This window comes from Micromonospora sp. NPDC048907, from assembly GCF_055586885.1.
The window spans coordinates 54,844-170,186 of sequence record NZ_JBVJHI010000005.1 but is presented as its reverse complement, the minus strand read 5'-3'; the positions used below and the strand labels follow the sequence as shown (position 1 = coordinate 170,186).

99 protein-coding genes (1 of these 99 running past the window's edge) are annotated in these 115,343 nt (G+C 71.4%); 54 read left to right on the top strand and 45 right to left on the bottom strand.

Features of this window, described 5'->3' with window-relative positions; genetic code table 11:
- The 7 genes from ACZ6PY_RS18920 to ACZ6PY_RS18890 all read left to right on the top strand — a co-directional run.
- Positions 1–351: the 3' end of a LacI family DNA-binding transcriptional regulator gene (locus ACZ6PY_RS18920; RefSeq protein WP_466073857.1), read on the top strand. Its footprint begins 639 nt before the window's first position; 351 of the gene's 990 nt are visible here — the last part of the coding sequence; its start codon lies off the left edge, out of view; the stop codon is at positions 349–351.
- A 65-nt stretch (positions 352–416) separates the two neighbouring features.
- Positions 417–1,640, top strand: a complete 1,224-nt coding sequence (locus ACZ6PY_RS18915; RefSeq protein ID WP_466073855.1) for an extracellular solute-binding protein — start codon at positions 417–419, stop codon at positions 1,638–1,640.
- Positions 1,637–2,779: an ABC transporter ATP-binding protein gene (locus ACZ6PY_RS18910; RefSeq protein WP_466073853.1), complete on the top strand. Its 1,143-nt coding sequence runs from the start codon at positions 1,637–1,639 to the stop codon at positions 2,777–2,779. Before ACZ6PY_RS18915 ends, ACZ6PY_RS18910 begins: the two co-directional genes overlap by 4 nt.
- The gene (locus tag ACZ6PY_RS18905) at positions 2,776–3,705 is read left to right on the top strand and encodes an ABC transporter permease (protein WP_466073851.1); all 930 of its coding nucleotides are present in this window, start codon (positions 2,776–2,778) and stop codon (positions 3,703–3,705) included. The genes ACZ6PY_RS18910 and ACZ6PY_RS18905 overlap by 4 nt, the downstream gene beginning before the upstream one ends.
- Positions 3,705–4,586, top strand: a complete 882-nt coding sequence (locus tag ACZ6PY_RS18900) for an ABC transporter permease (RefSeq protein WP_466073849.1) — start codon at positions 3,705–3,707, stop codon at positions 4,584–4,586. The genes ACZ6PY_RS18905 and ACZ6PY_RS18900 overlap by 1 nt, the downstream gene beginning before the upstream one ends.
- Entirely contained in the window at positions 4,583–5,791 is a 1,209-nt protein-coding gene (manD, locus tag ACZ6PY_RS18895) for a D-mannonate dehydratase ManD (protein ID WP_466073848.1), read from the top strand. Before ACZ6PY_RS18900 ends, manD begins: the two co-directional genes overlap by 4 nt.
- A gap of 105 nt (positions 5,792–5,896) precedes the next feature.
- On the top strand, positions 5,897–7,372 hold the full coding sequence (locus ACZ6PY_RS18890; protein WP_466073846.1) for a mannitol dehydrogenase family protein: 1,476 nt from the start codon (positions 5,897–5,899) through the stop codon (positions 7,370–7,372).
- A gap of 54 nt (positions 7,373–7,426) precedes the next feature.
- Here ACZ6PY_RS18890 and ACZ6PY_RS18885 read toward each other — a convergent pair whose 3' ends face one another.
- Positions 7,427–9,073: a hypothetical protein gene (locus ACZ6PY_RS18885; RefSeq protein ID WP_466073844.1), complete on the bottom strand. Its 1,647-nt coding sequence runs from the start codon at positions 9,071–9,073 to the stop codon at positions 7,427–7,429.
- Between the two features lie 25 nt (positions 9,074–9,098).
- Positions 9,099–12,848: a glycoside hydrolase family 2 TIM barrel-domain containing protein gene (locus ACZ6PY_RS18880; RefSeq protein WP_466073842.1), complete on the bottom strand. Its 3,750-nt coding sequence runs from the start codon at positions 12,846–12,848 to the stop codon at positions 9,099–9,101.
- A gap of 365 nt (positions 12,849–13,213) precedes the next feature.
- Between ACZ6PY_RS18880 and ACZ6PY_RS18875 the strand changes: the two genes are divergently transcribed.
- From ACZ6PY_RS18875 to ACZ6PY_RS18860, 4 genes are read left to right on the top strand one after another with little or no spacing between them, the layout of a single operon-like run.
- Positions 13,214–14,899, top strand: coding sequence for a glycosyl hydrolase family 28-related protein (locus tag ACZ6PY_RS18875; protein WP_466073840.1), 1,686 nt, complete (start codon positions 13,214–13,216; stop codon positions 14,897–14,899).
- A 16-nt stretch (positions 14,900–14,915) separates the two neighbouring features.
- Positions 14,916–16,553, top strand: a complete 1,638-nt coding sequence (locus ACZ6PY_RS18870; protein ID WP_466073838.1) for a glycosyl hydrolase family 79 C-terminal domain-containing protein — start codon at positions 14,916–14,918, stop codon at positions 16,551–16,553.
- Positions 16,554–16,594: 41 nt separating this feature from the next.
- Complete coding sequence (locus tag ACZ6PY_RS18865; RefSeq protein WP_466073836.1) at positions 16,595–18,775, top strand: CBM96 family carbohydrate-binding protein; 2,181 nt, start codon at positions 16,595–16,597, stop codon at positions 18,773–18,775.
- Positions 18,776–18,808: 33 nt separating this feature from the next.
- Positions 18,809–20,479 (top strand): glycosyl hydrolase family 79 C-terminal domain-containing protein, encoded by a 1,671-nt coding sequence (locus tag ACZ6PY_RS18860; RefSeq protein ID WP_466073835.1) that lies wholly within the window; start codon positions 18,809–18,811, stop codon positions 20,477–20,479.
- A 159-nt stretch (positions 20,480–20,638) separates the two neighbouring features.
- On the opposite strand, the gene ACZ6PY_RS18855 is transcribed toward ACZ6PY_RS18860, so the two are convergent.
- Entirely contained in the window at positions 20,639–21,415 is a 777-nt protein-coding gene (locus ACZ6PY_RS18855) for an IclR family transcriptional regulator (protein ID WP_466073833.1), read from the bottom strand.
- 114 nt (positions 21,416–21,529) lie between these two features.
- On the opposite strand from ACZ6PY_RS18855, the gene eda reads away from it, so the two are divergent.
- Entirely contained in the window at positions 21,530–22,147 is a 618-nt protein-coding gene (eda, locus tag ACZ6PY_RS18850) for a bifunctional 4-hydroxy-2-oxoglutarate aldolase/2-dehydro-3-deoxy-phosphogluconate aldolase (protein WP_466073831.1), read from the top strand.
- A gap of 1 nt (position 22,148) precedes the next feature.
- Complete coding sequence (locus ACZ6PY_RS18845; protein ID WP_466073829.1) at positions 22,149–23,246, top strand: sugar kinase; 1,098 nt, start codon at positions 22,149–22,151, stop codon at positions 23,244–23,246.
- A gap of 374 nt (positions 23,247–23,620) precedes the next feature.
- Here ACZ6PY_RS18845 and ACZ6PY_RS18840 read toward each other — a convergent pair whose 3' ends face one another.
- On the bottom strand, positions 23,621–24,232 hold the full coding sequence (locus ACZ6PY_RS18840; protein WP_466073827.1) for a hypothetical protein: 612 nt from the start codon (positions 24,230–24,232) through the stop codon (positions 23,621–23,623).
- 28 nt (positions 24,233–24,260) lie between these two features.
- Between ACZ6PY_RS18840 and ACZ6PY_RS18835 the strand changes: the two genes are divergently transcribed.
- Positions 24,261–24,668, top strand: a complete 408-nt coding sequence (locus ACZ6PY_RS18835; RefSeq protein WP_466073825.1) for a winged helix-turn-helix transcriptional regulator — start codon at positions 24,261–24,263, stop codon at positions 24,666–24,668.
- Positions 24,669–24,839: 171 nt separating this feature from the next.
- On the opposite strand, the gene ACZ6PY_RS18830 is transcribed toward ACZ6PY_RS18835, so the two are convergent.
- Both ACZ6PY_RS18830 and ACZ6PY_RS18825 read right to left on the bottom strand, forming a co-directional pair.
- Complete coding sequence (locus ACZ6PY_RS18830) at positions 24,840–25,262, bottom strand: hypothetical protein (RefSeq protein ID WP_466073823.1); 423 nt, start codon at positions 25,260–25,262, stop codon at positions 24,840–24,842.
- Between the two features lie 358 nt (positions 25,263–25,620).
- Positions 25,621–26,136, bottom strand: a complete 516-nt coding sequence (locus ACZ6PY_RS18825) for a DUF2199 domain-containing protein (protein WP_466073821.1) — start codon at positions 26,134–26,136, stop codon at positions 25,621–25,623.
- A 346-nt stretch (positions 26,137–26,482) separates the two neighbouring features.
- Between ACZ6PY_RS18825 and ACZ6PY_RS18820 the strand changes: the two genes are divergently transcribed.
- Genes ACZ6PY_RS18820 through ACZ6PY_RS18795 form a run of 6 tightly spaced genes read left to right on the top strand, consistent with a single transcriptional unit; the run spans position 26,483 to position 33,736 of the window.
- On the top strand, positions 26,483–28,054 hold the full coding sequence (locus ACZ6PY_RS18820) for an ABC transporter substrate-binding protein (protein ID WP_466073819.1): 1,572 nt from the start codon (positions 26,483–26,485) through the stop codon (positions 28,052–28,054).
- A gap of 7 nt (positions 28,055–28,061) precedes the next feature.
- Entirely contained in the window at positions 28,062–29,018 is a 957-nt protein-coding gene (locus tag ACZ6PY_RS18815) for an ABC transporter permease (protein WP_466073818.1), read from the top strand.
- Entirely contained in the window at positions 29,015–29,902 is an 888-nt protein-coding gene (locus tag ACZ6PY_RS18810; protein WP_466073816.1) for an ABC transporter permease, read from the top strand. The genes ACZ6PY_RS18815 and ACZ6PY_RS18810 overlap by 4 nt, the downstream gene beginning before the upstream one ends.
- Positions 29,899–30,951 (top strand): ABC transporter ATP-binding protein, encoded by a 1,053-nt coding sequence (locus tag ACZ6PY_RS18805; RefSeq protein WP_466073814.1) that lies wholly within the window; start codon positions 29,899–29,901, stop codon positions 30,949–30,951. The genes ACZ6PY_RS18810 and ACZ6PY_RS18805 overlap by 4 nt, the downstream gene beginning before the upstream one ends.
- On the top strand, positions 30,948–31,952 hold the full coding sequence (locus ACZ6PY_RS18800) for an ABC transporter ATP-binding protein (RefSeq protein ID WP_466073812.1): 1,005 nt from the start codon (positions 30,948–30,950) through the stop codon (positions 31,950–31,952). Before ACZ6PY_RS18805 ends, ACZ6PY_RS18800 begins: the two co-directional genes overlap by 4 nt.
- On the top strand, positions 31,949–33,736 hold the full coding sequence (locus ACZ6PY_RS18795) for a gamma-glutamyltransferase family protein (protein ID WP_466073811.1): 1,788 nt from the start codon (positions 31,949–31,951) through the stop codon (positions 33,734–33,736). Before ACZ6PY_RS18800 ends, ACZ6PY_RS18795 begins: the two co-directional genes overlap by 4 nt.
- Positions 33,737–33,742: 6 nt before the next feature.
- Here ACZ6PY_RS18795 and ACZ6PY_RS18790 read toward each other — a convergent pair whose 3' ends face one another.
- On the bottom strand, positions 33,743–34,423 hold the full coding sequence (locus tag ACZ6PY_RS18790) for a GntR family transcriptional regulator (protein ID WP_466073810.1): 681 nt from the start codon (positions 34,421–34,423) through the stop codon (positions 33,743–33,745).
- A 71-nt stretch (positions 34,424–34,494) separates the two neighbouring features.
- Between ACZ6PY_RS18790 and ACZ6PY_RS18785 the strand changes: the two genes are divergently transcribed.
- Together ACZ6PY_RS18785 and ACZ6PY_RS18780 are read left to right on the top strand one after the other, a co-directional pair.
- Positions 34,495–35,211: a YoaK family protein gene (locus ACZ6PY_RS18785; RefSeq protein WP_466073809.1), complete on the top strand. Its 717-nt coding sequence runs from the start codon at positions 34,495–34,497 to the stop codon at positions 35,209–35,211.
- A 127-nt stretch (positions 35,212–35,338) separates the two neighbouring features.
- Positions 35,339–36,241 carry a shikimate dehydrogenase family protein gene (locus tag ACZ6PY_RS18780; protein ID WP_466073807.1) on the top strand — a complete coding sequence of 301 codons (903 nt, stop codon included), beginning with the start codon at positions 35,339–35,341 and terminating at the stop codon, positions 36,239–36,241.
- Between the two features lie 137 nt (positions 36,242–36,378).
- Here ACZ6PY_RS18780 and ACZ6PY_RS18775 read toward each other — a convergent pair whose 3' ends face one another.
- Positions 36,379–37,770: a glycoside hydrolase family 6 protein gene (locus tag ACZ6PY_RS18775; RefSeq protein ID WP_466073805.1), complete on the bottom strand. Its 1,392-nt coding sequence runs from the start codon at positions 37,768–37,770 to the stop codon at positions 36,379–36,381.
- A gap of 17 nt (positions 37,771–37,787) precedes the next feature.
- Entirely contained in the window at positions 37,788–39,215 is a 1,428-nt protein-coding gene (locus ACZ6PY_RS18770; protein ID WP_466073804.1) for an MFS transporter, read from the bottom strand.
- A 118-nt stretch (positions 39,216–39,333) separates the two neighbouring features.
- Between ACZ6PY_RS18770 and ACZ6PY_RS18765 the strand changes: the two genes are divergently transcribed.
- The gene (locus ACZ6PY_RS18765) at positions 39,334–40,425 is read left to right on the top strand and encodes a DUF5937 family protein (protein WP_466073802.1); all 1,092 of its coding nucleotides are present in this window, start codon (positions 39,334–39,336) and stop codon (positions 40,423–40,425) included.
- 154 nt (positions 40,426–40,579) lie between these two features.
- Complete coding sequence (locus ACZ6PY_RS18760; RefSeq protein ID WP_466073800.1) at positions 40,580–41,059, top strand: heme-degrading domain-containing protein; 480 nt, start codon at positions 40,580–40,582, stop codon at positions 41,057–41,059.
- A gap of 78 nt (positions 41,060–41,137) precedes the next feature.
- Here the strand turns inward: ACZ6PY_RS18760 and ACZ6PY_RS18755 are convergent, their stop codons facing one another.
- The 6 genes from ACZ6PY_RS18755 to ACZ6PY_RS18730 form a co-directional block, all read right to left on the bottom strand.
- Complete coding sequence (locus tag ACZ6PY_RS18755; RefSeq protein ID WP_466073798.1) at positions 41,138–43,243, bottom strand: HelD family protein; 2,106 nt, start codon at positions 43,241–43,243, stop codon at positions 41,138–41,140.
- Positions 43,244–43,699: 456 nt separating this feature from the next.
- A complete protein-coding gene (locus ACZ6PY_RS18750; RefSeq protein WP_466073797.1) occupies positions 43,700–43,936 on the bottom strand; it encodes a hypothetical protein in 237 nt (78 codons plus the stop codon).
- Positions 43,937–43,998: 62 nt separating this feature from the next.
- A complete protein-coding gene (locus ACZ6PY_RS18745) occupies positions 43,999–46,509 on the bottom strand; it encodes an NB-ARC domain-containing protein (RefSeq protein ID WP_466073795.1) in 2,511 nt (836 codons plus the stop codon).
- A gap of 66 nt (positions 46,510–46,575) precedes the next feature.
- A complete protein-coding gene (locus ACZ6PY_RS18740; protein ID WP_466073793.1) occupies positions 46,576–47,598 on the bottom strand; it encodes a zinc-dependent alcohol dehydrogenase in 1,023 nt (340 codons plus the stop codon).
- The gene (locus ACZ6PY_RS18735) at positions 47,595–48,785 is read right to left on the bottom strand and encodes a radical SAM protein (RefSeq protein WP_466073791.1); all 1,191 of its coding nucleotides are present in this window, start codon (positions 48,783–48,785) and stop codon (positions 47,595–47,597) included. Before ACZ6PY_RS18735 ends, ACZ6PY_RS18740 begins: the two co-directional genes overlap by 4 nt.
- Before the next feature lie 97 nt (positions 48,786–48,882).
- Positions 48,883–49,350: an NUDIX hydrolase gene (locus ACZ6PY_RS18730; protein ID WP_466073789.1), complete on the bottom strand. Its 468-nt coding sequence runs from the start codon at positions 49,348–49,350 to the stop codon at positions 48,883–48,885.
- 197 nt (positions 49,351–49,547) lie between these two features.
- Here ACZ6PY_RS18730 and ACZ6PY_RS18725 point away from each other — a divergent pair, with 197 nt between their 5' ends.
- On the top strand, positions 49,548–50,213 hold the full coding sequence (locus tag ACZ6PY_RS18725; RefSeq protein WP_466073787.1) for an AAA family ATPase: 666 nt from the start codon (positions 49,548–49,550) through the stop codon (positions 50,211–50,213).
- Here ACZ6PY_RS18725 and ACZ6PY_RS18720 read toward each other — a convergent pair.
- Positions 50,210–50,656, bottom strand: coding sequence for a DUF6086 family protein (locus ACZ6PY_RS18720; RefSeq protein ID WP_466073785.1), 447 nt, complete (start codon positions 50,654–50,656; stop codon positions 50,210–50,212). The genes ACZ6PY_RS18725 and ACZ6PY_RS18720 overlap by 4 nt on opposite strands.
- A gap of 17 nt (positions 50,657–50,673) precedes the next feature.
- Positions 50,674–51,588 (bottom strand): DMT family transporter, encoded by a 915-nt coding sequence (locus ACZ6PY_RS18715; protein WP_466073783.1) that lies wholly within the window; start codon positions 51,586–51,588, stop codon positions 50,674–50,676.
- A gap of 368 nt (positions 51,589–51,956) precedes the next feature.
- Between ACZ6PY_RS18715 and ACZ6PY_RS18710 the strand changes: the two genes are divergently transcribed.
- The 7 genes from ACZ6PY_RS18710 (at position 51,957) to ACZ6PY_RS18680 (ending at position 57,376) form a co-directional block, all read left to right on the top strand.
- Positions 51,957–53,162 (top strand): lectin, encoded by a 1,206-nt coding sequence (locus ACZ6PY_RS18710; protein WP_466073781.1) that lies wholly within the window; start codon positions 51,957–51,959, stop codon positions 53,160–53,162.
- A gap of 93 nt (positions 53,163–53,255) precedes the next feature.
- Positions 53,256–53,612 carry a VOC family protein gene (locus ACZ6PY_RS18705; protein ID WP_466073779.1) on the top strand — a complete coding sequence of 119 codons (357 nt, stop codon included), beginning with the start codon at positions 53,256–53,258 and terminating at the stop codon, positions 53,610–53,612.
- A gap of 105 nt (positions 53,613–53,717) precedes the next feature.
- Complete coding sequence (locus tag ACZ6PY_RS18700; RefSeq protein ID WP_466073777.1) at positions 53,718–54,182, top strand: hypothetical protein; 465 nt, start codon at positions 53,718–53,720, stop codon at positions 54,180–54,182.
- A gap of 219 nt (positions 54,183–54,401) precedes the next feature.
- Positions 54,402–55,076 carry a cytidylate kinase family protein gene (locus ACZ6PY_RS18695; RefSeq protein WP_466073776.1) on the top strand — a complete coding sequence of 225 codons (675 nt, stop codon included), beginning with the start codon at positions 54,402–54,404 and terminating at the stop codon, positions 55,074–55,076.
- 148 nt (positions 55,077–55,224) lie between these two features.
- Positions 55,225–55,779: a hypothetical protein gene (locus ACZ6PY_RS18690; protein ID WP_466074676.1), complete on the top strand. Its 555-nt coding sequence runs from the start codon at positions 55,225–55,227 to the stop codon at positions 55,777–55,779.
- Positions 55,780–55,958: 179 nt separating this feature from the next.
- Complete coding sequence (locus ACZ6PY_RS18685) at positions 55,959–56,630, top strand: nucleotidyltransferase domain-containing protein (protein WP_466073774.1); 672 nt, start codon at positions 55,959–55,961, stop codon at positions 56,628–56,630.
- The gene (locus tag ACZ6PY_RS18680) at positions 56,630–57,376 is read left to right on the top strand and encodes a nucleotidyltransferase domain-containing protein (RefSeq protein WP_466073772.1); all 747 of its coding nucleotides are present in this window, start codon (positions 56,630–56,632) and stop codon (positions 57,374–57,376) included. The genes ACZ6PY_RS18685 and ACZ6PY_RS18680 overlap by 1 nt, the downstream gene beginning before the upstream one ends.
- A gap of 104 nt (positions 57,377–57,480) precedes the next feature.
- Here the strand turns inward: ACZ6PY_RS18680 and ACZ6PY_RS18675 are convergent, their stop codons facing one another.
- Entirely contained in the window at positions 57,481–59,910 is a 2,430-nt protein-coding gene (locus ACZ6PY_RS18675; RefSeq protein ID WP_466073770.1) for an ATP-binding protein, read from the bottom strand.
- Positions 59,911–60,155: 245 nt separating this feature from the next.
- The gene (locus ACZ6PY_RS18670) at positions 60,156–60,305 is read right to left on the bottom strand and encodes a hypothetical protein (RefSeq protein ID WP_466073768.1); all 150 of its coding nucleotides are present in this window, start codon (positions 60,303–60,305) and stop codon (positions 60,156–60,158) included.
- A gap of 167 nt (positions 60,306–60,472) precedes the next feature.
- On the opposite strand from ACZ6PY_RS18670, the gene ACZ6PY_RS18665 reads away from it, so the two are divergent.
- Genes ACZ6PY_RS18665 through ACZ6PY_RS18645 form a run of 5 tightly spaced genes read left to right on the top strand, consistent with a single transcriptional unit; the run spans position 60,473 to position 64,227 of the window.
- Positions 60,473–60,682 carry a hypothetical protein gene (locus tag ACZ6PY_RS18665; protein WP_466073766.1) on the top strand — a complete coding sequence of 70 codons (210 nt, stop codon included), beginning with the start codon at positions 60,473–60,475 and terminating at the stop codon, positions 60,680–60,682.
- Positions 60,683–60,716: 34 nt separating this feature from the next.
- Positions 60,717–61,268 (top strand): MauE/DoxX family redox-associated membrane protein, encoded by a 552-nt coding sequence (locus ACZ6PY_RS18660; protein WP_466073764.1) that lies wholly within the window; start codon positions 60,717–60,719, stop codon positions 61,266–61,268.
- 9 nt (positions 61,269–61,277) lie between these two features.
- Positions 61,278–61,814 (top strand): TlpA family protein disulfide reductase, encoded by a 537-nt coding sequence (locus ACZ6PY_RS18655; protein WP_466073763.1) that lies wholly within the window; start codon positions 61,278–61,280, stop codon positions 61,812–61,814.
- Positions 61,811–63,658 carry an ABC transporter ATP-binding protein gene (locus tag ACZ6PY_RS18650; protein ID WP_466073761.1) on the top strand — a complete coding sequence of 616 codons (1,848 nt, stop codon included), beginning with the start codon at positions 61,811–61,813 and terminating at the stop codon, positions 63,656–63,658. Before ACZ6PY_RS18655 ends, ACZ6PY_RS18650 begins: the two co-directional genes overlap by 4 nt.
- Positions 63,658–64,227 (top strand): S26 family signal peptidase, encoded by a 570-nt coding sequence (locus ACZ6PY_RS18645; RefSeq protein WP_466073759.1) that lies wholly within the window; start codon positions 63,658–63,660, stop codon positions 64,225–64,227. Before ACZ6PY_RS18650 ends, ACZ6PY_RS18645 begins: the two co-directional genes overlap by 1 nt.
- On the opposite strand, the gene ACZ6PY_RS18640 is transcribed toward ACZ6PY_RS18645, so the two are convergent.
- The 3 genes from ACZ6PY_RS18640 to ACZ6PY_RS18630 form a co-directional block, all read right to left on the bottom strand.
- Positions 64,133–65,128, bottom strand: a complete 996-nt coding sequence (locus ACZ6PY_RS18640) for a cytochrome d ubiquinol oxidase subunit II (RefSeq protein WP_466073757.1) — start codon at positions 65,126–65,128, stop codon at positions 64,133–64,135. The two genes, ACZ6PY_RS18645 and ACZ6PY_RS18640, sit on opposite strands and share 95 nt — an antisense overlap.
- Entirely contained in the window at positions 65,125–66,552 is a 1,428-nt protein-coding gene (locus ACZ6PY_RS18635; RefSeq protein ID WP_466073755.1) for a cytochrome ubiquinol oxidase subunit I, read from the bottom strand. Before ACZ6PY_RS18635 ends, ACZ6PY_RS18640 begins: the two co-directional genes overlap by 4 nt.
- Before the next feature lie 105 nt (positions 66,553–66,657).
- The gene (locus ACZ6PY_RS18630) at positions 66,658–67,554 is read right to left on the bottom strand and encodes an NADP-dependent oxidoreductase (RefSeq protein WP_466073753.1); all 897 of its coding nucleotides are present in this window, start codon (positions 67,552–67,554) and stop codon (positions 66,658–66,660) included.
- A 350-nt stretch (positions 67,555–67,904) separates the two neighbouring features.
- Between ACZ6PY_RS18630 and ACZ6PY_RS18625 the strand changes: the two genes are divergently transcribed.
- Entirely contained in the window at positions 67,905–68,372 is a 468-nt protein-coding gene (locus ACZ6PY_RS18625) for a YkgB family protein (RefSeq protein ID WP_466073751.1), read from the top strand.
- 86 nt (positions 68,373–68,458) lie between these two features.
- Here ACZ6PY_RS18625 and ACZ6PY_RS18620 read toward each other — a convergent pair whose 3' ends face one another.
- The 4 genes from ACZ6PY_RS18620 to ACZ6PY_RS18605 all read right to left on the bottom strand — a co-directional run bounded on the left by ACZ6PY_RS18620 (position 68,459) and on the right by ACZ6PY_RS18605 (position 72,232).
- Complete coding sequence (locus tag ACZ6PY_RS18620) at positions 68,459–69,613, bottom strand: MFS transporter (RefSeq protein ID WP_466073749.1); 1,155 nt, start codon at positions 69,611–69,613, stop codon at positions 68,459–68,461.
- Between the two features lie 164 nt (positions 69,614–69,777).
- On the bottom strand, positions 69,778–70,722 hold the full coding sequence (locus tag ACZ6PY_RS18615; RefSeq protein WP_466073747.1) for an NADP-dependent oxidoreductase: 945 nt from the start codon (positions 70,720–70,722) through the stop codon (positions 69,778–69,780).
- Positions 70,723–70,825: 103 nt separating this feature from the next.
- Complete coding sequence (locus ACZ6PY_RS18610; RefSeq protein ID WP_466073745.1) at positions 70,826–71,215, bottom strand: GNAT family N-acetyltransferase; 390 nt, start codon at positions 71,213–71,215, stop codon at positions 70,826–70,828.
- Positions 71,216–71,314: 99 nt separating this feature from the next.
- Positions 71,315–72,232 (bottom strand): NADP-dependent oxidoreductase, encoded by a 918-nt coding sequence (locus ACZ6PY_RS18605; protein ID WP_466073743.1) that lies wholly within the window; start codon positions 72,230–72,232, stop codon positions 71,315–71,317.
- A gap of 442 nt (positions 72,233–72,674) precedes the next feature.
- Here ACZ6PY_RS18605 and msrA point away from each other — a divergent pair, with 442 nt between their 5' ends.
- From msrA to ACZ6PY_RS18580, 5 genes are all read left to right on the top strand, one after another.
- Positions 72,675–73,181, top strand: a complete 507-nt coding sequence (gene msrA, locus ACZ6PY_RS18600; RefSeq protein ID WP_466073742.1) for a peptide-methionine (S)-S-oxide reductase MsrA — start codon at positions 72,675–72,677, stop codon at positions 73,179–73,181.
- 210 nt (positions 73,182–73,391) lie between these two features.
- Positions 73,392–74,048: a TetR/AcrR family transcriptional regulator gene (locus ACZ6PY_RS18595; protein WP_466073741.1), complete on the top strand. Its 657-nt coding sequence runs from the start codon at positions 73,392–73,394 to the stop codon at positions 74,046–74,048.
- A gap of 511 nt (positions 74,049–74,559) precedes the next feature.
- Complete coding sequence (locus ACZ6PY_RS18590) at positions 74,560–74,988, top strand: OsmC family protein (RefSeq protein WP_466073739.1); 429 nt, start codon at positions 74,560–74,562, stop codon at positions 74,986–74,988.
- A gap of 61 nt (positions 74,989–75,049) precedes the next feature.
- Positions 75,050–76,960 (top strand): Na+/H+ antiporter NhaA, encoded by a 1,911-nt coding sequence (nhaA, locus tag ACZ6PY_RS18585; RefSeq protein WP_466073737.1) that lies wholly within the window; start codon positions 75,050–75,052, stop codon positions 76,958–76,960.
- An 80-nt stretch (positions 76,961–77,040) separates the two neighbouring features.
- Entirely contained in the window at positions 77,041–77,454 is a 414-nt protein-coding gene (locus tag ACZ6PY_RS18580) for an MmcQ/YjbR family DNA-binding protein (protein WP_466073735.1), read from the top strand.
- A 54-nt stretch (positions 77,455–77,508) separates the two neighbouring features.
- Here ACZ6PY_RS18580 and ACZ6PY_RS18575 read toward each other — a convergent pair whose 3' ends face one another.
- Positions 77,509–78,264 (bottom strand): PIG-L deacetylase family protein, encoded by a 756-nt coding sequence (locus ACZ6PY_RS18575; protein WP_466073733.1) that lies wholly within the window; start codon positions 78,262–78,264, stop codon positions 77,509–77,511.
- A gap of 85 nt (positions 78,265–78,349) precedes the next feature.
- On the opposite strand from ACZ6PY_RS18575, the gene ACZ6PY_RS18570 reads away from it, so the two are divergent.
- Together ACZ6PY_RS18570 and ACZ6PY_RS18565 are read left to right on the top strand one after the other, a co-directional pair.
- Positions 78,350–79,291, top strand: a complete 942-nt coding sequence (locus tag ACZ6PY_RS18570) for an alpha/beta hydrolase (protein WP_466073731.1) — start codon at positions 78,350–78,352, stop codon at positions 79,289–79,291.
- A gap of 153 nt (positions 79,292–79,444) precedes the next feature.
- Complete coding sequence (locus ACZ6PY_RS18565) at positions 79,445–82,402, top strand: M4 family metallopeptidase (protein ID WP_466073729.1); 2,958 nt, start codon at positions 79,445–79,447, stop codon at positions 82,400–82,402.
- Positions 82,403–82,528: 126 nt separating this feature from the next.
- Here ACZ6PY_RS18565 and ACZ6PY_RS18560 read toward each other — a convergent pair whose 3' ends face one another.
- Entirely contained in the window at positions 82,529–83,533 is a 1,005-nt protein-coding gene (locus tag ACZ6PY_RS18560) for a helix-turn-helix transcriptional regulator (RefSeq protein ID WP_466073727.1), read from the bottom strand.
- Positions 83,534–83,929: 396 nt separating this feature from the next.
- Between ACZ6PY_RS18560 and ACZ6PY_RS18555 the strand changes: the two genes are divergently transcribed.
- On the top strand, positions 83,930–84,217 hold the full coding sequence (locus tag ACZ6PY_RS18555) for a DUF2277 domain-containing protein (protein ID WP_466073725.1): 288 nt from the start codon (positions 83,930–83,932) through the stop codon (positions 84,215–84,217).
- Positions 84,218–85,040: 823 nt separating this feature from the next.
- On the opposite strand, the gene coaD is transcribed toward ACZ6PY_RS18555, so the two are convergent.
- Both coaD and ACZ6PY_RS18545 read right to left on the bottom strand, forming a co-directional pair.
- Complete coding sequence (gene coaD, locus ACZ6PY_RS18550) at positions 85,041–85,445, bottom strand: pantetheine-phosphate adenylyltransferase (RefSeq protein ID WP_466073723.1); 405 nt, start codon at positions 85,443–85,445, stop codon at positions 85,041–85,043.
- Between the two features lie 56 nt (positions 85,446–85,501).
- Complete coding sequence (locus ACZ6PY_RS18545) at positions 85,502–86,035, bottom strand: DUF6817 domain-containing protein (RefSeq protein WP_466073721.1); 534 nt, start codon at positions 86,033–86,035, stop codon at positions 85,502–85,504.
- Between the two features lie 135 nt (positions 86,036–86,170).
- On the opposite strand from ACZ6PY_RS18545, the gene ACZ6PY_RS18540 reads away from it, so the two are divergent.
- Positions 86,171–89,350, top strand: coding sequence for a winged helix-turn-helix domain-containing protein (locus tag ACZ6PY_RS18540; RefSeq protein ID WP_466073719.1), 3,180 nt, complete (start codon positions 86,171–86,173; stop codon positions 89,348–89,350).
- A gap of 2 nt (positions 89,351–89,352) precedes the next feature.
- On the opposite strand, the gene ACZ6PY_RS18535 is transcribed toward ACZ6PY_RS18540, so the two are convergent.
- The 7 genes from ACZ6PY_RS18535 to ACZ6PY_RS18505 form a co-directional block, all read right to left on the bottom strand.
- Positions 89,353–90,180, bottom strand: a complete 828-nt coding sequence (locus tag ACZ6PY_RS18535) for an ABC transporter permease (RefSeq protein WP_466073717.1) — start codon at positions 90,178–90,180, stop codon at positions 89,353–89,355.
- Positions 90,177–91,157, bottom strand: coding sequence for an ATP-binding cassette domain-containing protein (locus ACZ6PY_RS18530; protein ID WP_466073715.1), 981 nt, complete (start codon positions 91,155–91,157; stop codon positions 90,177–90,179). The genes ACZ6PY_RS18535 and ACZ6PY_RS18530 overlap by 4 nt, the downstream gene beginning before the upstream one ends.
- A gap of 124 nt (positions 91,158–91,281) precedes the next feature.
- Positions 91,282–92,706 (bottom strand): M1 family metallopeptidase, encoded by a 1,425-nt coding sequence (locus ACZ6PY_RS18525; protein ID WP_466073713.1) that lies wholly within the window; start codon positions 92,704–92,706, stop codon positions 91,282–91,284.
- A gap of 119 nt (positions 92,707–92,825) precedes the next feature.
- Positions 92,826–93,869 carry a P1 family peptidase gene (locus tag ACZ6PY_RS18520; protein ID WP_466073712.1) on the bottom strand — a complete coding sequence of 348 codons (1,044 nt, stop codon included), beginning with the start codon at positions 93,867–93,869 and terminating at the stop codon, positions 92,826–92,828.
- An 8-nt stretch (positions 93,870–93,877) separates the two neighbouring features.
- Entirely contained in the window at positions 93,878–94,849 is a 972-nt protein-coding gene (locus ACZ6PY_RS18515) for an ROK family protein (protein WP_466073710.1), read from the bottom strand.
- 4 nt (positions 94,850–94,853) lie between these two features.
- The gene (locus tag ACZ6PY_RS18510) at positions 94,854–96,323 is read right to left on the bottom strand and encodes a M81 family metallopeptidase (RefSeq protein WP_466073708.1); all 1,470 of its coding nucleotides are present in this window, start codon (positions 96,321–96,323) and stop codon (positions 94,854–94,856) included.
- Between the two features lie 12 nt (positions 96,324–96,335).
- Entirely contained in the window at positions 96,336–97,481 is a 1,146-nt protein-coding gene (locus ACZ6PY_RS18505) for an ROK family transcriptional regulator (RefSeq protein WP_466073706.1), read from the bottom strand.
- Between the two features lie 289 nt (positions 97,482–97,770).
- Between ACZ6PY_RS18505 and ACZ6PY_RS18500 the strand changes: the two genes are divergently transcribed.
- The 7 genes from ACZ6PY_RS18500 to ACZ6PY_RS18470 all read left to right on the top strand — a co-directional run bounded on the left by ACZ6PY_RS18500 (position 97,771) and on the right by ACZ6PY_RS18470 (position 105,917).
- A complete protein-coding gene (locus ACZ6PY_RS18500; protein ID WP_466073704.1) occupies positions 97,771–99,576 on the top strand; it encodes a peptide ABC transporter substrate-binding protein in 1,806 nt (601 codons plus the stop codon).
- A gap of 77 nt (positions 99,577–99,653) precedes the next feature.
- The gene (locus ACZ6PY_RS18495; protein WP_151460687.1) at positions 99,654–100,613 is read left to right on the top strand and encodes an ABC transporter permease; all 960 of its coding nucleotides are present in this window, start codon (positions 99,654–99,656) and stop codon (positions 100,611–100,613) included.
- Positions 100,610–101,530 carry an ABC transporter permease gene (locus ACZ6PY_RS18490; RefSeq protein ID WP_466073702.1) on the top strand — a complete coding sequence of 307 codons (921 nt, stop codon included), beginning with the start codon at positions 100,610–100,612 and terminating at the stop codon, positions 101,528–101,530. The genes ACZ6PY_RS18495 and ACZ6PY_RS18490 overlap by 4 nt, the downstream gene beginning before the upstream one ends.
- A gap of 14 nt (positions 101,531–101,544) precedes the next feature.
- A complete protein-coding gene (locus tag ACZ6PY_RS18485; RefSeq protein WP_466073701.1) occupies positions 101,545–103,689 on the top strand; it encodes an ABC transporter ATP-binding protein in 2,145 nt (714 codons plus the stop codon).
- Positions 103,686–104,426: a copper homeostasis protein CutC gene (locus ACZ6PY_RS18480; protein ID WP_466073699.1), complete on the top strand. Its 741-nt coding sequence runs from the start codon at positions 103,686–103,688 to the stop codon at positions 104,424–104,426. Before ACZ6PY_RS18485 ends, ACZ6PY_RS18480 begins: the two co-directional genes overlap by 4 nt.
- Positions 104,427–104,509: 83 nt before the next feature.
- Positions 104,510–104,803, top strand: a complete 294-nt coding sequence (locus tag ACZ6PY_RS18475) for a DUF1330 domain-containing protein (RefSeq protein ID WP_466073697.1) — start codon at positions 104,510–104,512, stop codon at positions 104,801–104,803.
- Between the two features lie 178 nt (positions 104,804–104,981).
- Entirely contained in the window at positions 104,982–105,917 is a 936-nt protein-coding gene (locus ACZ6PY_RS18470) for an ion transporter (RefSeq protein WP_466073695.1), read from the top strand.
- A 71-nt stretch (positions 105,918–105,988) separates the two neighbouring features.
- Here the strand turns inward: ACZ6PY_RS18470 and ACZ6PY_RS18465 are convergent, their stop codons facing one another.
- From ACZ6PY_RS18465 to ACZ6PY_RS18430, 8 genes are read right to left on the bottom strand one after another with little or no spacing between them, the layout of a single operon-like run.
- On the bottom strand, positions 105,989–107,629 hold the full coding sequence (locus ACZ6PY_RS18465; RefSeq protein WP_466073694.1) for a DUF4127 family protein: 1,641 nt from the start codon (positions 107,627–107,629) through the stop codon (positions 105,989–105,991).
- 2 nt (positions 107,630–107,631) lie between these two features.
- Positions 107,632–108,339: an N-acetylmannosamine-6-phosphate 2-epimerase gene (locus tag ACZ6PY_RS18460; protein ID WP_466073692.1), complete on the bottom strand. Its 708-nt coding sequence runs from the start codon at positions 108,337–108,339 to the stop codon at positions 107,632–107,634.
- Positions 108,336–109,250: an ROK family protein gene (locus ACZ6PY_RS18455; protein WP_466073690.1), complete on the bottom strand. Its 915-nt coding sequence runs from the start codon at positions 109,248–109,250 to the stop codon at positions 108,336–108,338. The genes ACZ6PY_RS18460 and ACZ6PY_RS18455 overlap by 4 nt, the downstream gene beginning before the upstream one ends.
- A complete protein-coding gene (locus tag ACZ6PY_RS18450) occupies positions 109,247–110,089 on the bottom strand; it encodes a carbohydrate ABC transporter permease (RefSeq protein ID WP_466073688.1) in 843 nt (280 codons plus the stop codon). Before ACZ6PY_RS18450 ends, ACZ6PY_RS18455 begins: the two co-directional genes overlap by 4 nt.
- Positions 110,079–111,026, bottom strand: coding sequence for a carbohydrate ABC transporter permease (locus ACZ6PY_RS18445; RefSeq protein ID WP_466073686.1), 948 nt, complete (start codon positions 111,024–111,026; stop codon positions 110,079–110,081). The genes ACZ6PY_RS18450 and ACZ6PY_RS18445 overlap by 11 nt, the downstream gene beginning before the upstream one ends.
- An 11-nt stretch (positions 111,027–111,037) precedes the next feature.
- Complete coding sequence (locus tag ACZ6PY_RS18440) at positions 111,038–112,321, bottom strand: ABC transporter substrate-binding protein (protein WP_466073684.1); 1,284 nt, start codon at positions 112,319–112,321, stop codon at positions 111,038–111,040.
- Positions 112,322–112,348: 27 nt separating this feature from the next.
- Complete coding sequence (locus ACZ6PY_RS18435; protein ID WP_466073682.1) at positions 112,349–113,944, bottom strand: FAD-dependent oxidoreductase; 1,596 nt, start codon at positions 113,942–113,944, stop codon at positions 112,349–112,351.
- Between the two features lie 39 nt (positions 113,945–113,983).
- Positions 113,984–115,030, bottom strand: coding sequence for a LacI family DNA-binding transcriptional regulator (locus ACZ6PY_RS18430; protein WP_466073680.1), 1,047 nt, complete (start codon positions 115,028–115,030; stop codon positions 113,984–113,986).
- Between the last annotated feature and the right edge of the window lie 313 nt (positions 115,031–115,343).

Genomic DNA, 115,343 nt, shown 5'->3' with positions numbered 1-115,343 from the left:
CCCCAGTTCGAAGGCGGGATCGCCGCGGCGGATCTCATCATCGCCTCCGGCGTCACCTCGGTCATCGCCTACAACGACCTCATGGCACTGGGCCTGCTGGGCCGGCTCCAGGCCCGTGGCGTGCACGTACCGCACGACATCAGCGTGGTCGGAATCGACGACATCCAGATGTCGTCGATGTCGTCGCCCACGCTCACCACCGTCTCGCTCACCAAGGAACCGGCCGGCCGTGCCGCCGTCGACCTGCTGCTGTCGCTGCTGGAGCGGCCCGACGACGCACGCAACGTGCGCCGAGAACTGCCCACCCAGCTGCTGGTCCGCGGCTCGACCGGGGTCGCACCGACCGCCTGACATCCCGGCCGGCAGGCCGTCCCACCCACCACCACCGCGACTGACGACCGAAAGAGGGATTTTTCATGGGCATCACCCGGCGGAGCGCCCTCATCGCCGCAGCATCGTCCCTGCTGACCGTCACCACGGCATGCGGCGCCCCGGACAACAACGCCGGCGGGGCCGGCGGCGACAGCAACGGCGAGGTCCCCGACAAGCCGAAGAAGGCCGTGGCGCTGAACGTCCTCGACGTCGCGGGCAACCTGCAGCTGACCCAGGGGATGATCGACGAGTTCGTCAAGAAGAACCCGGACGTCATCTCCCGGGTCACCTACTCCAAGTCGCCCGCCCCGGAACTGGCCGGCAAGATCAAGGCTCAGCAGAACGCCAACCGGGTGGACATCGGCCTGGTGCTCACCGGCGTGGACGGGCTCTCGGCCGGCATCGACCAGGGCCTCTGGCTCGACGTCCTTCCGAAGTTCCAGAGCCGGTTGACCGGCATGAACACCTACCTCGCGCCGGCCGCCGCGATGCAGAAGCTCGCCGGCAACGCGGGCGTGACCGTCACCTACTACCCGTCCGGGCCGCTGCTGGAATACCTGCCGGCGACCGTGCCGGCCCCGCCGACCAGCGCGGAAGAGCTGCTCGCGTACGCCAAGGCCCATCCCAAGAAGGTCCAGTACGCTCGCCCGTCGAACTCCGGCCCCGGACGCACCTTCCTGATGGGGCTGCCCTACGTCCTCGGCGACAAGGACCCGAAGGACCCGGTGAACGGGTGGGACAAGACCTGGGCCTACCTGAAGGAGCTCAACCAGTACGTCGACTACTACCCGTCGGCCACGAGCGAGACGATGAAGAACCTGGCCAACGGGTCGGCACACATCATCGCCTCGACCACCGGCTGGGACATCAACCCCCGCGTGCTCGGCACCGTGCCGAAGGAAGCCAAGGTCACCTCCCTGAAGGGCTTCCACTGGGTGACCGACGCGCACTACGCGGTGATCCCCAAGGGCGCGTCGAGCGACACCCAGGCCGCGGTGCTGGCCCTGCTGGCGTTCATGCTGACGCCGCAGCAGCAGGCCAAGGCGTACGACGACGGCTACTTCTACCCCGGCCCGGCCGTGCAGGGCGTCCAGCTGTCGGACGCGCCGCAGAAGAGCCAGGACGCCATCCGGGACTACGGCCGGCCGGAGTACGAGGCGCTCATCGCGAACAACCCGACCGAGGTGCCGCTGGACGCCAAGGCGCTGGTGGCGGCGTTCGACCGGTGGGACCGCGAGGTCGGCAGCGGAAAGGTCAAGCAGGGATGACCACCGGCACACAGGGCTTCTCCCGGCTCCGCCTCGAGGGCGTGTCGCGTCGCTTCGGTGGCCATGACGCGTTGCGCGACCTCGACCTGACCATCGAGGCGGGCGAGTTCGTCGCCCTCCTCGGTCCCTCCGGCTGCGGCAAGTCCACCGCGCTGAACTGCCTCGCCGGACTGCTGCCCCTGACCGGGGGCAGTATCTGGCAGGACGACCGGCGGATCGACACGCTGCCGCCCGAGCGCCGCGGCTTCGGGATGGTGTTCCAGAACTACGCCCTGTTCCCGCACATGTCGGTCCGCGCCAACATCGCGTTCGGGCTGCGCATGCAGCGGCTGCCGAAGGACGAGATCCGCCGCCGCACCGAGGAGGCGATCCGCCTGGTACGCCTCGAGGAGCACGCGGGCAAGCTGCCCGGCCAGCTCTCCGGCGGGCAGCAGCAGCGGGTGGCCATCGCGCGCGCCGTGGTCCTGGAGCCGTCGCTGGTGCTGATGGACGAGCCGCTGAGCAACCTCGACGCCAAGCTGCGCCTCGAGATGCGTACCGAGATCCGCCGGCTGCACCAGTCGCTGGGGCTCACCACGGTCTACGTGACGCACGACCAGGAGGAGGCGCTCTCGCTGGCCGACCGCCTCGTCGTGCTGCGGGCCGGCCGGGTGCAGCAGATCGGCACCCCGCAGGAGCTGCACACCCGCCCCGCCAACTGGCACGTCGCCGACTTCATGGGTTACCGCAACCTCTGGGCGATGCGGGTGCGGGAGGCGGCCGACGCCACGGTCACCGTCGAGCTGGACGGTGTCCGGCTCGTCGGCGAGCCGGTCGGGCCGGCGGCGCCGGGGGACGAGGTGATGGTCGCGGTGCGCCCCGAAGACGTCCGGGTCGACCGGGCGGACGCGACGACCAACGCGGTGCCGGCCGAGATCGAGGTGGTGGAGTACCAGGGGCGGGAGCTGGCGGCCGAGGCGGTGACCGCCACCGGCCTCCGGGTCCACGTGCGTACCGACCAGCGGGTCGCGCCCGGTGACCGGGTGACGCTGAGCATCGACCCCCGGCGGCTGCTCGTCTTCCCGGCGGATCCGGCCGGCACGGCGGCGCCCGCCGAAGGGGCGGCGGCCGCGGTCGAGGAACCAGGGCTGGTCGGATGAGCATCGCGACCACCACCCCCGCCGCGGAGTCCGCCGGGCCACCGCAGCACGCGCGGCCCCACTGGCAGCACCGCCTCGCCGAACGTGGCGTCGACCGGCAACTGTGGCTGCTGACGCCGGCGCTGCTCTTCGTCGTGCTGCTCTTCCTCTACCCGTTCTTCTACGGGCTGGGTCTGTCGTTCCAGCCCACCGAGGGCGGCCCGTTCAGCGACTACGCGCGCTTCTTCGACGACGCGTACCAGCGGGGGACGATCTGGACCACGCTCGGTCTGTCGCTGCCCGCCGCACTGCTCAACGTGGTCGCCTCGGTGCCCATCGCCTACCGGATGCGCGGGCGGTTCCGTGGCAAGCGACTGGTCACGATCCTGCTGGTCGTGCCCATCACCCTCGGCACCGTGCTCACCGCACAGGGTCTGCTGAACTTCCTCGGCCCGACCGGGTGGTTCAACCGGGCGCTGACCGCGGTGCACCTCACCGACGAGCCGGTCCGGCTCATCCACAACTACTGGGGTGTCTTCTTCTCCCTGATCATCACCGGGTTCCCGTTCGCGTTCCTGCTCGTCCTGTCGTACCTGTCCGGCATCGACCCGACGCTCGAGCGCGCCGCGGCGACCCTCGGCGCCGGCTGGTGGCAGCGGTTCCGAATGATCACCCTGCCGCTGCTGATGCCCGGGCTGGCCACCACGTTCTGCCTGACCTTCGTGCTCGCGTTCAGCGTGTTCCCCTCGGCGGTGCTGGTCGGCAACCCGGCGGGGGAGACCCGGGTCATCTCCATCGCCGCCTACCAGGCGGCCTACGAGCAGTACGACTACCCGTACGCGTCGGCGATCGCGATGATCATGGGGCTCATCGAGCTGGTGGTCATCTCGGTGGTGCTGTTCGCCCGCACCCGCTTCTACACCGGTTCGACGGGAGGTAAGGGCTGATGGTCACCACCACCGCGTCAACCACCCCGGCCGCCGACGGGCGGCCCCGGCGGCGGATCGTCGCCCGTCCCGCCGCCTGGCTGGTCTGGGGCGTGGTCGTCTTCTTCTTCCTCAACCTGCTGGGCATCGTCGGGTCCGTGCTGGTCAGCTCCTTCGGCCAGCGTTGGTTCAACACCTGGCTCCCGGACGGCTACACCACCAAGTGGTACGGGCAGGCGTGGACCGAGTTCGCGCTCCTCCAGGTGATCAAGGTGACCCTGGAGGTGTCCCTGCTCGTCGTGGCGCTGTCGCTGGTGATCGGCGTCCCGGCGGCGTACGTGCTGGCCCGCCGGGACTTCCCCGGGAAGCGGGCCATCTACCTGGTCTTCCTGCTCCCGATCCTGATGCCGCCGATCACCTACGGCATCCCGCTGGCGACCGTGCTCTACAAGTTCGGCCTCGCCGGCCACCTCTCCGGCGTCGTGCTGGCGAACCTCGTTCCGTCGGTGCCGTTCGTGATCCTGACGATGACACCGTTCATCGAGCAGATCGACCCGCGGATCGAGAGTGCGGCCCGGATGTGCGGGGCCGGCACGCGGTCGGTCTTCCTGCACGTGCTGGCGCCCCTGCTGCTGCCCGGGATGCTGGCGTCGGCGATCCTCGTCCTGGTCCGGACCGTCGGCATGTTCGAACTCACCTTCCTCACCGCCGGCCCGGACTCGCAGACCCTCGTCGTCGCGCTCTACTACTCGATGTCCGCGGCCGGCATCCGGGCGCAACAGTCGGTGGACGCGATGGCGGTCATGTACACCGCGATGATGCTGGTGCTGCTCGTGATCGCCCTCCGGTACGTCAACCCGACCCAGCTCGTCGCCCGGGTCAAGGAGGAGCCGGAACCGTGAGGATCACCGACGCCCGGGTCATCGTGACCTGCCCGGGCCGCAACTTCGTCACGCTGAAGATCGTGACCGACGAGGGGGTCACCGGCGTCGGTGACGCCACCCTCAACGGTCGGGAGCTGGCCGTCGCGTCGTACCTGCGCGACCACGTCGTGCCGCTGCTCATCGGCCGTGATCCGGCGCGGATCGAGGACACCTGGCAGTACCTGTACCAGGGCGCGTACTGGCGGCGCGGGCCGGTGACGATGAGCGCGATCGCAGCGGTGGACACCGCGCTGTGGGACATCAAGGGCAAGGTGGCCGGCCTGCCGGTATACCAGCTGCTCGGCGGGCGGTCCCGCGAGGGCGTGACGGTGTACGGCCACGCCAACGGCGAAACCGTGGACGACGTCCTCGTCGAGGTGGCCCGCTTCGCCGACCTCGGCTACCGCGCGGTGCGGGTGCAGTGCGGGGTGCCCGGCCTGGCCACAACCTACGGCGTCAGCCGCGACAAGCTGTTCTACGAGCCGGCCGACGCGGCGCTGCCCAGTGAGGCCACCTGGTCGACCGAGCGGTACCTGGTGCACGTGCCCACCGTCTTCGCCCGGGTCCGCGACGAGTTCGGGCCTCACCTGCGGCTGCTGCACGACGTGCACCACCGGCTGACTCCGATCGAGGCGGCGCGACTCGGCCGCAGCCTGGAGCCGTACGCGCTGACCTGGATGGAGGACCCGGTCCCCGCCGACTCCCAGGACGGGTTCCGCCTCATCCGCCAGCACACCACCACCCCGGTCGCGGTGGGGGAGGTGTTCAACACCGTCTGGGACGCCGCCCAGCTGATCCGCGAGCAATTGATCGACTACATCCGCACCACGGTGGTGCACGCGGGCGGCCTCACCCACCTGCGGCGCATCTTCGACTTCGCGGCCATGCACCACGTGCGCAGCGGCTCGCATGGGGCGACCGACCTGTCCCCGGTGTGCATGGCCGCGGCCCTGCACCTCGACATCGCGATCCCGAACTTCGGGCTGCAGGAGTACATGCGGCACACGGAGCAGACCGACGAGGTCTTCCCGCACGGCTACCACTTCGAGGGCGGCTACCTGCACCCGGCGGAGGTGCCCGGCCTCGGCGTGGACATCGACGAGGAGGCGGCGGCCCGGTATCCGTACTCGCCCGCCTACCTGCCGGTCAACCGGCTCGAGGACGGCACGGTGCACCCGTGGTGAGGGCGCGAAGCGAGGAAACGGCGTGAGTCCGGTCGTCCGGTACGAGAGCGAGGAACCGGGCCCCGGCGGCGAGGAGATCGTCCCGTGGCAGCTGGGAGCCGTGCGGTGAGCGACACCGCGCCTCGGCTGCGCCTCGACGCGCTGGACCGGCTCGGGCAGGGCGGGGCGTTCACCCCACCGGCGGTGGATCCCCGCGCGTTGCGGGTCGGCATCGTGCACCTCGGGATCGGCGCCTTCCACCGGGCGCACCAGGCCGTCTTCACCGAGCTCGCCGCGGCGGCGGCCGGCCGCGACGACTGGGGCATCGCCGGGGTGACCCAGCGTTCGGCATCCGTACGCGACCAGTTGATGCCGCAGGACGGCCTCTACTCGGTGCTGGAGCGGGGCTCCGGCGCCGCGCCGCTGCGCGTCGTCGGCAGCGTCCGTGACGTGCTGCACGGGGCGGGCGACCCGGCGGCCGTCGTCGACCGCATCGCCGATCCCGGCGTACGCCTCGTCACGCTCACCGTCACCGAGAAGGGCTACCGCCGCGACGGCACCGGCCGGCTGGACCGGTCGGACCCGGAGGTCGCCGCCGACCTCGCGGGACGGCCGCCGCGGACCGTCGTCGGGCAACTCGTCCGTGGGCTCCAGCGCCGGTCGGCCGGCACCGCCGGACCGGTCACCGTGCTCTCCTGCGACAACCTGGTCGGCAACGGCGAGGTCCTGCGTGGGCTGGTGCACGACTTCCTCGACGCGCTGCCGGCGGCCGAGGCCGGACCGCTCGCCGAGTGGATCGCCGCGGCGGTGCGCTTCCCGTCCTGCATGGTCGACCGCATCGTGCCGGCCACCACCGACGACGACCGCGCCGACGTCCGGGCGATGCTCGGGCTGGAGGACCGGGGCGTCGTGGTGGCCGAGCCGTTCCGCCAGTGGGTGATCGAGGACGACTTCGCCGCCGACCGGCCCGCCTGGGAGCGCGCCGGCGCGGTGCTCACCGACGACGTCGCCCCGTGGGAGTCGGTGAAGCTGCGCATGCTCAACGCCACCCACTCGATGCTCGCGTACCTGGGGGCCCTGCGCGGTCACGACACGATCGCGGGCGCGCTCGCCGACGACGACCTCGCCGTCGCCGCGGAGGGGCTGATGCTCGAGGACGTGGCACCGACCCTGCGGGTGCCGGACGGCCTGGACCTGACCGACTACCGGCGCCAGGTGCTGGAGCGGTTCGCCAACCCGGCGTTGCGGCACCGGACGGTGCAGGTAGCCATGGACGGGTCGCAGAAGCTGCCGGTCCGGCTGCTCGGCACCGTCCGGGACCGCCTGGCCGCTGGGGCGGTCCCGCGGCAGGCGGCGCTCGCGGTCGCGGCCTGGATGGCGTACGTGGCGACGGGGCGGGACGCGCGGGGCCGGGAACTGCCGCTCGACGACCCGCTGGCCGACCGGCTCCGAGTGGCTGCGGCCGCCGGCGCCGGCGACCCGAAGCGGCTGGTCGACTCCCTGCTGCACGTCGAGGAGGTCTTCGGCACGGACCTTCCCGAGCACGACGCCTTCCGGGCCGCCCTGGTCGATCACGTCGACCGGCTCACCCTGCACGGGTGAGCCGGTCGACGCCCTCGAGGGATCACGTCAGCTGCGCTGTCCGCGAACGGGCGGTCAGCCGTCGTGGCCGTGCATGGTGAGCACGACGGCCTCGCCGGCGCCCAGCGTGATGCGGGCGTGCCCAGCCGTGGTGCTGCCCACGGTGGGCTGGAACCCGGGCCAGCTGCCGTCGGCCGAGACCACCCGGCCGTCGATGCGTACGCCCGGCGCGTCGAGGGTGCGGCCCGCGCCGCTCGGGTCGTCCGGGGTCATCCGGTCGAGCTGGTACGTCGCGCCCGGGGCTGCCACGTCGACCGACGCCTGCTGGTCGCCCTTGTTGATGAGGAACAGCCGCCGCTCCGCGGCGGCTCCGTCGACGCGCCAGGCCTTGACCTGCCCGCCCTGCGACGCGTTGACCGTCACGGGCACCGGCCGCAGCCCGGTGGTGCCCTGCGCGAACCGGGAGAACAGCAGCAGCGCGTAGTACTCGGGCGCCGGGGTCGGCGATCCCATCGCCGGTGACGGGTCGAAGTTGAGCGCGTTGTAGTAGCCGTTGCCCTCCTCGGGGTGGAAGAAGGCGCGCACCTCGGCGTTGTGGAAGTTCACCCCGACCGCGCCGGTGCCGCACTCGGCGTTGACCGACGGCGCGTGCGGCGGCTGCGGGCAGGCCGCGTTGAACATCGCGTCGAGCGCCCAGAGCGCGCTGGCCGCGACGTCGCTGACGCCGTGGGCGCCGCGTCCAGCGGCGGTGTTGAGTTCCTCGACCCGGTAGGCGAGGCCGTGGCGGGCCGCCTCGTCGGCGTGGGTGTGGACCTGGTAGTCGAAGTTGTCGAGCCGCTCGTCGGAGAGCAGCGCCGGGATGGTCGGGCAGCGGTACGGGTCCGACGCGCAGGTGCGGGCCAGCGGGTAGAAGTGGTCGGCCGCCCACGGGCCGAACGTGCCGGCCTTCGCCTTCGTCGGCCCGGCGGTCGCGTCGAGGATGGCCGGCCAGTCGCCGAAGAAGCGGGTCTCCACGCTGCCGTCGGCGATGCTCCGCCAGGGCGAGATGGGCTCACTGGTGTTCGGCGTGACCAGCGGGTACGGCCCGGTGACGTCCGCGCCGGTATAGGCGGCGACGTCGCTCAGGTACTCCTGGAGGTCGTAACCGTAGGAGAGGTCCGGCTCGTTGCCGAGCGACACGGCGGCGACGTAGTTGTCGGCGCTGGCGAACGCCGGCTGGACCCCCTGCGTGACGAAGGCCTTGGCGTGCTCCGGGCCGCGCCAGGGCCGCCCCGCGGTGGCCGGCGCCATGGCGGTGCCGAGAGTCACCGCCCAGCGCGGGGTGCCGCCGCCGTCGCCGTTCGCCGCGTCGAGGGTCGCCCGGATGTCGGCGAGGTCCTCGGGCGTGATCACGTCGTTGGCGTTCGGCGCGGTCGGGTCGAACCGCACCACGTCCTGTGACGAGCCGCCGATGCGCAGCATGCCCGTGTCGAGGTTACGCAGCAGGTTGACGAAGGCGGGCCGGGCGCTCGGGCCCATGTACCGCTCGATCAGCGACCACTCGACGCTGAACCCGACGAAGTGCGCGGGGACGGACCCGCCACCCACCATGCGCCGCGGGTCGAGCCGTACGGACGCGTGGGACTCCGCCGGGTCGGCGGCCGCCGCGGCGCTCACGCCGGGGCAGGCGAGCACGGCCAGGGCCACGACCGCGGCGGCGCCGCGGGCTGGATGTCTTCTCATGAGGTACGCCTTCCAGGTCTCGGGTTCAGGACAGGGTGAGGGCGGCGAACCGCCAGTACTGGCCGGCGTTGTCGGCGGTCACGTCGAGGTCGACGGTCCGGCCGTCGGCACCCCCGTCGACCGGGAACGCCAGCCAGGTGAACTGCCCGGTCGGCGACGGGGCCGCCAGATGCGCGACGGCGCGACCCTCGCTGGAGACGGTCATCGCGTCGGCGGCGAAGCTGGCGTCGCCCACCAGGAGGGCCACCTGGTGCGTACCGGCCGGCACGGCGAGCCGGAGCGTCGCGGGCGCCTGCCCGGTCACGATGTCGCGGCGCAGGTCGTCCGGGCCGCCCCGGTCGCGCGACTGCGGCGCGGGGCCGACCCAGCCGTACCCCCGGGCCGGGTCCCAGCCGTCGGCGGGCGACAACCGGTGGTAGGTCGGCAGCAGCGGGCTGGTGGCCGTACCGGCGTCGAGCGCGAGCGGCACGCGGTCACCGCGCGGCGCGGTCACCACCGGCGCCTCCGGCCGGCCGTACCGCGGCACGCCGGTCGCCGTCACCACCGCGGCGAGCGTCGCCACCTGCGGCGACGACGGCGGCGTCACGGGAACGGGGATGCTCACCGTGGCGAACGCCGGCACCTCGCGCGCCGTCGACCCCGAGGTCCAGCCCTCCGGTACGGCCAGCCGCGCGTCGACCGGCACCGGACGGTCCGTGCCGTTGGCGACGGTGACCACGGCCTGGCCCGCCTCGCCGGTGAACAGCGGCTGGCCGGGGACGGTCAGGCCCTGCACCGACACGTGGCCGGAGGCCAGCACGCTCAGGTCGTCGACGTACGTGGGCACGACCGGCGGGTTGGTGCTGCCGCCGACCGCCTGCACCGCCACCTTCGGCGACCCGGCGAGGCTCGCGGTGCCGAGGGCGTACCAGTACTGGCCGTCGCTGGAGTACTCGGCGGTGACGTCCGTGCCCCGGCGCACCAGGCGAAGCCGCGCCGACCGTCCGTCGTAGGGCACGGACGACCGGGTGCCGACCTTCCCGCCCGATTCGCTCAGGAACTCCAGCGCCCGGCGCCCGTCGACCCAGCCGAGATCCGCCTTCACGTAGGTGTCGTCGTCGACGTACGCGTAGAACCCGACCTGTTGGAAGTCGGCGGCGAGGTCCGGTGCCTCGACGGTGGCGGTGGCGGTGAAGTCGGACTGCGGCGTGTCGGTACGCACGAACAGGTTCCGCCCGTCGCCGCCGGCTCCCGTCTCGCCGCCGCGCAGCGTCGACAGCCGCAGCGCGCCGGGCCGGTCCCGCAGGCTCCACCCGGAGTCGTCCGGGCGGACGATCTGCCAGCCGGGGGCGAGCGTGCCGGTGTTGAAGTCGTCACCCGCCGGGCTGGTCACGCTGTCGCTGCCGCGCACGGTGAAGGGCACCGGCAGGGCCTCGGTGTCGGCGTCGACGACGGCCCGCACGAACCCGATCGAGGAGACGTGGTCGGCGGTGAGCGTGCCGGTGAGCGTGACGTCGACGGTGGTCTCGCCGCCGGCGGGCACGGTGAACGGCACCGGCTCGGCGGTGAAGCCGGGTGGTGGTTCGACCACCACCGTGCCCCGGCCGCCGTGGCCGAGCGCGTCCCCGACGGTCACCCGCTGGCGCAGCGTCACGGGCCGGTCGAGCGGCGCCGCGAGGACGCTGGCCCGCGCGATCCGCACCGGCGAGAACATCACCCGCCAGCCGAGCTTGTGCTCCCGGTCGAAGGTGTCGAGTCCCTTGGTGTGAAAGGGCGGGACGGGCTCCGGGTTCTGCCCGGAACCCCAGGTCGGGGTGCACCAGAACTCGGTGGAGGTCCAGTACATCTTGCCGATCAGGTGCGGGCGGTTGTTCAGCAGCCGGTTGTGCTCGTCGACCAGGAAGGCCTGGTAGTACTCGGTCCCGCGTCCCACTCCTGGGCGCTCGTGGACGGCTTCCGCGCCGTATTCGCTGAGCAGGATGGGCTGGCCGGTCATCTTCTGCAGGGCGTCGAGGTGCGAGGTCAGGCTCTCCAGGGTGGAGTACCAGCCGGCGTAGTAGTTGGTGGCGAAGAAGTCCTGGTAGGGGTAGGCGCGGTCGCTGGTGTGCCGGTGGGAGACCTGGGTGTAGAGCCGCGTCGGGTCGAGGCCGCGCCCGTGGGCGATGACGGTGCGCACGTAGTCGACCGCGCCGTCGGTCTCGGTGGCGTTCTCGTTCCCGACCGACCAGGCGAAGAGGCTGGGGTGGCTGCGGTCCCGGGCGATCATCCGGCTCAGCGTCCGCTTGCCGAACTCCTGCACGTCGGATCGGCCGAGGAAGGTTCCCGGCTGTGAGCTGATGTTGTTGATCTCCTCGATGACCAGCAGGCCGTACTTGTCGGCGGCGCGCAGTTCGGCGGGCGTGGTCGGGTAGTGCGCGGGCCGGAAGAGGCGGAAGCCCTTGTCGCGCAGCCGCTTGATCTCGCGGTCGGCGAGCCCGTCCGGCTGGGTGCGGCCCAGCCCGGGGTAGTCGGCGTGCCGGTTGAAGCCGGGCAGGTCCTGGATCGGCTTGCCGTTGAGCAGCAAATCGAGCCCGTCGACGGAGACGGTGCGGAAGCCGGTCTGCTCGGCGAGTTCCCGCCCGGCGGCGCCACCGAGCGGACGGAGGCGCACGGTGTACAGGTTCGGGTGGTCCAGGTCCCAGAGCGCGGGCGCCGGGACGTCGAGCGTGATCGGCGTGGCCGCGCCGCCGCCGGCGGGCACTGTGGTGCTGACCGGTGTCGGGCCGAGCACCCGCCGGCCGTCGGGCCCGTCGACCGTCAGCATCGCGGCCACCTGCTGCGGCGAGCCCGTCGCGTTCACCCCGGTCGGGCGTACGGTCAGCCGGCCGGCCGCGGTGCCCTCGGCCCGGGTCTCGGTCAGCGCGACGGCGGGGGTGCGCTCGAGGCGTACCTCCTGGAGCAGGCCGCCCCAGTTCCAGTACAGGCCCTGGACCGGGCGGGCGTACTCGCCCATGGTGGTGACGCGGTTGTCGACCACGGCGGCGATCGTGTTCGTGCCGGCCCGCACCGCGCCCGTCACGTCGAGCCGGGTGGGCAGGTATCCGCCGGTGCTGGTGCCGACCTCCACGCCGTTGACGAAGTACCGGCAGGTCCAGAAGCAGGATTCGAAGACCAGCGCGGTCTGCGCGCCCGGCTCGGGTGCGTCGAGGTCGACCGTCCGGCGGTAGACCCCGACCACGCCGTTGTCGTCGTTCCACCTGGCCCGCACCGCACCGATCGAGTCGGGCACGGCGATGAGCGGCCAGTTCCCGTCATCCTGCTCGGGCCGGACCGCCGGTGGGACGGCCCCGTCGAGCGCGCCGGCGGGCAGGTCGGCCGCGGTGGCGAATCGCCAACCGCCGTTGAGGCCCCGGACACCGGGGCCGGGGGGCGGGGAGACGGTGACGACCTGCTTGGTCACGCTGCGGGTGCCCGACGGGGTGTCGGCCTCGGCCCGCAGCTCATGGGCGCCGTTCGGGAACCAGGTCGCGTCGGTCGCGGTGGCCCAGATCGGTGCGGTCTTCGTCTGTCGGGCGTAGAGGTCGGTCAGCTCGGACAGCTGTACGTCGTCCACGTAGAACCGCACGGCCGTCGTCCCTGGCGGAGCGTCGACCTCGAGGTCCACGGTGCCGCTGAGTTGCCGGCCGGTCGGCGCGGTGAACCGGAGGGCCGGTTCGGCCGCGCCGGCCCCGGCGGGGGGTGCGACCAGCGCGAACGCCAGCGCGGCGGTGCAGGCGGACAGGCAGGCGACGATCGGTCGGGAAAGCCGGATCCTCATGGCAGCGTCCTCGCGGGTTCGACGGACCGGGCGGTCTCGCGGATCGGTCAGGTGCCTGCGCCCCGGTGCCGCAGCCCTGAAACCGTTTGCGGTCACCTGATGGCAACAAAGGGCGAGGGCACCCGTCAATGCACCCGAGGGGATGAAACAAGTTTCACGCGCCGCGGCGATCGGCTCGCTCGCCCTTTCCACCGGCGGCTTCACGCGTTCGCCCGGCAAGTATCGCCGGGGACGACGATCGAGATTGAAACAAGTTTCAGCCCGGTCACGCATTGACCGGCAGCCAAGTGTTTGGTGTCGTGAACGTCGGACCGCAAACGGTTTCAGGTCCGCACGGTCCCCGACGAAGGTTCGGAGGAGAGGCCATGCCGCCGATGAAGGATCCCGCCCTCACCCGGCGTGGACTGTTCGGCCTGGGGGCGGCCGCGACCGCCGCCACGACGCTCGCCGGCGCTGCTGGACCGGCGTGGGCGGCGGCGCCGGGCGGCCTCGCACCGCCGGGTGACGCCGCCGCGGAACTGTTACGGCAGTGGCGGGAGGCGCCGGGCAGCCATCCGTTGCTGCCCGACGTGTCGACCGCCGGCTACCGGCTCGGCCAGCGGCCGCCGCGACCGCCGGTCACCACGAAGGTCACCGACTTCGGCGCCCGGCCGGACGGGACGGACTGCGCCGCGGCGTTCAACGCCGCCGTACGCCACGCGGGCGAGCAGGGCGGGGGAGTGGTGCTGGTGCCGCCGGGGACCTGGACGCTCTCCGGGCCGGTCTGGATGCACTGGTCGGGGGTCGTGCTGCGCGGGGTCGGACGGGACAGCACGGTGCTGCACTTCACGCGTACCCTCGACGACGGCTACCGGCCGAATCGCCAGTCCAACGGCAACAGCCGCTGGTCCTGGACCGGCGGGCAGATCTGGTTCGTCTCGCCCGAGCGCCGCGCCCGCTCGGAGGCCGAGGACTACGCGGGGACCGAGGGGTGGCTGCTCGGTGACGTGCTCGCCGAGGTGGGCAGCGCCTCCCGGGGGCAGCGAACCCTTGTGGTTTCCGGCACCGGCCGGCTGACTCCCGGCGACATGCTCGTGCTCGAGTGCCAGAACCCGCAGGACGCGAGCCTGCTACGGCACCTGGCCGGCGACGTGCCCGGCACCCGCGACTACGACTGGCCCCGCGGCGCACCCCAGCTTGTCACCGGATCCGGGGGGCAGTACGTCCAGTACGCGACCCTGCAGTGGCCGGTGCGGGTGGAAGCGGTGCTCGGCGACCGGGTGGTCCGGCTGGCGCAGCCCCTCAGGTACGACCTCCGGCCCGGCTGGCCCGCCCGGCTGCGCGCGATCGGGCCGACCGTGAGCGACGCCGGCGTCGAGGACCTCACGATCCGGAACGAACTCGTCCCGCAGACCGCCCACAACCGGCACCCGGGCTCCAACGGGGTGTGCTTCCAGTCGGTCCACGACTGCTGGGCGCGGGACGTCCGCGTGGAGAACTGCGACCTCGGCTTCGGGCTCACCACCGCCAAGTCGATCACCATCACCGGGGTGACCGTCGGCGGGCGGGCCGCCCACCACAGCTTCGCCTGCCGCATGCAGTCGAACGACAACCTGGTGGAGAACTTCGAGATCGAGCGGTTCACCGTCCCGCTCGCCGCCGGGGCGATCCACCACGGCCTCAACGTGGAGGGCCTCTCGGCCGGCAACGTCTACCGCGGCGGGCGCATGGCCGAGGGGACGTTCGACACCCACCGGGCGCTGCCCTTCGAAAACGTCCGGACCAACATCACGGTGGAGAACAACGGGCGGGTCGGCGGGTCCGCCGCATCGGGGCCTCTCTTCGGCGCCCGCATGGCGCACTGGAACGTCCGCATCACCAACGACCGGTCGTACGCGATCACGATCGCAGACGTGGCGCCGCGTAGCGCAACCGTCGGCGTGCAGGGCGTCCAGGACACCAGCAGTGGCCTGGCCCCCGACTTCTCCGGCGACCTGGAATCCCTGCTCGCCGACCACGGATCGGCGCCGTCCGTTGCGGACCTCTACCTCGCCCAACGCGGACGGCCCTAGCCCTCAGGAGGACGAGATGCGTCAGCTTGCAGGTCGAACGCCGGGACGACCCCTGCTGCGGTGCCTGACCGTGGGCGCGCTGGTCACCGCATTGGCGGCGCACCCCGGTGCCGTGGCAGTCGCCGGGGACGCCGCGCCGGTGACCACCGACCTCACCCTCACCGCCACGGTGAACGGACGCAACGCCAGGCTCACCGATGACTTCCAGGGGTTCTCGGTGGAGTCGGCGGACTTCGCGCACGGGTTCCTGACCCGGGAGCGGATGGCCGAACGGCTGCGCACGCTGGGCCCGGGGGTCCTCCGGCTGGGCGGCTACTCGATGGATCTGGTGTGGCCCGCCTTCGGGCGGTGGGCCGACGCACCGGCCCCGCCGGAAGCGATCGGCGGCACCGTCGACCAGTCCGATCTGGACCACCTCAAGCAGTTGCTGGACGCCTCCGGCTGGAAGGTCACGCTCGGGGCGCCGCTCAAGAAGGTCATCGACCCCTCCAAGATCAAGAACCCTACGCGGGACCCGTCGCCGGACGTCAGCCTCGCGCAGGTGGTGGCCGAGGTGAAGGCCGCCTACGACACCCTCGGCGATGACCTGCTGGCCGTCGAACTCGGCAACGAGTACGACAACGTCACCACCCTGACCGGGGCGGAGATGTGGGCGACGGCGAGGCGGTACCAGGCTGCGATCAGCGCGGCCGTGCCGCAGGCGCGGTTGAGGATCGCCGGGCCGTCGCCGAGCGGCGCGAAGAGCAGCACCCGGGAAGACGAGTTCATCACGGCGGCGCTGGCCGACGGATCCGTCAACCCGCAGCAGGTGCTCGCCGAGGTCTCCTCCCACTGGTACCCGTGGAGCCACTGCAGCGGCCGGACCATGACGATCCCGCAGCTGATGTCGGCGGAGACGCACCTCAACACCCGCGCCAAGCTGGCCGGGATGCGGGCGGTCAGCGCCCGGTTGCACGGGACCGTCCGGACCACGATCAACGAGTCGAACAGCGCCTCGTGCAGCGGGATGCCCGGGGTCAGCAACTCGTACGCCACCTCGCTCTGGTCGCTGGACTACCTCCTGCAGACCGCGCAGAGCGGCGTCGACCGGTTGCAGTTCCACACCAACACCGCCGCCGTCTGCGGCGACTTCAAGGCGCGTGAGTCCGCCGAGTACCCGATCTCCTACCGCTACTACGGCGCGTTCTGCGCGGCCGACCAAGCGGCACTCGACGCGGACCAGCTGTCGGCGAACCCGCTCTACTACGGCATCTGGGCGTTCCGGCAAGTGCCGCAGGGCCGCTTCGTCGACCTCGACCTCGCCGACAGCGCTCTCGACCGGATCCGGGCGTACGCCGTCCTGGGTCTCGACGGCGCCCTCACCGTCGTCCTCATCAACGTGCAGGATCCCGCCGTCGCCGGCAGCACCGCCGACACCGCCGCACTGAACCTGCCTGGGTCCTACCGCGAGGCGCGAGCGGTGACCCTGCGGAGCACCGCACCCGAGGGGCTCGCCTCCCTCGACCCGGGCCGCATCACCCTCGGCGGCCAGCAGATGTCACCCGCCGGCACCGCCACCGGCACCCCGGAGTCGACCGTCGTGCCGGTCGACCACCGGTCGGCGACCGTCAGCGTCGCGCCCGGCACCGCACAACTCGTCACCTTCTCGCACTGACCGGCCGAGGCCCGGACCCACCATCGCCACGGGAGCCGCACATGCAGAGTCCAGAGCAGGAGCCGGGCCAGCCGCCGCGCGGCGTCAGTCGACGTACCCTGCTCGGCGTCCTCGGGCTCACCGGCGCCGCCGCGGTGACCGGCGCCCGCATCGCCGATCCTGCGGCTGCGGCCCCGGCCGGCAGTGACCTCACTGTCATGGTCGCGGGAACCGCGGCGGGCCGTGGCATGCCGCTCGTCGGCTACAACACCGGCCATTTTCTGCCTGGCAGCAACACCAGCGCCTGGCTGGCCTACTCGCGCGTCAACGCGGTCCGCTTCTTCGCGTCCTTCGAGGACTGGTGCCCCGACGAGGCCTTCGACCCGGGTGCGGGGATCTCCGACATCGACGCCTTCGACGCGGCGAAGGAGGAACTGCGCCGCAGTCCGGAGGGGAACCGTTTCCTCGACTGGGCGCTGCTGCGGGAGGTGTTCGAGACCCATGTCTACTCGAACACCAACTTCTACCGCCTCGACTATCAGCTCGGCGAGTTGAAGCGGCTGGGCATCACCCCGATCCTCGAGGCCGCCCAGCTGCGCTGGAACAGCCCGTGGTCGGGGCTGTGGCAGCAGTGGCAGAAGCACTACGCGTTCACCTACCACCTGGCCCGTAACTACGAGGTCGAGCGCTTCAACTTCATCAACGAGCCGGACCATCCGAGCGCCGCGCGGGACATCGTCGACCAGCAGGTCTACGTCCGCGGATTGCAGATCGCCTCGGACGCGGTGCACTGCGCCATCGCCGACGTCAACCAGCGGTACGGCAGGAGCCTGCGCGCGCTCGTGCACGCACCCGTCGTGACCCACGTCTCCAGCTCGCGGGGGAACGACCACATGGACGCCGATCCGGACGCCGACGCCCGTGACGACGAGCACGGCTGGGGTGAGATCGCGCTGCGCAACCTGCGTACCGACTACCACGGCAACCGGGTGGACTACGACGTCTTCTCCGTGTTCGACACCCATCAGTACAACAAGACGGCCGAGACCTACGCCTACGAGTTCGCGATGATGCGGCAGCGGATGCGGGAGTACACCCCGACCGGTGTCGCGCTGCCGATCGTCTACTCCGAGTTCAACCGCCGCAACACCAGCGCGTTCGAGACCAGCCCCGACGACCTCGACACTCCGTCGATCTACGGCGACCTGGCGCGGATCTGGGGTGCCGCGGTGATCGCCCAGGCCGAGGGCATGATCGTGTTCAAATTCCAGGACACCATGCGCGCCAACGGCATCCCGTACGGCACCGGCTGCTACCACGTCGCGCACGACGGCGTCCATGACATCCACGGCGCCAGGCAGGCCGCCGAGGTGAACCGCCTCTTCGCCAAGGGTTTCGCGGGCGAGCACCGCCGGCTGCTGACCGCCACCGCGGGGGACGGCACGACCGTCCCGGTCAGCCACGACCAGCGGACCCGCAGCCACCACCTCTGGCTGTCCCGCCCCAGCGGCATCCCCGCGGGGCCCGTCTCGCTGGACCTCGGAGGGCTGGGCCTCAGCGGCGGCGAGGTGATCGTCGAGGAGGTGAGCCCGACCTGCAGCGGAGGCATCACCACCATCGCCCCGCTGCCCGCCGACGGCCGGATCACCCTGCCCCAACCCGCCGACTCCGTCTGGCTGATCACCGTGGCGGACGCTGGGGAGTCCCGCTCGATCGACGCGTACGCCGACGCCACGGTGAGCCAGAGCGGTCCGCCGGCCGGCGGCGCGCCGCAGAGCCTCGCCGTGGCCCTCGACCCGGGCGGATCCTCGGCCGTGAGCTACCTCGCCTTCGACCTCGGCGGCGGACCGGCGGCCCGCCGGGCCGTGCTCGACCTGCACGGCAGCAGCACCGACGGCGAGCCGCTGACCGTGATGGTGTACGCGATGACCGACACCTCCTGGGCGGGAAGCGACCTGACCTGGGAATCGGCGCCGTACCTCGATCCCGCGGCGGTGCGCCCCACCGTGGTGGGCGACCGGCTGTACCCGGCCGGCCAGCTCACGGCCACCGGCGTCCCTGGTCCCGCCCGGCTCGACGTCACCGACGCGCTACGTCACGCCCGTGGTCGTTCCCTCGGATTCCTGCTGATCCGGGAGCGGAAGCGGGCGCAGGACACCACCGACGACGGCCGACGCCTCGACCTGTCCGGACGCGCCGCGCCCCGGCCGGACCTCCGCCCCCGGCTGCATCTGTACCACTGACACAGCAGACCACCCACCACCGCAAGGAGAACCATGATTCCGCACAACGAAGGTAGAACCGGGACCGCCCGTGCGGCGGCACCCGCTCCCGTACGACCTCGCCTCCTGCGCCGGTCGCTGGTCGCCGGCGCGCTGGCGACCGGGCTCGTGGCGGCGGCCGGCCTGCCCGCGATCGCCGACGACGCCGCCGCGACAACCAGCCTCACCCTCACGGCCACCGTGGACGGATCCAACGCGGTGCTGCGCGACGGCTTCCAGGGCTTCTCGGTGGAGTCCGCGGACTTCGCGCACGGCTACCTGACCCGGGAGCGGATGGCCGACCGGCTGCGGACGCTCGGCCCCCACGGCGTCATCCGGCTCGGCGGCTATTCCATGGACCTGGTATGGCCCGCGTTCGGCACGTGGGCCGACGCGCCGGCCCCGCCCGAGGCGATCGGCGGCACGGTCGACCAGTCCGATCTGGACCACCTCAAGCAGTTGCTGGACGCCACGGGCTGGAAGGTGACCCTCGGCGCGCCGCTCAAGAAGGTCATCGACCCCTCCAAGATCAAGAACCCTACCCGGGACCCGTCACCCGCCGTCAGCCTCGACCAGGTGGTGGCCGAGGTGACGGCCGCGTACCGGACGCTCGGCGACGACCTGCTGGGTGTGGAACTGGGCAACGAGTTCGACAACGTCACCACCCTGACCGACGCGGAGATGTGGCAGACGGCGAAGCAGTACCGGGCCGCCATCGACCAGGCGCTGCCGCACGCCAACCTGAAGATCGTCGGACCGTCGGCCAACACCGCGAAGACCAACACCCATCTCGAGGGGTTCGTGTCCGCCGCTCTGGCCGACGGGTCCACCCAGCCGCAGCAGGTGCTGGCCGAGCTGTCCTCGCACTGGTACCCGTGGAGCCACTGCGGCTCCTCCACGGTGACCATCGGCCAGCTGATGTCCCCACTGACGTACACGAACACCCGCAGCAAGCTGGCCGGCATCACGGCCGTCGACGATCAGCTGCACGGCACGATCCCGATGACCATCAACGAGTCGAACACCGCCTCCTGCAGCGGGATGCCCGGGGTCAGCAACTCGTACGCCACCTCGCTCTGGTCGCTGGACTACCTCCTGCAAACGGCGCAGAGCGGCGTCGACCGGTTGCAGTTCCACACCAACACCACCGGCGTCTGCGGCGACTTCAAGCCGCGTGAGTCCGCCGAGTACCCGATCTCCTACCGCTACTACGGCGCGTTCTGCGCGGCCGACCAGGCGGCACTCGACGCGGACCAGCTGTCGGCGAACCCGCTCTACTACGGCATCTGGGCGTTCCGGCAGGTGCCGCAGGGCCGCTTCGTCGACCTCGACCTCGCCGACGAGCACCTGGACAAACTCCGTGCCTACGCCGTCAAGGGGAAGGCCAACACCCTGACCGTGGTGCTCATCAACGTCCAGGACCCGGCCCGGGCGGCAAGCACCAGCGATGCGGTGACGTTGAACCTGCCCTCCGCGTACCACACCGGGAGCCAGGTGACGCTGCGGAGCGCCGCGCCGCAGGGGTTCGCCTCGCTGGACGCCGGTCAGATCTCGCTGGGCGGCCAGACCGTGTCGCCCGCGGGAGTCGCCAGCGGCACCCCGCAGGCCACCGCCGTGCCGGTCGACAAGCGGTCGGCGACGGTGACCGTCGCGCCGGGCACCGCGCAGATCGTCACCTTCTCGTAACCCGGGCGAGGCCGGTCCCGCCCGGGCGGGACCGGCCCCCCGTACCGAATCCTGTGCCGGGGCCGAGTACGTCGACGACCTTGGAGAACGGCGCGCCGCTCAAACCGACCACGGCGGGACGGTGGCCGCCGCTCGCCGCGGCCGGTGCCGAGCGGCGGCTCAGGCGCTGCTCACCAGTCCGCGCGCCGCCCGGACCTGGTCGACGGCCCGGCCCAGCGCCGCGACGATCCGCTCCTCGGTGTCGGTCCCGATCCGGGCCACCGGCACCGACAGGCTGATCGCGTCGGTCGCCGGTGACCGCAGGGGCACGGCCATCGCGACGCAGACGATGCCCTCGGTGTTCTCCTCGCGGTCCACCGCGTAGCCGCGCTCGCGGATGGTGGCCAGTTCGGCGTGCAGCGCCTGCGCCGTGGTGACCGTGTGCCGGGTCAGGGCCGGCAGTGGCCAGTCCAGCAGTGCGTCGACCTCCTCGTCCGCGCGCTCGGCGAGCAGCGCCTTGCCGAGGGCGGTGGCGTGGGCCGGCAGGTGCCGGCCGATGGCGCTGTAGAGCCGCAGGGGGTGCACGGACTCACGCTTGGCGAGGTAGACGACATGCGGCCCGTCGAGCCGCCCGAGGTGAACCGTCTCGCCGAACTGCCCGGACAGGTCGTCGAGCACCGCGCCGAGCAGCCCCATGGCGTCGTCCGCGGTGAGGTAGGCGGCGCCGACCTGCAGCGCGCGGATGCCCAGCCCGAACCGGGTGCCGGTCAGGTCGCTCTCCACCCAGCCACGCTGGGCGAGGGTACGCAGGATGCCGTGCAGGCTGCTCTTCGGGATGTCGAGGGCGCGGGCCAGGTCGACAAGGGAACGCCGGTGCGGCGAGGCGGCGAGTGCTTCGAGCACCTCCAGCGTCCGGCCGGCGGACTTCACCGGGAGGAAACCGTCGGGCGAGGTCATGGCGGCCACTGTAGCGGGGTTGACAGGACGATGGACGCCGATAGGGTCAAGTATGTGACTAGCGTTCATCATCCTGAACGGTCCGATGCGGACGGCGGCGGCGTGGTCGCGGCCGTGGGAGCAGGTCGCATCCTGCCCGTGGTCGTGCTCGACGACGCCCGGGACGCCGCCCCGCTGGCCGCGGCACTCACCGACGGGGGACTACGCAGCGTCGAGGTCACCTTCCGCACCGACGCCGCCGCCCAGGCGATCGGGGCCATGTCGGAGCGGCCCGACCTGCTCGTCGGCGCCGGCACGGTGGTGACCCCGGCCCAGGTCGACCGGGCGGTCGAGGCCGGCGCGCGATTCGTCGTCAGCCCCGGCTTCGGGCCGGCCGTCGTCCGGCACTGCCAGCAGCTCGGGGTGCCGGTCTTCCCCGGCGTCACCAGCCCCACCGAGATCATGATGGCGCTGGACGCGGGGCTCGACACGGTCAAGTTCTTCCCCGCCGAGCAGCTCGGCGGCCTCGGGATGATCAAGGCACTGGCCGCGCCGTTCCGCTCGGTGCGGTTCATCCCGACCGGCGGGGTGAACACCGACAACCTCGCCGCGTACCTGGCGCACCCGGCGGTGCTGGCGGTCGGCGGCACGTGGATGGTCGCCCCGGACCTGATCGCCGCGGGCCGCTGGGACGAGGTCACGCGCCGTACGTCGGCTGCGGTGGCGGTCGCCCGTTCCGCGTCGGGGGCGTGAGATGCTGCGGATCCGTCCCGCCGACGACTGTCGGTACGACCTCGTCTCCCTCGGCGAGATCATGCTGCGCCTCGACCCCGGTGAGGGGCGGGTGCGCACCACCCGCAGCTTCCAGGTCTGGGAGGGCGGCGGCGAATACAACGTCGCCCGGGGACTGCGCCGCTGCTTCGGACTCCGCACCGCGGTGGTCACCGCCTTCGCCGACAACGAGGTGGGACGCCTGCTCGAGGACCTGGTCCTGCAGGGCGGCGTGGACACCTCGTTCATCACCTGGCTGCCGTACGACGGGACCGGCCGCACAATGCGCAACGGCCTCAACTTCACCGAACGGGGCTTCGGCGTACGCGGCGCTGTCGGCACTCCCGATCGGGGGCACACCGCCGCGAGCCAGCTGCGTCCCGAGGACGTCGACTGGGACCACCTCTTCGGCACGCTGGGGGTGCGCTGGCTGCACACCGGAGGCATCTACGCCGCCCTGTCCGCCACGACCCCCGACACCATCGAGGCCGCGATGCGGGCCGCCCGCCGGCATGGCACCGTCATCTCGTACGACCTGAACTACCGGCCCAGCCTCTGGCAGGCCATCGGCGGTCAGGCGCGGGCACGGGAGGTCAACCGGCGGCTCGCCCGGAACGTCGACGTGATGATCGGCAACGAGGAGGACTTCACCGCGTCGCTGGGCTTCGAGGTGCCCGACACCGACGCCTCGCTGTCCCACCTCGAGGTGGCCAACTTCGAGCGGATGATCCAGGCGGTCACCAAGGAGTACGACAACCTCGCCGTGGTGGCCACCACCCTCCGCACGGTCCACAGCGCGACGGTCAACGACTGGGGCGCGATCGCGTGGTCGGCGGAGAGCGGCTTCATCCAGGCCACCCACCGGGCCGGCCTGGAGATCCTCGACCGGGTGGGCGGCGGCGACAGCTTCGCCTCCGGGCTGATCTACGGGCTGCTGACGACCGGTGATCTCGGCGCGGCGGTGGAGTACGGCGCGGCGCACGGCGCGCTGGCCATGACCACCCCCGGCGACACCTCGATGGCCGACTTGACGGAGGTCGAGGGGCTTGTGCGCGGTGGCGGTGCCCGCGTCCGGCGGTAGCGGGATCGGGAACGCCGCCGTTGGTCCCCATCCCGTGAGCAGCACAGCCACGGCATGCTGATCACCCGCATCTCACCACCCGGCGCGCGATCGACTTCATGCCCGTGGACAGCAGCCTCTGTGAGCCCACGTGGTGGATCTGAGGGCTGACCGCGCTGCGGGCGGTCCGCGTGTCCTTCGACGAGGCTTGCGGCTGCTCCCCGCCCTGCCGGTTCGGGCCGCGGCCGAGGCAGGGGAGGCCGGTGGCACCGGGCACCGACGGTGCCACCTCGGCTGCCGCTCATCGCTACGCCCCGCACGGTCGTGGCGGCAGGCGGATCGCGCATGCCGGCGCGGACCTCGCGAGGACCAGCCGCCGAGGTTGCGGAAGCAGCTCAGCCGGCGTTGGCCATTCGGCTGTCCACGGCGATCCAGTTCGTCTCCCACGTCTTCCCGCCGTCGTCCGAGAAGGCCTGCTCGAACCTCGCCTTGTCCGGGCCCTGCCGGAAGATGAGGAAGCGCACCTTGATCGCGCGTCCCCCGAGCTGGTCGTCGCCGAAGAACTTGCCGACACCGTCGTGGAACCCGCCGTACACGGACGGGGTGAGCAGTCCGTCGCGGAGGTTCACGAAGGTCAGGCTCCAGCGCCCCGCCTGGGGCTCATAGAGCCGCAGATTGAGGCCCTCGATCCGTCCGTTCGGCCCCGAGACCTTGAGTTCGACGACATTCGCGCGCCGGTCCAACAGCGGACGCACGACGCTCGTACCCTCGAAGTGGAGCCATTCATCCTCGGATCCGGAGAGCGGATCGGCGAGCACCCGCACCGTGGTGTGCCAGGCACCGATCTCCCAGTCGAAGTCACGTTGGCCGTCCTCGACAGCCGCCGGAGCCCTGCGGGGAGCGGCCGCCGCGTTGCCCGACGCCGCTACCGCGGTCAGCATGAGCAGCGAGAGGCACGGGACCAGGAGCCGCTTGTACGGCACGGTGATCTTGGTGTGAAGGTTCATGATCCGACTATCTGAGCGGAGCACGCCCATGAACAAGAAGGCACCTGCAGGTAACCCCTCTCCGTCGCGCCCCAATCCGCTGCCCGGCTGCCCAATGTCCGCGGCGTTCGCCGCGATCGGCGGGAAGTGGAAGCTGACACTTCTGTACTGGCTGGCCCATGGCGAGTGCCACTTCGCCGGCCTCCGCCGTCTGGTCGCACCGATCACGCCCAAAGTGCTGGCCGAGCAGCTGCGCGAACTCGAGGCTGACGGCCTCGTCGAGCGCGTCGTGACCGGCCCCGTCCCGGCGCCGATCATCTACCGGCTCACCCCCTACGGCACCACGGTTCTGCCCGTCGTGGAGGGCGTCCGGGTTTGGGGCGAAGCGCACCTTCAACGCACCCACGACGAGGCCGCGCCCGACGAGTCGATGCGCTGCACGCACGCGATCGCGTAGGCCGCGGCTGGCCGTGATGTCATGCAGGCCGCGATCCATCTCGCCGTTCTCCGGCGTTTAGTGATGGAGCTCGCCCGACTTCGAGTCCCGGCCTTCAAGCACCTCGGCGATCCCTGGTACAGCTGGACCGCGAGCGGGTAGGCCGAGGATCGCGAGGGCGAGCACCTACCGTCAGTTGCTGGTTGCCGGTGACGGCTTCTCCGCGAATGGCCACGGCTGGGCGCCGAACAGGTCGGTACATGCCGAGAGCAGGCCGCGCTGCGCCTCGGCCATCCGCGCGTTGGTCGGACCGAGGTCGACGCCCGGATCATTCTTCACGAACAGGTCGCCGGCCTCTTTCGTGACCAGCGCCAGTCGCTGACCGGCCTCCCGGACGCCGGGATCGGTTGCTTTGACGGCACGCATGACGATTCCCGAGTTCGAGGTGAAGCGGACGTCCTGTTCCTCGATCACTCGGGCGACCTGTGCGCAGGCGCTGGCGGCGTACTGGTCCGCGGGGGCGGTCGGGCTGACCTGAGCGGAGGCGGACGGCTCGGCGGGCCCACATGCGGCGACGAGAAGCAGGAAGGAGAAGGCAGCGAATTCGCGGATCACCGCGAGAGGTTAGCTATCGGCGTGGCGTGGCCGTGATCCGGGTGCCTCGCCCGGGCGGTCGTCCCCGAAGCGACAGACTCCCCGTCATGCCTGCCGCATGCCGTACAGACATATGGCGATGAGGGGATGGCGCCGATGCCACGACCATACGTCGTCGGAGATGCTGGGACATGGCGCGGGATGGGAGCACCCGGGCGCAACGAATGGCACTGAACCGCGCTCAATGGCACTGAACGGCATTCAACTGCACCCACCACGACCTGCGGATTTCTGTTTCAGCGGGTCAGAGCCGGTTCTGCTTCGCGCCATCGAGACCCGTCCGGTGGGGCACGCCAATTTGTTCCCCTTCACATGGTGGCTAGTGAGTGTGGCCATGCCATGCGGCGTGCGGAATGGCGGAGAGCACCCAGGCGCGAGGCCATGTGTGGTTGAGGACCGTCGCCATGCTCTCGTCGTAGATCGTCTCGACGTAGGGCACCTGGTTGACGTCTTTGACGGTCGCTCGCGCCCGTGTCATCAGCGGTGGTCCCCATGGTTCGATGCCGTTTGCGATGACGCCTTCCAGGACGAGCGACGAGTACTCGTCTGAGTGCCACAGGCGACGCGCTCGATCGAAGTCACCGCGGTTCATCAGCGCAAGCCAGGTGCCGTAGGTGACCTGAAAGTCGTCGGTGAGCATCACACGCAACATCACCCGCACGAACACGCCGACGCCATCGGCGCCCACCACATCACCGCTCTCGCGCACCCGCTGGGACCGCTCGGTCTCGGGGATCTCGAGGATGGGATCCGGCAGCTTGAAGCGGAAGTCCAGGTCACGGCCTTGCACGGGTTGCTCGCAGTAGGAGCAGACCAGCGAGGGGTCGACAGACACGTGAGCATCCTAGGGCCGTCGTACCGCCATCCGTACAGCCAAGCCCGGCCGGCTCGGACGCCTGGGCCTCGACCCTGGCGAGGTCCATGCCCTTCGTCGACCGGGGTCACCGCCAACCTGCCCGCCGGGCAGTGCCGGACCGGGGTGGGGCGGCCGCTGGCTGCTCGTCCTGCCGCAGACCGGAGGTCTTGCGGAGCAGTTCGTATACAACATACGCTCCCCGAATCGCCCACTCGAGGAGCTCCCAATGACGAACCTCAGTGAACCGAGCCTGCGAAGGCTCCATCCATTCCGGGCAGCTGTGGCGGCGGTCGCCGTCGCCTGCACCGTCGTAGCGTGCTCGCCGGTGTCCAAGGACGAGGGCGGCGCCACTTCCGGCGACAACCAGGCGGCAGGACAGGACAACTTCGGTACGCCGGCGGACCCGGCCGCGGTGAAGAAGGGCGGCAAGCTGGTCATCGCCCTCTCCGCGGAGCCCGACGCGCTGGACCCGACGTTGTCGCGCAGCCTCTACTCGCGCTACGTCTTCCAGGCGATCTGCCAGAAGCTCTACGACGTGAACGAGCAGGCGCAGGTCGTGCCCCAGCTGGCCACCGCACTTCCGACCATCGCCGGTGACGGTAAGACGGTCACCATTCCGCTGCGCCAGGGCGCGCGCTTCGCCGACGGAACGCCGTTCGATTCCGCCGCGGTCAAGGCCACCCTGCAACGGCACCTGACCAACGCCCGGTCCGCGCGGAAGAGCGAGCTCGGTCCGATCGACACCGTCGACACGCCCGATGCCAACACCGTCGTGATCCACCTGAAGCAGCCGTTCGCACCCCTGGTCGGGGCGTTGGCGGACCGGGCCGGCATGATCATGAGCCCGAAGGCGCTGCAGAGCCTGGGCGACAACTTCGCCAGCGCGCCGGTCTGCGTCGGGCCCTTCAAGTTCGCCAAGCGGGTGCCGCAGAACTCCATCGACGTGGTGCGGGACCCGAACTTCTACGACGCCACCAAGGTCAACCTCGACGCCATCTCGTGGCACATCCTCAGCGACGCGAGCATCCGGGCCGCCAACCTGCGTTCCGGCGACGCTCAGGTCGCCGACAGCATCTCTACCCAGGACTACGGCGCGTTGCGCGCAGACTCCTCGCTCAGCGTCCTGCAGTCCCAGTCGCTCGGGTACCAGGGTCTCACCTTCAACATCGGCAACGTCGACGGCGTCGGCACCACGCCGAAGCCGATCAACCGCCCGATCGCGCAGAACGCCAAGGTCCGGCAGGCCTTCGAGTACGCCCTCGACCGAAAGGCGCTGGTCCAGGCAGTTTTCAACGGACTCAACGCCCCCGCCTGCTCGCCGATCTCGCCGGCGAGCCCGTTCTCGTCCGAGGAAGCGCAGGCGTGCCCCCAGCACGATCCCGCCAAGGCCAAGCAGTTGCTGTCCGAGGCCGGTGTGCAGATGCCCTACCCGGTGGCGATGCTCATCTCGAACACGCCCGACTCGCTGCGCCTCGCGCAGGCGCTGCAGGCCATGGTGAAGGATGGCGGATTCGACCTCAAGATCAACCCGGTGGAGTACTCCTCTCTCCTCGACGAGCAGGACCGCGGCAACTTCGAGCTGCTGCAGCTGGGCTGGAGCGGGCGGATCGACCCGGATGCCAACATCACCAACTTCGTCGGCACCGGCGGCAGCCAGAACGTCTCCGGCTACAGCAACCCGCAGCTCGACGCCGCGCTGACCCAGGCCCGGCAGTCGAACGACCTCGAGGAGCGCAAGAAGCTGTACGGGCAGGCGGTGACGATCCTCCAGCAGGACGACGCGCTCATCTACCTCTACCGGCAGCGGAACCTGACCGCCGTCTCCAAGAAGATCCAGGGCCTGCAGGTGTTCCCCGACGGCGTGATCCGCGCGGCCTTCGCCGGATTCACCAAGTAGGTCGACCGTGGCTCGGTATCTACTCACACGCGCCTGGCACTCAGCGTTGACGCTGTTGTTGTCGACGGTCGTGGTGTTCTTCGGGGTGCGGGCGCTGCCCGGGGACCCGGCCCTCGCCCTCGCCGGCGAGGACCGGTCCCCGGAGGCACTGGAGGCCATCCGGCACCACTACGGGCTCGACCAGCCGCTTCCCATCCAGTTCGCGCAGTACGTGGGGCGCGTCGCGCAGGGCGACTTCGGGGTGTCGATCCGAACCGGGATACCGGTCTCGTCGATGCTCACGACCGCCCTGCCCGTCACGGTCGAGCTGTCCCTCCTGGCGATCCTCCTCGCCGCCGCGCTCGGTGTCGGGGCCGGGGTGCTCGCGGCTGTCCGCCGCGGGCGTCCCGCCGAGTGGCTGGCCAACGGACTGGCCCTGGTGGGACTGTCCGTGCCGCACTTCTGGCTCGGACTGCTGGCGATCCTCTACCTCTCCGTGGCGGCGGGGCTCTTCCCGGCCTCCGGATTCGTGCCACTGCTGCAGGACCCGGCGGGCAACCTGCACCACATCATCCTGCCGGCCGTCATTCTCGGCACCGGCCTCGCCGCCATCATCATGCGGCAGACGCGTTCGGCGATGCTGGAGGCGCTGTCCTCGGACCACGTCCGTACGGCGAAGGCGAAGGGTCTGCGGCCACGGGCCGTCATCACCCGGCACGCCCTGCGGAACAGCCTCATCGTGGTGGTGACGATCGTGGGTCTGCAGCTCGGCGGCCTGATCTCCGGGGCGGTCGTCACCGAGCAGATCTTCGGGCTGCCAGGCTTCGGCAAGATGACCATCGACGCGGTGTTCCAGCGGGACTATCCGGTGATCCAGGCGGTGGTCCTGCTGACCGCGACGGCGTACATCGTGATCAATTTCCTGGTGGACCTGCTCTATTCGGTGATCGACCCGCGGATCCGGGTGACGGGGGAGCCGGCATGACCGTCCTCACCGTACCGATGGCGGAGGCCGACCCCGCCGGCATCAGCCGGCGCACCCGGGTCCTCCGACGACTGCGCCGGAACCCGCTCGCCGTCGTGAGCTTCGTCGTGCTCGCGCTCGCGGCCGTCGTCGCCCTGCTCTCGCCCTGGATCGCTCCCCACGAGGTCCAGCAGACCGACTTCGCCCACACGTTCGCGCCGCCGGGCACCCCGGGCCACCTCCTGGGGACCGACGACCTGGGCCGCGACGTCCTGTCCCGCATCATGCTGGGGGCGCGGGCCTCCCTGCTGGTGGCACTCCTGGCGGTCGCCACCTCCTTGGTCATCGGGGTGCCGCTCGGGCTGGCCGCGGGCTATTTCCGGTCCTGGGACGCGGTGATCTCGCGCTTCACCGACCTGCTGCTCGCGTTCCCGTTCCTGATCATGGCGGTGGGGTTGGCGGCCATCCGGGGCGCCAGCCTCACCAACGCGGCCGTGGCCATCGGGATCGCGCAGATCCCGGGCGTGATCCGCGTGGTGCGCTCGGACACCCTGCGGCTCAAGTCGCTGGACTTCGTCGCCGCCGCCGTGGTGGACGGGGCGAGTGACCTGTGGGTGCTCGCCCGGCACGTCCTGCCCAACGCGACGTCGGTGATCCTGGTGCAGGCCACCGTCGCGATCCCGGCCGCGATCCTGGGCGAGGCGGTGCTGTCGTTCCTCGGCCTGGGCATCCAGCCCCCGTCGCCCAGCCTGGGCACCATGCTGGCCTCCGCCCAGCAGTTCGCCGCCCGCGCACCCTGGGCAGCGGTCCTGCCCGGCGTCGTCATCATGGGCCTGGCGCTGGCGTTCAACGTCTTCGGCGACGCCCTTCGGGACGCGCTCGATCCGAAGGGAGACCGGCGATGACCACTGTCGAACGGGCGGCCGCATCCTCCGCCGCGGTCGGGACGCCCGTCCTGGACGTACGCGACCTGTCGGTCTCGTTCACCACCGAGGGCGGAACCGTCTCGGCGGTGGACCGGGTGAACCTGGAGCTCGCGTCCGGAGAGATCGTCGGGATGGTGGGCGAGTCGGGCTGCGGCAAGAGCGTCACGGCGATGAGCATCGCCGGCCTGCTGCCCGACAGCGCCCGGGTCTCCGGTTCGGTGCGGCTGGAGGGCACCGAGCTGGTCGGCGTTCGGGAGTCGGTGCTGCGCCGCGTGCGTGGCAAGGAGATCGCCTACATCTTCCAGGAGCCGATGACCTCGCTGAACCCGGTGCTCACCGTGGGGCGGCAGATCGGGGAGGTCCTGCAGGTACACGAGCGGATGTCCAAGCGGGCCGCCCGGGCCCGCGCCGTCGAGCTGCTCTCGCTCGTCGGCATCCCGTCCGCCGCGAAGCGTGTCGACAACTACCCGCACCAGCTCTCCGGCGGCATGCGCCAGCGCGTGATGATCGCGATGGCGGTGGCCTGCGGCCCGAAGGTGCTGGTGGCCGACGAACCCACCACCGCCCTGGACGTCACGGTCCAGGCCGGCATCCTGCAGGTGCTCCGGGACCTGCGGGACCGGCTCGGCACCACCATCCTCGTCATCACGCACGACCTCGGCGTGATCGCCGACATCGCCGACCGCGTCGTCGTCATGTACGCCGGGCGGGTGGTGGAGCGGGCACCGGTCACCGACCTGTTCGCGCATCCGTACCACCGGTACACGGCCGGGCTCCTGGCGGCCTCGCCGACGCCGGGCAAGCACGCCGGCACCGAGCGGCTGCAGGAGATTCCCGGCCTCGTGCCCGTCCTGTCCACCCAGCCCGACGCCTGCACCTTCGCGGATCGCTGCCCCGCCGCCGACGCGCGGTGCCGGGAGGCCGCGCCGCCCCTCGACGCGGTCGGCACCGCGGTGACGGACCACCTCGCGGCCTGTTGGCATCCCTGTCCGGCGCCGCGGACGCAGCCCCAGGAGACAACCGCATGACGCCGCAACCGAACGCCCTTGAACTCGAGGACCTGGTGATGCACTTCGGGCCGGTACGGGCCGTGGACGGGATCACCCTCACCATTCCCAAGGGCCGGGTCACGGCGCTGGTGGGGGAGAGCGGCTCGGGAAAGTCGACAGTGGGCCGGTGCGTGGTGCGGCTCGAGAAGCCCACCGCGGGCGCGGTCCGGATCGCCGGGACCGATGTCACCCAGTTGACCCGGCGACAGCTACGCCAGCACCGCAATGACGTGTCGATCGTCTTCCAGGACCCCGCCGGCTCGCTGGACCCGCGCATGCTGGTCGGCGAGATCGTGGCCGAGCCGTTGCGGCTGTCCGGTAGGCGGATCACCCGACGCGACCGGGAGGCGCGCGTCGCCGAGGAACTCGGCAGGGTGGGCCTGCGGGCGGAAGTCGCGCGCCGGTACCCGCACGAGCTCTCCGGGGGCCAACGTCAGCGGGTCAGCATCGCCCGGGCGCTGATCTCCGAGCCCAAGCTGCTCATCGCCGACGAACCGACGAGCGCCCTCGACGTGTCGGTACAGGCGGCGGTGCTCAACCTCCTCGCCGACCTGCAACGCGACATCGGGTTCGCCTGCCTCTTCATCACCCACGACCTGTCCGCGGTCGAGTACCTGGCCGACGACATCGCCGTCATGTACCTCGGTCAACTCGTGGAGCAGGGCCCGCGCGAGCGGATCTTCGCGCGCCCGGCCCACCCCTACACCCAGGCGCTGCTGGCGGCCGCGCCGGTGGCCGACCCGGTCCGTCAACGGCAGCGTCAACCGGTGCTGCTCGGCGACGACCTGCCGTCCGCGCTGGATCCGCCGTCCGGCTGCCGCTTCCGCACCCGGTGCCCGCTCGCGTTCGACCGCTGCGCCACGGAGGTGCCCGCACAGGTGGCGTTCGGCGGCGGCATGGCCGCCTGCCACCTGGTCCAGCCCGACGGCACCCGGCCCGACGTCCGGGCCGCCGCCGAATCGAGTGAGGTGTTGTCATGACGTTCACCACCAGGCCGACCCTGCAGGGAACCTTCGGGATGGTGTCCTCGACGCACTGGCTCGCGAGCCAGTCCGCCATGGGGATCCTCGAGCGCGGAGGGAACGCCTTCGACGCCGCGGTCACCGCCGGATTCGTGCTGCACGTCGTCGAACCACACCTGAACGGGCCGGGCGGCGAGGTGCCGGCGATCGTCGCCACCGCGCACGACCCGACCCCGCGGGTGCTCTGCGGGCAGGGGCCGGCGCCGGCCGGCGCCACCATCGCGCACTTCCGCTCCCTCGGGATGGACCTCGTCCCCGGGTCCGGCCCGCTCGCCGCGGCCGTCCCCGGCGCCGTGGACGCCTGGCTCCTGTTGCTGCGCGACCACGGCACGCTCTCCCTCGAGGAGGTGCTGGAGCCGGCGATCGGCTACGCCGGCGCGGGTCACCCGCTGATCGGCCGGGTCGGCGACACCGTGGCCGCCGTGCGGTCGCTGTTCGAGGAGCACTGGCCCACCTCCGCCGAGCTCTGGCTCCGCGACGGCAGGCCACCGGCGGCGGGGGAGCTGTTCACCAACCGGGCGTACGCACAGACGCTGCAACGACTGGTCGACGCCGGCCGGGCGGCGGGCTCGGACCGGGAGGCGCAGATCGAGGCCGCACGTCGCGCCTGGGGTGAAGGCTTCGTTGCCGAGGCGGTCGACCGGTTCAGCCGCAAACCCTTCCAGGACTCCAGCGGACGCGCGCACGCCGGTCTCGTCACCGGCGCGGACATGGCCGCCTACCGGGCCACCTGGGAGGAACCGACCACCCTCGACTGGCGCGGCTACACGGTGGCGAAGACCGGTTTCTGGGGCCAGGGGCCGGTGCTGCTGCAGACCCTGGCGGTCCTCGACGCGCTCGACGACACCGGGGCGTACGACCCGTCGACCGCGGCCGGCATCCACGCCCAGGCCGAGGCCCTCAAGCTCGCCTTCGCCGACCGTGAGGCCTGGTACGGCGACGGTCCCGTGCCCGCGAAGGCGCTGCTCTCCGGCGACTACGCGCGCGAGCGGGCCGGCCTCATCCGGGACCGCGCGTCAGTGGAGCTGCGACCGGGCCGCCCCGAAGGCGCCGAGCCACGCTTGCCGGCTCACGTGCGACGCGGCGTCGGACGCCGGGTCGACCTCGCGGACCCCACGACGGGCGAGCCGACGGTGCAGTCGGACGGGGTGACCCGGGGCGACACCTGCCACGTCGACGTGGTCGACCGCTGGGGCAACATGATCTCCGCCACGCCGAGCGGCGGCTGGCTGCAGAGCTCTCCCACCATTCCGGACCTCGGCTTCCCCCTCGGCAGCCGGCTCCAGATGTTCTGGCTGGAGGAAGGTCTCGCCTCGTCGTTGGCGCCGGGACGCCGGCCGCGCACCACGCTGAGCCCGACCATGGTGCACCGCGACGGGAAACCCGTCCTGGCGTTCGGCACTCCCGGTGGCGACCAGCAGGACCAGTGGCAGCTGCTGTTCCTGGTGCGCCATCTCGTCGGAGGTCGGTCCCTGCAGGAAGCCATCGACGCGCCGATGTGGCACACCCTCAGCCTGCCGGCCTCGTTCTACCCGCGCGACAACGAACCCGGCGTTCTCGTGGTGGAGGACCGGCTCGACGAGGACGTCCTGGCGGCGTTGCGCGCGCAGGGGCACGAGGTGCGGTTGTCCGGCGCCTGGAGCCTGGGTCGCCTGTGTGCGGTGACCCGCGACCCGGACACCGGCGTACTGGCGGCCGGAGCGAACCCGCGTGGCATGCAGGGCTACGCCTGCGGCCGCTGACGCCGTTCAGCGGGCTCCGTACCCGGCCTCGGCGTTCTCGTATGCGGCAGCGGAAGCGGCATCGAGATGAGCCAGTGCGGCCCGCTCGGCCCGGTCACCGTCACCCGACTCGATGGCGTCGACCAGTTGGATGTGCTCGGCCCACGAGTGTGGTGCCCGTTCCGCGGCGCCCAGCCGGAAGACCCACTGCACATGGAGGTAGAGCGCCTTGGCGATCGACAACAGCCACGGGTTGCCGCTGATCTCGAGGATCCGCAGGTGCAGGGTGCTGTTCAGCTCGGCGACCCGGGCGAGGTCCTGCTGCTGCGTCGCCTCGCGGCCCTGCTCCAGCAGGCCCCGCAGGGTGGCCACGTCCGCTGCCGTCGCCCGCTCGGCCGCCAGCCGCGCGGCCAGCGACTCCAGGCGCTGGCGGACGGCGAACATGTCCGCGATGGTCGCACTGCTCGGAGAGGCGACCACCGCCCCGCGGCGGGGCAGGATCACGACGAAACCCTCCGCCTCCGCGACGCGCAGTGCCTCTCGGACCGGGTTGCGGGAGACGGCGAAGTCCTCGGCCAGCCGATCCTCCGTCAGCCGCTCGCCGGGAAGGTAGTCGCCGTTGATGATGGCGGTCCGCAGTGCGGCGAGGACCTGATCGCGTAGCGGCAGGTGTTGAGCGCCGAGCTTGCCTCGCAGGTCATCAGCCAACCTGACCGCCTCTCCGTGGAACCGTCCAGGCAGAGCGTATACGAAGAACAATCTGGGGAGGATAGCCGACCGTGCTGAAAACAGTGCCATCCGTCATGCGCTGGCGCGCCGCGGTGACGGGGAACCGGAACCTCGCGCGGCGGCGGCAGGCCCTCGTTGTCGTGCTGACCTTCCTGACCGGCAGCGCCGACGCCATCGGCTTCCTGGCCCTCGGCGGAGCCTTTTCGAGCGTCATGACCGGCAACATGGTCCTGCTCGGACTCTCGGCGGGCAGCGGCGCCGGCGACCTTGCCCTGACCTCCGGCTGCGCCATTCTCAGTTTCATCACCGGCGTCCTCGCCGGCGCCCGCCTGGCCGGCTCGGCGCAGCCGGACGACCCGGTCTGGCCCCGCCGGGTCACCCACACGCTCGTCCTGGAACTCCTGGTGTTCGTCGTCTTCCTCGTCGTCTGGGTGATCAACCTGCCCAGTCGTTCGGAGCGGGTCGATCTTGGGCTCCTGATGCTGTCGGCGGCGGCGCTGGGCGTGCAGAGCAGCGCCATCCAGCGCTTCGGCGTACCGGGCCTCTCCTCCACGTACCTGACCGGCACGCTCACGAGCCTGATCGCGGGGGTCGCTGCCCGAAGCCCGTGGCACAGCCTGCGACCCAAGGCCCACGTCCTGCTGGCCCTGATCACCGGTGCCGTCGTCGGTGCGCTGATGGCCAGGCACATGCCCGCATGGTCGCCGGTGCTGTTGATCGCGCCCCTCGTGCTCGTCATCGCCGCGTCGGCGCGCATGGCGGAATAGCGTCGGCGCTTCCGGCCGGGTACGCCGCGGGCCCGGGGACCAGGGCCGCAAGGGGGGAGTGGACCAGCCACCCGCGGCCACCCTTCCGGTGCCTTCAGTGCTGCGGGTTGACGATTACCCTTGGTCGGTGGCGTTCACGGTGTGGTTCGTTGGGGTGTCGACAGGCAAGTCGTTGATCCATGAGGCGTTCCCGATCTGGATGGGCGACCTTGGTCTTGACGTACGTCTGGTCGGTCGCGACGTGCCCCTGGCTGCCCCCGGTGAGGCGTACCGCGCCCTGCTGACCGAGCTGGCCGGCAGCGATGACGTGCTCGGCGCGGTCATCACGACGCACAAGGTGGCCGTACTGCGCGAAGCGGGTGACCTGGTCGACTGGCTCGACCCGCTGGCGGCCGAGTGCGGAGAGGTCAACGCGTTACGCCGTGAGGCGGGCAGACTGGCCGGCTTCGCCCGCGACCCGATCTCGATCGGGCGAGTCGTCGACGACATCTGGGCCGACGGAGAACACGTCGTCTGCCTGGGAGCCGGCGGTAGCGCGATCGCCCTCGGCCGTCACCTGCTTGCCCGTCCCGTGCCGCCCGCCCGCCTGGTGTTCACCGACCCGAGTAGTGCGGCCGGCCGTCATCTCCAGGCCGTGCTCGGCCCGTGGGCCGAGTCCCGGCGAGTGCGCCTCGACGTGCATCTCGGCGCAGGCCCATGGGATCACCTCATCGCGTCAGGTCCACCCGGAACGCTCGTCGTCAACGCCACCGGACTCGGCAAGGACCGCCCCGGCAACCCCCTGTCGCCAGTCGCCGAGTTCCCACCCGCTGCCGTGGTGTGGGACCTGAACTACCGGGGCGACCTGGCCATGCTGCGGCAAGCCCGCGCCCATGACGGGTTGGTCGTCCACGACGGTTGGCAACTGTTCTGCCACGGTTGGGCGGCCGCGCTCGGCCCCATCCTCGAACTGTCGGACGAAATGGACACCGCAGGCCGGTTCGCCATGCTCACAGCACCCCTCCGTGCGCGGCCTGAAGCTTGCCGCTGATCGGCCACCGGGTCTGCCGCGCCGACGTCCAGAGCCTGGTCACCCGCCATTCCGGCGCCGGCCGGTCCGATCCGTAACGCTGGACGGGCCCGGCGCGGAGAGTGGTCCTCCGCGCCGGGCCGCGGGATCGGGTGGGGTCAGCCAGCCGCGCAGGAGGCCGTCCCGCCCGGGCCGGTGCCGGTGCCCTGGAAGCCGAAGTTGGTCGACTGCTGGGCGCCGACGCGTCCGTTGTAGCTCACGTTGGTGAACCGGACGGTTCCGCTGGTGCCGCTGGCCTGGGCGTTCCACGCGCCGGTGACCGCGGCGCCGCCGGGCAGCGCGATGGTCACCGCCCAGCCGTTGATGTCCGCAGAGCCGGCGGTGACCGTCACGCTCGCGGTGAAGCCGCCGGACCACTGGTTGACCGCCACCGACGCGGAGCAGCCGTTACCAGCCGGCGGCGTGGTGGTGGGGGGAACGGTGGTCGGCGGCGCGGTCGTCGGCGGGGCCGTGGTCGGGGGAGCGGTGGTCGGCGGCGCGGTGGTCGGCGGCGCGGTGGTGGGTGGGTTGGGCGCGCCGTTGGCCAGGCTGTAGGCCAGGTCGGGCTGGAAGGAACCGGCCGTGTACCGGCAGCCGTCCGCCTCCCCCGGCGGCTTCACCCAGAGGTACGCGTCGATGTTGCCGTCGCCGGTGTTGGTCGTCGGGTACATCCCGATGCGCCGGTCGGTGTTGTCGTCGGCGCACCAGTCCCCGCTGGCACCCCCGTTGCGGCTGGTGTCGATGACCTGGCGCCTGCCCGGGATGCCCATGCCGGCGAGCGCGGAGATGACCGCCCGGCCGAAGTTGGCCTCGCCGGAGGTGGAGTTGAAGTTCGACACGTTGGTGAAGAAGCCGTCGGCGTACTGCACGCCGGCCGCCCGGAGCCGGTTGGCCTGCTCGCTCGCGCTGTTCCAGGTGGAGTGGCCGCCGTCGAGGTACACCTTGGCGTTGGGGTTGGCCGACTTGATGGTCTGGGTGGCCGTCGTGAGCGCCTGGTTGCGCGCGCTGATCTCCCCGCTGCTCAGGCACGTCTGCAGGGCGAGCGAGTCGGTTTCCAGGATGATCATGACCGTCTGGTTGCCGAGTCCTCTGGCGAAGTTGGACACCCACGTCTGGTACTGGTTGAGGTCCGGCGCCCCGCCTGCGCTGGCCCCGCCGCAGTCCCGGTTGGTGATCTCGTACACCGACAGCACGGGGATCTGCTGCGCCGCGTTGGCAGCGCTGATGAACCCGGAAACCTCGGACTGCACGGTCGACGGGTTGAAGTTGGCGAACCAGCGGGCCTGCGGCTGACTCGCGATCTTGTCCCGGATGACGGCGGCACGCGAGTCGCCGGGATTGGCGGCGACCCAGCGGACGACCGCCGAACTCGGGTCGCGGTAGAGCGACCCGGACACCGTGCCGGCGGAGGCGCCGCCCACCGCGAGGCAGACGCCGGCGGCGGCGGTGCCCGCGATTGCCGCCACACTGATGGCCGCCGGTCTGCGGCGCCGGGGGGAGAGGATAGCCACGACGTGTTTCCTCCTGATCACATAGATGTATCTAAGTTCATGGGAGCGTTCCCACGAACGGTAGCGGAGGTGCGCGCCGCTGCCAAGATGTGAGCACTCGTCGTCGAGGGGGTCTCACCTCCGGATTCCACCGATCCGGACACAACAGCCGCACCGTGAACGCTCCTTGTCGGGGGACCACCGGCGGCCCTGCTGCCGCCATCCGCGGCACGACTCATGGACTGCCCAGGCGAACGGTGCCGACGATGCCGTCGACTGCCCAGGCGCACGGTCGCTGCGCCCAGCAGGGTCGCGGCGGCCAGCGGTAGCCACAGCGCCGCCGCACCCAGGGTGAGCAGACCGGTGATGATGACGGGATCGACGGCCCGGGCCAGGCCGTAGCTGAGCTGCCAGCGGGCGAGCGCGCGCCCCATCAGGTGCGGCGGTGCGGACTCGATCACCAGCGGCACGCTGCTGCCGGTGTAGAGAATTTCACCAACCGTGTAAGGCGCGACGGCCAGCGCGACGAGCACCGTGCCGGGGCCGCCACCGGTCGCACCGCCGAGCCAGAATGCGACGTAGGAGGCGGCAAGCAGCAGGCCGGACCAGAACAGCACGGTGCGGTGCGGCCACGTCGCGAGGCGCACCACCACGACCAGTTGCAGCGCAATCACCATGACGGCGTTGGCGACGAAGATGCCCGAGGGCCACGCCAGGGACGCGTGCAGGCCCTGCACCAGCAGCAGCGGCAGAGCGATCTCCAGGATGTCGGCGTAGAACGCGTACGGAATCCCGGCCAGGGCAAGGATGGTCACGGTCCGTAGGCCGGCACCACGCACGTCCCTCGTTGCCTCAGCCGCGGCGGGACCCGGAACATCGTGAGCGGGCAGCGGCACCCGGGCGATCACCGCCGCGCCGAACGCGCACCCGAGCGCCGTCGCCAGCGCGAGCCAGCGGAGCACCTCCGGCCCGCTCGCGACCAGAACCGTGCCGAGCAGGGCGCCGGCGCCCAGTCCGGCGTTGCGCAGCGAGCGGCCCGCGGCCAGCGCCGCCGCACGATGGGCCGGGCCGGCCAGCGCGGCGACAAGCGCGGAACTGGTGGGTGGAGCGATCTGCGTGCCGACGCCGATGAGCACCGCACCGGTCGCGAATCCGGCGGTGCCGGGCACCAGAGCGAGCAGCAGCGACCCCACCGCGCGCACCAGGAGGGCGGCGACGGCGGGGGCACGCCGCGCCCCGCGGTCGATCCACCGTCCGGCGAGCGGGACGGCGCCGAGGCCGGCCAGCATGCCGACGGTCAGTGTCATCCCGGCCTGCGGCGCGCTGAGCCCGATCAGCACGGCGTAGATGACGATGAACGGGCGCAGCATCCCGGAGGTCGCTGCCTCGACTGTGGCGCTGAGCGCGTAGCGGCCGCCGCCCGGGATGCGGACCAGCTCACGAAGCGTCGTACGGGTGGTCGTCACGGCGCCGATCGTCCGGCCACACGGCTGCCGACGGCTCCAGGTTGGCCAGCGTCGTCAATCCCTGGCTCGTCGTTTGACAAACGGCGTCAATCGGTCCGCCCCGGCGCGGACCCCTGCCATGATCGGTACCGTGGTTACCTCGGTCGACCTCGCCGGCGTACCAGCCGACCGGATCCGGATAAGGCCGTCGCCGCTCGCGGAGCTCGGCGCGGTGCTGCACGTGCTCGCGGAGCCGCAGCATCATCCGGACACCGCCGCGGCGGTTGCGATGATGGCGGCTGCCCTTCCCGCGGAGCTGGCCCCGGAGCTCGAGGAATTCGGTCTGCTCTGGCACTCCGGCCGGGCCGATTTTCTCTTCCCGTCCGACCCGCGCGCGAGCCTGCGCGAGGAACTGGACGACGTCGACCGCCTGGACGACGAGCGCTGGGTCGCTGCGTCGCTCGCCGCCCATCGGGCCGTCTCGCCGGCGCCGCGAATGTGGTCGCCGCTACGTGACCGGACCGTGCGGCAGCGGGCGCTGGCCGCGGCCCGCGCGCGAGGTCCGCGGCAGGCGGCGTGGGCCGAGCGGGTGCTCGCCGATCCGGCCGCCGAGCGCGAGCGGGTACGACGCTTCCTGCTCGCCTGCGAGTCCGCCTTCTTCGACACGGTCTGGAAACGCGTCCGCCCAGCACTCGCCGAGGAGGCCGACCGTCGACGCTTCGACCTGGCCCGCGAGGGTATCGGCGCCCTCGGCCGGATCTCGCACGCGATCGGGGTCGACACCAAGCGCGGCATTCTGACGATCGACAAGCTGCAGGACCAGACCGCAGACGGTCGCGGCGGCGGGATGACGTTCATCCCGAGCGCGTACGGCGCACCGCACATGACCGTCGTGTACGCGCCCGGCTGGCAGCCCGTGCTGCAGTACCCGGCACCGGGCTGGGACCCGCGCCCGGTGTTGCGGGTGGCCGAGCTGGATGCTCGGCTGACCGCGCTTGCGCACCCGCTGCGGCTACGGTTCTGCCGCACGCTGGCCCGAGGTCCGCACACGACGGGCGAGCTGGCCGACCTGTGGCGGGTGACGGCGCCGGAGGTGTCCAGGCACCTCGCGGTGCTGAAGGCGGCCGGGCTGCTGATCCCAGCGCGCCGCGGCCGCTATGTGACGTACCGCCTGGACATGGAGGCCTGCACCGGCCTGGGGCAGCAACTGGTGGACATCCTCGGGCGTTGAGCAGCCTGGCGCCGAGTCACGCCGCGTAGCGCGCGACTCGCGGAAGCGGCGGATGCCGGCATGGGTTCTGCACGTACGGCACGACGAACGTTCCGCTCGCCGGTTTTTCCTCTGCTTAGATCGTCCTGACAATCGAGGAAGGGAACGGTACGCCGTGACGCCGGAGCTTCAGGAGCAGGAAGAACGCCTCCAGTTCGACCGCTTTGACCATGACGACGCCTGGGAGCTGGGAACTCGCCTGGTCGGGCTGGCCAGAGAGCGCGGCCACGCCGTCACCGTCGACATCCGTCTCGGCGACCATCAACTCTTCCACTACGCGCTGCCAGGCACCTCAGCCGACAACGACGACTGGATCGAACGCAAGATCCGCGTCGTCCGCCGGTTCGGACACAGCTCCTACCTCGTGGGCCAGACCTACCGCGACCGCGGCACCACCTTCGAGGAGAAATCCCACCTCGACGCGGCCCGGTACGCCGCACACGGCGGCTGCTTCCCGATCATCCTCAGGGGCACCGGCCCGGTCGGCACCGTCACCGTCTCCGGCCTGCCCCAACTCGACGACCACCGCCTCGTCGTCGAGGCCCTCGAACTCTTCCTGGGTACCAAGGGCTCCGAGGAAGCCTCCGTTGCGTGACGGTCCTCTGTCGACGCTCGGCTGTCCCACTCGCGTCGGTGCCACCGACAAGGTGATCGATGAGACCGGGGTAGGGCCCTACGACGGTGCGGACGACGCCGTGCGCACCTCCAGCTGCCCGAGTTCGTGGGTGCAGCGGGTGAGGGCGACGTAGAGACCGTTCCAGCCTCGGGGCTCGGCGGTGATGCCCCGCGGATCGACGAGCAGGGTGGCGTCCCACTCCAAGCCTTTCGCCTCGGTCGCGGTGAGCACGGGCACGTCGCTCAGCGCGGCTCGTAGCTCGGCGATGCGGCCGGCGGGGGCGATCACGCCGACCGTTCCGCCCGCCCACCGCTGTCGTAGGTTTGTCACGGCCTGCCTCGCGGCGGTGGGCAGCTCGGCGGGCGTGACGGTGAGGGCCCACGGGGTGATGCCGGAGGAGCGGACCGCGCGTGGGGGAGAGTTGTGGCTGCCGGCCCTCTCGAGGACGGCGGCGGTGAGGTCCATGACCTCGCGGGGAGTGCGGTAGCAGATGGTGAGCTGTGCCGCGGTCCATCGTTCGCCGAGGGTTGCCGTCACCGCCTGGGCCCAGCTGGTGTGCCGGTGTGACGCCTCCACCTGATCGATGTCGCCGACCGCGGTGATGGATCGGCTGGGGCAGCGGCGCAGGACCATGTGCCACTGCATCTCGGACAGCTCTTGCGCTTCGTCGACGACGATGTGGCCGTACACCCAACCGCGCTGTCCGCGGGCGCGCTCCGCGAGGAATTCGCCCTGGGGTTGCGGGTTGTCGGCGTCCCCGAGCAGTTCTGCCACCGCGTCGAGCAGCGGGATGTCGCTCGCGGCCCACGGTGCCGGCTCGGCCACGACGAGGTCGACTTCCTCCGTGGAGAGCTCCGGAGCGAATCGGCCAAGCCGGGCGGAGCTGGTCAGGAGTTCCCGCAGCGCGACTTCGGGGTCCCGCGTCGGCCACCATGCCTCGATGAACCGAGCGATGCTCGCGTCGGCGGCGATTCGGTCGCGCAGTTCCTCGAGTTCCTCGTCGGAGAGCAGCCCGTCGACGTCGCTGCCGGTGGATGTGGGTTCGGGGTGGTAGTCGCGGTCCGCGCCTCTGTCGAATCGGGCGAGGATGTCCTCGTAGCCTTCCTCCATCTTTTCGAGCAGCGCTGCGCGCTGGTCGGCGACCGCGTCGGCCAGCAGGTGGTGCAGCTGTTCGGCGAATGCCGCGCGGGCTCGGTGGTACGAGCGTCCCTGTGTCGCCGAGGTGAGCGCCCGGTCGATCGCTTCCGCGCTGATGAGGTAGAACTCGCCTTCCCAGCGCAGCTTCATCTCATGGGCGCGGGGCAGCAGTGATTCCGTGTAGCGCTCGAGCACGGGCTGCCACAGGGCGCGACCTTTGATCTCGGAGAGCCGCCGGCTCTCGGCGCGGCTCACGGCAATTCCCGGAACGAGGGTGTCGCATGTCGCCGATACGACGGCGGTCTCGCCGAGTGCGGGCAGGACCTGGGATATGTACTCCAAGAAGCGGGCTGACGGGCCGAGCACCAGGACGGCCTGGTCGGCCATGTGGCGATGGGTGAACAGCAGGTACGCCACCCGGTGCAACGCGACGACGGTCTTGCCGGTGCCGGGACCGCCCTGAACGATCAACGGGCCGGTCGCCTCGGCGCGGATGATGTCGTCCTGCTCGCGCTGCAACGTCGAGATCGCACTGGACATGCGGCCGGTGCGTCGCTCGTCCAGAGCGGCCAGGAGTGCACCCTCGCCGACCAGTTCGGAAGCCGTGGTGCCGTCCAGCGGTTCGTCGTTCACATCCACCACGACGTTGCCCGTCGTGCGCACATGGCGACGCCGGCTCTGCCCTTGCGGGTCGAGGGCGGTCGCGGTGTAGAACGGTCGGGCGGCGGGAGCGCGCCAGTCCACGACCAGAGGGTCCAGATTGTCGTCGCGGATGCCGACACGGCCCACGTGCCGTACCGTGCCGTCGAGTCCGTCCAGCCGGCCGAAGACGAGGCCGTCCTGAGCCCGCGACAACTCCTCGAACTGCCGGCGGAGCACGCGTTGCCGACCCCGTTCTGCCTCGTCCAGAGCCTCGGTCGCCAGGTCGGCCCGCAGTTGCTCCGTCAGGCGGTCACGCCGTGCAGTAGCCACGTCGAGGAAGCGTTGTTCCTCGGCGACAGCCGCGCGGCGGGCAGTCTCCTCCACGGTATTCGCTTCTGAGGAGGTGGAGCGATGGTGTGTGTTCCGGCGCATCTACACAACCCTCTATTGGTGCGTCGCCCTGCCGGGACGAGGCCGACAGGAATCTGCCGGCAAGAGTAGGGGGCAGTGCCAGGCGTCGGCCAGTTCGCCGACTGTCAATTCGGATGATCGAGACAGACGTCTCAACGCCTTGAGTATCCGCTGTATGTGTGGCCTCTCCCGATTCATGATTCTCGCGATCTGTGTGCCCCGGCGATGGTGAGCAGGCGCAGTGCCGACGAATCGCGGCTTCGGGTGCGGTAGAAGCAGAACCGAAAGTGCTAGGGGCGAAGAGGTGCTGACCGCGCGTCCGGTCGGTCGCGGATTCGATGTACCGGCATCGCCGGCCCCCGGTCGTGCATTGTCAGCGGCAGACGAGGTGGCCCCGGCACCGGCAGGAGAGCAGCCTCCGTGCGGCATCTAATCAGGCGACCGAATCGCGTCCCAGCCGGCGACGTCGCACTGGCCGTGCTCGTTGTTCCCGGCCGCGACAACTGTTCCGTCCGCACGTAGTCCGAGAGTGTGGGTGGATCCGGCCGCCACAGCGACGATCTCGCGCCAGTCGGCTACCTCGCACTGGCCGGAATCGTTGCTGCCCACGGCCACCACCCGGCCAGCCGCGGTGACTCCGACGGTGTGGTAGCTCCCAGCCGACACCGCCACAACGTGCGGATTACCTGACCCTGGGTAGCTCCAGCCCGCTCCACGTCCGCGTCCCCCTAGCCAAGGGTCTCGTCGACCCCCGGGCCGCTGCTCGTCGTGTCGCAGTCGGTGCTGTCGCTGCCGACGGCCCGGGCGAGAACCCGCTGTTTCAGCGTCAACTGCTCGCCGGCCCTCATCTCCTCCCGCATCCGCAGCCGGCCGGCGAGCTGGGTCGCCTCGCTCAGGGTCCCGGCAGCCTCGCGGAGGCGACCCTGGTCCAGATGGACGTCAGTGAGGCGGATCAGGAGGGTGGCGAGGTTGGACGCGCTGCCGTGCTCGCGGGTGAAGTCGACCGCCCGCTGGAGCAACGCGGAGGCAGACGCGAGGTTGTTGCGGCGATGCTCGACCATGCCGAGGTTGCCGAGAACGCGTACCGCCCACTCGGCGTCGTAGGTCGGCGTCTCACCGTCGGCCAGCGCCCGGGTGACAGCCTCGGGATCGAACACCCGACTGGTCTCGCGGAAGGCGCGCTCGGCGGCGTCCCAGTCCCCCAGGTCGCGTGCCAGCTTTCCCGCTTCGAACGTCAGGTGGGCCACCAGGCCGGACGCCGCTGGCATGGTGAGGTCGGGCACCAACGCACGCGCCTGGTCGAGATGGGCGCCGGCCTCCTCGTGGCGCCCCTCCCGGCGGCACGTCTGCGCGCAGCAGACCTGATGGCGCAACCGCTCCTCGGGCGTCTTCGGCAGGTGCGAGACCCGGTCGAGCGCGAGCCACGCCTGGTCGAAATCGCCTCGTTGCGCGTGGATCCAGTTCTGGTACCAACCGGTGTGCAGGACGAGATCGTCGGCGGCCGTATAGGAGGCGAAGCTCTCGACTTCCGCGCAGGTCGTGAGCAGGTCGTCCCACCGGCCCGCGCAGTCGAGGTCGGCCAGCACGGCACCGGCCAGGGCCAGCGCGTGGTGGACCTGCCCGTTGTCCCGCGCCCACACGTACGCGACCTGCAGGTGAGGGCCGAGAGCGCGCAACCGGCCGAGGTCGCGCCAGCTCGGATCGGGCAGCCGGTACTGGGCGGCGACCTCCAGCATGGCGGTCAGCCAGGCGGCTCGAACACGGTCGCGGAGGTCGGGGTGTTCGTCCAGGAAGCGGTCGACATAGGTGCGCGTCAGCGGCAGAAGAGTGAACATGCCGGCCCGAAGATCGATCAGCGACAGCTGGATGAGCGTCTGGATCCCGTCGTCCCGGGCGACGACGTCCTCGCCGAGGCCCGCCGCCCGGCCCAGGAGGGTGCGCTCCACGGGCTCCTCGAACATGGCGATCGCGGCGAGCAGCCACAACGCCTCCGTATCCTGCAACGCCCTGACGCTCTCCCGGAAGCAGAAAGCGGCGATGTCGCTGTGGCCGGAGCCGAGACGCCGGAGCACGGACTCGACCGAGTGCCCCAGGTTCATCAGGCTCAGGCTCCAGACGATTGCGAGCGGGATGCCGCCCGTCTTGCGAGTGAGGGCGGATGCCTCCGCCTGGCTCAGCACGAGGTCGCGCTGGTCGGCCTGGACCGCGATCAGCTGCGCCGCCTCGTCCTGCGGCAACCCGGACAGGCGCAGGGAGTAGGCGACGTCCAGGCGGTGCCGGGAGGTGACGATCGCCTTGGTGGGTTGGGGCAGATCGCGCAGGAAGGCGGCGATGTCGTCGTCGTCGACGGTCTCCAGGTTGTCCAGGATGAGCAACACCCTGCTGTCACCGGAGAGCAGCTCCCGGATGAGGGCCCGCTGTTCGCGGAACGGCATCTGGAGCAGCTCCCCCCGTCCCAGCACCGATCCCACCACGGCGAACAGGTCCCGCAGTACGGCCAGCTCGGGCTGCCGCGAGTTGATGCCGTGCGCGGTCAGCAGCGTCTGTTTCGCCGAGACCCAGATCGCTGCGTCGAACTGCCGTCGCCCCGGGTCGCCGTCGATGAGCTGGTACGCCGCCTCCAGGGCCAGCGACGTCTTGCCGACTCCTCCGATGCCGTCGATGACGACCACCCACGTCCGGTCCTCGGGACGCATCCGCCTGAGCACGAGCTCGAGTTCCGTGGCTCGCCCCACGAGCCGCTGGTACGTCCGGTGCGGCAGGTTGTGCCGCACCGACCGGTCGCTGTGGGGCGGGGAGGTCGGCCGGGCTGTCGCCTTCAGCACCTCAAGCTGCTGTTGCTGGTACATCAGAGCGAAGGACGGTTGGAGTTCCGGCAGGTGTTGCAGCTCGTCGCGCAGGCAGCGGACCAGTTCCTGCAGCGCGCGGTCGACTCTCGCCCCGTCCACCGACGGGACGAAGCGGCGGAGCACCTGCGCGAAGTCGTGGCTCGCCTGGTCCTCCGACCGGGCCGGGTACAACACGAGCTGTCGCAGGGCCTCGCCGACACTGGGCAGGTCCAGGACCGGCGCATCATCCAGCAGGAATGAGGTCAGTTCCCGGTCGACCGGCAGATGCCGGTCGCGGAAGCGGTCCACCGCGCGCTCGGTGGCCGTTCGCAGCCGCCGGTCGAAGTCCCGCTTGCGAAGGTGGGCGCCGACCGCCGTCTCCACGGCTCGCACGAGCAGGTCCGCCAGCATGCCTAGCACGGTAGGGCTCCGACGCCACATCCGCACCGGACGGACGGTCGAGAGAGGACGGTGCCGTCACCGTGGCCTCGGCACCACCATCGTCCGCCGGCCCGGATGGGCCACGGCGTGGAGCATCGCCTCCTGGACGTCCGGCAGTGCGAAGGCTCGGTCCACCAGTTCCCCGGTCGGTATGGCCCCGGACGCCACCAACAAGGCGGCTGCCGCGAAGTCCTCGCGGCTGTGGCTCACCGAGCCGGTCAGCACGATCTCTCCGGTGCGCAGGCGCGGCAGGTTCAGGTCGAGGGGAACCGATGGGACCACGGACTCGAACAGGACCACCCGACCGCCGAGATGGACGACCTCCAGCGCCATCTCGACCGAAGCGCTGCCGCCACGGGTGACGACGGCCGCCGCCACCTCCGCCCCGACCGCGGCCCGGATGCTCCGCACCGGGTCCCGCCCGTCCATCCTGACCACCACGTCGGCCTCGACCGGTGCACTCGCGTCCACGTCGCGGGCTGTCACGACGCCCACCGTACGAAGGCCGCGGGCTCGGGCGGCGGCAAGGTGCAGGGCCCCGGTGAATCCGAGACCGAACACGGCGAGCAGGTCTCCCGGTCGGCATCCGCTTCGATCGAGCGAGTGGACGACGCAGGCGGTCGGCTCGACCAGCGCGGCGTCCTGGCACGTCGCCGTCGCTCCGACGGGAAAGACGTCGACGTGCGGGACCACGAGCAGGTCGGACAGGCCCTTCGGCCCGTGGGGCCGCCGCCGCGGGCCTTCGGCCTTGGCGTACGAGCACAGGTTGCTCCGTCCGGATCGACAGAACGGGCAGGTGCCACAGCGGGGGAGCAGCGAGACGGCCACCACCTCTCCCGAGCGCAGGCCGGTCGAGGAAGGAGCGTCGAGGACGACCCCGCCCACCTCGTGCCCGCCGAGGAGCGGGTACTCGGGGCGGACGCCGCGGAACACCCGCTGCTCCCAGGTGCAGATGCCGCAGGCGCCGACCGAGACCAGCACCTCCTGAGCGCCGCGCCGGGGCTCGGGCACCTCACGAACCTCGACGTGGCGCGGCGCCACGAAGACCGCCTGCTTCATCGATCACCAGGGACGGCGGTGGACCGCGCCGTCAGCGGGAGCAGACGCCGACCCGGAGAGCCCGGTATCGCCGCCGGCGCCTCGGCGTACGGGGTGGCCCGCGCGGCGTCCCGCAACATGGTCACGGGAAAGTGGCCGGCGTCGTAGAGCACCTGACAGAGCGGATACGGGGCACGCAGGTCGCGGTAGCGGGCGATGGCGCTGGCCCGGCACAGGCCACGACACGACTCGGCGACGGCGCAGTTGCCGCAGACTCCGTCCAGATCGTCGACCTGCCAGGCCCGGGTGCTGGTGAACAGTGGGCTGTCGTGCCAGATGTCGGCCAGTGAGCGTTGGCGAACGTTGCCGGCCTTGGCCTGGTCGAACTCGTACATGCCCTGGCAGATGGCCACGTCGCCGTTGGCGAGCACGGCGAGGAACGACCTGCTCCAACCGCAGGTGGTCACCGCACCGCCCGGTTGGAAGGCGGGCGGAAGGGTGGTCATCAGCACCGGGGTCCGGGATCGTTCCGGGTCCCAGGCGTAGTCCCAGAGGCGCTGCGGTGGCAGGTCGGCCAGAAGATCGAACAACTCGTCGGCGTCGATGACGTCCTCGCCGAGGTCGCGGCCACGTCCCAGTTCGTGCACGCCGAGGATCAGCTTCAGCTGCGACGCGCCCAGGTCACCGGCCAGGTCGAGGACGTCGCGGATCTCGTGCAGGTTACGCCGCCGGACGACCGTGTGGATCGAGAAGTAGAGGCCGTTGTCGCGCAGGCGGCGAAGGTTGCCGACCGTACGGCCGAACGCCCCCCGCTGCCCACGGAAGGATTCGTGCGTGGCCGGTGATGCGCCGTCGAGACTGACGTAGAGGTGCAGCCGATCACCGATCCGGGTGAGGTCCCCGAGCGCCGCGTCGCTCAGGATGGTGCCGTTCGTCTCCAGCGAGATCCGGAACCCCTGGTCATAAGCGGCGTGCAGCAGGGCGGTGAAGCCCGGACGCAACAGGGGTTCGCCGCCGGTGAACTTGACGTGCCGAGCCCCGAGACGGCGCGCCTGTGTGAGGACCGACCGGATCTCATCGTCGTCGAGCTCGCCGGGCTGTGCTTTTCCGGCGTCGACCCAACAGTGGCGGCATGCCTGATTACAGGCCAGCGTCAGGGAGATGGTGAGGTTGTCGAGAGAGTGGGCGCCGGACTCGCGGTCTGTCATGCGTGGCCCCTCGCTGTCGGCGGATCGAAGCCCCAGCGCATGGTCCCATGCCCTCACCCGGGTGTGAAGTGTCGCGATTCCGGTGGCGCCGGCGACGCTATTCCTGGTCCCGCGTCTCCAGCCAGTTGATCGCGGCGGCGACCAGCGCGGGCAGTTCAGGTGGGGTGTCGAGTTGCTCGACCTCGGCCGCGGAGAACCAGCGGCAGGCGCTGACCTCGCTCAGTTGAGGACGCAGCGAGCCCTCGCCGGGCCGGCAGACGTAGATCATCTCCACATGGTGGTGAACCTCGAGCGCGGCGGTCTTCATGTCTATCTCGAGAATGGCGAACGGGGAGGGAATCGTCCGGGCCGCCGGATGGACGAACGGCTGCCGGTCGACGACACGGACGTTGATGCCCGTCTCCTCACGGACCTCGCGTACCGCCGTCTCCACCGGATCCTCCTGTTCGGCCAGGTGACCGCCCGGATAGATCCACATTCCGATCTTGTTGTGATGGACCAGCAGCACTCGATGGTCGTCGTCGACCACGATCGCGGCAGCCGTGAAATGGCGGGCGGGTCTCATGAACGTCTCCGATACGACTGCGTCCTGTGGCGCCAGATGGGCTGATGCTGCCACGCGGCGACCGGCTTCACCCTGCGGCGACACGGCCGATCCGCCGTCAGCACATTCTGCACCCCACCCCGGTGCGGATAGGCTTGTCGATCTGTCGGGAAACGACTGCACCGCTGCACGATCCGGTAGCGACGGGGGAGCGGACGATGAGCGACCACGAAACGCGGGACAGCCGCCTCGTCGTCATCACCGGCGGGCCGGGGACCGGCAAGACCGCTCTGGTGGATGCGCTGCACCTGGTCGGATTCCGGGTGGTTCCCGAAGCGGGTCGTGCCATAGTCGCCGACCAGCGCGCGATCGGTGGTGGCCTGCTGCCCTGGAACGCTCCCGCCCTCTTCGAGGAACTGGTGCTCGCGATGGGAATGCGTGCTCACGCGGACGCCAGCGCGGCCGGGGGCACCGCCTTCTTCGACCATGCGATTCCCTGCATCGTCGGCTTCATCAGAGCCCGGGCGGAGCCGGTGCCAGCTCACTTCCACGCTGCCGTCACACGCTTTCGATATCACCCGACGGTCTTCGTGGCACCGCCCTGGCGCGCGATCTACAGGCGCGACGAGGCGCGGTGGGAGAGCTTCGAGCAGGTTGAGGGCATCCACGCGGCGATCGTCGAGGCGTACCGGGAAGTCGGCTACCAGTGCGTGGAGTTGCCCCGCGCCGACGTCGCGACGCGAATGCGCGTGGTCCTGGACCGGCTCGGGAGCGGCGTCGCGCCCCAGGTCGGCGGCGGCCCGGCATCCGGGGACGGGATGCGAGCAGCACCCGAGCGGATTCCGCGACAAGCCTCCAGGTCTCCGGAGGAGTCTGCGTATTAGCCTCGATCGGGGCGCGGCTGCCCGTGGGCAACGAGGTGGCGCCCTCTACTCCGGAGCCCCTGTTGTTTTCGGCCGTCGGCAGGCGGTCTACGTGGCAGGGCTGCAGCGTGTTGGCGGGCAAGCTCGTAGAGGCGCGCGGGATCGCCCAGCGGGCGGATCCCGTCTGGGCCAACGGAGACGTCCCTCGGGTCCAGCGTGGCTGTGGCCCGGAGCGCAGGCACGTCTCGGCCGGCGCGGTCAACCATGACGAGCGCCGTGGCGATGAAGCCTTCCAGCATGGACCTGAGGATCGCGTGCCTTGCGGACAGGTACTGCGCGACCAGTGCATCCACGAAGCCGACGAACACGTCGAGGTCGATCTCGTATTCGTCGGCCCGCACGGGGCCGATCCCGGTCGGCGCGTCAACCAGTTCGGCGACCGCCTCGCTGGTACGGACGATCACGGTGCCCGGCGGTCGGGTCAGTGGTGCGTGCTGCGGGTGTTCAGCACGATGGCGGTGGTGATCAGCCCCGCGCCGATGAGCCCGGTCGGGCCGAGACGGTCGCCGAGGAACAGCGTCGCCAGGAGCGTGGCGACGAGCGGTTCCAGGAGCGCGATCAGCGCTGCCGTACTGGCCGGGGTGCTCCGCAGGCCCCGGAAGTACAGGGCGTACGCCACTGCGGTGGGTGCGGTGCCCAGCAGGAGCAGCAACCCCACGGACGCAGGCGTCGGGACGAAGTCCATACCGGATGTCACGGTGGCCGCAGGCGCGAGTACGGCGGCGCCGATCGCGAAGCTCACGCCGGTGGCGGTGAGGTCAGAAAGACCGGCGACGGGCCGGGTGCCGATGAAGGTCATGGTGGCGAAGCCGGCTGCCGACAGCAGCGCGAGTCCGGCTCCGGCGAGCACGCTCGTGGCGGCGAGGCCGCCGGACGGCGTGCCGACGAGCAGGGTCAGACCGCTGACCGCTAGCGCCACCGTGGCGAGCATCCGCGCGCTGACCCGCCGTCGTCCGGTGATCCACTCGGCGGACAGGACCAGGGCAGGTGAGGCGCCGATGGTGACCAGGGTGGCGAGACTGACGGTGGTAAGTGCCACCGCGGCGAAGAAGCAGGCCTGGAAGACCGCGGCGAGCAGCCCGTTCAGGACCATTCGGGTCCAGGCGCGCCGGCCGCGTGGCAGCGGTTGCCGGGTCAGGCAGAGCCAGGCGATGACGAGCGCACCGCCGGCCGCGAGCCGGTAGGCGGCCACAGCCAGCGGTGACAGCCCCGTTTCGTGGGCGAGGAGGCTGCCGGTGGGGCCACCGGTGCCCCACAGCAGGCCGGCGAGGACAAGCGACCACAGGCCGGCGGCGGGGCGTCGGGCGGCGGCCACCGGCTGTTCGGAGACAAGCATGAAGAATCGCTCCTGCGACGAGAGGAATGGGGGTCGCGGGAAGCGGGGCGTACCGGACTCAGCGCTGCACGGACCGCGCGTCCAGCCGGCACAGGCTGGGCACGACGAGCAGAGGCGCCCCGCTCAGGAGCGCGGCGGGGTGATGATGTCGAAGGTCCGGAACATGATCCGATCCTAGTTGCGTCGGCCGGACGACACGAACCTTTTGTCGTGAGCGCCGGACCACCGGCGGCCGGTTTGACATCACATAGACGTACTGTTATCTGTTAACAAGGTTTTCTGACGCCCCGACGGCGGCAACCCGAGCCGGACCGACGCGCACGCCCACGACCGGGACGGCCCTGCCCCTTCCCATCCCAGGAGAGCTCATGCTTCCCAAGCGGACAGTCGCCCACCTCTCAGCGGCCCTGCTGATGTCCGCCGCGGCGCTGGGCTACGGCCTGTCGTCGGCCAGCGCCGCGACGGCCGGGCCGATCACCGGCCTCGGTGGGAAGTGCGTCGACGTGGCCGGCGCCAACCCGGCCAACGGCACGCCGGTCCAGCTCTGGGACTGCAACGGCACCGCGGCCCAGGCATGGACGGTCGGCAACGCCGACGGCTCGGTCCGGGCCCTCGGCAAGTGCCTGGACGTCACCGCCGCGTCGACCGCCGACGGCGCGAAGGTGCAGCTGTACGACTGCAACGGCACCGGTGCCCAGAAGTGGGCCGCCAGCAACGGCGCGTTGGTCAACACCGGCTCCGGCAAGTGCCTCGACGTCACCGGCGGGAGCACGGCCAACGGCACCCGCCTGCAGATCTGGAGCTGCGTCGGCAACGCCAACCAGCGGTGGGTCCTGCCCGGCGGCGGCACCACACCCAGCCCGTCCGCCCCGGCCGGCGTCGCCCTCGACGACCCGGTGAAGAAGGACATCGCGATGCAGATCGTCTCGGCGGCGGAGAACTCCTCCCTCGACTGGCGCGCGCAGTTCTCCTACATCGAGGACATCGGCGACGGGCGGGGCTACACGGCCGGCATCATCGGCTTCTGCTCCGGCACCGGCGACATGCTCGAACTGGTGGAGGCCTACACCAGAACCAAGCCGGGCAACGTGTTGGCGGCGTACCTGCCGGCCCTGCGGGCCGTCAACGGCAGTGACTCACACGCCGGCCTCGACCCGAACTTCCCCCGCGACTGGCGGACCGCCGCCGCCGACCCGGTGTTCCGAGCCGCCCAGGAAGCCGAGCGGGACCGCGTCTACTTCAACCCTTCGGTACGCGACGGCAAGACCGACGGGGTACGGGCGCTCGGCCAGTTCGCCTACTACGACGCGGCCGTGATGCACGGCTACGAAGGCATGCGCGCGATCCGCAGCCGCGCACTCACCCGGGCGAAGCCGCCGGCGCAGGGCGGCGACGAGCGGACCTGGTTGCACGCCTTCCTCGACGAGCGCGTCGCCGAGATGAGGAAGGAGGAGGCCCACTCGGACACCTCCCGCGTCGACACCGCCCAGCGGGTCTTCCTCAACAACGGCAACCTCGACCTGAACACGCCGCTGGTCTTCGCCGTCTACGGCGACCAGTACCGCATCGGCTGACGCCCGTCTCTCCCGATCCGCTCCTCGCGCCGTTGTTCACGCCGCCGACGCGATCAGGACGTAGATCGTCGCGACGGTCCTACCATGGCCGGCATGGCCATCGCTCGCTTCCCCAGCATCGTCATCGACTGTTCCGATCCTGGCGCGCTCGCACGGTTCTACGGCGCGATGTTGGACTGGAAGGTCGAAGTCTCCTCCGACTGGGCCGAGGTCCGCGCGGAGTACGGTCAGTGCATCTCCTTCCAGCAGGTGGACGGGTACACGCCGCCGGTGTGGCCGACCCAGGAACTGCCCCAGCAGATGCACCTCGATGTGATCGTCGACGACCTGGATGCCGCCGAGGCGGCGGTGCTCGATCTCGGCGCCACCAGACACCCGCACCAGCCCGGTACGTCCTTCCGGGTCTTCCTCGACCCGGCGGGTCACCCCTTCTGCCTCTGCGTGAACTGATCCGGACGGGCGACCCTCCATCGCAGGAGGCCCTGGGCGGCCGGGGCGTGGTGTCGTGCTCACCGGCGGTGTCGGGCGGCGACCCACGGCGCTGAGTCACGCTGCGTGACACGCGGCGCGACGAACGTTCCGCTCGGCATCGACGCATACGACGGCGTCAACCACGTCCAGGTGCTGGAGAACCTCGCCGCACTCGACCGCGACGGCGGCTACCTCGGTGCCCTGTCCATCCCCGGTTCCAGCCGCGAAGCGGCGCTGTACCGCGACGCTGTCGCCGAAGCCCAGGCCGCCACCCCGGACCGGCCGAGCATCGTCCAAGGACAGATCGCCGCCGCCACCAGCGGCGCGCTCGGAGACGTCCGGTTCACCCGACGCACCGGCGGAGGCGACCTGTTCGTCAACCCGCTGATGGCGATCGACTTCACCGTCGACCTCGACAAACTCGCCGCCCGATGCCTCTACCTCGACCGCATCGAGAACACCATCGGCAGGCGACAGGTCATCACGCGCATCCAGGCGTTCCGCGACGAACTCCTCAACGCACGCATCCCTCGCGCGTTTCCCCACTGAAACGCCTGGGCGGCGGCAGCTGAGATGTCGTCCGGACCGCGTTCTGCTGCTATTGGCTCCGGGTATGCCGGTCAACGCGAGATGGCTGACAATTGTTCGGTCATGGCGGAGGATCACCTGAGCGCGGTTCGGCGCAGACTTCCCGAGGGAACGCCGTCCCGCAAACGGTCATCGGGCTTCCCGCGGATGTCTGCCGAGCGGGTAGGACGGGGTGGGGACGTGGACCAGGGCGCCCGCGACGAGATGTTCGGCCGCCTGGCCGAGGCAGTCCGGTCCGTCACGGTCACACACCCGACGCGGGTCGCCATCGACGGACCGCCTGCCGCAGGCAAAACCACGCTCGCCGACGAGCTGGCCGTCGTCCTGCGCACACAGGGTCGCGAGGTCATCCGCGCGACAATCGACGACTTCCTCTTCCCCCGGGCACAGCGCTACCCGCGCGGCGAGTACTCGGCCGAAGGCTGCTATTTCGACGCCCACGACTACGACGCGCTGAACCGGGTCCTGCTCGATCCGCTCGGCCCGGACGGCGATCGACGCTTCCAACACGCGGTCTACGACCGCACCGCGGATACCGTGCTGTGCCCGCCGGTTACGACCGCCCCCGCCGATGCCGTGCTGGTCTTCGACGGCGTGTTCCTCATGCGCCCGGAACTGATTGATCGGTGGGACCTGCGCATCTTCGTGTCGACAGCGCTCGAGAAGACCGTCGACCGTGCCGTGATCCGCGAGCACCGGGTGTCATCTCGGGCCGACGTCGAACGGCGCTGGCGGGAGCGGTACATCCCCTCGCGGCAGCTCTACTACGCTACGGTCCGCCCGACCGATCACGCCGACATCATCGTGCACAACGACGAGCCCCAGCAGCCGGCCTGGAAGACCCGGACACACTGACCGCACTGAATTCAGGGGCTCTGCCGCCGGATTCGTCGGTCGGCCAGAGTGGACACCGGTCCGGTGGCGCGGCCCAGCGTCGCCGGCACGGCGACTGCCAGTAGAGCAAATCATGGCACCGAATCCAACCAGGGGGACATCGTTGACCATGCTGGAGACCGTGATGACGCAGGTGCCGGCGCTGATCGGCGTCGTGGTCGGCACCGTCGGCACGATCATTGCCACGACAGTGGCCGAACGGGCCCGGTGGCGGCGCGGCCAATTGGTGCGATGGGACGAGCGGCGGCTGGACGCCTACGCCGATTTCACGCGTGCCGTGAAGGAGATCCACCTGCTGGCGCTGGGAATGCTCAGCGCACACCGACCCGGCGCCCGTACCCCGGCACTTGGCCGCGAGGAGGGTCTGGCCCGGTTGGCGGAGGCGGATGTGCGGCACACGCTGACCTGGGAGGCGGTTCTGCTGCTCGGTGATGAGGTCACCGTAGGGGCGGCCTCCGCGTGGCGTCACGCCGTACGAGCTCTGGAGCAGGCGGCGCGTTCCTTGCCGGACGCGCCCGACGATCTTACGGAGCTGGTTCGGCGGGCCGATGAGACTCGTGACGGCTTCTACCGGGCCGCGCGAGGCAGCCTGGGCGTCCGCGGCGGCATCGTCGACCAGGTGCGGCGGCCAGCCGACAACCGGGTGCCAGCGCCCCGCCTCTGACGTAGTTCCCAGGCACGAGCCGGTCATTGGTGCCCATTCCGATGTTCGTCGGCGATCCTGGCGTAGCGTCCGGGCGCGGACTTCCGTGCTCATGGGACCGAACGGGACGAAGGCTGTGGGGCCCGGCCGGCCTGAAAAAGATGACGCCTGCGGGGCGGTGCTTGGGTAGCGTCCCGGGCGTGATCGAGCTTGTCGAGCGGCATACGGCTCTCGCCGTTGTGGTCGGGTCGCGGGCGTACGGGCTGCACGGCCCGGGCTCCGACTACGACCGGCGTGGTGTGTATGTGGCACCGACACGGGCGTACTGGCGCCTCGACAAGCCGCCCACCCATCTCGACGGTCCGGCGGCGGAGCAGTTCTCCTGGGAGTTCGAACGCTTCTGTGTGCTTGCCCTGCAGGGCAACCCGACGGTTCTGGAGGTGCTCTGGTCCCCGCTGGTCCAGACGATCACCGTCGACGGGGAACGGTTGCTGGCGACGCGGCAGGCATTCCTGTCGAGGCGGGTGGCGGAGACCTATGGCAGCTACGCCCGGGATCAGCTCAACCGGGTGGCGGCCCGCCGCGAGCGCACCGGCGAGACGAACCACAAACAGGCTATGCATATGATCCGGCTGCTGGTCGCCGGGGCGCACGTGCTGCGTACCGGGGAGGTGCTGGTCGACGTTCATCACCTGCGTGACCGGCTCCTCGCGGTGCGGCGCGGCGAGTTGCCCTGGGCTGAGGTCGCCGCCTGGGCGGCGGACCTGCTTGTCGAGCTCGCCGACGCGGCCGCCGGCACCGCGCTGCCCGAACAGCCCGACCGGGACGAGGTGGATCGGCTGCTCACGGCAGTGCGGGAAAGGAACCTGTAGTGACCATCGAGGTGCCGTCGTGGGCCGCCGAGGCAGCCCGCGCCCTGCCCCGTCCGCTGCTGTTCGCCACCGTCAGCGGTGCGCACCTGTATGGGTTCGCGTCCATCGACTCCGACCTGGATCTGCGGGCCGCGCACCTGCTCCCGCCCGAGGAGGTGGTGGGGTTGCGCACCGGGCCGCAGACGTTGCAGCACATGGGCGTGCGCGGTGGCGTCGAGCTGGACGTGGTCAGCCACGATCTGTTGAAGTTCGCCAAGCTGTTGAACAGCCGCAACGGGTACGTTCTGGAGCAGCTGCTGTCGCCGCTGGTGGTGGTGACCACCGCGGTGCACGCCGAGCTCGTTGCTCTGGCCCCGCGACTGGTCACCCGTCACCACGCACACCACTACCTCGGATTCGCGGCCACCCAGGAGAAGTTGTACGCCAGAACCGGGCAGCTCAAGCCTGCGCTGTACACGCTGCGGGTCCTGCTCACCGGGATCCACCTGATGCGGACCGGCCGGGTGGAGACGGACCTTGGTGTGCTCGGAACGGAGTTGGCGTACGTGCCGGACCTCATCGCCGCCAAACGGGAGGCCGAGCATGGACTGCTTCCCGCCGGCGCGGCGGAGCGACTCGCCACTGATGTGCCGCGGCTGCGCGCCGAGCTGGAGACGGCCCGGGAGATCTCGGCGCTGCCCGAGTGTGTAGAGCCGGCAGCCGTGGACGCCCTGCACGACCTGGTGGTGCGTACCCGACTGGGATGAGCTCCGGATGGGGCACGCATCAACTCCGGGCGGAAGGCCGAGAACACCTGCGCCATCGAGCATCGCCCAAGTCGAACAGGCCCGAGCGCTGCAGGGATGACGGCCTAGGAGTCGCCGGACGTGGCGTCGCCGCAGCCGGCGAGAAGACCGAGTTTGGCCCGTACGTCGGATGCCCTGGCCGCGTCGACGGTCTCGAGGATCGCCAGCGACTCCCGCCACGAGCGGCGGGCGTTCTCGGTCTCGCCGACGGCGGCGTGGGCGTCACCCAGGTGATCCAGGACCTCCGCCTGGTCGAGGCGGGCGCCGACGGCGCGGAACAACCGGAGGGCGCGCTGGTAGTGCGAGATCCCGCGCCGGTGGAGATTGGCGCGAACGAGCGCGTAGCCGAGGCTGTCCCAGGCGTTCGCCTGACCCGCCGGGTTGTCCAACCGGCGGTGCAGCGCCAGCGCGCGCCGGCAGTAGATCTGGGCGGCTACGGTGTCGTCGAGCGTCGCGTGGTACCACCCGACCAGGTTCAGCGCCTCGGCGACACCGAGATCGTCCCGCGCGGCGGCGGAGAGGACGAGCGCCTGCTCGGCATGGTGCAGCGACTCTCGGGGGTGATCGCGGGTCTCGTGCAGCCAGGCGATGTGCCGATGCGTCTGCGCCTGCCCCTCCCTGTCATCGACCTCGACGTAGAGCGCGAGAGCCCGATTGAAGTGTCGTAACGCATCGTCGTGGCGTCCGGCGGACGTGAAGGCGTGCGCCACGGACAGGTGTGCCCTGGCCTGTGACGGGCGGTCGCCGAGGCGTTGCGAGGCGGCCAGCGCCGCCTGCTGGACACGAGCCTGCTCGTCGTGGAGCCCTTGCCGGTAGAGGTAGGTCTGCACCGCTTGAGCCAGCAGCATGACGTGGCGATCCAATCCGACGACACCGGCGATGCTGACCGCCGTCATGAGCGCGGGCAGTTCGCTGGCGAACCAGGCGAACGCAGCTCCGATCGTCGTGATCGATTCGACCACCGTGCCCGACCCCGCGACGGACAGCGGCGGCGGCTGCCGCTGCGGTCGCAGGATGGCCGCTGCCGCTGCCGCGGTGTGGAGGAAGTGGTCGAGGGCCCGACGCAACGCCTCGACGCGCTCCGCCTCGTCGAGTCGCTCGTGGGCCAGCTCCGCGGCGTAGGCCGCCAGCAGGTCGTGCAGGAGGTATCGACCTTCCGCGCGTTCGACCACGAGATGTGCCCGGACCAGCCGGGCCAGCAGGGACCTCACCGTGTCGGGTGGCAGCCCGGCCAGGCTGGCCGTGGCGGCAACGGTGATTTCCGGTCCCGACCAGGCTCCGAGCAGGCAGAACAAGCGTGCCGACGCGTCGTCGAGGCCGACGTACGAGTCGGCGAAGACAGCGCGAAGGCTGGTGCCGGCCTCGTCGGCGGCGAGGAGGTCCAACCGACTGCGGTCGTCCGCGAGCTGACTGGCGAAGGCGGACAGTGGGAAGGAGGGTTGTTGGACGGCGTGCGCGGCCACAATCGCCAGGGCCAGCGGCAGCCGGGCGCACCGCTCAGCGATGTGCGCGATGGCTTGTGGCTGCGCCTCGGCCCGCCCGTCGTTCAGCCGCCGGCGGAGGAACTCGTTGCTTTCCTCGTCGCTGAAGGTGCCCAGACCCACCGGATGCGCCCCGTTGCCCGCGACCAGACCGGTGAGCTGGTCACGGCTGGTCACGATCACCATCGCCGTGGGGCTGCCAGGCAGTAACGGACGTACCTGGGCGACGTCGCGGGCGTTGTCCAACAGGACAAGAAGCCGCCGCTCGGCGAGCGTCATCCGGTAGAGGTCCAGCTGCGCGCCGCTGTCCGCCGGTATCCGCCCGGGCGGTACGCCGAGCGCATCCAGGAGGCGGCGGATCGCATAGGTCGGCTCGACCGCCGGCTGTCCCGGCGTGAACCCGAGCAGGTCGATGTAGAGCTGACCGTCCGGGAAGCGATGCCGGTTGCGGTGTGCCCAGTGCACCGCGAGGGTTGTCTTGCCGACGCCGGGAGCACCGCTGACCAGGCAGATGGGTACCGCGGTCGGTTGCTCGACCGCCACCGTGGCGAGCACCGCGTCCAGACGAGCGAGCGGTTCGGTGCGGCCGGTGAACCCGTACGCGTCCGGTGGTAGGAGTGCCGGGACGGGCCGCCACGGCGCCGGCGCCGCCCGGAGGTGCTCATGTCGCTGCGGCTCGGGCGTACCGATGGCGCCGTGCCGGACCTCGACATGCTCGGTATTTGCTGGTCCCGGCGCGCCCTGCCCGTCACCGTCCGCCCGGCGCAGCCCCGGGTCGACAGGGTCCGACAGTTCGCCGACCGTCTCGCGGGCGGCGCGCAGCCAGCGTTCCCGGTCCGGCTCGCTCAGCCCCAGCGCGTCGGCCAGTGCACGCACCGTGCTGCCGCGGGGCGACAGCACCCGGCCGGACTCGATCTCGCGCAGATGCCGCACGCTCACACCGGCGCGAGCGGCGAGTTCCTCCTGAGTGAGGAGAGCCCGGGCCCGATGCGCCCGAAGCATCGACCCGAACATGAACCTCCCCATCCGCCTGCCAGGACGATACGGGAGCGAGGCACCGGCGAACCACCGCCAAAACGCCGGTTCGCCGCCTGTTCCCCAGACATCGACAGGTGTGAGAGTTGTCCGACGGCGGCGCGACCCCGGACACCACCGGATCGCGGCGTGACCGGGCGCCACCTACCGGAAGACCCCGGCAAGAGGGGTGGAAATGCTTTCCAGACGTGGGGCAGGTGCCCGGCGGGAACGGACCAGGGAGGTCAGATGACAAGACTGCTCGACCGGCTGCTCGGCATGGCGGCCGGCACCCGGACCGCGTACGCGGGCTGCGCGCCGGACACCTGGAGCGAGCCCACGTGTACCCAGCAGAACGGCTGGTCCGCGAGGTGCAGGCGCGACTGTTCGATCAACTTGGGCTGCACCGTGCGGTGCGGTGCCGAGTACAGCTGCGTGTGTTCGCCGAACCCGTGCTGATTCAGTGCCGTTCCGACCGCGGCCGCCGGCAGCCCTCGGCGCCCGCACCGAACCCGAAGAGCCAGAGGCCGGCAGACCCGGCACGTCAACCAAGGAGAGTCACATGACCAGAGTCCTCGACCGTCTGCTGGGCATGGCCGCCGGCCGCGCCAGCGCCTCGGCGACCTGCCCCCGGGAGAGCTGGACGGAGTGCAAGGCGACGCAGATCGGACCCAACAGCTGGAACCGGTGCACCCGCGTGGCCACCCAGTCGGGCACCTGCGCCATCACGTACACGTCGTGGGCGTGCCGGTGCGAGACGTTCGCCTGCTGATCCGGCCTGTCGTTTCCTGACACCAAGACTCGGGGTGAGGTTCCAGATGTGGTTCCTGCTGGTGATCGTCCGCCTGCTGCTGAACGGCGTCCTTCTCCTGGCGGGACTGAGCAAGGTCCGGTCCCGGCAGGCACTGCGGGAGTTCACCGGCTCGGTTCACAGTCTGGGACTGGGCCGAGGCCGCTTCGCCGTGGCGCTCGGGGGCACGGTCGCGGCGGTCGAGGTGGGGGTGGCGACACTGCTCGTCACCCCCACCCTGAGCGCCGTCGGACTCGTGGCCGCCGGGCTGCTGCTGCTCGCGTTCACCGCCGTCGTCCTGCGAGCTCTCCGCCGCGGAAGCACCGCGCCGTGCCGCTGCTTCGGCTCCTCCGGTGGCCCGTTCCGCCGCGACCACCTGTGGCGGAATCTGCTGCTCGCCCTGCTGGCGTTCGGCGCCGCCGCGGTCACCGCGGTGGTCGCGCCCGCGGCGCCGGCCTCGCTCGACGCCTGGCTGCTCGCCGCGTTCGCCGGCGTGGTCGGCGCCGGACTCGCTCTACCGATCATCTACTGGGATGACGCGCGCTTCCTGGCGGGTCACTACTCCTGAGGAGCCATGGTGCACACCGGTCTTCTCGCCGCGGTCGTCATCCTCGCCGCGGCCTGCACGCTCAACCTCGCTCTCGTGTTGCGGCTCAGCAAGATCGTCCGCGAACGGCCGGCCGCCACCCCGACACCTGACCCCGGTCTGCCGGCGCTCGGTCTCGAACTGCCCGCCTTCGCCGGCCTCACCACCCGAGGGTCAGCGCTGTCCTCGGCGGACCTGACCACCGGCACCGTGGTACTGGCCTTCCTGTCGACCACCTGCGGACCCTGCCGGGAGAGCCTGCCCCGGTTCGAGACGTTCGCGGCCGAGCTGCGGGCCGCCGGCGGGCGGGCGGTGGCCGTCGTCTCCGGCCCGGCGGAGGCCGGCGCCGCAGGCATGGTCGACGCGCTCAGTGCCAGCTGCGACACCATGGAAACGGCCGGCTACGAGGACGCCCGCTTCGCCGCGTTCGGGGTGTCGGCGTACCCGACCTTCCTGCAGTTCACCGACGGTCGGCTGACCGTGGCGGCCCACTCGGTCGCCGCGCTGTCCGTTCCCGTCGCCGCATGACACCGGCGGCATCGGCCACCAGGTGGCCGGGATGGCACGAGAGTCGCGCCCGGCTCCGCGATGCGCTGCGACTCGGCTGGAGGGCCAGTCGGTGGCTGACCGCGGCCGAGTTCGGCACCGCGATCGTCCAGGGCGGTGCCGCCGTCCTGCTCGCCTGGCTGTCGAAGCTGCTCATCGACGACGTCGCGGACGGGAACTTCGGCCGGGCGTTCCGGCTGGGCGCCTGCGTCGCCCTGACCGGCATCGCGGTCGCGGTCCTGGGCCAGCTCGACCAGTACGTGACGCCGATGCTGCGCCGCCGCATCACCCTGGAGGTCCAGCGCACCCTGTTCGCCAAGGTGAACTCGTTCGTCGGACTGGCGCCGCTGGAGAACCCGCAGCTGTACGACAGCCTGCGGCTGGCCCAGCAGGCCGGCGAGTCCGCCCCGCAACAGACCACCAACGGGCTGGCGGGCACCGCCGGCGGCCTGGTCCGGCTCGCCGGCTTCGTCGCGGCGCTGTACGTCCTGTGGCCGCCCATGGTCGTCCTCACGGTGCTGGCCGCCGTGCCGGTCGTGGTGGTCGATCTGCGCCTGGCCGGCGGCCGGGCCGGAATGCAGCTGGTCACGTCGCCCGGGTACCGCCGGCGGTTGTTCTACCAGATGCTGCTGACCGACCGGGCTGCGGCGATGGAGGGCCGGCTGTTCGGCACCGGGCCGTTCCTCTACGGAAGGATGCTGGACGCCACCCGACAGACCAACCGGACCGAGGACGCGTTCGACCGGCGGGTGTTCCGCCTCCGGGCGGGATCGGCGCTGCTCAGCGGGCTCGTCACGGCGGTCGGGCTGCTCCTGGCCGTGCACCGGGCAGCGGCGGGCGAACTGACCCAGGGTGACGTCATGCTGTTCGTCGCGGCCGTCGCCGGCGTGCAGGTCGCCCTGCTGGGCACGGCCGCCCAGCTCGTCTCGGCGTACGAGGCCCTGCTGATGTTCGGCACCTACCGTGAGGTGCTCGCGGCGCCGCCGGACCTGCCGGTGGCGGACGGGACGCTCGAACCGTTGCGCGACGGCATCGAGTTCCGCGACGTGTGGTTCCGTTACGACGACGGGCCCTGGGTGCTGCGCGGCGTCTCGTTCACCGTCCCGTTCGGCAGTGCCGTCGGGCTCGTCGGTGAGAACGGTGCCGGCAAGAGCACGATCGCGAAGCTGCTGTGCCGCTTCTACGACCCGCAGCGCGGCGAGATCCGGTGGAACGGCGTCGACATCCGCTCGGTACGGCCCGAGCTGCTCCGGGCCCGGCTCGGCGTCGTCTTCCAGGACTTCGTCCGCTACGACCTGACCGCGGCGGAGAACATCGGGCTCGGCGCGCTCGACGCCCTCGACGACCGGTCCCGTGTCACGGCCGCCGCTCGGCTGGTCGACGCCGATCCGTTCCTCCGCCGCCTGCCGTCCGGGTACGACACCCTGCTGAGCCGCGTCTTCTTCGTCAACGAACGCGACGCCGCGGGCGCGGGCACCACCCTGTCCGGCGGGCAGTGGCAGCGGGTGGCGCTGGCCCGTTCGGTGATGCGTACCGAGGCCGACCTGCTCATCCTCGACGAGCCGAGTTCGGGTCTCGACGCGCGGGCCGAACACAGCGTGCACCGGGCCCTGCGCACGTACCGCCGCGGCCGTACCAGCCTGCTGATCTCGCACCGGCTCGGCACGCTGCGCGACGCCGACCGCATCGTGGTCCTGGACGCGGGCCGGGTGGCCGAGGCCGGCAGCCACGACGAGCTGATCAGTCTGGACGGCACGTACGCCCGGCTGTTCGCGTTGCAGGCCGACGGTTACCGCGACCGGCCGGGCGCGACGGTGGGTGCGTGATGCCCGGAACCGTCGCCGCCCTCGCCGGCAGCCTCCTGGCCGGGGCGTTCGTCTTCCTGCGGCTCCGGTACGTCCGGGTGACGGTGTTCGGCCGCAGTATGGAGCCGACCCTGAGGCAGGGCGACCGGGTTCTCATGGTCCGCCGTGCCGTCCGTCCGGACGACCGGGGCGCGGTGGTCCTGCTCGTCGCGCCGCCGGACGCCACCCGGGAACCCGGCCTGAGCGAATGGCGGATCAAGCGGCTTGTCGCGCTGGCGGGCGATCCGGTCCCGCCCGAGGTACGCGCGGCGAGGAACCTACCGGCGGGCGCCACGGTGCGACCCGGCGAGGTGATGGTCATCGGGGACAACCCGCGCAGTGAGGACAGCCGACAATGGACCGGGCTGCCCGCGCGGCTCGTGGTCGCGGTCGCCCGCTGTTCCGGACAGCACTCCAGCTCGGCGACCCGGCCCGGTGAGGCGGGACCGGAAGCGGTCAGGTGGTGTCCAGGTGACCGCGCTGGTGCAGGACGAACAGCAGCGCCATGGCCGGCACGACGAGCAGAAGCGCCGCGGCGGCAACGACGGTGAGCGACGCCAGGGTGGCGTCGGGAGCCGCGGCCTCGCCGATGCGGAGGTGGGTGCCCAGCAGGTACGGGTACTGCGCGACGCCCCAGCCGGCCACCACCGTGCCGGCCGCGCCGACGGCGAGCGCCTGCAGCACCCGCGGTGCCGCCCGATGCAGCAGCGCGATGCTGGCCAGCCCGCATGCCGCGGAGACCAGCACCAGCGGCAGGCCGCGGCCGGTCAGCCCGTCGAACAGACGCCCGGCGTCGGCGTGCAGGATGGCGATCCCGGCCAGCGCCACGGCCCCGGTCACCACGGTGCTGGCCTGGGCCCGGCGGCGGAACCAGCCCTCCAGGCGGGCGTCCGAGCGGGTCCGGGCTTCGGCGGTGAGGAACACCGCGGCGACGAACGCGCACACCCCGACCGCGAGCACCCCGCCGAGCAGCGACGTCGGGTTGACCCAGCTCGTCACGGGATCGCCGTGCCCGCCGGCGGGCACCCGCCCGGAGGCGATCCCACCGGCAACCGTGCCGAGGAAGAACGGCGTGATCACCGACGAGGTGGCGAACGCCGCCCCGGTCGCCCGCTGCTGGTCGGTCTTCACCACCACCTTCCGGAACGCGAACCCGCTGCCGCGGACCACGATTCCCAGCGCGGCGAGGCCGAGCGGGATGTAGAGCGTGGTCATGATCGCGGCGAACGCGGACGGGAAGCCGGTCCAGAGCATCACCAGGCAGAAGATCAGCCACACGTGGTTGGCCTCCCACACCGGCGCCAACGTCTGGTCGATCAGGTGCCGTGAGTTCCGCCCGCGCCGCGCGCCACCGGCGGTGAGATCCCAGAAGCCGGCACCGTAGTCGGCGCCGCCGAGCACGGCGTAGGCGGTGACGCCGATGAACAACACGAGGGCGGCGAACGTACTCATGCCTGACCTGCCGCCGGCGTGGCCTCCGGACCCCGGGCCGGGCCGTAGGGCACGTCCGTCTCGGTCGCCCCGCCCTGGTCGCGCCAGCGGCGGCGCAGCAGCCGCAGGACGTACACGGTGGTGGCGCCGACCGCCACGTACAGCGCCACGGTGGCGGTGAAGAACAGCCACAGGTTGCCGGACGTGGTGACCGCGTCCCGGGTGAGGAGGTGACCGACGACAGTCCACGGCTGCCGGCCGACCTCGGTGACCACCCAGCCCGCCTCGAGCGCCACCACCGCGAGCGCCCCGCTCACCGTTGTCGCCCGCAGGAACCACCTGCTGCGCGGCAGGTCACGGCGGCGCCACCAGGCCAGGGCCCACCAGGCGGAGAGTCCGAGCAGCGCCGTGCCGATGCCGACCATGACGTCGAAGCTCAGGTGGACGATCGCGACCAGCCGGTCGGGTGGCCGCACCTCGGCGGGGATGGCGTCCAGGCCACGGATGCGGGTGGACGGCGAGTAGCCGGACAACAGCGAGGCCCCCGACGGGATCTCGATGCCGCCGTGCACCTTCCCGTTCGCGTAGACGCCGCCCAGGACCTCCGGCACGTGGGTGCCCGTGGTCGGTACGGCCTCGATCGCGGCGAACTTCGCCGGTTCGTTCCGGTAGACCTCGCGCGCGGCGATGTCGCCGACGAAGATCTGCACCGGGGTGACCAGCGCCGCGACGGTCAGCGGTATCGCCAGGCCGAGCCGGTGGTACCGGTCGCGGCGGCCGCGCAGCATCCCGGCGGCGTAGACGCCGGCGACGACGAACCCGGCGACCATGTACGCGGCCAGCAGCATGTGAACGGCCTCGAACCCGAACGCCCCGTTGAAGATCACCTCCAGCGGGCGGACCGCCACGATCCTGCCGTCCCGCATGGTGAACCCGCCCGGCTGGTTCATCCACGCGTTGGCCGCGACCACCGACAGCGTGCCGCCGATCCCGGACAGCACCACCGGCACACCGGTCCAGAAGTGCGGCCACGGGCGCATCCGCTGCCACCCGAAGACGTAGATGGCGACGAAGATCGCCTCCAGGAAGAAGAACAGACCCTCGATCGCGAAGGGGATGCCGAACGCCGCGCCGTAGGTGCCCATCAGCCGCGGCCAGAGCAGCCCGAGCTCGAACGACAGCACCGTCCCGGACACCGCGCCGACGGCGAACAGCACCGCCGCCACCTGCGACCAGCGACGGGCCAGCAGCAGCGCGGTCTCGTCGTTGCGACGAATGCCCCGGGCGTTCGCGACCAACATCAGGAAGGTGAAGGCCACCCCGAACGGCACCAGGATGATGTGGAAGCCGAGGGTGAAGGCCATCTGCTCGCGCGCCGGCAGCAGCTGCGCCGGATCGGCCGGCACCAGAGCGGCGCCGACCGTCATCAGCGACAGACCAGGCATGGCCCGTGCTACCCGGTCACGGCTGCCGGAAACGTACCGATGGGGTGAGATCAGGCGGAGCGCAGGGTGACGGGCGGCCACCCCGAGCGCCCGCAGCGACGGTGCCTAGTCAGCGACGTGGATGACGATCTTCCCGCGGCGTTTGGCCGTCGCGAGCGCCTCGTAACCGGAGCGTGTCTCGCTGAGGGGCACCACCCGGTCCAGCACCGGCCGCAACCGGCCGTTGTCGACGAGCTCGGCGATGGAACGCAACGCGTTCCGGTCGGGTTCGACGATGAAGTACACCCCTCGTACGCCGTGCCGGGCGGCCTCCTGCTGGTCGGGTGGGGTCACGAGGGTGACCAGGACACCACCCGGCCTCAGGACCGACCAGGACCGGGACTGGGTGCCTCCTCCGACGAGATCGACGACCACGTCGACGTCCCGAACGTGATCCTCGAAGCGGTCGTGCGCGTAGTCGATGACCTGCTCGGCACCCAGACCCCTGACGAATTCCAGGTCGGCCGCCGCCGCCGTGGCGCTCACGCGAGCACCGAGACCGGCCGCGAGCTGCACCACGTAGCTCCCCACGCCGCCGGCGCCGCCCTGCACCAGCACGTGCTGGCCGGCCTGCAGGTCGGCGTGGTCCACCAGTGCCTGCCACGCTGTCAACGCGGCCAAGGGGAGCGCTGCGGCGTGGTCGTGGTCGACGCTGGCGGGTTTGGCCGCCAGGACCGCCGCGGGCAGGGCGACGTACTCCGCGGCCGCGCCGTCGCTGGTGAAGGGGATCAACCCGTAGACGGCCTCTCCCTCGGCGGGGCTGTCCACCCCCGCCCCGCACGCCGCGACGACGCCGGAGAACTCATGCGACGGGATGATCGGCGTGCGCTCCGGCCCCGACCCGTCCGAGCTGTGCGTCCACGTCTGCGGCCAGGTGAGCTCAGTGGGTGTCATGGAGGCAGCCTTCACGGCCACCAACACCTCACCTGGCCCCGGCTCCGGCCGCGGCGCCTCCTCGTACACCAGCCGCTCCGGCCCGCCTCTGGTGTGAGCTCTCACGGCGTGCATCGTGCTCATCCGACGACTGCCCCCTCCCGGCCACATGTCGATCGGCCCGCGGCCGCCGCTGGGACGAGCCGGAGGCCAACTCCCGCATTATCGGGCGGTTAGGCAGCGCCCCGGTGGGACTTCCGCAACCCTTGGTCGTTCGGTTGGGAAGCGCGGTATCAGGGGCCACGTACGCGATCCAGCCCTCCGCCCCGGCCGGGGTCACGTCCGGGCGGTGATGTGCGCGCCCCCCGTGCGTGTGGCGGTTCCGAGCGGGTAATGGTCCCCGGCACGCCGACCGTCGACACAGCGACTAGGAGCGAGCGATGGGCACACGACACGCCTCGGCCGATGACCTCGCTTCCGTGGGCCTCTCGGTCCTGCGCTGCGCACTGGCGACGAACATCCTGTGGATCGGTGCCCTCAAGTTCAGGCAGTACGAGGTCGAGAATGACGAGCCTCTGGTCACCTCGAGTCCGCTGTTCTCGCGGTTCCGGGCGAAGCTCGGTGCCCAGCGGCTCAACCGACTCATCGGGGTCACGGAGCTCGCCGTCGGCTCCCTGATCGCCGCGAAGCCGCTTGCGCCCAGAGCGTCGGCGATCGGTAGCTTCGGGGCGGTCGGGATGTTCCTCACCACCCTCAGCTTCCTGGCCACGACGCCCGAGGCCCGGCAGGAGGGGCAGGGGGTCTTGAGTCTGTCCCAGCTGGGGCAATTCCTGTTGAAGGACACGGTGCTCCTCGGTGCCGCCCTCATGACGGCTGCCGAGTCGCTGCGCGCCGCCCGCCCCTGCTGAGCCTCGCGGCAAGCGCTCGATCAAGGACCGGGTACCCGGACTGGCGAGCTTTCATGATCATCAGGTGTTCCTGCCGCTCGCGTATGTCAACTCGCCATGCCGGCTGTGCCGGCCGTGCCGATGTGCGGGTCACGTGCGGCGAGGACGGTGAGCAGTGCGGCGACGACGGCGAGTCCGCCATATCCGAGGACGATCTGCGGCAGTGCGAAGGTCTTCGAGAGTTCCCCGGAAAGGAGGCTGGGGAAGGCGGCGCCGCTGTAGCACAGGACGTAGATCAGGCTGAAGATCGGTGCCCGGTCGGCCAGGCTGCTGTCGTGCAGCAGGCCGCGGGTGGCGGCGCTGATGGCGATGCCTTGACCGGCGCCGGCGACGACGGTTGCGGCGACGAACAGCGCCAGCGTGCCGATGGAGATCGCGGCGATGATGCCGATCCACCCGGCCAGAAAGATGATCATGCCGATCCGTTGGGCCGCCGCGGATCTGAACCGGCCGCCGAGGGGAGCGCCGAGAACGCTGGGGGCCATGTAGGCGGCGAACACCAGTCCGAGGACGAACGGGCTGTGGGTGTGGAGCTGGTCGTCGACCAGCGCGGGCACGAAGGCCTGGTAGAAGGCCCCGGTCGCCCAGGTGGCCAGGAACACCGCCGCCGCGACAGGGAGCAGATGCCTGACCCGGGCCGGTACGCGGACCCGCGGTAGCAGCGATCGCCACGCGCCCGCCGTCGGCTCCGCGGTTTCCGGGCTGACGACGATGAGCGCGGCGGACAGTACGAGGAGACCGGCGCACAGCAGGTAGATGAGGTCGCGTGGCCAGGGACCGAACTGGACCAGGGCGCCGGAGGTGATGGCGCCGAGGGTGAGGCCGAGCATGGGTCCCTGGCTGGAGGCGACGGCGGCCAACCACTGCGGCCTGGTGGGTGCGGCGTCGACGATGTAGGAGGTGAGGCTGCTGCTGGCCAGGCCGGTACCGACCCCCATGAGCAGCCGACCGGCCAGCAGGGTGCCGATGTCGTGCACGTGCAGGAGCAGCAGGCAGCCCAGCAGGAGCAGGCCGAGGCTGGCGATCGCGGTGCGCCGCCGGCCCAGATGATTGGACAGTCGCCCCAGCACCAACAGTGCGGCGATCGTGCCGACGGCGGTGGTGACGACGGCCATCGAGATGCCGGCGTTGGTGAATCCGTCCTCAGCCCGGTAGACGTTGAACAGGGGGATCGGCGCGGCCGACGCGGCAAACGTGGCCACCAGGGAGACCACCGCCGATGAGAAGGCCAGCCGGAGCGTCCTGCTCCGGCCAGCCTGGTTGATCACAGGTGCCGTGCGCTGCATCGATGCGTGCCTTTTCCTTGGTCTGAACCGGCCCCAGAGCTTCTGGAGGCTTCGGGTGGATGCGCAGCCGGCCCGAGTCCCTAGGGACGGACGCGGATGACGGTTTTCCCCGGGGTCCGCTCGGTCCGGTTGAGAGCGGCGACGGCGTCGTCGAGGGCCGCCACGGTGCCGATGTGCGTCCGCACGCGTCCGTCCCGGACCCGCCGGACGATCTCACCCAGCTGGGCGCGGTCGGACACGACGACGAAGTCGATCGCCAGGCCCTCAGCGGGCCGCGCCTCCGGCCGGCCGGTGACGGTCACCAGCGTTCCTCCGGCTCGAACCAGACCCGCGGACCGCTTCTGGATGTCGCCGCCGAGGACATCGAAGACCAGATCGACTCCGCCGACGTCTTCCAGGGTGTCGTTGTCGAGGTCGACGAACTCGTGCGCGCCGAAGTCGACTGCGGTCTTCCGGCCGCTGGCACGTCCGGTGCCGATGACGTGGGCGCCGGCCTGACGGGCGAGTTGCGTCGCCATCGAGCCGACCGCGCCGGCCGCGCCGTGCACCAGGACGCTCTGCCCCGCCACGAGGTGGCCGTGATCGAACAGTCCCTGCCACGCCGTCAGGCCCGCCATCGCGACGCCGGCGCCCACCGTGAAGTCGACGTCGCCGGGCAGTGGCGCAAGGTTGCGCGCCTCGACGACGACATACTCGGCCAGTGTGCCGTCGCGAGTCCAGTCCGTCAGGCCGAACACCCGCTGTCCCACCGACAACCCGGTTGTCCCATAGCTGAGAGCGGTGACCACCCCCGCCACCTCGTGGCCGGGGATCGACGGCGTCCGGTCGCGGCCGAGGCGATCGATCCAGGTCGAGGGCCACTCCAGCTCATTCCCGGTGAATCCCGACCCGTGAACGGCAACGACGACGTCGCCGTAGTTCGCGCCCTCAAGGCTGGCCAGCCTCGCCGCGTCCGGCTCGGGGCGCTCCACCAGCCTCATGCCCGCCTTGCCGGCGGCCCGGTCCGTCACCACTATCGCTTTCATCTGGCTACCTCTCTCAGTACCGGTCCTGGTCTTTCCGCGCGCCCTTACCGATGGCCCCGGCTGATCTCCTTGCCGTGCCCACCCAGGCCGTCAGGAGGTGGGTTCAGGGCACCTGGGTGTGTCCCTGGGCTGCTCCCGGGTGCTCGGGGTCGACGAGGTCGGCGTACTCGGGGTTGTGGTCGATGAACGTGCGCACGACCGGGCACATGACGGTGACCCTCTTGCCTCGCCCACGCACGTCGTTCAAGACACGTCGGATCAGCTCGGTGGCGATGCCCTGTCCGCGGAATTCGGGGATCACCGAGGTGGCCAGCAGCACGAGTCGGTCGTTGCCGGCGTCGTCGTAGGGCAGCCCGGCCACCTCCCGGTCCCCGACGGTGGCGCCGTAGATGCCGAGTTTCTCGTCGTTGACGACGTGGAGGTCGAACGCGGGGATGTCATGGGCCGGCTCGGCGGTGTCGGTCATGGAAAGTTCGCGGTCGTTGGTGGTCATCAGATCACTCCCGGGTCGTGGCGGTAGTCGTGCTCGGCCAGGCGCATGTCGTCCAACGGGGAGGCGAAAGCCGTCGACGTACCCCTCGCTCCTGAATCGTCACGAGCGAACGCGGATGATCGTCTTTCCCGTGCTCCGCTCGGTCCGGTTGACGGCGGCGACGGCGTCGTCGAGGGCCGCGACGGTGCCGATGTTCGCCCGCAGCCGGCCATCCCTGATGCGCTGGACGACCTCACCCAGCTGCGCGCGATCGGCCTCGACAACGAAATCGACGGTCCGGCCGTCCGCCGGCCGCGCTTCGGGCGGGCCGGCAATGGTCACCAGCGTTCCTCCCGCTCGGACCAGGCCCGCGGAGCGCTTCTGGATGTCGCCACCGATCACGTCGAAGACGAGATCGGTGGCGACGACGTCCTCCAGGGCGTCGTTGTCGAGGTCGACGAACTCCTGTGCGCCGAAGTCGAGTGCGGTCTGCCGGTCGGCTGCCCGTCCGGTGCCGATGACGTAGGCGCCGGCCTCTGTGGCGAGCTGGGTCACCATCGAGCCGACTCCGCCTGCCGCACCATGGACGAGGACGCTCTGCCCCGCCTGAAAACGGCCGTGCACGAACAGTCCCTGCCACGCGGTCAGGCCTGAGATCGGCAGGCTCGCGCCCACGGTGAAGTCGACGTCGCCGGGCAGCGGCGCGAGGTTGCGTGCCTCGACGGCAACGTACTCCGCCAGGGTGCCGTCGCGGTTCCAGTCCGTGAGGCCGAACACCCGCTGTCCCACCGACAGTCCCGTCGTGCCATACCCGAGGGCGCTGACCACTCCGGCCAGCTCGTGCCCGGGGATCGACGGCGTCCGGTCCCGGCCAAGCCGATCGGTCCAGGTCGAGGGCCACGTCAGCTCACCCGGAGTGAATCCCGAGGCATGAACCTGAACAACGACGTCGTTCAACGCCGGTTTCGGCTCAGGCCGCTCCACCAGCGTCATCCCGGTCGCTCCCGCTGCCTGGTCCGTGACGACGATCGCTTTCATGGGAACTGTCTCCTCGGTCATGTGTTCGCTCTGCGGCAGCTGCGGCAGGCGGGGAAGGCCCGTTCGGCGTTTGACCCGAAGGGTCACCGGGACGCGGCCGGTCTGGACGGCGCCGGCTTGCCAGGGGCACCGATGGACACGCGCCTCGCTCACGAGGACGCGAAGGATCGTCTTGTCAGTCGGTGGCCGAACGTAGCCTCGCAAAAACTGGTCTGTCAAGTCCAGTTAGTGGGCCTGCGAGCTGCTAGAGTGGAGGTGGCTCAACGCAGCTCATGCGCTACGGCTGTGGCTTCCGGTCGACCCGCTCCGAGCATCACGCCCGGACTCTGTAGTCCAATGAGCGGAGGAGCAGGCAGGCCGCAACCGGCGCATAAGGTGCGTTCGCCTGATCGAATGCCGTACCTGTTCATCGAGTGACACCAACGACAAGTAGGGAGACGACGTGACCACCGAGAAGGCGATCCTCGCCGGCGGCTGCTTCTGGGGGATGGAGGAGTTGTTCCGCCGCCAGCCCGGCGTCGTTTCCACGCGCGTCGGTTACAGCGGCGGAGACGTCCCGAACGCCACCTACCGCAACCACGGAACCCACGCGGAGTCCATTGAGGTCGTCTACGACACCGAGAGGACCGACTTCCGCGCGCTGCTCGAGTTCTTCTTCCAGATCCACGACCCCTCGACGAAGAACCGCCAGGGCAACGACATCGGCACCAGCTACCGCTCGGCGATCTTCTACACCAGCGACGAGCAGAAGCGGGTCGCCGAGGACACGATCGCCGACGTCGACGCCTCGGGGCTGTGGCCCGGTATGGTCGTCACCGAGGTCACCCCGGCAGGCGACTTCTGGGAGGCTGAGCCCGAGCACCAGAACTACCTGCAGACCTACCCCGACGGTTACACCTGCCACTTCCCCCGCCCCGGGTGGAAGCTCCCGAAGCGGGCGACGGCCTGACCCCTCCGGCGCGCGGGCCGGAGCCGTGGCGTTGGCAGGGCACGGACCGAATGGTCCGGGAAACAGTCACCCGTCGATGATCTCGCGGATCCGGCACCCGTTCGACCGAGCTGGCCGAACATTGCGCTAGGCGAAGGCGGCCACGCCGCCGAGCGGACTCAACGGTCCCATTTTCCAGGGATTATCCGGCGCGCTGGATACACTTGGCCGATGAGCGACGAGCAGGTGGCCGCGCCGACGAGTCGGCGGAGGATCAGCCAACGGGGCCTCGCGACGCGAGAGCGGATCCTCGAGGCGGCCAACCGGCTGATGTTCGTCCGCGGAGTGAACGCGACGACCCTCGACGACATCCGCGAGGCGAGCCAGACCAGCAAGTCGCAGCTTTACCACCACTTCGCCGACAAGCAGGAGCTCGTGCGAGCGTTGGTCAGATATCGAGGTGAGCTGGTGCTTCAGCGCGAGCGCGGAGGGCTCGAACGGCTGAGATCTTTCTCGGGGCTGGTCCGGTGGCGCAACGCGTTGGTCCAGGCCAACTCGCTGAACAACGGCAGATACGGGTGCGGCCTAGGGTCCATGGCGGTCGAGCTGTCCGATCAAGATGAGCAGGCTCGATCGATGCTGCTGGAGACGTTCGCGGCGTGGGAGAAGCTGATCAGTGACGGTCTGCACCGGATGCGGGACAGCGGCGCCCTGCGCCAGGACGCCGACCCGGAGAAGCTGGCCACGGGATTGATGGCAGCTCTGCAGGGCGGCTATTTGTTGGCGAACGCCGCACACAACGTCGCGCCCATGGAGGTGGCGCTGGACATGGCGCTGGACCACATCAAGTCCTACCTCTCGGAGCCGTCCGGCGAGCCGACCCGCTGATCGAGCCCGTCCGCCACACGATGGCCGACGGCAGGTGCCGGTCCTCTCACCGCGGTGAGAAAGCCGCCATCGAGTTGCCCCCGCGTCGTTGGACCGCCTTGTGCCGCGACTGCGGATCACTGAGCATCGAATGTCCCTCACGGTGTCCGGGTTCAGGTCCGCCCAGTCCCGGGAGACTACGGCGATCGTCGCCCTGACTGGATCCTAGCCCTGTCGGACTGATGAGTCCAACGCCGGGAGCGGCGTTGATCGGTTCCGGAGGGGTGAACCCTGGCCATCACCGCCTCCCAACGCAGCTTGACACCGTCAGGCCGATGGTCGTCGAGGGCTGCGCGGCCGCGACTGCGAGCGATCAATTGGACTATCTAGTCCGGAAGTGGCTAGCCTGCTGAGGTACCCGGTCGCGGGGCGATACGCCTAGCCACAGCCGTCCGCACAGACGGCGGCTCGGCTGCTGCTGGATCCGCGTACCTGGACCGTCATCACCAGGATCTACAGGAAGGCGCGGCTGATGGAAACCAATCAGGATCGTGTCGTCGCATCCGCCCGAGCTGTCCTCCCGGCCACCGAACGCCGGCGCACGGACCTGACCACCGGCGGCTTCACGTTCGTCGCCGACGAGCCGCACAACGGCGCGCTCGGCGACGGTCCGACGCCGACGGAGTACCTGTTGATGGCGCTCGCGTCGTGCACCGCTCAGACACTCCGGCAGTACGTCGACTACAAGTACGACACCGCCGGTGACATCACCGTCGAGATCGACTACCACGAACCCGAGCAGGACGGCGCGGAGCGTTACCTGCAGCGCACGATCACGCTGAGCGAGGAGCCTGACGCCGACGATCTGAAGGTGATGCATGACATTGCCGAGAAGTCCCCGGTGACGCTGCTGATCCAGTTCGCATGGAGCGTGCGGACCGAGTTCGTCGGGCCGCGCTGATATCGGGCCCGCTCACTGATTGGCCCAGCAGCGCGGAAGGTGACGTGTGACCGAAACCAGGATGAGCGGCCGAACGGTCTGGAGGCCGAAACTCGCCGCACCGCTGCGAGCCTTTGTGCGGACCGAGTCCGGCAGCGCCGGCGTGCTCGTGGCCGCCATCGTCGCCGCACTGCTCTGGGCCAACATCGACCCCGGCTCCTACGACGCCGTCTGGCGCACCCCGCTGTCCCTGAGCCTCGGGCACCTCGAGCTCTCCCGCGACCTGCACACCTGGATCAACAGTGGCTTGATGACGCTGTTCTTCCTGGTCGTCGGCCTGGAGACACGGCGCGAGTTCGACCTCGGCGACCTACGCGACCGGCGACGTTTCGTGCTGCCCGCCGTGGCCGGCGTGATCGGCATGCTGATCCCGGTGCTGATCTTCCTGGCGATCAACCACGGCGGGCCGGGCGCGCACGGCTGGGGCGTGGCCATGTCGACCGACACCGCCCTCGCGCTGGGCCTGCTGGCACTTCTCGGCCGGGGTGTGCCCGACCGGGTCCGGATCTTCCTGCTCACCGTGTTCGTGGTCGACGACCTGATCGCACTCATCGTCATCGCCCTGGTCTACAGCGACGACATCAGGATGATGCCCCTCGTGGTCGCCGTAGCGGCGTTCGCGGTGATGCTGGCCATCCGCACGGCCGGCGTGGGACGTGGCTCGGCGTACGCGCCGGTCGCCGTCGTGATGTGGGGCGCGCTGCTGGTCAGCGGAGTCGACCCGGTGGTAGCCGGACTCGCCATCGGGTTGACCGCGTTCGCCTATTCTCCCGGCCGAGCCGAACTCGAGCAGGTCAGCGGGCTGTTCCGGTCGTTCCGTGAGCAGCCGACACCCACGCTCGCGCGTACGGCTTCGATCGGCCTCGCGAACACGCTGTCGCCCAACGACCGCCTTCGGCGCATCTACCACCCCTGGTCCAGCTACGTCATCGTGCCGCTGTTCGGCCTGGCCAACGCCGGCATCGGCATCGACGGCCCGTTCCTGGCCCGGGCGTTCACGTCGCCGGTCACCTGGGGGGTACTGCTCGGGTACGTCGTCGGCAAGCCGCTCGCCGTGATCGGCACCTCGGCCGGGCTCACCTGGATCACGCACGGTCGCATCCGGCCGGCGGTGGGCTGGGCGGGCGTGCTCGGCAGCGGCACGATCGCCGGTGTCAGCTTCACGGTGTCGCTGCTGATCGCGAGCCTGGCCTTCACCGGCGACCAACTGGCGGAGGTCAAGGTCGGGGTGCTCAGCGCCGCGATCGTAGCCTCGGCGCTGACCTGGACCGCGTTCCGCGTCACCAACATGTTGCCCAGGGACAGGCGCACCCGGGCGCTTTTCGGCGACATGACGGAGCTGACCGACCTCGTCCCGGACGTCGACGAGGAGCGGGACCACGTTCGCGGCCCAGCCGATGCGTCGGTGACGCTGGTGCAGTACGGCGACTTCCAGTGCCCGTACTGCGGGCAGGCCGAGCCAGCCGTCCGGCAGCTGCTGGGCGACTCCGACCTGCGATTCGTGTGGCGTCACCTGCCTCTGCCGGACGTGCACCCGCAAGCCCGGCTGGCAGCCGAGGCCGCCGAGGCAGCGGCGGCTCAGGGCAAGTTCTGGCAGATGCACGACCTGCTGCTCGACCATCAGGACAAGCTGAACCCCACTGATCTGAGCCAATACGCCGGTGACCTCGGTCTGGATCAGGAACGCTTCCGCGACGAGCTGACACGTCACGCCCACGCCGGCCGCATCGACCGCGACATCGACTCGGCCGACAACAGCGGAGTGTCCGGCACCCCGACGTTCTTCATCAACGGCCGCCGCCACTACGGCGCCTATGACATCACGACGTTGACCGCCGCCATCCGTACGGCGCGAGCGCGGGCCCGCCTCGGCCGCAGGGCACCGGCGACCCGCGCAGGGGCGGATTCCCTTGACTCGACGGCACGCCGGTAGGCCGTCAGACGGCCTCGGACTCGGCGACCGCGGCGGTTAGGCTGTGTGGATGCAGGAGGCGGTGTCCGGGAGTGACCTCGATGGCTGACGCGGACGATATCCGTCACCTGGCGCTGGCGCTGCCGCACGTCGTCGAGATCGACAGTGACGGCTTCGACTTCCGGGTCGCCAACAAAGGGTTCGCCTGGTCCTACCCCGAGCGCAGACCGGGTGCGGCGCGCCGCATCCGGACCGACATCGCGGTGCTGTACGTGGGCGACGAAGCGGAGAAGCAGGCGTTGCTCCTCGGCGAGCCCGAGGTCTTCTTCACCACGTCCGCGTACGACGGGTTGCCCCTCGTCATGTTGCGGCTGGCGCAGGTGAGCGTCGATCGTCTGAAGGAGCTCGTCACCGACGCGTGGCGCATGCGTGCCCCGGAATCGCTCGTCGGTGACCTCGACGACGGCAGCGGTGACCCGGCACCGCGATCGAGCGCCCACGCGGGACCAGACTGACCCGGGATGTGCCCACGAGCGCGACACCCTCAGCGGACAGAGGTCCGGCCGGGCTCAGAGCCAGGGTGGTGGGCCCTCGAAGGTGAGGGTGTGCACGTCGAACAGGACCGCCGCCTCCACGCCCAGCGCCGGCCCGCCCTGGCGGGCCGCCCAGGTCAGGAACGGCCCGGGTTCCGGTCCGGCGACACCGAGGCCCTGGGTGTATTCCGCGTGCGCGGCCAGCGAGGCGATGCCGCGCCGCAACGGTTCACCTGTCACATCCACCCCGTGGGTGGGGCGTTCGGCGCCGCCGAAGCAGACGTAGCGCACACCGCCCCAGGGCGGCAGCCCCTCGTCCACGAGTTCCGGGAAGATCCACCGGTTGCCCGCGTCGCGGGCGGCGTCCAGCGTCGCGAGTCCCACCGCCCGGTGGTCGGCCTGGTTGGTCATACCGCCCACCATGCGGACGGTGAACGCGCCCGAGACGATCACCTCGGGCCGGTGCCGGCGGATCGCCCGCACGATGTCGCGGCGCAGGTCCGGACCGTATTCGACGACGCCGTCGCGGTGGTCGAGGAACTCCACGACGTCCACGCCGACCTCGCGGGCCCCGGCGCGCTCCTCCTCCTCGCGCAACGGCGCCGCCTGGTCCGGGTGCACCGCGTCGATCCCCGCCTCGCCCCGGGTGGCCAGCAGGTAGGTGACCTGCTTGCCCTGCGCGGTCCAGCGGGCGATCGCCGAGGCCGCACCGTACTCGATGTCGTCGGGGTGTGCGGCCACCGCGAGACAGCGGTCCCAGTCCTCCGGCAGCGCCGGCAGAAGCTCGTCCACGGTCCAGACCGTAGCGGCATTTTCGTCCGTCCGGCACCGCCGTGTCGGCAACACTGACGTCCGCCGGGCCGGCGATACTGGCCGGGTGGACCCCAGCCGGCTCCACCCGCAGGCGCGGGCGGCGATGCGAGTCCAGCAGCGTGTCCCGCTCACCCGCGAGAACCTGCCGGCGGCACGGCTCAGCATGGTCCAGGCGACTCCCGCCGAGGTGGGCAGCGGCCCGGCGATCCGGTCCGTGCTGACCGTCGACGCCGGTGGCGTGCCCGCCCGGCTCTACCGCGACGGCGACGACGACGCGACGCCGGTGGTCCTCTACGCGCACGGCGGAGGCTGGGTGATGGGCAGTGTGGACACCCACGACGGGCTGTGCCGGCACATGGCGGCCACCTCCGGCTGGGCCGTGCTCTCCGTGGACTACCGGCTCGCGCCCGAGCATCCGTACCCGGCCCCGGTGGACGACATGGTGCGCGCGCTCACCTGGCTGCGCGGGCCCGAGGCGCCTCGGCACGGCCTCGATCCACGCCGGACTGCGGTGGCCGGCGACTCCTCGGGAGGGCACCTGGCGGCGGTGACCGCCCGGCGGGCCCGGGACGCCGGCATCCGGCTTGCGGGGCAGCTCCTCGTCTGCCCGGTCATCGACCCCGCGGCGGACTACCCGGCGCTGGACGAGTACGGCCTGGACCGGGAGGAGATGCGGTTCTTCTGGGACGCGTTCGCCCCACCCGGCGTGGACCGTACGCAGCCGGATCTGAACCCCATGCGGGCCGACCTCGCCGGCCTGCCGCCCGCCGTGGTCATCACCGCCGAGCTCGACCTGTTGTCCGCCGAGGGGGAACGGTACGCCGCCGGGCTGCTGGCGGCGGACGTTCCCGTCACCGCAGTCCGGTACCAGGGGCTGATCCACAATTTCCCGCGGAAGCTGGCGCTGTTCGACGGCGCCCATGTCGCCCTGGCCCAGTTGGCCGCCGTGCTGCACCGCTGGTCGGAGGGGCAAACAGGAGCACCACCGGACGGCGCCGCCCGGTGACGGCTGCCACTCGGATCAGCGCTTCCTCGGCGGCTTCTGACTTGTGCAGGTGCGCAAAGTCGTCCTTGTGTCAACGATGACATCGCGGTGAGGGTGAGCGAACCCCGTGCCGCAAGGAGTCGGCCGGGCGCTGGACACCTTGCAGGAGCACAGATGCGCAGACTCAAGGCACCACCGGCTCTCGCCATTCTGGCGGCGGCCGCCCTCCTCGGCGCCACTGCCCAGCCCGCGAACGCGGCGACCCGGTCGCCCACGGGTACGACGACGGCCGCGGAGGCGTCCGTTCCGGCCACCGTGGCGCCCGCTACGGACACCCCCGCGCTCGTGGACGACCTGGCCGACCCGGTCGACGCCACGATCGCACCGGACAAGGCAGCCAAGGCCCACCTCACGGGCCACAAGGACCGCTACAGGATGGCCGACCCGGCCGGCACGCTCACGACGGCGAGCGTCGACACGCAGGGTGCGCGGGAGACGGTCCGGCTGAACCAGAGGTACAAGGGCCTGCCCGTGTTCGGCGCCCAGTACGTGGTGCGGATGGAGAAGAAGGCCGGCAAGCGCACGGTCACCGGCACGTCGGGCAGCTACTTCACGGACCTCGACGTCGACACGACGAACGCTCCGATGCCCGCGGACGTAGCGATCTCCCGGGCGGTCGAGGACGTACGCAGGAGCCTGCACCCCGGCGCGGCCGTCGTGGCCGGCGCCCCGCGGCCCGGCACGAAGCCCGACGCGGCCCACGCCGACCTCAGCGGCACCGACCAGGGGCTCGTGGTCATGCCGACCGGCACCGGCGTGCTCGCGCGGCGGGTGCTCGTCCGGGGCAGGGACGTCGTCACGGGTCAGCCCGTGCTCCGTGACGTGTACGTGGGCGCGACGAACGGGGTGACCCTGCTCAGCGTCAGCCGGATCAAGCCGTTCGCCACCGCGCAGCAGGCCGCCGCCCTGGCCGCCGGCGGGACCGCCGTCGCGCCGCGAGCCGTGACCGAGCCGCCGGCGTCGGGCAACGGCACGACGCCGGTCGTCGGCGAGGGCCGGAGCCTGCACGGTGCCACCGTGCCGGTCCCGCTGGTCCGGACCGACGACGCGAACTCCTACCTCATGATCGACCAGACCCACACCCTCCCGGACGGCCGGACCGTGCCGATCACCACCTGGGACGCTCGGGGCCGGGACTACTACGAACTGCTCGACGGCCAGTTGCCGGAGGGCGTGGGGCCGTTCGCGTCGCCGTCGAGCACCCTCGGCGCGGACCTCACCGACGCCGGCGCCGTGGACGCGGCCTGGGACGCCGCGAAGGTGTTCGAGTGGTTCCAGGCGAAGCTCGGGCGCAACAGCCTGGACGACGACGGCATGCCGATCAACTCGATCGTCGGCATCACCTACGGCGGCTACCCGTTCGTCAACGCGTACTGGGACGGCACCCGCATGGTGTACGGCAGCGGCGACGACGAGTACCTGCCGCTGGCCGCCGACCCGGATGTGGTGGGTCACGAGATGACGCACGGTGTGGTGGAGAACTCCGCCAACCTCGTCTACGCAGGCCAGCCGGGCGCGCTCAACGAGGCGATCGCCGACTACTTCGGCAACGCCATCGACCTCGACGCGGCCGGCACGTCGATGTCCGACCCCGAGGCGAGCCTGATCGGCGGCGACCTCTGCCGCACCCTGGCGCCCACGAAGTGCGCCCTGCGCAACCTCGACGACGGCGCCACCACGGCGGACTTCCAGCACCTCATGGACACGCCGCAGATGGACGACGGCGGCGTGCACCTCAACTCGACGATCGTGTCCGGGGCGCTGTGGGACCTTCGTCAGACGTTCGGTGGCCCGGTCGCCGACCGGATCGTCTACCGGGCGCTGACCGACTACCTCACGCCCATGTCCGACTTCGTCGACGCCCGTGAGGCGGTGCTCGCCGCCGCCAAGTCCTCCGGCCTCGGCCAGAAGGACCTCAAGGTGGTGCGGGCCGCGTTCGACTCGCGCGGCATCACCGCGAAGTGGAAGGCGAACCTGTACGGCAAGAACACCGACGTCCTGGTCGACCGGCTCAACACCGGGCTGTACATCGACATGAAGGCGAGCATGGCCGGCGGCTGGTTCACCGTGCCGCGGTCCGACGCGAACCACACCCAGCCGCCGTCGATCTGGGTGGGCCGCACCGACGGCAAGGTCGCGCCGTACCGGATCTCCCCGAACGACGGGAACCCGCACAGCTTCCCGCACACCGACGGCAAGCGGGTCGTGTGGCTGTCGATCCAGGACAACCCCGACTCGCCGACGTGGGAGACCAACCGCATCCTGTCGGCGCCCGTCGGTGGCGGCGACGTCGAGGAGCTCTACAGCTCCCCGTACCGGATCGACGGCCTGGGCTTCGACGGCAGCGTCGTCGCGTGGAGCCAGTACGATCCGGAGCAGGGATACCTCGACGTCGTGCGCTACCTGAAGGGCAGCTCGCGGACCGTCCACACCCTCGCGCACCCCGACTGGCTCGGTAACGCGACGGCGCCGAGCGTCAAGAACGGGAAGATCTCCTACGTCCGGTACGAGGACTACGCGCAGCCCGACGCCAACGGCAACCGGTGGTCGCTGGGCGTCGAGGTGTACGACGTCGCGAAGGGAACGACGACCTTCGCCGGCGGTGACCCGGGCGCCGAGACGATGAGCTACCCCGAGGTGTCCGGCACGGGCGTCGCCTGGGTGATCAACCGGGACTTCGGCAGGTACGTCGACGGCACGTGGAGCCAGGGGACCTACCACGACTCGGTGCGGCTCTTCGACTTCGCCACCGGCACGAGCCACCTGCTCTTCGAGGAGAACTCCCCGCAGGCGAAGCGCGCCGACGTCCTCACGCTGTCCGACACCACGCTCACGATCACCGAGGAGGCCCCCGTGGACCTCTGGCTCGCGAACGGCGGCTACCCGGACAACTCGCTCAACCCCAAGCTCAAGCAGTACACGTTTAACGGCACGTACGTGGGCCCGGCGTCGTGCAGCCCGGGCGCGCAGATGTTCGCCACCGCGGGCGCCGGACGCGAGGTGATCTTCATGGACTCGTCGGCCGGCGGCTTCGGCCTGGCGTACGCGAAGGGAGCCAAGTCCTGCAAGTGAGCCCCGGCTAGGAGGCGCACCGCACGACGGCGCGCCGGGACGCCCCCGAGGCGGTTCCCGGCGCGCCGTCTCGCGTCGGAGGGGTGTGCGGGTCGGATCCCGGCAGCGGCGCCATCCTGTCCTCACCTATTCCTTCAGCCACCCCTGCTCCGCCGCCAGCAGCGCGATCTGGAACCGGGTCCGGGCGCCGAGCAGGGAACCCGCATCGCTGACATGCTTCTGCACGGTACGGCGGCTCACCTTGAGCACGCGGGCGATCGCCTCGTCCTTCATCCCGGTTGCCATCATGTGCAGGATCTCCAGCGTCCGCCGGTCCGGCCCCTCGGCTGCCGAACCGCCCTTCGGGGCCGGCCCATCGTGTCGGCTCGCCAGCGACACCGGTTCGGCGCGCTCCCACACGCTCTCGAACAGCGCCACCAGCGCCACCACCAGCGCGGGCGAGTGCACCACCAGTGAACCCGCCGCCGGGCGGTCCCCGCGCACCGGCAGCAGAGCCGCCGCCCGGTCGAACACCACCAACTTCACCGGAAGCCCGGACGCCAGCCGCAGTTCCCCGCCCTGACCCGTCCCGCGCAGCGCTGTCTCGAGCGACACGGCGTCGGTGAAGCCCTCCGTCTCGTACACCGACCGCATCCGCACCCCGGGAGCCACCCCCGACTCGCCGACGGGCGCCTGCGTGGCCGTCACATACGGCGGCTTGGCCAGGTGCAGTATCTCGACCGAGCTTCCCTTCAGCAGCTGGCCGTAGCGCACCGGCACCTCGTCCTCGCGCTCCAACACCTCCACCAGGTGCGCGGCGCGCGGCCCGGACACCGCCTCGTACACCTCGTGAAGCCGCTCCACGATGCCCTCGACGCGGGCCAGCTCGGCGCGCCGCCGGGCCAGCAGGGCGCTGAGCGACGGCCGTGGGGGACCGGCCGCCCAGCGCGGCTCCGTGCCGTCGATCTGCAGCGCCAGCGCCGACTCCGCAAGGTGCCGCAGTGCCCGTTCCGCCTCTACCGGGGACACCCCGACCGCCGCCGCCACCTCGGTGACGTCCGCCGACGGCACGCCCACCAGGTGCTCCAACACCCGCCCGGCCAGTGGATCCAGGCCGGTCACCGCCCACGGGCTGCCTGCGCTTCCGTCCATGTGTTCTGGCACTCCTGTGGTCTGCGCTCGTTCCGCTTCGGCGGACACCATCGGCGTGGTGGTCGGGCCGCCAGGGCGGCGTGGTTGTCGACGGGACTGCGGTGGCCCGGGCCGCTGCCCAGCCGGTGCAAGTTCTACCAGCCGTCATGCGACCGAGGACGCCCGTACAGGCGGCACACCCCGCATCGGCGCGCCGGCAGGCCGGCGAACGGAGGGCCTTCCTCGAGGAGCGGCTGTCGGTGTGCCGCACGCTACCGCTGCGGCCGGGAGCCCGAGACGGCGTCGAACTCCACGGCCCGCGGGCCGGGATCATCTGTCCGGGCGGGCAGGGCATTGTCACCGTGACCGTCGTGGCCAACTCACCTACCGGTCCGCCCGACCTGGCATCCTGGGGGGATGTGCAGGAACATTCGCGTGCTTCACAACTTCGAACCGCCGGTGACCGACGACGAGATCGAAGCCGCCGCCATCCAGTACGTGCGCAAGGTCAGCGGCACGACGCGGCCGTCCGCGGCGAATGAGGAGGCGTTCGGAGAAGCGGTCCGCGCGGTCACGGCAGCCACCCGGACCCTGCTGGACAGCCTCGTGACGAAGGCGCCTCCCCGCGACCGCGAGGTGGAGGCGGCAAAGGCCAAGGCGCGCGCCGCCGAACGGTACGGTGTGCGGGGGACAACGCCGGGCTGATGCGTCCGGTCGCACTGCCGTTCCGGCGTCGGCGTCTACCTTCCTCGCCGGGACCGGGCCGGCCTCGACCCTCGTTCTCGCCCGGCCACGAGCGACCGCGCCCGGATCGCCGCATGGTGCAGTCCGGGGCAGGGCCACCGTTCCTGCCGCCCGGGCTCGGGTCCATGCCGGCGGCTCACGGCAGGACGCCCGAGCAGTCCGGGTGAGTTCTGCGGTTCAGCGGAATGCCGATCGTGACCCGGCGAGCACGGCCGGCGCCCAGCCCTCCCGGGGGTGAGCCGTTCGGCGCGGCGGGACACGGGGTCGCCGAAGATGGCCGCCACCGGGCCGCGGTCGTGAACGGTGAGTGCGCCCGTGCGGTCGCCGGCAGCACAGGCGACCAGGAGCCAGGAGCCGAGGCATGTCCCGTCGGCACTGACGCCGACCTGACCGCCGCCGGCGCCGGCGAGGCCGGAGGGGCAGTGGACGCAGGGGGAGGGGAGCAGGGGACGGCGCGCGCGCCGAAGGGCCCAGGACAGCAGGATATGAGGACGCGTAGACATGATCTCTCTCTAGACCTGACGGAAGGCACGGGAGAAGAGCCGACGGCGACGTCGGCGACCGATGCGGTGAAGGTGTCAGGTCTACAGAGCAGGCGGGGTCACGCGGGGTGAAGTCCTCTCGTGGGTGGGCCGGAGAAGAAGGCCCACCGACACGGTAGGGCGGGACGGGTGGGCGAGGCCAGCCATTTCGGCCGGATGCCGAGCACCAGGGGACGGAGTCGGCCGGCGGGGAGTCGACCATGCGGCGGTCGCCCCAGCCCGGCCGCCCTCGGGGACGTGGGTCAGTCCCGCAGCGTGCGCACGGCGGTCGACGACACCGCGGCCAGTTCGGGCCGCGCAGGCAGAAACACCGTGGGGACGCCCAGCGACTGGTTCATCGCGGCGAGCTGGCACTCGGACTGAAGGTCCGTGGTGTTACGCACCCCGCGGACGATCACCCCTACGTCGTGCTGACGGCAGTAGGCCGAGGTCAACCCGCTCCACGCCGCAACGGTGACGGTGGTCCACTCGACCGGCAGGATGGCCCGAACGGCGGCCGCCCGCGCCTCCTCGTCGATGCCGGGCTGCTTGCTGCTGTTGACCGCGACGAGCACGACCACCTCGTCGAAGATGTCGCGTGCCCGTTCCACCACGTTCACGTGCCCGGGGGTGAAGGGATCGAAGGTGCCGGGGTAGACGGCTCGCACGCGTACGCGACCGGGAGTGCGTGCCGTCGACCGTGGCCCTGCCGGCGGTTCGGGTGTCACGGCCGCAGGACCCGCTGCGCATCCTCGATGACCTGCGCGGAGGCCAGTGGGGCCCAGGAGGCGAACAGCTCCCGGAAGTAGGTGCCGTGCCGGTCCGCCACCGCGGGATCGTGCTCGAAGACGTCCAGTTCGTTGACGATGCTCAGGTCCACCAGCGACCGGAGTCGAGCCGCGTCCGGCGTTCGCACCCGACCGACGAAGCGGTCGAACACCTGGCCGGTTTCTGCCAGCTTCCGCCAGCTGCGGTCACGGTCGCAGGCGTCGTACAGATAGACAAGCTCTTCGGCGTCGGCACCAACGAGTTCCCGTAGCACCGCACGATCGGCCCGATCGAGCAGGGCGAGGTCGAACCCGTCGGTGCCGTAGACGGCGTGGGTGAGGCCGGCGGCCTGCACGTCACTGCCGCAGCCGAGCACGGCGAGTCGCTCGCTGACCCGACAGAGATGGGCGTACAGGGTGCCCCCGGGATGGGTGATCTGCTCGGCTCCCTGCCGGCGGAGCCAGGCCCGCACACCGTCGTCGGTGCTCATGTCCCGACTGTAGGTGTCGGCTGCCGGATTCGCGGGCCCTGAGGCTGCGCAACATGTCACAGCTTCCGGCACGCGGCCCCGATGATCGGACCGGGTCGTCCACGGCCCGGCGTAGCGGTGGGGGATGCTGGGTCGGTGCACATCACGATCCTCGGCCCGCTCGCCGTCGACGGCCGGCCGGTCCGGGGCGACCGGCTCGCGACGGTGATCCGCGTGCTCGTCGACGCGCGGGGGCGGGCGGTGTCCACCGCGCTGCTGGTGGACGCCGTGTGGGGCGGCACGCCGCCCGACGACGCGACCGGCGCCGTCCAGGCGCTCGTGTCCCGGGTACGCCGGCTCGGACTGCCGGTGGTCGCGGGTCCGGGGGGATACCGCCTGCCCCTGGAGGAGGTCACCGTCGACGCCGTCGAGGCGCGGGCGCTCGCCGAGCGGGGACGTGCCGCACTCCGGACCGGTGACCTCCCGGCCACCCGCAGCTGGGCCGACCAGGCCCGGGCCCTGTTCCCCGAGGTCCCCGAGCTCGTCACCGCCGAGGAGACGCGCCTGTTCGCGGACGTCACCGCGCTCCGCGCGGAGGCGGCACTCGCCGGTGCGGGGCCGTTCGACGAGGCCGACCTGCGCCGGCTCGTCGCCCGCACGCCCCCGGACGAGCCGTCGGCCGCCCTGCTCGTGCGCGTGCTGGCCGCCCAGGGCCGGGACGCCGAGGCGCTGGAGGTGATCGACGGGCTTCGTGCCGAGCTGGCCGACCGGTACGGCACCGACCCGTCGTCCGTCGTCACACAGGTCCACCTGGCGCTGCTCCGTGGTGAACTCACCACCCCGGCTGTCGTGACGCCGCCCCGGCAGCCGGCGCGGACCGCCCTGCCCGCCGCGTGGCGCCGACCGGTCACCGCCCTCGTCGGTCGGGAGCGGGACGTCGAGACCGTGAGCGAGGCGCTCACCGAGGCGGCCCTGGTGACGATCGTGGCCACCGGCGGCGCCGGCAAGACCCGGCTGGCCGCCGAGGTGGCGCGCCGCGCGGCGGCGGCCGGGCGGACGGTCCGCGTGATCGAACTCGCCGGTCTGCGCGCACCCGACGAGGTGCTGCCCACGGTGCTCGCGGCGCTCGGCGGAGGGGACACCTCCACGACCGGAGGCAACCTGGGCCTCGAACGGAGGGTGCTCAGCCCCGAGGAACGGCTCCGCGCCGCGGCGCCCGACCTCGACGGGCTCGTGGTGCTGGACAACTGCGAGCACGTTCTCGACATGGTGGCCACCGTCGTCGCGGACCTGGTCGCGGTGACCTCGCCGGAGGTCACGGTGCTCGCGACGAGCCGGGCCCCCTTGGGCCTGGCCGGTGAGCGGGTCCACCGGCTGACCGCGTTGCCGGACGCCGACGCGCTCGGGCTGCTCGAATCCCGGGCGCGGGCCGGCGGCGCGGTGCCGACCTGGGACACCGCACGAGCGCTCGCGCTGTGTCACCGGCTCGACAACCTGCCGCTGGCGCTCGAACTGGCCGCCGCTCGACTGCGGCACATGCCGATCGACGACGTACTGGCCGGGCTGACCGACCGGTTCGCGCTGCTCGACGACGCGCTGCGGGGCCTGCCCGAGCGGCACGCGAGCCTGTGGGCGATGGTCGACTGGAGCCGGGAACTGCTCGCACCCGACGACCGCGCGCTGCTCCAGCGGGTCGCGGTCATCCCCGCGCCGTTCACCGCGGACCTCGCCGCCGCGGTCGCACAGAGCCCCGACGTACGGCGCGGCCTGGCGACGCTCGTCGAACAGTCCCTGCTGACCCTCGTCGAGGGAGACGGCCCGCCCCGCTACCGGATGCTCGAGACCGTCCGCGAGTACGGCGAAGCCCGCCTCGGCGCGGCCGGCGACCGCGATCGGGCCATGGCCGGCCTGGTCAGTTGGGCCCGGGAGCAGGCCGTCGTCCTCGCCGACCGGTTCATCGGGCCCGGCCAGATCGAGGCCCTCGCCCGCTGCGCCGCCGAGCAGGACAACCTGGTCGGGGCCCTGCGCTGGGCGTTCGGGTGCGACGACGAACCGGCCACCGTCGACATCGCCACCGCCCTGTTCCACCTCTGGTCGGTACGCGGCCTGCACCTCGAGGTCACCGGCTGGGCGCGGGGCCTGCTGCACGCCGAGGACCCGCACGGGCGGCGAGCATCGGCGATCCTGCGCGGCCGCGCCGCCGGCCGGCCCCTGCCCGACGCCGACCGGCTCGCCTGGACCTGCCTGCTGGTCGGCGTCAACGCCGGCATCAGCAACGAGCTCCGGCTCGCCGCGCTCGCCCGGCGGGCGCTACGGACGCTGCTGGCCGAGCGGCCCGCCGAGGTGTCGCCCCGGCCGACCGTGCTCGCGTCGGTGATCCCCATGTTCGACGCGTCCGACCTGGACCGGAGCATGAAGGGCGCCGCCGAGATGATCGCCCACCCGGACCCGTACGTGCAGGGACTCGGCCTGTTCGCCCGCGCCGCCATCCGGGAGAACGGCGGCATGCCCGAGGCGTCGATCGTCGACGCCGAGCAGGCGTACCGGCAGTTCGAGATCGCCGGGGACCACTGGGGCATGGCGATGGCGGCGGGCGCCGTCGGCCAGTTCTTCCTCCCCGGCGGTGACGCCCGCTCGGCCGACTGGCTGGCGCGCAGCGTCCACCACATGGAGCTGGTCGGCGCGACGCAGGACGCCCGCTCGATCCGGGTACGGCTGGACGTGCAACGTGCCCTCACCGGCGACCCGGAGGCGGAGCGGCGGCTGCACGAGACGGCGACCGCGGGCCAGGCCGAGGAGATGGACATCGCGCAGGCGCGCCTCGGGCTGGCCCACCTCGCCTGGCAGCGGGGGCGCTACGACGACGTGCTCGCCCACGTCGACGGGGTGACCCGGACCCTGGCCGGGTGGACCGGGCCGCCGCCGCAGCCGCGGGTGATCCTCCGGGTCGCGGCGGCGGTCCTGCACCTGCGGGTGGCCGAGGCGCGGCGGGCGTCGGGTGACGCCGCCGACGCCCACGCGGCCGCGTTGCTGCGGCTGGCCCGGGACGAGGCGCTGTCCTCGCGGGACCTGCCGGTGATCGGGGCGTTGGCGGTGGGCGGCGCCGAACTGGCGGCGTACCGGGGTGACGCCGGAGCCGCCCGTGAGCTGTCCGCGCTCGGGATCCGGATAGGCGCCCACGACATGACCTTCTTCCCACCCGGAGACGGCGAACGGCTCACCGCCGCCCTCGGTGACGAGGGGCAGCGTGAGCCGTTGCTGGCCGCGTGGCGGGCGCGACCCGTCGCCGCGACGACCGCCCGGATCCGCGAGCTGATGGACGACCTGATCGGCTGAACTCAGACCTTTTTCCGGTACGCGCGCAACGCCAGCGGCATGAACACCGCCACGAAGCCGGCACACCAGGCGAGCGTCCACCACACGTGCGCGCCGACCGGGGTGCCGAGGAACAGCCCGCGCACCGCTGCCACCAGGTGGGTCATCGGGTTGACGTCCACGAAGGCCTGCATCCAGCCCGGCAGGGTGTCCGCGCTGACGAACACGTTGGACGCGAAGCTCATCGGCATGATCAGCGCGAACATCAGGCCCTGCACGGCGCCGGGGGTCCGCACCTTCATCCCCACGAGAACCGGCAGCCAGCTCAGGCAGAGGGCGAACAGCACCGCGAGCAGGCAGCCGGCGATCGCCCGGAGCGGGTCGGAGTGGATCCGGAACCCGAGCACGTAGCCGATCGCGAGGGTCGAGACGGTGACGATCACGTACCGTACGACGTCGCCCAGGACCGCGCCGACCAGCGGCGCGGAGCGGGGGACCGGCAGCGACCGGAACCGGTCGAAGATGCCCTTCGCGATGTCGGTGTTGAGGTTGACCCCGATCGCGATGGCGCCGGTGGCGATGGTCTGCGCCAGGATTCCGGGCAACAGGAACTGCAGGTAGTCGTGGGTGGATCCGGCGACCGCGCCGCCGAAGATGTAGACGAAGATGACGAGGAACAGCACCGGCTGCAGCGTGACGTCGATGAGTGCCTCGGGCGTACGCCAGGTCTTGATGAGGCTGCGCTTGGCGAGCGCCAACGAGTGCCGGGCGAGCCGGAAGGGTCGTGGTGTCGCCGCGACCGTCGACAGCGGGGAACTGGCCCGGGAGGGTGTGTCGATCACGGTGCTCATGCCACGACCTCCAGAGGGCGGGTGGTCTCGTCGTCGGATGCCGTACGCCCGGTGAGCGTGAAAAAGACCTCGTCGAGGCTCGGCAGGTGCAGGGACAGTTCGGTGACCGCGATGCCGGCGGCGGCGAACCGCGCCACGCTCTCGGTCAGGGCCGCGTCGTCGGCGACCGGCACGGCGAGCACGCCCTTGCGGATCTCGTCGGCCTGCGCGCCGGAGCCGACCTCGGTCAGGATCGCCGCGGTCCGGGACAGCTGTGCGGGGTCGGACGGCCGGACCTCGAGGGTCTGGCCGCCGACCACCCGCTTGAGCCCCTCGGGTGTGTCGTGCGCGATGACCCGCCCGTGGTCGATCACCGTGATGGCGTCCGCCAGCGCGTCGGCCTCCTCCAGGTACTGCGTGGTGAGCAGCACGGTCGAGCCGTTGGTGACCAGTGACCGCACCACCTCCCACATGTCCTCACGTTTGGCCGGGTCGAGCCCGGTCGTCGGCTCGTCCAGGAAGATCACGTCGGGGGAGCCGACGAGGCTGGCGGCCAGGTCCAGCCGCCGCCGCATGCCGCCGGAGTAGGTCTTGGCCTGCCGGTCGGCGGCGTCGGTCAGGTCGAACCAGTCGAGCAGTTCGGCGGCCCGCCGGCGCGCGCCGGCGCGCCCCAGCTCCAGCAGGGTGCCGAACAGCTCCAGGTTCTGCCGCCCGGTCAGGTCCTCGTCGACCGAGGCGTACTGGCCGGTGAGTCCGATGCTCTGCCGGACCCGCTCGGCGTCGCGGACGACGTCGAAGCCGCCGATCCGGGCGGTGCCGGCGTCCGGGGTGAGGAGCGTGGAGAGGATGCGTACGGCGGTGGTCTTGCCGGCGCCGTTGGGGCCGAGCACCCCGAGCACCGTCCCCCGGGGCACCGCGAGGTCCACGCCCTGCAGCGCCCTCGTCTTCCCGAAGGTCTTGACGAGGCCGTCTGCCTCGATCATCAGGTCAGCTGTCATGCGGGACAGCGTGCGCCGGCCGCCTGACACGGCGCTGACACGGCACCGACACGCTCACCGAGGGGCCGTCCGCCTCGTCGGGCAGCTCGGGGCAGGCGGCGGCGCCCTCGGGACCCCACCGATGTCACCAGGTCGTGGGCTTGCCCTTCTGGAACAGCCAGACGTCGAAGAAGGCGCCGAGGTTCTGCCCGGATTCCCGCTCGGCGAGGGCGATGAAGTCGGCCGTCGCGGCGTTGCTGTGCCGGTGGCTGGCCGCCCACTCCCGCAGGATGCGGAAGAAGGTGGCGTCGCCGACCTTGCCGCGCAACGCGTGCAGGGTCATCGCACCCCGGTTGTAGGGGATGTTGCTGAACATGTCCTCCGGGCCGGGGTCGGCGAGGACGATCTGCCAGAACGGCGACGACGCGGCCCGACCGTAGTTGCTGCTGCTGGCGAAGGTCTGGTTGACCGACGCGCCGCCGTTGTACTCGGTGTACATCCACTGGGCGTAGGTGGCGAAGCCCTCGTTGAGCCAGATGTCCGACCACCGCCGCGGGGAGACGGAGTCGCCGTACCACTGGTGTGCCAGCTCGTGTGCCATCGTGCCGACGCTCGCCGCGCTGGAGAAGATCGGCTTGGTCTGGGTCTCCAGGGCGTAGCCGACGTCGGGGGCCCGGTCGATGATCGCGCCGGTCGAGGCGAACGGGTACGGGCCGAACGTCGCGGCGAAGAATTCGATCATCTTCGGGATCTGCGCGACCGCGGCGGCGGACCCGGCGACCTGGCGCGGGTCGACCGCGACGTACACGGGGATGCCGCTCGGCGTCGTCGACTCGGTGACCACGAAGTTGCCGATGGTGATCGTCGCCAGGTAGGTGGCCATCGGTTCGGTCGAGTCCCAGGTGAAGGTGGTCCAGCCGTCCCGGGTCTCCCTGGACAGGAGCTGGCCGTTGCCGACGGCCGTGAGCCCCTCCGGCACCTTGGCGGTGAACCGGAAGGTCGCCTTGTCGGTCGGGTGGTCGTTGGTGGGCAGCCAGGCCGGGGCGCCCTGCGGCTCGCCGGCGACGAAGGCGCCGTCGTCGGTGGGCACCCAGCCTTCGATCGAACCGTCCGGGTCGGTGATCGGGCCCGGTACGCCGGCGTACTTCACCACCACGGTGAAGGCCTGCCCGGTCTTGAGCTTCGGGCGGGGCGTGACGACTAGTTCCTGGCCGTCACGGACGAAGTCGTGCGCATGCCCGTTGACCGTCAGCGACGAGATGTCCGGACCGCGGAAGTCCAGGTTGAACCGGTCGAGATCCTGCGTGGCGATCGCGCTGATGGTGGCGGTGGCGGCCATGAACCGGGTTGCCGGGTCGTAGGAGAAGGTGATGTCGTAGTGCTGGACGTCATATCCGCCGTTGCCCTCGTCCGGGAAGTACGGGTCGCCGACGCTCGCGGCTCCGGCCGAGTAACGCGGGGCTCCGGGCTTGCCAGGTGCTGCGCCAGCCGCGTCCGGTACCACCATCGACCCGACAGCGACCAGGGCAAGCGTGGCCAGCGCGGCGCCGCGCAAGCGGGGGATCGTCATGTGAACCTTCTCCCTCGGACTGCCGTCACCGGCGGCCAGATGTGTACGCCCCATCCACTCGCACCGAACGGGCATCGTCAAGACCCTCCAGGCCTCCTCATCGACACGAGGCACGCGGGTCAGCCGTGCGCCGGCAGCCGGCCGGCCGCCGACAGCCGCCGGACCACGGCTCGGTGCGGAACGGCGTGGCTGGTACGACCGCCCACCCCGGTGGTGGTGACGGCGGCGAAGAGCGAGTTGAGCAACGCCTCCTCGACGGCGTCCAGGACGGCGGCGAAGACCGGGTCGATCTCCCCGTCCGGGATGGGCGACCGGTCCGGTGGTGCGGTGCTGAACGCGATCGCGTAGTCGCCGCTGCCGCTGCTGTAGGACGCCCCGACCCGGCCCATCGCGAAGACCGCCCGTCGGGCGACCCGTCCGAGCTGCCGGGCGTCCAGGGGCACGTCGGTGGCCACCACGATCATGCAGGAGTTGCCGGGTGGTGCCGTCCGGTCGGCGTCCGGGATCAGCTCGTCGACCGGCAGCGGGACCCCGAGGGCGGTGAGGACTCCGCCGAAGTTGGACTGGACGAGGGCGCCGACGGTGGCCGGTCGACCGGCCACCGGGACCGTCCTGGACGAGGTGCCGATGCCGGCCTTGAAGCCCAGGGCCGTGGTGCCGGTGCCGGCCCCGACGCAGCCCTCCGCCGGCGGTGCGCCGGACGCACCCGTGAGGGCGGCGAGGACGTGTTCCTCGGTGATCGGGCGACGGCGGATGTCCGAGAGGTGGCCGTCGTTGGTCTCACCCACCAGGGGGTTGAACGACAGCTCGCCCGGCCGGCGGTCCATCAGGTGTCCCAGCAGCGCGTCCGCGGCCCGGAACACCGACAGGGTGCCGGTCAGGACGATCGGTGACTCCAGCACGCCGAGTTCGTCCACCTGGGTCGAGCCCACGAGTTTCCCGTAGCCGTTGCCGGTGTGGACGGCGGCCGGAAGGGTCCACCGGCCGGGACCGAGTTGGCTCGGTACGACCGCGGTGACACCGGTGTGCAGGTCGGCGCCGTCGTCGACGGTGGTGTGCCCGACCAGGATCCCCGCGACATCCGTGATCGCGTTGTGCGGGCCGGTGGGCAGCGGCCCGACGACGATCCCGAGGTCGCGGGCCCGACGGGGAAGCTGGTCCATGGTGCTCCTCACCTGGGGACGGTCTCGTCTCCCGGTTCCGGCGCGCCCCAGCCGTCGGGAACGGGCAGGCCGGCCAGCCGTCGGGCCAGGACGGCGGCGCCGACCTGTGCGGCCTGGGCGCCGAAGGCCGAGCGCAGCACCGGGGGCGGGGTCCGCCAGGCGAGGGCCGCGCGCAGGGCGTCGCGTACCGGGTCGAAGAACAGCGCGCCCGCGTCCGCCAGCCCACCGCCGAGCACGATGCGGGCCGGGTCGAGGGTCAGGGTGAGGGTGGCCAGCGCGGTTCCCAGCGCCAGGGTCGCGTCGTTCCAGACGGCGGCGGCGACCGGATCGGTGGCCACCGCGCCGGCGATGGCCCGGCTGTCCGCGTCCGGGCTGCCGCCGAGTCGGGCGTAGCGGCGGGCCAGCCCCCCGGCGGAGGCGTACACCTCCAGGCAACCCCGCTGCCCGCAGCTGCACGGCTCTCCGCCGGGGTGGACCGGCATGTGGCCGACCTCGCCGGCCGAGTCGGTCGCGCCGGGCACCGGCTCGCCGTGCACCACCACCGCCGCGGCGATGCCGGTGCCCAGCGGCAGCAGCAGGAAGTTGTCGAGGCCACGGGCCGCCCCGGCCACCGCCTCGGCGACGCCGGCCGCCCGCGCGTCGTGCCCGACCGCCACCGGGAGCCCGAGGTCGTCCCCGACGAGCGCGCGGAGCGGCACGTCGCGGAACCGGAGGTTGGCGGCGTACCGCACCACCCCGTTCGTCTCGTCGACGAGGCCCGGCGTGACCACGCCGATCGCGGCGGGGGTGGCGCCGAGATCGAGCGCGTCGTCGCGCAGCTGGCGGCACAGGGAGCGGACCGCCTTGACCGGGTCGTCGTCCGCGCGCGACGGCGCGGTCAGCGTGTGCCGGCGCCGGCCGTCCGCGCCGACCACGGCCCCCTTGATGGTCGTTCCGCCGACGTCGACGGCGAGGACACACTGGCCTTCGGGTGCGGTCACGCGATCACCCGGTCACCACGGCGAGGTCCGCGGTGAAGTCGCGGTCCAGGGGAAACACCGGGCGCACCACGTTCCGGTACGGCAGCCGCGCGAGGTCCTGGTCGACGCCGCCCGGGGTCAGGGCGAGCAGCCAGTCGCCGGCCGCGTCGAACAGTTCGGGTTCGAGATAGCCGATCTTCACCACGACGAGGTCCATCTCGTCGACCTTGATGCCCAGCCGGGCGTAGGACTCCAGCAGGCGGTACTGCATCCGGCGGGACGTGACCAGGACGCTGAGCCCGCCGACTCGTACGCTGACGCACCGCCCGCCGTCGGGATCGTCGGCGACCGCCTCCAGGATCCCGTCCAGCGGGAGCGGCCCCGGGTCCCGGGAGTCGATCCGCCCGCCCACGGTCACCGTCACCGGTGAGCCGAGCGGCCGGTCGGCGACCTGCGCCACGGCCTGCGGGTCGACCAGCGAGGCGAACACGGCCCGGCGGGAGCCGCCGCGGATCTCGGGGCGGGCCAGCATCCGCGCCGCGGCGAAGGTGACGTCGTCGGCGCCGCCGGCGCCCGGGTTGTCGCCGGAGTCGCTGATGAAGAACGGTCGCCGGGCCGGATCGGCGACCGCGGCCAGGGCGGTGTCGAGGCAGTCGTCCATCGAACCGGTGGGTGCGACGAAGGCGAACTCGTCGCGGGCCGCCCAGAAGTGCCCGCCGAGCTCGCGGGCCGCGTCGGCGGTGGCGGTGGCGTCGGTGCCGGTGACGACGACCGCGCCCCGGCAGCGGGGCTGGTCGGCCCAGGCGAACCCGATCCAGATCGCCGCGTCGACGATGCCGTCGCGGGCCTCGATGTCGGGGATCCGCGCGTAGAGTCCGCGGGCCGGCTCCTCGCGGGTGCTGGTCATCTCGCCCGGCAGCAGGATCGGCACGTGGACCAGCGCCTTGTGCGGGCGCTGCTGGCGGCGCAGGGCCTCGACCAGGTTCCGGGCGGCGCGCTCACGCGTCTCCCACACGTCGACGTGCGGGGCGGTGCGGTAGCAGGTGAGCAGGTCGCAGGCGTCGAAGAGCACCCGCGAGACGTTGCCGTGCAGGTCCATCGCGGCGGAGACGAACGGCTCCGGCCCGAGCACCGACCGGATGGCGGTGACGAGGTCGCCCTCCGCGTCGTCGCGTCCGACGACGGTCATCGCGCCGTGGATGTCCAGCAGCATGCCGTCCAGGGGTCCGGCCGAACCCAGCTTCTCCACCAGCTCGGTGGCCCACGCTTCGTACGTCGCGGGGTCCACCGCCCCGCCGGGCAGGGCCCGGGCGTGCACGAGCGGGATCCACTCGACGTCGGCGGTCCAGGGCTGGGCGGGGGAGAGCCAGTCGTAGCGCGCCAGCAGGGCATCGCCCCGGGTGACCTCGAAGTCGTCGGCGGTGCTCAGGTGCGGCGAGAACGTGCTGGACTCGATGTGGATGCCGCCGATGGCGACGCGGAGGGGACGGGGCACGGGTGTTGCTCCTCAGGAGGGTCGTACGTCGGTCGTCGTGCGCAGCAGGTGCCCGAGGCCGACCAGGGCCGCATCCGGGCCCGCGACGCTGGCTTCGATGGTCAGGGACTGGGTCACGGACGGTAGGCAGCGCTCGTAGAGCATCCCCCGGGTCGCGGCCACGTAGACGTCGAGACTGGACAGTGCGCCGCCGATGACGACGGCGTCGGGGTTGAGGAAGTTGACCAGGCCGGAGAGGGCGACGCCGAGCAGCCGGCCGGCGTGGCGCACCATGGTCACCACGGTCGGGTCGGCGTCGCTGACCGCCGCCACGATCTCCCGGATGCTTGTCGCCGGGGAGCCCTGCTCGGCCAGTTGGCGGGCCAGGGCGGCGCCGCTGGCAACGGTCTCCAGGCAGCCCCGGCTGCCACAGGAGCACTCCCGCTCGCCGCTGTCCGCCACGCGGACGTGCGTGACGTCGCCGCTGAGGCCGCGCCCGCCCCGGTAGATCTGACCGGCGCTGACCAGGCAGCCGCCGATGCCGGTGCCGGCCTTGACGTAGATCATGTCGCCGAACTCGTCGCGGCGGGTGACGTACTCGCCGATCGCCGCCGCCTTGGCGTCGTTGTCGACGAGCACCGGCACGGGGAAGCGCTCGGCGAGGCGGACCCTCGCGTCGACGCCGCTCCAGCCGGGCATCCGGGCCGGGCCGATCAGCCGCCCGCCGGGGAACCCGACCGGACCCGGCAGGGCCACGCCGACCCCGAGCAGCTCCTGGCCCGCCGCGGTCGCCGCCTGGAGCCGGTCGACCGTCGCCGCGACCACCTCGAACACCTCCGCCGGCCCGGCCGCGATGTCGATGGCCACCTCTTCGGTGGTGCGCAGCCCTCCGTCGGGCGCGCACAACCCCACCCGCGCGTGCCGGCCGCCCAGTTCCGCGACGGCGAGGACTCCCTTGGTCTCCCGCAGGCGCAGGATCCGGGGGCGCCGTCCCCCGGTGGACCGGCCCACCCCCTCCTCGAGGATGACGCCCTCCTCCAGCAGCCGGCGGACCACGCTCGTGACGGTGGAGGGGGCGACCTGCAACGCCTCGATGAGGTCGGCGCGCGAGGTGACCGCGCCGCTGGCCAGCAGGCTCAGGGTCTGGTCGCGCAGCGTGGCGGAGATCGATGGTTCCAAGGGTGCCTCTCCTCATTCGGGCGGTCCTCCGGCGCCGCCTCAGTGTCGCAGTGCCCGACGGGGTACGCGCCGGAGCCCACGCGAAGAGTATCGGTCGATGCTTCGCCGACTTAGATCGTACCCTGGCCGAAGTAGCCGAATAAAGAGGGTAAGTTTCGTTGACTCAAGACTTCGGCGCGGATACATTCTCCGCGTCGAACGTCGAGGAGCAGCACCGGGCGGCCGAACGCGTGGCACCGCCGGTAGCGCCCGGAGACGCGGGGCAGTGCACATCAAATCGAGGAGATTCATGAGGAGCAGATTTCCCCGGCGAGCCCTCCGCGGCGCGGTGGCGGTGGCCAGCGCGGTCGCCCTCGGGGCGGGCCTCGTCGCCTGCGGCGGCGGCAGCGGTTCGTCGAAGGACGGCGGCAGCCAGGGCAAGGACACCGCGACCGTCGCCTTCCGCACGCCCAACTGGATCCTGCCGATCTCGGCGCCCGGCTTCACCCAGGGCGAGAACGCCATCTTCGGCCAGGCGCTGTACCGGTCCCTCTACCAGTACAAGCTGGACGGCTCCGCGCAGTACAACATCGACCCGCAGCGCTCGATGGCCGAGCCGCCGGTGGTGAGCGACGGCGGCAGGACCCTGACCATCACGCTGAAGGACAACACCTGGTCCGACGGCAAGCCCGTCACGACCAGGGACATCCAGTTCTGGTACGACCTGGTCAGCGCGAACAAGGACAAGTGGGCGTCCTACCGGGCCGGCGGCCTCCCGGACAACATCGCCCAGTGGTCGGTCAAGGACGACAAGACCTTCTCGATCACCACCACGAAGGTGTTCAACACCGCGTGGTTCGTCGACAACCAGCTCAACAAGATCACGCCGATGCCGCAGCACGCCTGGGACAAGGACTCCGCCACCGCGGCGGTGAGCAACCTGGCCAGCACGCCGGCGGGCGCGAAGAAGGTCTTCGACTTCCTCACCACGGCCGCCAAGGACCCCAAGACGTACGACTCGAACGAGCTGTGGAAGGTCACCAGCGGCCCCTGGAAGCTGGCGAAGTACGTGCCGAACGGCGAGGTCACCCTCGCCGCGCAGCCGAACTACTCGGGTGTGGACAAGCCGAAGCTCGCCAAGATCGTGCTGCGGCCGTTCACCGGCGACGACGCCGAGTTCAACGTGCTGCGCGCCGGTGACATCGACTACGGGTACGTGCCGGCGGCCAACCTCTCGCAGGAGGGCTACCTCAAGTCCAAGGGCTACACGGTCTCGCCGTGGTACGGCTGGTCCGTCACCTACCTCCAGCTGAACTTCAACAACCCGAAGACCGGGGTGCTGTTCAAGCAGCCGTACCTGCGGCAGTCGCTGCAGATGCTCATCGACCAGCCGACGATCAGCAAGGTGATCTGGTCCGGCACGGCCGCGCCGACCTGCGGTCCGGTGCCGGCCAAGCCGGGCACCAACGGTGCCGACGCCGCCGGCTGCGCGTACCCGTTCGACCCGGCCAAGGCGAAGGAACTGCTGGAGAGCCACGGCTGGAAGGTGGCCCCGGACGGGCAGACCACCTGCCAGACGCCGGGCACCGGGGCGAACCAGTGCGGTGACGGCATCGCCGCCGGCACGCCGCTGAACCTCACCGTGACCAGCCAGACCGGTTTCGCCGCCACGACGAAGATGTTCGCCGAGATCAAGTCGCAGATGGCCAAGCTGGGCATCCAGCTCACCATCAAGGAGGTGCCCGACTCGGTCGCGGTGACCCCGGCCTGCAAGCCGACGGACGCCGCCTGCTCGTGGGACATGTCCTTCTTCGGATCGCAGGGCAGTTGGTACTACCCGGCGTTCGCCAGCGGCGAGCGGCTCTTCGCCACCGGCGCCCCGGTGAACCTGGGCAGCTACAGCAATCCCGAGGCCGACAGGCTCATCGAGGCCACCCAGTTCTCCGGCGACGAGAGCGCCCTCAAGGCGTACAACGACTTCCTCGCCAAGGACCTGCCGGTGCTCTGGATGCCGAACCCGGTGTTCCAGGTCTCGGCGTACCGGTCCGGTCTGCAGGGGGTCGAGCCGCAGGACCCGATGAACTTCATGTACTTCCAGGACTGGTCCTGGAAGTGACCGATCACTGATCGTCCCGGCCCCGGCGGCGCCCACCGCGCCGCCGGGGCCCCGACCGGGGAGGAGGCGGGGCCCAGGTGGTCCGGTACCTCATCACGCGCTTGGGCCAGGCCCTCGTCGTCGTCGTGCTCGTCACGGTGATCGCGTTCCTCATCCTGCACCTGCTGCCCGGGGGCGCGGCGCGCGCCACCCTCGGCAAAGAGGCGACGCTGGAGCAGTTGGCGGCGTTCAACCACGACATGGGCTACGACCGGCCCTGGATCCAGCAGTACGGCATGTACGTGCAACGCCTGCTGCAGGGCGACCTGGGCTACTCGTACCAGCTCAACCAGTCGGTCGTCGAGGCGATCAGCCAGCGGCTGCCGAAGACGATGGTGCTGTCGCTGCTGTCGACCGTGCTCGCCATCGTGCTGGCGATCCCGCTCGGGGTGATCCAGGCGGTACGCCGCAACCGCTGGCCCGACTACGCCATCACCTCGCTGTCCCTGCTGGCGTACGCCACGCCCATCTTCTTCATGGGCCTCATGCTGATCATCCTGTTCTCGCAGGTCTGGCCGATCCTGCCGCCCGAGGCGCCGCAGGGCTTCACGGTGGCGGAGGTGCTCGCCGACCCGGCCGGGCTGGTCCTGCCCACGATCACCCTGGCCATCGTCACCATCGCGGTCTACTCGCGGTACGTCCGCTCCGCCATGGTCGACAACCTCAACGAGAACTACGTGCGCACCGCCCGCAGCAAGGGCCTCTCCGAGCGGCGGGTGGTGCTGCGGCACACGCTGCGCAACGGGTTGTTCCCGGTCATCGCGCTGCTCGGGATGTACCTGCCCGCGCTGTTCAGCGGGGCGCTGGTCGTCGAGTCGCTGTTCAACTTCCCCGGCATGGGGCAGCTGTTCTGGCAGGCGGCGCTCAAGCGTGACTTCCCGATCCTGCTCGGGGTCACCGTCATCATCTCGATCGCGACGGTCGTCGGCGCGCTCGTCGCCGACCTGCTCTACGCCGCCGTCGATCCCCGGGTCCGACTCCAGCGGAGCGCGTCATGACCACACTCCCCGAGGCGGTCCGTCCAGGTGCCGTCCCCGACCAGCCGGCCGACGCCGAGGCGCCGGTGCGCGGCCTCTGGCGGCAGGGACTTGTCGTCTTCTGCGAGAACCGGCTCGCCCTGGTGGGCCTGGGCCTGTTCGTCCTGCTGGCCGGGATCTGCTTCCTCGGCCCGGTCTTCTACCACACCGACCAGGTGCACACGGACCTCACCGCGGTCCACCTGGCCCCCGGTCAGCAGGGGCATCCGCTCGGCACCGACGGGGTCGGCTACGACCAGTTGGGGCGGCTCATGCTCGGCGGGCAGACCTCGATCATCGTCGGGCTCGCCGCCGGGATCCTCGCCACCGCCCTGGGCACGATCTGGGGCGCCGTCGCCGGGTTCGCCGGCGGCTGGGTGGACTCGGCGATGATGCGGGTCGTCGACGCGATGATGTCGATCCCGTCGCTGTTCCTGTTCATGCTGCTCGCCGCCATCGTCACGCCGAGCGTGTCGATGCTCATCGTCATCATCGGCGCGTTCGCCTGGCTGGGACCGGCCCGGCTCGTCCGGGGCGACGCGCTGACCCTGCGCTCCCGCGAGTACGTCCAGGCCATGCGGGGGATGGGCGGCACCGGCGGCCGGGCGGTGCGCCGGCACATCGTGCCCAACGCCATCGGGACGGTGATCGTCAACGCGACCTTCCAGGTCGCCGACGCGATCCTCTACGTCGCGTACCTGTCCTTCCTCGGCCTGGGCGTCCCCCCGCCGGCGGCGAACTGGGGCGGCATGCTCTCCGACGGCCTGGCGGACACCTACAGCGGCCACTGGTGGCTGCTGTACCCGCCGGGCATCGCCATCATCCTCATCGTCCTCGCCTTCAACTTCATCGGCGACGGGTTGAGGGACGCCTTCGAGGTCCGCCTCCGGCGACGCTGAGCAGGAGCAGAGAAATGAGCGAATCGACAGTCCGGCACGCGCCGGCAGGAAGCCAGCCCCTGCTGGAACTGCGCGACCTCGACACCGACATCGCGCTGCGCCGCGGCACGGTGCACGCCCTGGACGGCGTCAACCTCCAGGTCATGCCGGGGGAGACCCTCGGCGTCGTGGGGGAGTCGGGCAGCGGCAAGACGATGACCGCGCTCTCCGTCATGGGCCTGCTGCCGCCCGGCGGCCGGGTGTCCGGGGGGCAGATCCTCTTCGAGGGCCGCGACCTGCGAGCGCTGCCGGCCGACGAGGTACGCCGGATCCGTGGCGTCCGGATGGGCATGGTCTTCCAGGACCCGCTCACCTCGCTCAACCCCACCATGCGGATCGGCGTCCAGGTCGGCGAACCGCTGCGGGTGCACGAGCGGGTCGGCCGGGCGGAGGCCCGGGAGCGGACCATCGAGATCCTGCGCCGGGTCGGGATGCCGCGCCCGGAGCGGATCGTCGACAACTACCCGCACGAGCTGTCCGGCGGGATGCGGCAGCGGGTCGCCATCGCGATGGCGCTGATCTGCTCGCCCCGCCTGCTCATCGCCGACGAGCCGACCACGGCGCTGGACGTCACCACCCAGCGGCAGATCCTCGAACTCATCGACGACCTGCGCGAAGAGTTCGGGATGGCCGTCATCCTGGTCACCCACGACCTCGGGGTGATCGCCGGCCGCGCCGACCGGGTCGCCGTCATGTACGCCGGACGGGTGGTCGAGACCGCCGCGACCGGAGAGCTGTTCCGCTCGCCGCGGCACCGCTACACCGAGGCGCTGATGGAGGCGCTCCCCGAGTCGGCGATCCGGGACTCCGGTGAACACGCCCGGCTCTACAGCATTCCGGGCCTGCCGCCGGACCTGTCCCGGCCCCTGACCGGCTGCCGCTTCGCGCCACGCTGCCGCCACGCCGCCGACGACTGCCGGAGCACCGACCCCGCCCTGTCGAGCGGCCGGCACCAGCACGCCTGCCTGCACCCGGTGCCCGCCGGGCCGGTCACCCTGCCGACCCCGGTGCGGGGCGAGCCGGAGCCGACCGGTGCGACGGCCGCTGCGACGCGGGTCGCGCCGGCGTCGGAGCCGGCCGCCGCGACGGCCGGCGCCGGGGAGCCGGCCGCCACGCCCGTCCTGTCGGTGCGAGACCTGGTCAAGAACTACGCCGCGCACGGCCGCGGGCTGCTGCGCCGGACCGCCGGGCAGGTGAGCGCCGTGGCGGGTGTGTCGTTCGACGTGCGCCCGGGCGAGACGTTCGGGCTGGTCGGCGAGTCCGGCTGCGGCAAGTCCACCGTGGGCCGGCTGGCCGTCGGGCTGGAGCAGCCGAGCGCCGGGCAGATCATGCTGGACGGCACGGACATCGCCGGCCTGGCCGGACGGGAGCGTCGCCGGATGCACCGGCACGTCCAACTGATGTTCCAGGACAGCTACGCCGCGATGAACCCGCGGATGCGGGTCGACGCCATCCTCGCCGAACCCCTGGAGATCCAGAAGGTGGGCGGCCCGGCCGCGCGGCGGGCGCGCATCGCGACGCTGCTCGACCAGGTGGGGCTGTCGCGGCGGGTCCTGGAACGGTACCCCCACGAGTTCTCCGGCGGTCAGCTGCAACGCATCGGGCTGGCCCGTTCGCTGGCCCTGCAACCGCGGCTGATCGTCGGCGACGAGCCGGTGAGCGCGCTGGACGTGTCCATCCAGGCGCAGGTGCTCAACCTCATGCGGGACCTGCAACGCGAGCTCGGCCTGGCGTACGTCTTCATCAGCCACGACCTGTCCGTCGTCGACTACATGGCGGACCGGATCGGCGTCATGTACCTCGGCAAGCTCGTCGAGGTCGGACCCGCGCGGGACGTGGTCCGGGCCGCCCGGCATCCGTACACGCAGGCGCTCATCGACGCCGTCCCCTCCGTCACGCCGAACCCCGCCGCCGCGCACGACGGGGTGACCATCCGGGGCGAGCTGCCCAGCGCGTTGAACCCGCCCACCGGGTGCCGGTTCCGGACCCGGTGCCCCCTGGCCCAGGACGTCTGCGAGACCGAGCCCCCGCTGGCCGGCGGCGCGCACCGGGTGGCCTGCCACTTCCCGCTGCGTCCGGAGTCGACCGCGGCGTCCGCCCGGGCCGGGGCGGCCGCGTGACCACCGTCGAGATCTGCGTGAGTGACGTGCCGACCGCGCTCGTCGCCGAGGCCGCCGGAGCCGACCGGCTGGAGCTCTGCGCCGACCTCGGCCAGGGCGGCACCACCCCGAGCCCGGGGACCGTCGCGGTCGCGCTGCGGACGTTGCGCCGGGCGGGCGTACGGGTCATGGTCCGTCCCCGTGGCGGCGACTTCCGGGTGAGCGGGGTCGAGGAGCAGGTCATGCTCGCCGACATCGCGGCCATCCGCGGCCTGCCCAATCCGCACGGTCTCGCGGTCGGGGTGGTGGTCGGTGCCCTCACCGCCGACGGCGGCCTCGATCTGCCCGTGCTGCGGCGCCTCATCGAGGCGGCGGGACCGCTGCCGGTGACGGTGCACAAGGCCTTCGACGAGGTCGGCGACCAGCTGCGGGCGATCGAGGAACTGGTCGACCTCGGGGCCGACGCGGTGCTCACCTCGGGCGGGGCGCCGACCGCGCTGGCCGGTGCCACCCGGATCGCCGCCCTGCGGCAGCGGGCCGGCGACCGGCTGAGGGTCATCGCCGGCGGCGGCATCCGGTCGCACAACGTCCGGCAGGTGCTCGCGGCCACCGGAGCACGGGAGGTGCACCTGCGGGCGCCGGTGCGGCGCCACGGACGCGAGGCCACGGACGGCGACGAGGTACGCCGGGTCGTCGAGGCCACGCGTGCCCGCGACGTGGTGGACGGCGCGGGGCTTGATCTCGTGGACCGAAGCTGACCGAGCGCCCTCCGGTGACCGATACCCTTCGTAGGGCAGTCCAGCGGGGGAATGCCCCACCTCAGGAGCGGGAGTCAGCGACGGTGCCGAAGGCCTACTGGATCACCACCTACCGGTCCATCAGCGACGACGCGAAGGTCGCCGCCTACGCCGAACTGGCGGGGCCGGCGCTGCGTGCCGCGGGCGGCACCTTCCTGGCGCGCGGCCAGGCGGCGCACGCGTTCGAGTCCGGCGTGCGGGAGCGCACGACGCTCATCGAGTTCGACAGCGTCGACGCCGCCCTGGCCGCCCACGAGACCCCCGCCTACCAGGAGGCGCTGCGGGCGCTCGGCGACGGCGCCGACCGTGACCTGCGCATCGTCGAAGCGACACCCTGACGCCGGGCGGCCGGCGCGCACGCGCGGCCGCAACGGCCACGCGGGGCCCACGCCGGGCGGGACGGGGACGGCGGCGGACGTGAGCCGGCCGCACCTCTAGGCTGGGCGGCATGCTCGCCCGGCACCCCGCACCCGGTCACTCCGACGGTCCCGGCGGGGGCGCCGGCGGGTCGGTCCGGTGAGGCCGCCCACCGTGCCGGAGCAACGCCACGCAGCCCCGGCCGGGCGATCCGGTCTGGCGGAACGCTGCCGTCTGATCGCCGACTCGCGTGCCTTCGACGTCGTGATCGTCGTGGTCATCATGCTCAACGGGGTCGTGCTCGGCTTCGAGACCTACCGCGACCTCGGGTCGGCGCACCCGGCGGTGCGGTGGCTCGAGTGGTGCTTCCGGATCGTCTTCGTCGTCGAGATCGCGATCCGGGTGCTGGCCTACGGTAGCCGGCCGCAGGACTTCTTCCGGCACGGCTGGAACGTCTTCGACTTCCTGGTGACGGCCGCCATCTTCGTCCCCGGCCTGCACGGTGACTCGGCGGTGCTGCGGTTCCTGCGGGTCGCCCGGGTGCTGCGGCTGGTGCGGTTCTCACCCGGGCTGCGCACCATCGTGGCGGCGCTGTGGCGCAGCCTCCCCGGCGTCGCGGGCTTCCTCGCGCTGGCCGCGGTCACCCTCTACGTGTACGGCATGGCCGGCTGGCTGATCTTCGGGGAGCGGTACCCGGAGCAGTACGGCGACATCGGCCGCTCCCTGCTGACCCTGTTCGTGCTGCTGTCGCTGGAGACGCTGCCGGACCTGCTCCAGCAGGGCATGGCGGTGTCGCCGTGGACGCTGGTCTACTACGTCAGCTACGTGCTGATCACGGTGAACCTGCTGCTCAACATCCTGATCGCGGTCATCGTCAACTCGATGGAGGAGGCCCGCCGGCTGGAGATGACCGAGCGGCTGGCGCCGGACTACGACGAGGACGGCGACGGGGTCCCCGACGAGCTCGACCGGATCGCGCTCACCCAGCGGCTGGACGACCTGCGTGCCGTCATCGGCGAGCTCGAACGGGAGCTGCGCATCGACCGCGAGGACGGGCAGCACCGACCGCGCCCGCACCGCGAGCGGGCGGGCTGACCTCTCGCGACACCACGACGCACGGCACCGGTCGCGCCGGCGGGTCAACGCCGGCGCGACCGGTCGTCCGGTCAGGACAGTTGCAGCCGGGGTTCCAGGGTCACCTCGAAGAGCCGGTCCCAGGGCAGCTCGACCCGCGCCGACTCGAACCGCGCGAGGGTCGCCGTGAACGTCTTCGCGCCCCGCCGGCCCAGCACGATGCGGTGCCCCGCGAAGTGGTCGGCGAAGTACCGCTCGGTCAGCGGCACCAGCCGCTCCCGCACCCAACCGTCGAAGTACGTCTTCTGCTCGGGCGTGAGCGCCAGCGGGTCCCAGCCCTGCGCCCGCGCGTGCGCGTACGCCTCGACCTGCACGATGTTCTTCCACGGGTCGTCCTTGACGAACCGGTAGAGCAGGTACTCGGCATGCGCCTGGCCGGGCCCGCGCAGCTCCGGCACCCCGAGTCCGCTGCCGGAGGAGCGCAGGTACGCCCACCGGGCGGTGCCGTGCCCGAGCGCCAGGCCGAGGGCGTTGCCGCCGGTGTTCCACCCCGAGTACGACAGCAGCGCCGCGAGGTCCAGCCGGCTCTCCATCCGCGCCACCAGGTCGTGGTCGGCCTTGTTGACGATGAGCGGGTCCACCACGACGACCGGGGTGCCGGCGGCCAGCAGCTCGCCGATCCGCCCGACGAAGGCGTCCAGGTCGGCGGCCCGCCGGGCCGGCGCCGCCGAGGGGGTGTTCACGGCGAGCACGATGTCCGCCTCGCCGCCGACCACCCGTCCGCCCACGGCGGCCACGTGCCGGCGGATGTTCTCCGCGAACGGGATGCCCTCCAGCTGGGCGGTCCAGTCCTCGCCGGAGACGCCGGCGTACTCGACGCGGTAGGTGGGCGTCGTGCGGGCCGCGATGACGCGGGCGACCAGCAGCGCGTCGACCTCGTCGGCGCCGGGGAAGATCTCCACCCGGTCGCCGACGCCGAGGTGGGCGACCAGCTCCTCCAGCTCCACCCGCTCGGCCCGGGCCAGGCCGACCGGCGCGGTGTCGTCCTCGGAGAGCACCAGGTGGCTGATCGTACCGTCGGCGACCCACTCGACCATGAGCCGGTTGACCTGGTGGTTGCGGGCCCGCGCGGCGAGGTAGTCCTCGACGACCTGGTCGGGGATCTGCGCCCGGACGGCGTCGAGCTGGGCCCGCAGCTCCTCCTGCCCGAGGTTCACCACCTGGTCGTAGAGCTTCGCCCAGCTGACCAGCGCGTCACGGTACCGGTCCAGCTCGGTGCCGGTGCTGGTGATCGCGAGGCGCTGGATGGTGTCGTGCACCTCGATCACCGCGTCCGGCCGGGCCGCGCGCAGGTTCCGGATGGCCGCCAGGTTGTCCAGGGCGGCGGCCAGGGTCGGTGCGGCGGTCCGGGAGGCGATCAGGCCGCCGTAGGCGAGCATGCTGACCGAGATCACGTACCCGTCGGCGCCGTCGGTGGTGCCGAGCCAGCGGGCGATGGCGGCCCCGTCGCCGGGGGTGAAGAAGCGGCCCAGCAGGTCCCGCGGCGGCAGCTGCACGCGGGCGCCGGCGCTCGCCGCGGTCATCTGCGGGGCGTACGTGTTGACCGGCCGGTCGTCCAACGGCACCAGTGCCACGGTCGGCCGCCGTCCGGCCGGCCCGGCGACGGCGGGGCGGCCGATGGCCACGGTGGCCAGCCCGGCCACGCCGGTGGCCAGGAGGGTACGTCTTCTCATGCTCACTCCCTCTTCTCCGGTGCGCTCGCCGCGCGGGGGGTGGCCGGCACGAGCCGGCGGGTGATCCACAGCGGTGAGGTGACGGCGTTGCCCATCACCACCGCGTGCGCACCCGCGTCGAAGGCCCGGCCGATCTGTTCCGTGGTGCGGTACCGCCCTTCGGCGATCACCGGCACGGACAGCTGTGCGGCGAGTCGCGCCACGAGCCCGAGGTCGGGCCCGTCAGTCGGTGGACTGGCCGGGGTGTAGCCGGACAGTGTGGTGGCGACGGCGTCCGCGCCGGCCTCGACGGCGGCGACGCCCTCGGCCGCGGTGGCGACGTCGGCGAGGATCAGCACGTCGGTCCGTTCGCGGATCAGGCGGACCGTGTCGGCGAAGGTGCGCCCGTCCGGCCGCGGGCGGTCGGTGGCGTCGACCGCGACGATGTCCGCGCCGGCCAGCGCCACGTCGAGGGCGTGGGCGGCGGTCGGGGTGATGACGACGCCCTCGGTGCCGTCCTTGTAGAGCCCGATCACCGGGACGTCGACGACGGGGCGTACCGCGGCGACGTCGTCCGGCCCGTTGACCCGGACCGCCACCGCGCCGCCGCGCACCACCGCGGCCGCCACCCGGGCCTGCACGTACGGGTCGCGCATCGGGTCGCCGGGGTCGTCGGGCAACGGCTGGCAGGACACCACCAGGCCGCCGGCCAGGTCGTCGAGCACGTTCACGCGGTGGTCCTTTCGCATTCGAGGCTGTCCATGGCCAGGCGGGCCGCGCCGACCACGACGGCGTCGGCGCCCAGCGTGGCGGGCAGCAGCGGGACGCCGGCCCAGCCCGCGGGCAGCTCGGCCGAGTAGGCGGCCGACGCGGCGGGCAGCAGGGCGCCGCCCGCCCCGCCCGCCACGAGGACGGCGTCCGGGTCGAGCAGGGCCACCAGTCCCGCCAGGGCGGCGCCGAGGGCGGTGCCGGCCCGGTCCACGACCCGCCGGGCGATCGCCTCGCCGGCCGCGGCGCGCTCGGCGACGGTCCGGCCGGTGACCCGGGTTCCGGTCTCGACGGCGTACGCGGCGGCCAGCCCGCTGCCCGAGGCGATCGCCTCCAGGTGCCCGTACCGGCCGCACCCGCACCGCAGCCGGTCGGCGCCCGGGGCCGGCAGGTGCCCGACCTCGCCGGCGGCGCCGCGGGCGCCGCCCTCGACGCGGCCGTGCCGCACGACCGCCCCGCCCAGCCCGGTGCCGACGGCCACCAGGAGCACATGAGGGCGGCCCCGTCCGGCGCCGGCCCAGCATTCGCCCAGCGCGGCGGCGTTCACGTCGTTGGCGACCCGCACGGGCCGGCCGAGCCGGGCGGCCAGCGCGTCGGCGACCGGGGTGCCGGTCCAGCCGGGCAGGCTGTCGGTGGCGTACCGGATGCCGCCGGTCGTGGGGTCGACCGTGCCGGCGGTGCCCACGCCCACCGGCCCGGTGGTCGCGCCGAGCAGGTCGGCGGCCAGCCGGGCGGCGGCGTCCAGCACGGCCTCGGGCCCGGACCGGGCGGGCGTGGGGACCTCTCGGCGCTCCCGCACCCGCCCGCCCGGGTCGACAAGCGCGGCCGCCGTCTTGGTGCCGCCGATGTCGATGCCGACGACAGGTGTCGTCATCCCTTGAGACCGGTGTGCGCGAGGCCCTCGACGAACTGCTTCTGCGCGATGACGAACACCACGAGGACCGGCAGCGCGGTCATCGACGCCGCGGCCAGCTGGACGTCCCACATCGGCCCGCCGTAGGCGTCGACGAACTGGGTGAGCGCCTGGGGCAGGGTGAACTTCTCCGGCGAGGAGAGGAACACGATCGGCTCCAGGTAGAGGTTCCAGCTGTGCAGGAAGGTGAAGATGGCCACCGCGCCCAGCGCGGGCCGCGACAGCGGCAGCGCGATCCGCCAGAACGTGGCGAACCGGCCGAGCCCGTCGACCCGCGCCGCCTCCTCCAGCTCGCCGGGGAGGCTGATGAAGAACTGCCGCATGATGAACGTCGCCAGCACGCTGGGCGCGCCGAAGATCGGCACCAGGATCAGCGGCCAGTGGGTGTTGACCAGGCCGAGCTTGAAGAACATCTGGAACAGCGGAACGATCGTCACCTCGCTGGGAATGAGCAGGCCCGCGAGGACGACCAGGAACAGCACGTTCTGGCCGCGGAACCGGATGCGCGCGAAGGCGTAGCCGGCCAGCGCCGACACGGCCAGGGTGCCGACCGTGACGAGCAGCGCGATGTAGAGGCTGTTCAGGTACTGCTGCCCGAACGGCTGCAGCTCGAACACCCGCCGGTACGCGTCGAGCCGCGGGTGGGTCGGCAGCAGGTCCGGCGGGAAGGCGAAGATGTCCGCCACCGGCTTCAGCGACGAGGTGACCATCCACCAGGTCGGGAAGACGAACGGGATCGCCAGGACCAGCAGCACCCCGTAGAGCACCAGCTTGGTCCGCCGCGACAGGTCACGACTCATGGAAGACCCACCTCTTGCGCATCTGCCACTGCAGCACGGTGAGGGCGAGCACGATGGCGAACAGGACGATCGACAGCGTGGCGCCGTAGCCGAAGTGATGGAACTGGAAGGCCTGCTGGTACAGGTAGTAGACGAGCACGGTCGTCGACGTGCCCGGCCCGCCCTGGGTGAGCACCGCGATCTGCGCGAACACCTGCAACGACCCGACCACGGTGATGATCGAGGTGAGCAGGATCGTCGGGCTGATGAGCGGCACCGTGATCCGCCAGAACTGGCGCATCCGGCTCGCCCCGTCCACCTGCGCGGCCTCGTACAGCTCGGCCGGCACGCCCTGCAGGGCGGCCAGGAACAGCACCATGTTGAGGCCGACGTTCTTGAACACCTGCACGACGATGACCGACACCATGGCGGTGCCCTCGCCGCGCAGCCAGTTCGGCCCGTCGATGCCGACGGTGTCGAGCAGGCTGTTCAGCCCGCCGTTGTCCTGCAGCAGGAAGCCCCACACGATGGTCCAGGCCACCAGTGAGACCACGACGGGGGAGAAGAACAGCGTGCGGAACAGGATGGTGCCGCGCAGCCGCTGGTTGAGTAGGACGGCCAGCAGCAACGCCAGGCCGAGGTTGAACACCACGAGGCCGACCGAGAACAGCCCGGTGGCGCGCAGCACCGCGCCGAGATTGGGGTCGTCGACGAGCGCCTGGTAGTTGTCGGTGCCGACGAAGTCGAACGTCCCGGCCAGCACGTTCCACTCGTGCAGGCTGTACCAGACCACGAGGATCAGCGGCAGGATCACGAAGACGGCGCTGCCGAGCAGTTGCGGGGTGATGAACAGGTAACCGGCAAGCTGGTCCCGGCGGCGGCTGGTCCAGAACGGCCGGGCCGGGCCCGGGGCGGGCCCGGCGGTCGCCGGGCCCACCCTGGTGTCCGTCTGGGTCATGGTCGTCAGCCCTACTTCGCCAGCAGCGGCTGGATCTTGGCGCAGACGCCGTCGAGCACGGCCTTGACGTCCGCGTTCGGCTGCCACAGCGGGTCGAGGCCGGCGCGGACCTGCTGGCTCAGCTCGGCCTGCCCCGCGTGGCTGGGCTTGACCACACCGTTGGTGATGCCGTCGATGACGACCTTCTGCAGCTGCTCCGGCTTGAGCTTCGGGTTCGTCTTGGCGAGCGTCTCGGCGGTCAGCTGGGACTGGCGGGGCGGCGGGAAGAACTGGGCGAGCTTCGCCGAGTTGGTGGGGTTGGTGAAGAACGCCAGGAAGTCGGCGGCCTGCTTGGCGTGCGGGCTCTTCTTCATCACCCCGATGCCGGCCTGGCCGACCACCGCGTAGTTCCCCTTCGGCCCGGCCGGCAGCGGCACCAGGTCCCACCCGAAGCCGCCGTCCTTCAGCAGCGAGGCGCGGGAGATCTGGGTGATCGTCATGGCCGAGTCACCGGCGAAGAAGTCGGCCGTCGTGCCCGGGCCGGGCAGCGCCTTCTGGGTGAAGGTGGCCTTGTGCAGGGTGGTCATCGCGTCGACCATCTCCGGGCTGTTGAAGCCGCAGGTCCTGCCGTCCTCGCTCCACGCCCGGGCGCCCCAGCCGGTCCAGAAGGTGGACAGGTTGTCCCAGCCCTTGTAGTCGAAGTCCCGGATGACCAGGCCGGCCTTGCCGGACTTCGCCGCCGCCGCGGCCGCGGTGGTCAGGGCGTTGTCCCAGGTCCACTGCCCGGCCGCGATCAGCTCGGCCGGGGTCTTCTGCCCGGCCTTCTTGATCATGTCGGTGTTGACGAACACCCCGAACGGCGAGGTGGAGAAGGGGTACGCGAACAGCTTCCCGTCGTTCTGCCAGAGCTTGAGCGTGGCGGGGGAGAGGTCCTCGTACTGGTAGCCCTCGGCCTTCTTGAGGGTGTCGTCCAGCGGCGCCAGCGCGCCCGAGGCGACGAAGTCGGGGGCCGAGTTCTCGAACACCCACGCCAGGTCGGGCGCGTTCCCGCCGGCGATCTGGGTGGTCAGGGTGGTGGTGTAGTTGTCGAACGGCAGCGGGTCGAACTTGATCTCGGCGACGTCCGGGTGGCTCTTGCGGTACTCGTCGGCGATCTCGTTGAACAGCTTGAGGTGCGCCTCGTTGGCCGACCAGACGGTCATCCGCAGCTTCGCCGGGCCGCTGTCGGCCGACTCGCCACCGCCGCCGCAGGCGGTCAGGGCGAGCGCGCCGGCCAGCGCCACGGCGACGCCGCGCAGGGCCTTTCCTGCTCTCACAATCTTCTCCTCACCGGGGGTGTGTGTTCAGTAGCCCGCGATCCGCGGCCAGCGCTGTTCCACGCCGGCCGCGGTGAGGCGGTCCTGGAAGTCGGCCAGCAGACGGGGGGTGTTGCGGACCGCACGCGGGGACTCGCCCCGCGCCAGACAGAAGTCGGCGAGCAGGCCGGCGACCTCGCCGACGTTCCACTCGACCGGGTGCAGCCGGTAGCTGCCGTTGGTGACGTGCGTGGTGCCGATGTTCTTGCCGGCCGGCAGCAGGTTCTCCATCCGCCTCGGGATCAGCGCGCCGAGCGGGATCTCGAACGGGCAGGAGCCGACGTCGATGTAGTTGTCGCCGCCGGTCGACGGGTGCAGGTCGATGCGGTACATGCCCACGCCCACCGCGTCCGGGTAGTCGACCGCGCCGTGCTCGCCCCGGACCGCCAGGGACAGGTCCTGCTCGACGACGGTGTACTCGGCCCGGATCCGGCGGGACTCGCGGATGTACGGGGCCTGGGCCAGGCCGTCGGCGCTGCCGGTCACGTCGCCGCGCAGCCGCAGGCCGGGGAAGCCGGTGCCGCCGTCCGGCCGGGGCGCCTCGGTCTGCAGCCAGTAGAGCACCGAGTACGACAGCTCGCGGGCCTTGGCCAGGTGCCACGACGCGTTCGGCACGTCGATGACCGGGCCCTCGAAGTAGTCGATCATCGGCCAGTTCACCAGCGTGATGTCGCTGCCGTACGCGCCGTCGGTGAAGTTGCGGCGCGCGGCGATCCGCCGGAACGTCCACAGGTTGCCGTCACCGGGGTTGACGCGCTGGTCGGCGTTGACGCTCAGCGGGTCGTCGTCCGGGTTGGGGGTGAAGCTGCGCTCGACGATCTCCAGGGTGCGCGGGTGCGGCGACTTCCAGGACAGCAGCCGGTCACCCCAGAAGTCGGGCTTGTAGTCGCGCCAGAAGTCGTATCCGGCGGGCCGGTCGATGGTGTGGTCGCCGTCGACGTGGTCGATGGCGAAGCAGACCGACACCGCCTGCATGTTCATCGGCTGGGCCTCGGCCGGGGCGCTCGGCTCACCGGTCTCCTCCCGCGACTCGAACCCGGTGACGTACTCGGTGCCGGTCAGCGGCAGCAGCTCGCCGGTCTCGGTGGCGTCCAGGACGTACGGGGCGACCACGTCGATCCGCTCGTCCCGGTCGCGGTGCGCGAGGGTCACGCCGGTCACCCGGTCGCCGTCGGTCTCGGCCGCGACCGGCCGGTACGGCTGCAGCACCCGCAGCCGGCCCGCGCCCCGGTACGGGGCGAGCATCTGCTCGATGACCGCGACGGCCACCCGAGGCTCGTGGCAGAGCCGGCTCACCCAACCCGCACCGGGGTTGAGGTCGGTCCACGCCCGGGACCGTTCGGTCAGCGGGAAGTGGCGACGGTAGTAGTCGCGGATGCCGTTGCGCAGCGCCCGGTAGCTGGCGGTGGCGCCGAACTGCTCGATCCAGGAGTGCTCGTCCGGTGGGACGGCCTGGCTGGTGAGCTGCCCGCCGAGCCAGTCGAACTCCTCGGTCAGGATGACGGACCGGCCGGTCCGGGCCGCGGCGAGCGCCGCGGCGACACCGCCCAGTCCGCCCCCGACGACGAGGACGTCCGCACGCATGATGACCACTTGCTTCCTTCCAGTTGCGCGGCCGGCCGCTCAGCGGCGGTCGACCGCCGGATCAGGGGTGCCGAGGGTGCTGCCCTCGACGAGTTGGCAGGGGAGAAGTCGCTGCTGGAGGCCGCCGGCGCTGCCGTCGATGACGCCGGTGAGCACCTCGACGGACTGCCGGCCCATCTCCTCGCGGGGGATGCGGAACCCGGTGAACACGATGTCGGTGGGGACGGGGACGGTCGGGTCGCCGAGGGTGACGATCGACAGGTCGCCGGGCACGGTGAGGCCGCGCCGGCGGGCGGCCGCCTCCAGTGCCACCGCCGTGGCGAAGTCCTCCACGAAGACGGCGGTGGTCCCGCCCGCCACCAGGGTGTCGACGGTCGTGTCGGCATCCCCGGCCGGCGCCGACAGCTGCCCGGCGCTCTCCGCGGTCGTCGCCGCGGAGCGGAACCCGCGGAACCGGTCCTCGGAGGATTCCGCGGTGGTGCCCATGCTCACGTAGGTCAGGCGCCGGTGGCCGTGCCGCAGCGCCGCCTCGACGAGCCGGGCCACCGCGGCGGCGTAGTCGGCGCCGACGTAGGGCACCGGGCCGCCGGCGTCGTCGCGGCGCCCGACGGCGACGTAGGGGTATCCGTCAGCGTTGAGCCGCTGCAGCTCCGCGCCGTCGATCTCGCGCCCGAGCAGGATGCACCCGTCGGCCAGCCGCAGCCGGTTGTCCTGGTGGAAGATGCGTCGCCGGCCGTCCACGACCGGTGCGCTGGTGAACAGGAGCAGGTCGCAGCCGACCCGCTCGGCGTACTCCTCGATGCCGAGCAGGAACGGGTGGAAGAAGTCCCGGCTGCCGCTGGGGAACGCGGGCTCGTACGTGAAGACGCCGATGATCCGGTTGAACCGGGAGGCGAGGCGGCGGGCCACGGGATCGGCGGCGTACCCGGTCTCGGCGATGACGCGCAACACCCGGTCCCGGGTCTCCGGGGCGATGCGCACCTCGGCGTCGGTCCGGTTGTTGAGCACCAGCGACACGGTCGCCTGACTGACACCGGCCATCCGCGCGATGTCACGCTGGGTGACACGTCGGGGGGGAGCGGTCACGTCGGGTCCTTCCGGTGCGGCTAATGCGTATTAGCCTCGGCGTTGGGAAGGAGCCTGGCGGCTGGGCCGGCGCGTGTCAAGAGGTGAGCACGAGATTTCGCGGCGATGAACCCGCAGGAGTAATGCGCATTAGCGAACGGGCCGCCGGGCGGTCTGGTCGGTGGACCGCGGGATCGGTGCGGCGTCGGACACCTCTTGACAGGAGCGCCGCCGAGCGAGCAACATTCGAGAAATATAGATGCTAATACGTATTAGCACGGCGACGCCCGGGCGCGTCGGCCGGTCGATGTCCCCTGTGTTCTCACTGAGAGTC

Coding starts and splice junctions, on each gene's coding strand:
- ACZ6PY_RS18535 (WP_466073717.1), bottom strand. CDS start 90,180: ATGAGCACCGTGATCGACACACCCTCCCGGGCCAGTTCCCCGCTGTCG.
- ACZ6PY_RS18615 (WP_466073747.1), bottom strand. CDS start 70,722: ATGAAAGCGATAGTGGTGACGGACCGGGCCGCCGGCAAGGCGGGCATG.
- ACZ6PY_RS18870 (WP_466073838.1), top strand. CDS start 14,916: ATGCGTCAGCTTGCAGGTCGAACGCCGGGACGACCCCTGCTGCGGTGC.
- ACZ6PY_RS18885 (WP_466073844.1), bottom strand. CDS start 9,073: ATGAGAAGACATCCAGCCCGCGGCGCCGCCGCGGTCGTGGCCCTGGCC.
- ACZ6PY_RS18465 (WP_466073694.1), bottom strand. CDS start 107,629: ATGAGAAGACGTACCCTCCTGGCCACCGGCGTGGCCGGGCTGGCCACC.
- ACZ6PY_RS18640 (WP_466073757.1), bottom strand. CDS start 65,128: ATGAGTACGTTCGCCGCCCTCGTGTTGTTCATCGGCGTCACCGCCTAC.
- ACZ6PY_RS18730 (WP_466073789.1), bottom strand. CDS start 49,350: ATGAGACCCGCCCGCCATTTCACGGCTGCCGCGATCGTGGTCGACGAC.
- ACZ6PY_RS18555 (WP_466073725.1), top strand. CDS start 83,930: ATGTGCAGGAACATTCGCGTGCTTCACAACTTCGAACCGCCGGTGACC.
- ACZ6PY_RS18710 (WP_466073781.1), top strand. CDS start 51,957: ATGCTTCCCAAGCGGACAGTCGCCCACCTCTCAGCGGCCCTGCTGATG.
- ACZ6PY_RS18865 (WP_466073836.1), top strand. CDS start 16,595: ATGCAGAGTCCAGAGCAGGAGCCGGGCCAGCCGCCGCGCGGCGTCAGT.
- ACZ6PY_RS18765 (WP_466073802.1), top strand. CDS start 39,334: ATGATCGGTACCGTGGTTACCTCGGTCGACCTCGCCGGCGTACCAGCC.
- ACZ6PY_RS18450 (WP_466073688.1), bottom strand. CDS start 110,089: ATGAGTCGTGACCTGTCGCGGCGGACCAAGCTGGTGCTCTACGGGGTG.
- ACZ6PY_RS18560 (WP_466073727.1), bottom strand. CDS start 83,533: ATGGACGGAAGCGCAGGCAGCCCGTGGGCGGTGACCGGCCTGGATCCA.
- ACZ6PY_RS18500 (WP_466073704.1), top strand. CDS start 97,771: ATGAGGAGCAGATTTCCCCGGCGAGCCCTCCGCGGCGCGGTGGCGGTG.
- ACZ6PY_RS18845 (WP_466073829.1), top strand. CDS start 22,149: ATGCTGCGGATCCGTCCCGCCGACGACTGTCGGTACGACCTCGTCTCC.
- ACZ6PY_RS18545 (WP_466073721.1), bottom strand. CDS start 86,035: ATGAGCACCGACGACGGTGTGCGGGCCTGGCTCCGCCGGCAGGGAGCC.
- ACZ6PY_RS18445 (WP_466073686.1), bottom strand. CDS start 111,026: ATGACCCAGACGGACACCAGGGTGGGCCCGGCGACCGCCGGGCCCGCC.
- ACZ6PY_RS18910 (WP_466073853.1), top strand. CDS start 1,637: ATGACCACCGGCACACAGGGCTTCTCCCGGCTCCGCCTCGAGGGCGTG.
- ACZ6PY_RS18485 (WP_466073701.1), top strand. CDS start 101,545: ATGAGCGAATCGACAGTCCGGCACGCGCCGGCAGGAAGCCAGCCCCTG.
- ACZ6PY_RS18490 (WP_466073702.1), top strand. CDS start 100,610: ATGACCACACTCCCCGAGGCGGTCCGTCCAGGTGCCGTCCCCGACCAG.
- ACZ6PY_RS18740 (WP_466073793.1), bottom strand. CDS start 47,598: ATGAAGCAGGCGGTCTTCGTGGCGCCGCGCCACGTCGAGGTTCGTGAG.
- ACZ6PY_RS18800 (WP_466073812.1), top strand. CDS start 30,948: ATGACGCCGCAACCGAACGCCCTTGAACTCGAGGACCTGGTGATGCAC.
- ACZ6PY_RS18805 (WP_466073814.1), top strand. CDS start 29,899: ATGACCACTGTCGAACGGGCGGCCGCATCCTCCGCCGCGGTCGGGACG.
- ACZ6PY_RS18525 (WP_466073713.1), bottom strand. CDS start 92,706: ATGACGATCCCCCGCTTGCGCGGCGCCGCGCTGGCCACGCTTGCCCTG.
- ACZ6PY_RS18860 (WP_466073835.1), top strand. CDS start 18,809: ATGATTCCGCACAACGAAGGTAGAACCGGGACCGCCCGTGCGGCGGCA.
- ACZ6PY_RS18745 (WP_466073795.1), bottom strand. CDS start 46,509: ATGCTGGCGGACCTGCTCGTGCGAGCCGTGGAGACGGCGGTCGGCGCC.
- ACZ6PY_RS18530 (WP_466073715.1), bottom strand. CDS start 91,157: ATGACAGCTGACCTGATGATCGAGGCAGACGGCCTCGTCAAGACCTTC.
- ACZ6PY_RS18905 (WP_466073851.1), top strand. CDS start 2,776: ATGAGCATCGCGACCACCACCCCCGCCGCGGAGTCCGCCGGGCCACCG.
- ACZ6PY_RS18855 (WP_466073833.1), bottom strand. CDS start 21,415: ATGACCTCGCCCGACGGTTTCCTCCCGGTGAAGTCCGCCGGCCGGACG.
- ACZ6PY_RS18610 (WP_466073745.1), bottom strand. CDS start 71,215: ATGACCACCAACGACCGCGAACTTTCCATGACCGACACCGCCGAGCCG.
- ACZ6PY_RS18795 (WP_466073811.1), top strand. CDS start 31,949: ATGACGTTCACCACCAGGCCGACCCTGCAGGGAACCTTCGGGATGGTG.
- ACZ6PY_RS18520 (WP_466073712.1), bottom strand. CDS start 93,869: ATGGACCAGCTTCCCCGTCGGGCCCGCGACCTCGGGATCGTCGTCGGG.
- nhaA (WP_466073737.1), top strand. CDS start 75,050: ATGAGCGGCCGAACGGTCTGGAGGCCGAAACTCGCCGCACCGCTGCGA.
- ACZ6PY_RS18840 (WP_466073827.1), bottom strand. CDS start 24,232: ATGAACCTTCACACCAAGATCACCGTGCCGTACAAGCGGCTCCTGGTC.
- ACZ6PY_RS18810 (WP_466073816.1), top strand. CDS start 29,015: ATGACCGTCCTCACCGTACCGATGGCGGAGGCCGACCCCGCCGGCATC.
- ACZ6PY_RS18835 (WP_466073825.1), top strand. CDS start 24,261: ATGAACAAGAAGGCACCTGCAGGTAACCCCTCTCCGTCGCGCCCCAAT.
- ACZ6PY_RS18580 (WP_466073735.1), top strand. CDS start 77,041: ATGGCTGACGCGGACGATATCCGTCACCTGGCGCTGGCGCTGCCGCAC.
- ACZ6PY_RS18675 (WP_466073770.1), bottom strand. CDS start 59,910: ATGTTCGGGTCGATGCTTCGGGCGCATCGGGCCCGGGCTCTCCTCACT.
- ACZ6PY_RS18455 (WP_466073690.1), bottom strand. CDS start 109,250: ATGACGACACCTGTCGTCGGCATCGACATCGGCGGCACCAAGACGGCG.
- ACZ6PY_RS18590 (WP_466073739.1), top strand. CDS start 74,560: ATGGAAACCAATCAGGATCGTGTCGTCGCATCCGCCCGAGCTGTCCTC.
- ACZ6PY_RS18645 (WP_466073759.1), top strand. CDS start 63,658: ATGCCCGGAACCGTCGCCGCCCTCGCCGGCAGCCTCCTGGCCGGGGCG.
- ACZ6PY_RS18875 (WP_466073840.1), top strand. CDS start 13,214: ATGCCGCCGATGAAGGATCCCGCCCTCACCCGGCGTGGACTGTTCGGC.
- ACZ6PY_RS18735 (WP_466073791.1), bottom strand. CDS start 48,785: ATGACAGACCGCGAGTCCGGCGCCCACTCTCTCGACAACCTCACCATC.
- ACZ6PY_RS18650 (WP_466073761.1), top strand. CDS start 61,811: ATGACACCGGCGGCATCGGCCACCAGGTGGCCGGGATGGCACGAGAGT.
- ACZ6PY_RS18605 (WP_466073743.1), bottom strand. CDS start 72,232: ATGAAAGCGATCGTCGTCACGGACCAGGCAGCGGGAGCGACCGGGATG.
- ACZ6PY_RS18625 (WP_466073751.1), top strand. CDS start 67,905: ATGGGCACACGACACGCCTCGGCCGATGACCTCGCTTCCGTGGGCCTC.
- ACZ6PY_RS18690 (WP_466074676.1), top strand. CDS start 55,225: ATGCTGGAGACCGTGATGACGCAGGTGCCGGCGCTGATCGGCGTCGTG.
- ACZ6PY_RS18880 (WP_466073842.1), bottom strand. CDS start 12,848: ATGAGGATCCGGCTTTCCCGACCGATCGTCGCCTGCCTGTCCGCCTGC.
- ACZ6PY_RS18900 (WP_466073849.1), top strand. CDS start 3,705: ATGGTCACCACCACCGCGTCAACCACCCCGGCCGCCGACGGGCGGCCC.
- ACZ6PY_RS18595 (WP_466073741.1), top strand. CDS start 73,392: ATGAGCGACGAGCAGGTGGCCGCGCCGACGAGTCGGCGGAGGATCAGC.
- ACZ6PY_RS18665 (WP_466073766.1), top strand. CDS start 60,473: ATGACCAGAGTCCTCGACCGTCTGCTGGGCATGGCCGCCGGCCGCGCC.
- ACZ6PY_RS18915 (WP_466073855.1), top strand. CDS start 417: ATGGGCATCACCCGGCGGAGCGCCCTCATCGCCGCAGCATCGTCCCTG.
- ACZ6PY_RS18565 (WP_466073729.1), top strand. CDS start 79,445: ATGCGCAGACTCAAGGCACCACCGGCTCTCGCCATTCTGGCGGCGGCC.
- ACZ6PY_RS18435 (WP_466073682.1), bottom strand. CDS start 113,944: ATGCGTGCGGACGTCCTCGTCGTCGGGGGCGGACTGGGCGGTGTCGCC.
- ACZ6PY_RS18635 (WP_466073755.1), bottom strand. CDS start 66,552: ATGCCTGGTCTGTCGCTGATGACGGTCGGCGCCGCTCTGGTGCCGGCC.
- ACZ6PY_RS18725 (WP_466073787.1), top strand. CDS start 49,548: ATGAGCGACCACGAAACGCGGGACAGCCGCCTCGTCGTCATCACCGGC.
- ACZ6PY_RS18705 (WP_466073779.1), top strand. CDS start 53,256: ATGGCCATCGCTCGCTTCCCCAGCATCGTCATCGACTGTTCCGATCCT.
- ACZ6PY_RS18715 (WP_466073783.1), bottom strand. CDS start 51,588: ATGCTTGTCTCCGAACAGCCGGTGGCCGCCGCCCGACGCCCCGCCGCC.